The 115,343-nt window shown below is 59.7% G+C and carries 95 protein-coding genes and 7 pseudogenes; 30 read left to right on the top strand and 72 right to left on the bottom strand.

The features are described 5' to 3' along the window. Nucleotides 1-1,133: 1,133 nt before the first annotated feature. Nucleotides 1,134-2,348 (top strand): diaminopropionate ammonia-lyase, encoded by a 1,215-nt coding sequence (locus tag AC0L3J_RS27575; RefSeq protein WP_473348990.1) that lies wholly within the window; start codon nt 1,134-1,136, stop codon nt 2,346-2,348. Between the two features lie 883 nt (nt 2,349-3,231). After that, nucleotides 3,232-3,465 carry a hypothetical protein gene (locus AC0L3J_RS27570; protein ID WP_473348989.1) on the top strand — a complete coding sequence of 78 codons (234 nt, stop codon included), beginning with the start codon at nt 3,232-3,234 and terminating at the stop codon, nt 3,463-3,465. A gap of 440 nt (nt 3,466-3,905) precedes the next feature. Here the strand turns inward: AC0L3J_RS27570 and AC0L3J_RS27565 are convergent, their stop codons facing one another. Continuing rightward, complete coding sequence (locus AC0L3J_RS27565) at nt 3,906-4,199, bottom strand: PilZ domain-containing protein (protein ID WP_473348988.1); 294 nt, start codon at nt 4,197-4,199, stop codon at nt 3,906-3,908. Nucleotides 4,200-4,461: 262 nt separating this feature from the next. On the opposite strand from AC0L3J_RS27565, the gene AC0L3J_RS27560 reads away from it, so the two are divergent. Then, nucleotides 4,462-4,629: a hypothetical protein gene (locus tag AC0L3J_RS27560; RefSeq protein ID WP_158091717.1), complete on the top strand. Its 168-nt coding sequence runs from the start codon at nt 4,462-4,464 to the stop codon at nt 4,627-4,629. Nucleotides 4,630-5,298: 669 nt separating this feature from the next. On the opposite strand, the gene AC0L3J_RS27555 is transcribed toward AC0L3J_RS27560, so the two are convergent. Then, nucleotides 5,299-5,640, bottom strand: coding sequence for a hypothetical protein (locus AC0L3J_RS27555; protein ID WP_473348986.1), 342 nt, complete (start codon nt 5,638-5,640; stop codon nt 5,299-5,301). A gap of 1,133 nt (nt 5,641-6,773) precedes the next feature. Between AC0L3J_RS27555 and AC0L3J_RS27550 the strand changes: the two genes are divergently transcribed. Together AC0L3J_RS27550 and AC0L3J_RS27545 are read left to right on the top strand one after the other, a co-directional pair. After that, nucleotides 6,774-7,529, top strand: a complete 756-nt coding sequence (locus tag AC0L3J_RS27550) for an SDR family NAD(P)-dependent oxidoreductase (RefSeq protein ID WP_473348984.1) — start codon at nt 6,774-6,776, stop codon at nt 7,527-7,529. Nucleotides 7,530-7,657: 128 nt separating this feature from the next. Beyond that, nucleotides 7,658-8,572, top strand: a complete 915-nt coding sequence (locus AC0L3J_RS27545; protein ID WP_085384578.1) for a polysaccharide deacetylase family protein — start codon at nt 7,658-7,660, stop codon at nt 8,570-8,572. A gap of 92 nt (nt 8,573-8,664) precedes the next feature. On the opposite strand, the gene AC0L3J_RS27540 is transcribed toward AC0L3J_RS27545, so the two are convergent. Further along, nucleotides 8,665-9,615: a TauD/TfdA dioxygenase family protein gene (locus tag AC0L3J_RS27540; RefSeq protein WP_473348983.1), complete on the bottom strand. Its 951-nt coding sequence runs from the start codon at nt 9,613-9,615 to the stop codon at nt 8,665-8,667. Between the two features lie 1,419 nt (nt 9,616-11,034). Between AC0L3J_RS27540 and AC0L3J_RS27535 the strand changes: the two genes are divergently transcribed. Beyond that, nucleotides 11,035-12,222, top strand: a complete 1,188-nt coding sequence (locus tag AC0L3J_RS27535; protein WP_085384500.1) for a M24 family metallopeptidase — start codon at nt 11,035-11,037, stop codon at nt 12,220-12,222. A gap of 433 nt (nt 12,223-12,655) precedes the next feature. On the opposite strand, the gene AC0L3J_RS27530 is transcribed toward AC0L3J_RS27535, so the two are convergent. Further along, entirely contained in the window at nt 12,656-13,408 is a 753-nt protein-coding gene (locus tag AC0L3J_RS27530; RefSeq protein ID WP_473348982.1) for a GntR family transcriptional regulator, read from the bottom strand. Between the two features lie 287 nt (nt 13,409-13,695). Between AC0L3J_RS27530 and AC0L3J_RS27525 the strand changes: the two genes are divergently transcribed. Genes AC0L3J_RS27525 through AC0L3J_RS27505 form a run of 5 tightly spaced genes read left to right on the top strand, consistent with a single transcriptional unit; the run spans nt 13,696 to nt 18,768 of the window. Continuing rightward, complete coding sequence (locus AC0L3J_RS27525) at nt 13,696-14,730, top strand: extracellular solute-binding protein (protein ID WP_158091716.1); 1,035 nt, start codon at nt 13,696-13,698, stop codon at nt 14,728-14,730. Continuing rightward, the gene (locus AC0L3J_RS27520) at nt 14,667-15,611 is read left to right on the top strand and encodes an ABC transporter permease (protein ID WP_473348981.1); all 945 of its coding nucleotides are present in this window, start codon (nt 14,667-14,669) and stop codon (nt 15,609-15,611) included. Before AC0L3J_RS27525 ends, AC0L3J_RS27520 begins: the two co-directional genes overlap by 64 nt. Continuing rightward, nucleotides 15,604-16,404, top strand: a complete 801-nt coding sequence (locus AC0L3J_RS27515; protein WP_473348980.1) for an ABC transporter permease — start codon at nt 15,604-15,606, stop codon at nt 16,402-16,404. Before AC0L3J_RS27520 ends, AC0L3J_RS27515 begins: the two co-directional genes overlap by 8 nt. Beyond that, the gene (locus tag AC0L3J_RS27510) at nt 16,401-17,483 is read left to right on the top strand and encodes an ABC transporter ATP-binding protein (RefSeq protein ID WP_473348979.1); all 1,083 of its coding nucleotides are present in this window, start codon (nt 16,401-16,403) and stop codon (nt 17,481-17,483) included. The genes AC0L3J_RS27515 and AC0L3J_RS27510 overlap by 4 nt, the downstream gene beginning before the upstream one ends. 13 nt (nt 17,484-17,496) lie before the next feature. Next, nucleotides 17,497-18,768 (top strand): M20/M25/M40 family metallo-hydrolase, encoded by a 1,272-nt coding sequence (locus tag AC0L3J_RS27505; protein ID WP_473348978.1) that lies wholly within the window; start codon nt 17,497-17,499, stop codon nt 18,766-18,768. 359 nt (nt 18,769-19,127) lie between these two features. Here the strand turns inward: AC0L3J_RS27505 and AC0L3J_RS27500 are convergent, their stop codons facing one another. From AC0L3J_RS27500 to AC0L3J_RS27425, 16 genes are all read right to left on the bottom strand, one after another. Beyond that, nucleotides 19,128-20,216 carry an ABC transporter ATP-binding protein gene (locus tag AC0L3J_RS27500; protein WP_473348977.1) on the bottom strand — a complete coding sequence of 363 codons (1,089 nt, stop codon included), beginning with the start codon at nt 20,214-20,216 and terminating at the stop codon, nt 19,128-19,130. 11 nt (nt 20,217-20,227) lie between these two features. Then, the gene (locus tag AC0L3J_RS27495; protein ID WP_158091714.1) at nt 20,228-21,028 is read right to left on the bottom strand and encodes an ABC transporter permease; all 801 of its coding nucleotides are present in this window, start codon (nt 21,026-21,028) and stop codon (nt 20,228-20,230) included. Further along, complete coding sequence (locus tag AC0L3J_RS27490) at nt 21,018-21,842, bottom strand: ABC transporter permease (protein ID WP_473348975.1); 825 nt, start codon at nt 21,840-21,842, stop codon at nt 21,018-21,020. The genes AC0L3J_RS27495 and AC0L3J_RS27490 overlap by 11 nt, the downstream gene beginning before the upstream one ends. Nucleotides 21,843-21,984: 142 nt before the next feature. Beyond that, nucleotides 21,985-23,040, bottom strand: a complete 1,056-nt coding sequence (locus AC0L3J_RS27485; protein ID WP_473348974.1) for an extracellular solute-binding protein — start codon at nt 23,038-23,040, stop codon at nt 21,985-21,987. 732 nt (nt 23,041-23,772) lie between these two features. After that, the gene (locus AC0L3J_RS27480; protein WP_085384489.1) at nt 23,773-25,038 is read right to left on the bottom strand and encodes a Glu/Leu/Phe/Val family dehydrogenase; all 1,266 of its coding nucleotides are present in this window, start codon (nt 25,036-25,038) and stop codon (nt 23,773-23,775) included. Between the two features lie 421 nt (nt 25,039-25,459). Continuing rightward, complete coding sequence (locus AC0L3J_RS27475; protein WP_473348973.1) at nt 25,460-26,641, bottom strand: M20 metallopeptidase family protein; 1,182 nt, start codon at nt 26,639-26,641, stop codon at nt 25,460-25,462. A 454-nt stretch (nt 26,642-27,095) separates the two neighbouring features. Then, nucleotides 27,096-27,803, bottom strand: a complete 708-nt coding sequence (locus AC0L3J_RS27470; protein ID WP_240543898.1) for an aspartate/glutamate racemase family protein — start codon at nt 27,801-27,803, stop codon at nt 27,096-27,098. A 685-nt stretch (nt 27,804-28,488) separates the two neighbouring features. Then, entirely contained in the window at nt 28,489-29,685 is a 1,197-nt protein-coding gene (locus AC0L3J_RS27465; RefSeq protein WP_473348972.1) for a M20 aminoacylase family protein, read from the bottom strand. A gap of 543 nt (nt 29,686-30,228) precedes the next feature. Further along, the gene (locus AC0L3J_RS27460; RefSeq protein WP_473348971.1) at nt 30,229-31,656 is read right to left on the bottom strand and encodes an FAD-binding oxidoreductase; all 1,428 of its coding nucleotides are present in this window, start codon (nt 31,654-31,656) and stop codon (nt 30,229-30,231) included. 295 nt (nt 31,657-31,951) lie between these two features. Beyond that, nucleotides 31,952-32,914 carry a D-2-hydroxyacid dehydrogenase gene (locus AC0L3J_RS27455; RefSeq protein ID WP_473348970.1) on the bottom strand — a complete coding sequence of 321 codons (963 nt, stop codon included), beginning with the start codon at nt 32,912-32,914 and terminating at the stop codon, nt 31,952-31,954. Between the two features lie 130 nt (nt 32,915-33,044). Next, a complete protein-coding gene (locus AC0L3J_RS27450; protein ID WP_473348969.1) occupies nt 33,045-34,127 on the bottom strand; it encodes an ABC transporter ATP-binding protein in 1,083 nt (360 codons plus the stop codon). 54 nt (nt 34,128-34,181) lie between these two features. Further along, nucleotides 34,182-35,954, bottom strand: a complete 1,773-nt coding sequence (locus tag AC0L3J_RS27445; protein WP_473333523.1) for an ABC transporter permease subunit — start codon at nt 35,952-35,954, stop codon at nt 34,182-34,184. Beyond that, nucleotides 35,939-37,078, bottom strand: coding sequence for an ABC transporter substrate-binding protein (locus AC0L3J_RS27440; RefSeq protein ID WP_473348968.1), 1,140 nt, complete (start codon nt 37,076-37,078; stop codon nt 35,939-35,941). Before AC0L3J_RS27440 ends, AC0L3J_RS27445 begins: the two co-directional genes overlap by 16 nt. Before the next feature lie 515 nt (nt 37,079-37,593). Next, nucleotides 37,594-38,694: an alpha/beta hydrolase family protein gene (locus AC0L3J_RS27435; protein WP_473348967.1), complete on the bottom strand. Its 1,101-nt coding sequence runs from the start codon at nt 38,692-38,694 to the stop codon at nt 37,594-37,596. A gap of 455 nt (nt 38,695-39,149) precedes the next feature. Beyond that, complete coding sequence (locus tag AC0L3J_RS27430; protein WP_085383649.1) at nt 39,150-40,535, bottom strand: aminotransferase; 1,386 nt, start codon at nt 40,533-40,535, stop codon at nt 39,150-39,152. A gap of 10 nt (nt 40,536-40,545) precedes the next feature. Next, nucleotides 40,546-42,024, bottom strand: coding sequence for an NAD-dependent succinate-semialdehyde dehydrogenase (locus tag AC0L3J_RS27425; RefSeq protein WP_473349025.1), 1,479 nt, complete (start codon nt 42,022-42,024; stop codon nt 40,546-40,548). A gap of 189 nt (nt 42,025-42,213) precedes the next feature. Between AC0L3J_RS27425 and AC0L3J_RS27420 the strand changes: the two genes are divergently transcribed. Further along, nucleotides 42,214-42,690: an Lrp/AsnC family transcriptional regulator gene (locus AC0L3J_RS27420; protein ID WP_085348642.1), complete on the top strand. Its 477-nt coding sequence runs from the start codon at nt 42,214-42,216 to the stop codon at nt 42,688-42,690. A gap of 731 nt (nt 42,691-43,421) precedes the next feature. Here the strand turns inward: AC0L3J_RS27420 and AC0L3J_RS27415 are convergent. After that, a pseudogene (locus tag AC0L3J_RS27415) lies at nt 43,422-43,684 on the bottom strand (MFS transporter); the annotation flags it as partial. Nucleotides 43,685-44,677: 993 nt separating this feature from the next. Between AC0L3J_RS27415 and AC0L3J_RS27410 the strand changes: the two are divergent. Continuing rightward, on the top strand, nt 44,678-46,363 hold the full coding sequence (locus tag AC0L3J_RS27410; protein ID WP_473348966.1) for an MFS transporter: 1,686 nt from the start codon (nt 44,678-44,680) through the stop codon (nt 46,361-46,363). A 273-nt stretch (nt 46,364-46,636) separates the two neighbouring features. Here AC0L3J_RS27410 and ald read toward each other — a convergent pair whose 3' ends face one another. Next, nucleotides 46,637-47,749, bottom strand: a complete 1,113-nt coding sequence (ald, locus tag AC0L3J_RS27405; RefSeq protein WP_473349024.1) for an alanine dehydrogenase — start codon at nt 47,747-47,749, stop codon at nt 46,637-46,639. 321 nt (nt 47,750-48,070) lie between these two features. Here ald and AC0L3J_RS27400 point away from each other — a divergent pair, with 321 nt between their 5' ends. From AC0L3J_RS27400 to AC0L3J_RS27390, 3 genes are all read left to right on the top strand, one after another. After that, nucleotides 48,071-48,811, top strand: coding sequence for a helix-turn-helix transcriptional regulator (locus AC0L3J_RS27400; protein WP_473348965.1), 741 nt, complete (start codon nt 48,071-48,073; stop codon nt 48,809-48,811). Nucleotides 48,812-48,887: 76 nt separating this feature from the next. Continuing rightward, on the top strand, nt 48,888-49,520 hold the full coding sequence (locus AC0L3J_RS27395; RefSeq protein ID WP_473348964.1) for an acyl-homoserine-lactone synthase: 633 nt from the start codon (nt 48,888-48,890) through the stop codon (nt 49,518-49,520). 66 nt (nt 49,521-49,586) lie between these two features. After that, nucleotides 49,587-50,540, top strand: a complete 954-nt coding sequence (locus AC0L3J_RS27390; protein ID WP_473348963.1) for a LysR family transcriptional regulator — start codon at nt 49,587-49,589, stop codon at nt 50,538-50,540. Here the strand turns inward: AC0L3J_RS27390 and AC0L3J_RS27385 are convergent. The 13 genes from AC0L3J_RS27385 to AC0L3J_RS27325 form a co-directional block, all read right to left on the bottom strand. Next, a complete protein-coding gene (locus AC0L3J_RS27385; RefSeq protein ID WP_473348961.1) occupies nt 50,513-50,755 on the bottom strand; it encodes a DUF2274 domain-containing protein in 243 nt (80 codons plus the stop codon). The two genes, AC0L3J_RS27390 and AC0L3J_RS27385, sit on opposite strands and share 28 nt — an antisense overlap. A gap of 5 nt (nt 50,756-50,760) precedes the next feature. Then, a complete protein-coding gene (locus tag AC0L3J_RS27380; protein WP_473348960.1) occupies nt 50,761-51,966 on the bottom strand; it encodes a TraB/TrbI/VirB10 family type IV secretion system protein in 1,206 nt (401 codons plus the stop codon). Then, nucleotides 51,963-52,937, bottom strand: a complete 975-nt coding sequence (gene trbG, locus AC0L3J_RS27375; protein WP_473348958.1) for a P-type conjugative transfer protein TrbG — start codon at nt 52,935-52,937, stop codon at nt 51,963-51,965. Before trbG ends, AC0L3J_RS27380 begins: the two co-directional genes overlap by 4 nt. A gap of 2 nt (nt 52,938-52,939) precedes the next feature. Next, nucleotides 52,940-53,620, bottom strand: a complete 681-nt coding sequence (gene trbF / locus AC0L3J_RS27370; protein ID WP_473348956.1) for a conjugal transfer protein TrbF — start codon at nt 53,618-53,620, stop codon at nt 52,940-52,942. A gap of 51 nt (nt 53,621-53,671) precedes the next feature. Further along, a complete protein-coding gene (trbL, locus tag AC0L3J_RS27365; RefSeq protein ID WP_473348954.1) occupies nt 53,672-54,907 on the bottom strand; it encodes a P-type conjugative transfer protein TrbL in 1,236 nt (411 codons plus the stop codon). A gap of 3 nt (nt 54,908-54,910) precedes the next feature. Beyond that, a complete protein-coding gene (gene trbK-alt / locus AC0L3J_RS27360) occupies nt 54,911-55,285 on the bottom strand; it encodes a putative entry exclusion protein TrbK-alt (RefSeq protein ID WP_473348952.1) in 375 nt (124 codons plus the stop codon). Continuing rightward, complete coding sequence (gene trbJ, locus AC0L3J_RS27355; protein WP_473348951.1) at nt 55,285-56,019, bottom strand: P-type conjugative transfer protein TrbJ; 735 nt, start codon at nt 56,017-56,019, stop codon at nt 55,285-55,287. Before trbJ ends, trbK-alt begins: the two co-directional genes overlap by 1 nt. Beyond that, the gene (gene trbE / locus AC0L3J_RS27350) at nt 56,016-58,457 is read right to left on the bottom strand and encodes a conjugal transfer protein TrbE (protein WP_473348949.1); all 2,442 of its coding nucleotides are present in this window, start codon (nt 58,455-58,457) and stop codon (nt 56,016-56,018) included. Before trbE ends, trbJ begins: the two co-directional genes overlap by 4 nt. Before the next feature lie 10 nt (nt 58,458-58,467). Then, nucleotides 58,468-58,731: a VirB3 family type IV secretion system protein gene (locus AC0L3J_RS27345; protein WP_007600323.1), complete on the bottom strand. Its 264-nt coding sequence runs from the start codon at nt 58,729-58,731 to the stop codon at nt 58,468-58,470. Next, complete coding sequence (locus tag AC0L3J_RS27340; protein ID WP_473348948.1) at nt 58,731-59,057, bottom strand: TrbC/VirB2 family type IV secretion system protein; 327 nt, start codon at nt 59,055-59,057, stop codon at nt 58,731-58,733. Before AC0L3J_RS27340 ends, AC0L3J_RS27345 begins: the two co-directional genes overlap by 1 nt. Then, complete coding sequence (gene trbB, locus AC0L3J_RS27335; protein WP_473348947.1) at nt 59,054-59,974, bottom strand: P-type conjugative transfer ATPase TrbB; 921 nt, start codon at nt 59,972-59,974, stop codon at nt 59,054-59,056. Before trbB ends, AC0L3J_RS27340 begins: the two co-directional genes overlap by 4 nt. 246 nt (nt 59,975-60,220) lie before the next feature. Continuing rightward, on the bottom strand, nt 60,221-61,540 hold the full coding sequence (locus tag AC0L3J_RS27330; protein WP_473348946.1) for an MFS transporter: 1,320 nt from the start codon (nt 61,538-61,540) through the stop codon (nt 60,221-60,223). A gap of 70 nt (nt 61,541-61,610) precedes the next feature. Then, entirely contained in the window at nt 61,611-62,255 is a 645-nt protein-coding gene (locus tag AC0L3J_RS27325) for a ribbon-helix-helix domain-containing protein (protein WP_473348945.1), read from the bottom strand. Between the two features lie 496 nt (nt 62,256-62,751). Between AC0L3J_RS27325 and AC0L3J_RS27320 the strand changes: the two genes are divergently transcribed. After that, nucleotides 62,752-63,561 carry a polysaccharide deacetylase family protein gene (locus AC0L3J_RS27320; protein ID WP_473348944.1) on the top strand — a complete coding sequence of 270 codons (810 nt, stop codon included), beginning with the start codon at nt 62,752-62,754 and terminating at the stop codon, nt 63,559-63,561. 413 nt (nt 63,562-63,974) lie between these two features. On the opposite strand, the gene AC0L3J_RS27315 is transcribed toward AC0L3J_RS27320, so the two are convergent. From AC0L3J_RS27315 to AC0L3J_RS27295, 5 genes are all read right to left on the bottom strand, one after another. Next, nucleotides 63,975-64,181, bottom strand: a complete 207-nt coding sequence (locus AC0L3J_RS27315; RefSeq protein ID WP_473349023.1) for a cold-shock protein — start codon at nt 64,179-64,181, stop codon at nt 63,975-63,977. A gap of 229 nt (nt 64,182-64,410) precedes the next feature. After that, entirely contained in the window at nt 64,411-64,638 is a 228-nt protein-coding gene (locus tag AC0L3J_RS27310; protein ID WP_473348943.1) for a hypothetical protein, read from the bottom strand. Nucleotides 64,639-64,903: 265 nt separating this feature from the next. After that, complete coding sequence (locus tag AC0L3J_RS27305; protein WP_473348942.1) at nt 64,904-65,173, bottom strand: hypothetical protein; 270 nt, start codon at nt 65,171-65,173, stop codon at nt 64,904-64,906. 10 nt (nt 65,174-65,183) lie between these two features. After that, the gene (locus AC0L3J_RS27300) at nt 65,184-65,633 is read right to left on the bottom strand and encodes a CopG family transcriptional regulator (RefSeq protein ID WP_473348941.1); all 450 of its coding nucleotides are present in this window, start codon (nt 65,631-65,633) and stop codon (nt 65,184-65,186) included. A gap of 7 nt (nt 65,634-65,640) precedes the next feature. After that, entirely contained in the window at nt 65,641-67,617 is a 1,977-nt protein-coding gene (locus tag AC0L3J_RS27295; RefSeq protein WP_473348940.1) for a conjugal transfer protein TraG, read from the bottom strand. 647 nt (nt 67,618-68,264) lie between these two features. Between AC0L3J_RS27295 and AC0L3J_RS27290 the strand changes: the two genes are divergently transcribed. Then, nucleotides 68,265-68,534, top strand: coding sequence for a hypothetical protein (locus tag AC0L3J_RS27290; RefSeq protein ID WP_473348939.1), 270 nt, complete (start codon nt 68,265-68,267; stop codon nt 68,532-68,534). Nucleotides 68,535-68,577: 43 nt separating this feature from the next. Here the strand turns inward: AC0L3J_RS27290 and AC0L3J_RS27285 are convergent, their stop codons facing one another. The 4 genes from AC0L3J_RS27285 to AC0L3J_RS27270 all read right to left on the bottom strand — a co-directional run bounded on the left by AC0L3J_RS27285 (nt 68,578) and on the right by AC0L3J_RS27270 (nt 72,417). Then, nucleotides 68,578-70,305, bottom strand: coding sequence for a relaxase/mobilization nuclease domain-containing protein (locus AC0L3J_RS27285; protein ID WP_473348938.1), 1,728 nt, complete (start codon nt 70,303-70,305; stop codon nt 68,578-68,580). A 241-nt stretch (nt 70,306-70,546) separates the two neighbouring features. Next, complete coding sequence (locus AC0L3J_RS27280) at nt 70,547-71,140, bottom strand: lytic transglycosylase domain-containing protein (RefSeq protein ID WP_473348937.1); 594 nt, start codon at nt 71,138-71,140, stop codon at nt 70,547-70,549. A 306-nt stretch (nt 71,141-71,446) separates the two neighbouring features. Further along, a complete protein-coding gene (locus tag AC0L3J_RS27275) occupies nt 71,447-71,953 on the bottom strand; it encodes a S26 family signal peptidase (protein ID WP_473348936.1) in 507 nt (168 codons plus the stop codon). Beyond that, nucleotides 71,953-72,417 (bottom strand): DUF2840 domain-containing protein, encoded by a 465-nt coding sequence (locus AC0L3J_RS27270; RefSeq protein ID WP_473348935.1) that lies wholly within the window; start codon nt 72,415-72,417, stop codon nt 71,953-71,955. Before AC0L3J_RS27270 ends, AC0L3J_RS27275 begins: the two co-directional genes overlap by 1 nt. A gap of 324 nt (nt 72,418-72,741) precedes the next feature. Between AC0L3J_RS27270 and AC0L3J_RS27265 the strand changes: the two are divergent. Then, nucleotides 72,742-73,704, top strand: a pseudogene (locus tag AC0L3J_RS27265) (transposase). A gap of 587 nt (nt 73,705-74,291) precedes the next feature. Here the strand turns inward: AC0L3J_RS27265 and AC0L3J_RS27260 are convergent. From AC0L3J_RS27260 to AC0L3J_RS27240, 5 genes are all read right to left on the bottom strand, one after another. Then, the gene (locus AC0L3J_RS27260) at nt 74,292-75,194 is read right to left on the bottom strand and encodes a replication initiator protein A (RefSeq protein WP_473348934.1); all 903 of its coding nucleotides are present in this window, start codon (nt 75,192-75,194) and stop codon (nt 74,292-74,294) included. A 3-nt stretch (nt 75,195-75,197) separates the two neighbouring features. Next, nucleotides 75,198-75,476, bottom strand: a complete 279-nt coding sequence (locus tag AC0L3J_RS27255; protein ID WP_007605953.1) for a helix-turn-helix transcriptional regulator — start codon at nt 75,474-75,476, stop codon at nt 75,198-75,200. Nucleotides 75,477-75,600: 124 nt separating this feature from the next. Continuing rightward, on the bottom strand, nt 75,601-76,122 hold the full coding sequence (locus AC0L3J_RS27250; protein ID WP_473348933.1) for a DUF2285 domain-containing protein: 522 nt from the start codon (nt 76,120-76,122) through the stop codon (nt 75,601-75,603). Nucleotides 76,123-76,180: 58 nt separating this feature from the next. Beyond that, on the bottom strand, nt 76,181-76,363 hold the full coding sequence (locus AC0L3J_RS27245) for a transcriptional regulator domain-containing protein (RefSeq protein ID WP_085383625.1): 183 nt from the start codon (nt 76,361-76,363) through the stop codon (nt 76,181-76,183). Between the two features lie 158 nt (nt 76,364-76,521). Further along, nucleotides 76,522-76,800, bottom strand: coding sequence for a DNA -binding domain-containing protein (locus AC0L3J_RS27240; RefSeq protein WP_085383655.1), 279 nt, complete (start codon nt 76,798-76,800; stop codon nt 76,522-76,524). A 161-nt stretch (nt 76,801-76,961) separates the two neighbouring features. Here AC0L3J_RS27240 and AC0L3J_RS27235 point away from each other — a divergent pair, with 161 nt between their 5' ends. Continuing rightward, nucleotides 76,962-77,213 (top strand): helix-turn-helix domain-containing protein, encoded by a 252-nt coding sequence (locus AC0L3J_RS27235; protein WP_085394349.1) that lies wholly within the window; start codon nt 76,962-76,964, stop codon nt 77,211-77,213. A gap of 218 nt (nt 77,214-77,431) precedes the next feature. On the opposite strand, the gene AC0L3J_RS27230 is transcribed toward AC0L3J_RS27235, so the two are convergent. The 10 genes and pseudogenes from AC0L3J_RS27230 to AC0L3J_RS27185 form a co-directional block, all read right to left on the bottom strand. Beyond that, nucleotides 77,432-77,752, bottom strand: a complete 321-nt coding sequence (locus AC0L3J_RS27230; protein WP_007605948.1) for a DUF736 domain-containing protein — start codon at nt 77,750-77,752, stop codon at nt 77,432-77,434. Nucleotides 77,753-78,306: 554 nt separating this feature from the next. Then, entirely contained in the window at nt 78,307-78,789 is a 483-nt protein-coding gene (locus AC0L3J_RS27225) for a hypothetical protein (protein ID WP_473348932.1), read from the bottom strand. A 141-nt stretch (nt 78,790-78,930) separates the two neighbouring features. Continuing rightward, nucleotides 78,931-79,854 (bottom strand): DUF2493 domain-containing protein, encoded by a 924-nt coding sequence (locus tag AC0L3J_RS27220; RefSeq protein WP_473348931.1) that lies wholly within the window; start codon nt 79,852-79,854, stop codon nt 78,931-78,933. A gap of 328 nt (nt 79,855-80,182) precedes the next feature. After that, entirely contained in the window at nt 80,183-81,244 is a 1,062-nt protein-coding gene (locus tag AC0L3J_RS27215) for a DUF7146 domain-containing protein (RefSeq protein ID WP_473348930.1), read from the bottom strand. Continuing rightward, a complete protein-coding gene (locus tag AC0L3J_RS27210; protein WP_473348928.1) occupies nt 81,244-85,545 on the bottom strand; it encodes a strawberry notch-like NTP hydrolase domain-containing protein in 4,302 nt (1,433 codons plus the stop codon). The genes AC0L3J_RS27215 and AC0L3J_RS27210 overlap by 1 nt, the downstream gene beginning before the upstream one ends. 183 nt (nt 85,546-85,728) lie before the next feature. Next, nucleotides 85,729-87,841: pseudogene (locus AC0L3J_RS27205) on the bottom strand (ParB/RepB/Spo0J family partition protein). 108 nt (nt 87,842-87,949) lie between these two features. Then, nucleotides 87,950-88,906, bottom strand: coding sequence for an ArdC family protein (locus AC0L3J_RS27200; RefSeq protein ID WP_368508708.1), 957 nt, complete (start codon nt 88,904-88,906; stop codon nt 87,950-87,952). A 563-nt stretch (nt 88,907-89,469) separates the two neighbouring features. Continuing rightward, entirely contained in the window at nt 89,470-89,979 is a 510-nt protein-coding gene (locus AC0L3J_RS27195) for a hypothetical protein (RefSeq protein ID WP_473348927.1), read from the bottom strand. Next, complete coding sequence (locus AC0L3J_RS27190; protein WP_473348926.1) at nt 89,976-91,379, bottom strand: B12-binding domain-containing radical SAM protein; 1,404 nt, start codon at nt 91,377-91,379, stop codon at nt 89,976-89,978. Before AC0L3J_RS27190 ends, AC0L3J_RS27195 begins: the two co-directional genes overlap by 4 nt. Continuing rightward, the gene (locus AC0L3J_RS27185) at nt 91,376-91,999 is read right to left on the bottom strand and encodes a dTMP kinase (protein WP_368508711.1); all 624 of its coding nucleotides are present in this window, start codon (nt 91,997-91,999) and stop codon (nt 91,376-91,378) included. Before AC0L3J_RS27185 ends, AC0L3J_RS27190 begins: the two co-directional genes overlap by 4 nt. A gap of 456 nt (nt 92,000-92,455) precedes the next feature. Here AC0L3J_RS27185 and AC0L3J_RS27180 point away from each other — a divergent pair, with 456 nt between their 5' ends. From AC0L3J_RS27180 to AC0L3J_RS27170, 3 genes are all read left to right on the top strand, one after another. After that, on the top strand, nt 92,456-93,418 hold the full coding sequence (locus AC0L3J_RS27180; RefSeq protein ID WP_473348924.1) for a radical SAM protein: 963 nt from the start codon (nt 92,456-92,458) through the stop codon (nt 93,416-93,418). A 63-nt stretch (nt 93,419-93,481) separates the two neighbouring features. After that, nucleotides 93,482-93,991: a 3'-5' exonuclease gene (locus tag AC0L3J_RS27175; protein ID WP_473348923.1), complete on the top strand. Its 510-nt coding sequence runs from the start codon at nt 93,482-93,484 to the stop codon at nt 93,989-93,991. Nucleotides 93,992-94,189: 198 nt separating this feature from the next. Continuing rightward, the gene (locus AC0L3J_RS27170) at nt 94,190-94,573 is read left to right on the top strand and encodes a DEAD/DEAH box helicase family protein (RefSeq protein ID WP_473348922.1); all 384 of its coding nucleotides are present in this window, start codon (nt 94,190-94,192) and stop codon (nt 94,571-94,573) included. A 476-nt stretch (nt 94,574-95,049) separates the two neighbouring features. On the opposite strand, the gene AC0L3J_RS27165 is transcribed toward AC0L3J_RS27170, so the two are convergent. After that, nucleotides 95,050-95,571: a hypothetical protein gene (locus tag AC0L3J_RS27165; protein ID WP_473348921.1), complete on the bottom strand. Its 522-nt coding sequence runs from the start codon at nt 95,569-95,571 to the stop codon at nt 95,050-95,052. A 14-nt stretch (nt 95,572-95,585) separates the two neighbouring features. Further along, the gene (locus AC0L3J_RS27160) at nt 95,586-96,161 is read right to left on the bottom strand and encodes a hypothetical protein (RefSeq protein ID WP_085383561.1); all 576 of its coding nucleotides are present in this window, start codon (nt 96,159-96,161) and stop codon (nt 95,586-95,588) included. A gap of 478 nt (nt 96,162-96,639) precedes the next feature. On the opposite strand from AC0L3J_RS27160, the gene AC0L3J_RS27155 reads away from it, so the two are divergent. Further along, nucleotides 96,640-98,547: a hypothetical protein gene (locus AC0L3J_RS27155; RefSeq protein ID WP_473348919.1), complete on the top strand. Its 1,908-nt coding sequence runs from the start codon at nt 96,640-96,642 to the stop codon at nt 98,545-98,547. A gap of 249 nt (nt 98,548-98,796) precedes the next feature. On the opposite strand, the gene AC0L3J_RS27150 is transcribed toward AC0L3J_RS27155, so the two are convergent. Further along, on the bottom strand, nt 98,797-100,140 hold the full coding sequence (locus AC0L3J_RS27150) for a type II toxin-antitoxin system HipA family toxin (RefSeq protein ID WP_085383578.1): 1,344 nt from the start codon (nt 100,138-100,140) through the stop codon (nt 98,797-98,799). Further along, nucleotides 100,130-100,408: a helix-turn-helix transcriptional regulator gene (locus tag AC0L3J_RS27145; protein WP_240543913.1), complete on the bottom strand. Its 279-nt coding sequence runs from the start codon at nt 100,406-100,408 to the stop codon at nt 100,130-100,132. Before AC0L3J_RS27145 ends, AC0L3J_RS27150 begins: the two co-directional genes overlap by 11 nt. A gap of 557 nt (nt 100,409-100,965) precedes the next feature. On the opposite strand from AC0L3J_RS27145, the gene AC0L3J_RS27140 reads away from it, so the two are divergent. Beyond that, the gene (locus AC0L3J_RS27140; RefSeq protein ID WP_368508733.1) at nt 100,966-102,279 is read left to right on the top strand and encodes a DUF2130 domain-containing protein; all 1,314 of its coding nucleotides are present in this window, start codon (nt 100,966-100,968) and stop codon (nt 102,277-102,279) included. 26 nt (nt 102,280-102,305) lie between these two features. After that, a pseudogene (locus AC0L3J_RS27135) lies at nt 102,306-102,692 on the top strand (transposase family protein); the annotation flags it as partial. On the opposite strand, the gene AC0L3J_RS27130 reads toward AC0L3J_RS27135, so the two are convergent. The 3 genes from AC0L3J_RS27130 to AC0L3J_RS27120 form a co-directional block, all read right to left on the bottom strand. Next, complete coding sequence (locus AC0L3J_RS27130; RefSeq protein ID WP_473348918.1) at nt 102,612-105,080, bottom strand: AAA family ATPase; 2,469 nt, start codon at nt 105,078-105,080, stop codon at nt 102,612-102,614. The pseudogene AC0L3J_RS27135 and the gene AC0L3J_RS27130 sit on opposite strands and share 81 nt — an antisense overlap. Continuing rightward, entirely contained in the window at nt 105,067-105,270 is a 204-nt protein-coding gene (locus AC0L3J_RS27125; RefSeq protein WP_354202895.1) for a hypothetical protein, read from the bottom strand. Before AC0L3J_RS27125 ends, AC0L3J_RS27130 begins: the two co-directional genes overlap by 14 nt. Nucleotides 105,271-105,863: 593 nt before the next feature. Next, nucleotides 105,864-105,986: a hypothetical protein gene (locus AC0L3J_RS27120; RefSeq protein ID WP_473349030.1), complete on the bottom strand. Its 123-nt coding sequence runs from the start codon at nt 105,984-105,986 to the stop codon at nt 105,864-105,866. A 68-nt stretch (nt 105,987-106,054) separates the two neighbouring features. Between AC0L3J_RS27120 and AC0L3J_RS27115 the strand changes: the two genes are divergently transcribed. Both AC0L3J_RS27115 and AC0L3J_RS27110 read left to right on the top strand, forming a co-directional pair. Beyond that, nucleotides 106,055-106,255 carry a hypothetical protein gene (locus AC0L3J_RS27115; RefSeq protein ID WP_085348618.1) on the top strand — a complete coding sequence of 67 codons (201 nt, stop codon included), beginning with the start codon at nt 106,055-106,057 and terminating at the stop codon, nt 106,253-106,255. A 16-nt stretch (nt 106,256-106,271) separates the two neighbouring features. Then, the gene (locus AC0L3J_RS27110) at nt 106,272-106,673 is read left to right on the top strand and encodes a hypothetical protein (protein WP_473348917.1); all 402 of its coding nucleotides are present in this window, start codon (nt 106,272-106,274) and stop codon (nt 106,671-106,673) included. A 29-nt stretch (nt 106,674-106,702) separates the two neighbouring features. Here the strand turns inward: AC0L3J_RS27110 and AC0L3J_RS27105 are convergent, their stop codons facing one another. From AC0L3J_RS27105 to AC0L3J_RS27080, 6 genes and pseudogenes are all read right to left on the bottom strand, one after another. After that, on the bottom strand, nt 106,703-107,023 hold the full coding sequence (locus AC0L3J_RS27105; RefSeq protein WP_085383567.1) for a 4Fe-4S dicluster domain-containing protein: 321 nt from the start codon (nt 107,021-107,023) through the stop codon (nt 106,703-106,705). Continuing rightward, nucleotides 107,020-108,647, bottom strand: a pseudogene (locus AC0L3J_RS27100) (FAD-dependent oxidoreductase). The gene AC0L3J_RS27105 and the pseudogene AC0L3J_RS27100 overlap by 4 nt, the downstream one beginning before the upstream one ends. A gap of 74 nt (nt 108,648-108,721) precedes the next feature. Further along, nucleotides 108,722-109,597, bottom strand: a complete 876-nt coding sequence (locus AC0L3J_RS27095; protein ID WP_198957589.1) for an ABC transporter permease — start codon at nt 109,595-109,597, stop codon at nt 108,722-108,724. After that, on the bottom strand, nt 109,590-110,459 hold the full coding sequence (locus AC0L3J_RS27090; RefSeq protein WP_473348916.1) for an ABC transporter ATP-binding protein: 870 nt from the start codon (nt 110,457-110,459) through the stop codon (nt 109,590-109,592). The genes AC0L3J_RS27095 and AC0L3J_RS27090 overlap by 8 nt, the downstream gene beginning before the upstream one ends. Next, nucleotides 110,456-111,511, bottom strand: a complete 1,056-nt coding sequence (locus tag AC0L3J_RS27085; RefSeq protein WP_473348915.1) for an ABC transporter substrate-binding protein — start codon at nt 111,509-111,511, stop codon at nt 110,456-110,458. The genes AC0L3J_RS27090 and AC0L3J_RS27085 overlap by 4 nt, the downstream gene beginning before the upstream one ends. Before the next feature lie 28 nt (nt 111,512-111,539). Beyond that, nucleotides 111,540-112,468: pseudogene (locus AC0L3J_RS27080) on the bottom strand (TauD/TfdA dioxygenase family protein). A gap of 559 nt (nt 112,469-113,027) precedes the next feature. Here AC0L3J_RS27080 and AC0L3J_RS27075 point away from each other — a divergent pair. Together AC0L3J_RS27075 and AC0L3J_RS27070 are read left to right on the top strand one after the other, a co-directional pair. After that, entirely contained in the window at nt 113,028-114,371 is a 1,344-nt protein-coding gene (locus AC0L3J_RS27075; RefSeq protein ID WP_473348914.1) for an LLM class flavin-dependent oxidoreductase, read from the top strand. A 611-nt stretch (nt 114,372-114,982) separates the two neighbouring features. Next, nucleotides 114,983-115,343 (top strand): annotated as a pseudogene (locus AC0L3J_RS27070) (IS110 family transposase); the annotation flags it as partial.

The raw sequence follows: 115,343 nt of genomic DNA, 5'->3' as shown, positions 1-115,343 counted from the left end.
TCAAGGAATCGCGGCGATGCCGATCCAGTTAGGTGTGATCCGAGGCCGAGCCAAATCGAGTCATAAAGCGCTTTGGCGTTGATCAGCGATTGTTGCGTGCAGACAAACCAAAACACCCGTGGCCCTCGTAAGGCCACACCGATGTGATGCGCGATGTGCGAGCCGTAGCCGCAAGTTTCCGGAAAGCCGCTAGACTTGATAAGCTGGTTTGCGAGTTGCACACGGCTCGCATCGAAGCTCTCGCGGTGGACCGCGCTTGAAGTCAGCCCCACCAAACAGGTTATGCAAGGCGCGGGCCTCGGCACGACGCCGTTCTCCGCGAAAAGGTACGCTCTCCCGGAGGTCGTTCGCTTCCGCGCCAGTCTGCATTGGACGCACCCTTGATCACATCATCTTGCAGGGCGCCGCCCACACCTGAAACTGTACGTCCCTCCCGGAGCAGAAAATCCCCTACTTCTGCTAGAGTGCGCACATATCAAGCGGCTATTCCTGCATCAACGCAGGTCTTCCTCGCAGAAGCCGATGCCGTGGTGGTTCGTAAGCTCCGCATAGCGAGTTGCTCCCGCTCGGAGCCCCTTTAGGTCGGCTCGCACATGCCCCGCGCGCCCGCGAAGGCCGCCGTAACCGGCCGGCTGCCAAGGACATCAATGGCGGCTTACAATGCACGTCAGGGGTACGAACAGGCAGTGGGCGGCAGCGGGACCGCGCTATTCATACGTAGTCTCAAATCCGATCGGCAACTTGCGAGCAGCCGGCGAGCTATGATGAAACTTGTTGAAGTCGATCCTTTTGGTCCTCGTAGGTCGGGCTGACGCTTCCGATCGTCACGATCAGGACGGATTGAATAAGAACGGCCCGAGGCCAGCTTAAGAAGGATGCGAGCGGGTCGCTTTCCCGCAATTGATGCAGCTTGTGAATTTGACCGTCTGCCGAGCCGATCGAAGATGCGGCCGAGGGCCGCAACTCGACACGCAGGCATCACCCGCCGGCTGGCCCGGACAGGTGGGGCTTCATCGAGAAGGGGGGCCTCCGACTTGTCGGTTCCAGAGAAGGCGTGACATCGCCGGCATAGCGGCTAGTCTACAAAAAGCACGCCGCCGCGATGCTTCTCTGCATTCCTGAAAGTCGAAACCGTGTTGCTTCTCAACCATAGCATTGGGCACCGCGCGCCATTGGAAGTCTCGGATGCCAATCTGCTAAGTTGCGAAGCGGCGCGCGAAGTGGAGCGGTTTCTTAGACGCCGCGATGGTTACAAGGTGACGCCGCTGATTTCCCTGGCGTGCCTTGCTCGCGAGATCGGCGTGGGCGCGATCCAGCTGAAGGACGAGGGTCATCGATTCGGACTTGGCAGTTTCAAGGCGTTAGGCGGGTCCTATGCCGTGATCCGCCTTGTGTTAGAGGAAGCAACTCGGCGTTTTGGCCGGCCTATCGACATCTCCGAGATTCACAGACCTGAGGTGAAGGCGCTAGCAGAGGCGGTCACGGTGTCCTGCGCAACGGATGGCAACCATGGCAGGTCAGTAGCGCAGGGCGCCCATCTCGTTGGGGCGAACTGCGCCATATTCGTTCACTCGGGCGTCAGTGAGGAGCGTATTGCCGCCATCGCCCGGTTTGGCGCGCGGATACTCCGCGTCGATGGCAACTATGATGACTCCGTGGCCGAAGCTGCGCGAGTTGCCGCGAACAATGGTTGGACGACCGTATCCGATACGTCCTGGCCAGGCTACGAGCGTATCCCCGGTTTGGTGATGCAGGGGTACACGGCTCTTCTGAGCGAAGCCTTAAGGCAGTTGCCCGAGCCTCCGACCCACGTCTTTGTCCAGGCAGGCGTTGGTGGAGTGGCCGCAGCCCTCGCCGGACACTTATCGGCTTTATTGGGGGACTATCGTCCGTTCTTCACGGTCGTCGAACCCTCACGCGCAGCGTGCCTTTTTGAAAGCGCTCGAGCCGGACATTCGGTTAAGATTGCTCATGGGCAGCCGACCGTAATGGCGATGCTCGAATGCTACGAGCCTTCGCTCATTGCTTGGCGCATCCTTTCGCGCGCGGCCGACGCGTTTATGACTGTCGATGACCAGGACGCAATCAGCGCCATGAATCTTTTGGCCAATCCTGAGGACAGCGACCCCGCTGTCGTTGCGGGTGAAAGTGGCGGGGTTGGTCTGGCGGGGTTGCTGCGGGTTGCTGCCGACCCGAGCTTGCGCGGTCAGACTGGTCTTGGACCTGACGCACGGGTCTTCCTCATCAACACCGAGGGTGCGACTGACCCTCGTCTGTACGAGCAGCTCGTAGGTGAGTCTCCGGTGCAAGTTGCCGCGAAAAATCATGGAAAATCGAGCAGTTCGTGATCGGCGGCCCCAGGCCGGCCCCGCGGCCGGAGGGAACCAGGCTGACAAAAAGCGGCCGCGCAAGCACTAAGCGTGGTTGAGAGCTGCTGCACTATTTCTGCCACGAACTAGAACTGGACGCACCTTTTCGGCACGAAAGGGCTGGCTTTGCTGCCTTGCCGCGCGCGCAAACGCTATGAGTTTGGAGTTCGCAATTCAAACGCCTTCGTCTCATCGCATACAACAACATGCGTATTTTTTTGTTGATCCGGCACAGCAGTTGTGAGCGGCTTCATAGTTGCGTTACAGCTCGCCGGGTGATCTTCGATGCGTGGACTCCTGATCGTTCTCACGGCTTTCGTGATCATGTTGGCAGCACGTGGCCCGCACCAGACTGCTTTTATGCCGCACCCGACGGCGCCCCTACCACCGGTCAACGTACCCTAGTCAAGCCCCTGGCGCCTGGAAAAGTCACGAAGGTGGAGGATAATAGGAAAGCATCTTGATGCTCCTCTGGCTGATGTCTCCCATCTATACCGCTGCCTTGGTGGCCGGCACCTCCCCGAGCACTAGAACGTCAGCCTCATATTCAACGGATCCGAGCGCGGCCGCCACCGCCGTGAGCACTTCCCCCCGGAGCAGTCTCCAGACCTCAAACTCAGGTGGCGAACGCACATCCTCGCTTTCGGAGCGGAGTACTTCGCGGATATCGACGATATGTTCGATTTGCCCCGGTGGGAGGTCATCACCGCCACGAACTGGCCGAGCACGACGGCTTCGTCGATGCCACGGGTAATGAAGAGGATCGTCTTGCCGGTCGCCTGCTAGATGCGCGGGAGTTCGCCCTGAAGGCGGTTCGCGCGGTGTCTGAACCCTGATCTGTCCCGGTTTGAACAGACCATCCTTGACTAGCCAATCGATCCACATCTGTATCTCGCCATTGGAGATCACCCCGGCTTTGGAGGTGACACCGGTGCTTTTCCAGTATTTGATCGACGAGGCGTCTTCGTTGCGCTTGCGATCCGCGACGATCTACTCAAACTGCATCCGCACCTCGGCCAGGGGCGCGGTCTACGCCCATTCGGCCGCGGGAAACGCCCTCAGCCAGCTGGCGGGCGGCATTGGGGTGGTCGTTTGATGAATTTCTCGCGCAGGACATACCTCCCCGGTAAGCTGGCCGAGGCGCGCGCGGCCATTGGGTGATTGCCGGCCCACCGGAAAAGATCGTCGACAATATCCAGCCCTGGTTCGAAGCTGGTACCGCCGACGGGTTCAACGCCACCACCATTCTTCCCAGGCGGGTTCGAGCTGTTTGCGGAGCAGGTGGTACCGATCCTGCGGCAACGTGGACCGTTCCGACATGACTATACCGGCGCGCCGCTACGGGAACACTACGGCCTGAGACGGCCGCGCAGCTTCTTCTCCGGCTCAGTTCAGGCAATCGCGTAACGTTTCGAAATCTCTGATGGACCATTCTGCCACCCCAGTTCGCACGGACTTTGTTGCGAGGTCGCGTCGAGCTAGATTCGGGGGAGAACCTCCTCGCGGAATCAATCCGAACCCGATCCTTTTCTCCGGCTATGGGCCCGAGCGAATAGTCCGGCTCGTTACAAATTGGACTCCGATTTCCGAGCCGTCCAGTCGAATTAACTCGCATCGCCGGTAGGCTAATCCGGTGGTTGAAAGCAACAAGAAGAACTCGCGAGTTTTGAGAACGTCCGTCGATCCATCGATTCGAAGACGCGCTCCGGTCTCCGAAACGTCGATGAGAATGCAATCGCGCCGCCATGTGCCATCGAAGCCTAAAAGGGTCGCCCGATACTCGTGGTCGAAGCGCACGCGTTTTGATCGCCGTTTATCCCATCCATACATTCGATGGCCTTCGTGTCTTCAAAACGGATGGTTCGAAAATGTAGCGGAGCCGGAGTCAAATTGCTCCGCATTGCGCTTCGTATCTAGAATTGGGAAGAAATGGCGATTACTAAGAGGAAAAATATCTGTCGGTCGGCACCAACGCAAAATAGAGACACCGCGGGCGGCGCTTGCCGCGCTTTCGGACGATCGGTTTTCGCGGCCTTAGACTGGGTATATCGGGGAAGTTACAGGACAATTCGGTCGTGAGACGCGACCATAAATGTGCGTTTACAGAAATGGCATCACGAGCGACGAGCTCACTTCACGTGAAGACGAGGGCAAGCAGACTGGAGCAGAGCAGCGCAACTCCAACTGCCGACAGGGCCAGGAAGCTGCCGGAGACAAGATCAAGAGTGCCCATGATGACCTCAATTCCGGCGAGGAGTAGAGAGCAAAGGCCGCTCCGCTCGTCGGTCAATTACCAAAGAATAGATCAAATGCAGTGCATAATTGCTGCTGCTGTATCCGGCGGAACGCTCGTTTTCAGCGCGAGCAGGCGGCAGTTCGCGGCGTTTCGGCGGGAACTCTCGTTTCGGCCATGCCAGCTTCTGGAGCAATTGTGCTGCATGCGTTGTCTCGTCAGATGGACTCCGCGCCAGCTGTTAATGTAGCTCAGTTGGCGTTACCTCAGTGCAGAGAGATAGGAACTCTCGCCGACATCATTGTGATTAAGGGCCCCGTTCCGCGAACGTGGTCCCGACGAGGAATGAAAGCTATATTTCATCAGCGGAGGCTGGCCCTTGGTGTCGTTCGGCCGCGGCCGCAACTGTCAGGCTGATATACGAATTGCAACGACGCGCGCCCGCGCGCAGCGTTGGCACGACCCGTTGATCGGACTGCTGGCATATCCGCCGGGTAACTAAACGGACGTGCTTGATACCGCTTCCGACGGTGGAAGCACTTCGATAGAGCGGTTGCAATCGCCGTCTCGCCGAACGACGCGTCACGGGACGGGGTAAACGCTCATCGCTCGTGCGTGCCACCAGGAAACCGGCAAAACGACACACGCTGCCTGTGGAGATCGAGGGTGACGTTTCAGGGATGAAGGCAAGCCTTCTCAGTCCTCTTCACTCCTTCGCACACTAGGTGCCACGTGTCGGCTGGGCGCCAGCGATTGCGTCGGCCTTGCCGTCGACTCCGCAGCGACGGAGCGTGCTTCGATAAAGTCGAGAATGGCGCGTCCTTTTGTCGTAATGCGCCAGCCACCCTCAATCCGCTGAACGAGTTGTTGCGAAAAGACATTTAGCTCCGGCACGCAGGCTCCCAACCTCTTGGTGCGCTCGGCCCACTCCGGTCCGCAGGTCGCTAGGATCGCCATATCCCGCTTTAGGTCGGCCATTGAGGCGAAACCGTCTGGATAGCTCGCCAGGATCTTGAGGACTGTAATCTGGAAATTCACCTGAGTGACAAATCATTACTTGGTCGCGGAGCTAGCGCCACATCGTGGGCGCCTTCGAAAGAGCTTCGCGCCCTACCTCTTCGAGGCGTTCCTTCGAACTCTCGCCGTTGCTGGCTGCCTCCAGAATCTTTGAGGCCACATGGGCTCGGACACCGGTTGCGCATGGCGGGAGGCTTTTGCATACCTCGTCAAGCACGCTCCGCACGAGGGCGGCAGTCCTGGCATCCAACATCCGAGCCCTCGCGCATCCCGCTCCTGAGAGAAGATAATGCGGATTTCCGATTCGGAAATTGAAATGTGTTAAAATAGGCGGAGAAGCGCGCTTGCGATGTCGATGGTCGCTAACGCCAAGTGCGGAGCGTTGCCCAAATGGCCCGGCTAAGGGAGCTTCGGAAACACCCGGCAAACTGCTGTGGATACGTAGTTGAACGCGCCGAATGGCGAGCAGTGGGATCGGGTGCATTGTTCAACAGGACCGTGCTCCCAGACTGAATAGCGTTAATGGACATTGAGACTGAACCTCCTCGATGTCACCGCCCCATAGCGGTTTTGCATCGCTTGGCACAGCCCTCGCCTCGCCTCAAATTTATCGCCAAACGTAATGCACTATTGCTGCTATTCTCGTGAGAGCGTGCATTTTTTCGTCTGGACCAGGACCAACCTCGCCGTCTTACCGCAAGAAGAGATGATATCGATTTGGAGCTTTTCCAGCCGACGACAGCAGGATCTATCTCGGTTCCGTCGGACTTGGCTTTGAGGGGACCCGATGTGAACTGTTCTATATTCAATGTAGTGCTTTGAGGAAAATGCGCGGTATCTCACCTGTCTTTGGGGCGCCAGTTCGTATGGCGGTCAGTGCCACGTGGCTTTGCGCGCCGCTCAACATCTTAGGTGTAAGCGGGTCTACGTGCCTCAATCGAGACTGCCGCTGCGGTCGCGAATGTCGTACCCGATTGTTGGAAGCATTGACGTCGTTCACAGACGATGCCGTCGGGTCTTTTGGTCGTGCATCCCGGAGGAAACTTCGCAAGGTCTCTTATAAAGCGGCGATACCGATCGCTTCTTGATTGTAACAGTGCGTTCAACGCCGGAGCGGCGAGCCACCCGATCATGGCAAGATGTGGAGCAGCTTGATGGAACGTTTCAGGGGCAAGGTCGCAGTTGTAACCGGCGGCGGCGGTGGAATCGGAGCCGCCGTCTCTAGGCGATTGGCTCGTGAAGGTGCGGCGGTGGTCGCTGCCGACATGTCCGCTCCAGCTTTGCAGTCAGTCGTTGCCGACATTGCTGCTGCTGGCGGAGCGGCGGAAGCTGCCATCATCGATCTTCGTGATGAGAGCGCGAGCCGCCTCATGATTGAAGGTATCCTCGCAAGACATCAGCGCATTGATGTGTTGGTAAACAACGCCGGCATTTTCCGCGGTGGCAACCTACTGTCTTTGTCGGAGGATGATTGGCGGCTGAGTTTTTCAGTCAATCTCGATGCAATATTCCATCTTTGCCGAGCCGTTCTGCCGGGGATGATCGAGCGCCGCGCGGGGGCGATCGTCAATATCTCGTCGCAATGGGCTTTAAGCCCCGCCCCCAACTCCATCGCCTATAATGTGACCAAAGCAGCAGTTGCATCGTTTACCCAGAACCTTGCCAGGGACTATGCGCCTGACGGGATACGCGTCAATGCAGTCTGCCCCGGTGAGATTCATACCCCTATGCTAGAGGAGGGTCTAAAGCGAGCGGGCCGAACGGTAGAACAACTAAATAGATTAGTCCCGTTTGGGCGAATTGGTACTTCGGAGGAAGTGGCGGCGCTTGTGGCGTTTCTGGCCTCGAACGAAGCACCCTTTATGTGCGGGTCGTTGGTCGAGATCACTGGTGCACAGGCAGTTGCCTGACCAACAGCGAGTGGTAGGCGGGTGGCGATGACCATGTCGCAGGCATGCCGCCAGCCACCGAGAGGATTTGGCGTCATTCTCACCCCGAGCGCTCACGCGAGCCTTGTGCATATAGAAGGAGGTTGGACGTGATAAAAAATCCGATTCCTTGGCCGAACGGCGCGCGGTGCGCAGTGGCCTTCACATGGGATGTCGACGCAGACAGCGCCGTTCACGCTGCCCGCCCAGACAGCGCCGACAACCATGTCGCGACACTCTCCTTTATGCGGTACGACCCGGAAATTGCCGTTCCTCGGATTATCGATTTGTTCAGGCGCTATAACATCCCCTTGACGTTCTTCGTACCTGGTTGGACGATAGAAAACTACCCGGCCGCAGTGGATCTCATGCTCAAGAATTCGCATGAGATTGCTCATCACGGCTATCTCCACCACGACAATAACGCGATGTCGCGTCAGCAGGAAATGGAGGTACTTTGGCAGGGCATTGAGATAATCACTCGTGTGTCAGGTCGCAGACCGCTCGGCTATAGAACACCAATGATATCTTCGAATGGTGTTTCGAGGCATACGATCGACCTTCTGATCGAGCAAGGCTTTCTATATGACACGTCGTTGTACGGCGATGATATTCCTTACGTGCTTCACAACGACAAGGGATCCGTAATTGAGATACCTTGCATCCAAGGATTAGGAGATTGGTATCACTACATGAGTTGGTGCGATTTTGGCTATAGTGCAGCCATCAAATCTCCCACGCATGCAGCTGACGTCTTCAAGGCAGAATTTGATGCCGCGTGGGAATACAAGGGAATGTGGATGTGTGTGTGGCATCCGTCGGTGAGCGGGCGACTTGCGCGATGTACAGCCATTGAGCCGTTGATCAAGTACATGATCGAAAAAGGCGATGTTTGGTTTGCGTCCATGTCTGAGATCGCTTTGCACGTCAGAGAGGTCATATCGTCCGGCACATGGAGACCACGCATCGATCAGGTTCCCTATTACGCCAGCCCCGCCCCGGACGCCGCCGCCAAGGAACGCTAGCGCTTGCGACAGCGCCAGCCCTGTACCGAGCAATTCGGGCCTTCTGAGCACCGTCGCCTGTTCTGAGAGTCAGCCTCAAAGCGAGCGTAATGCTAACGCGTGGCCCGTCTCAACGCGTAATCGGTCGCAAGTCGCGGCTTCCGACCTTGAGCTGCTCGCCCTCTCGCTGCTTGGGGTTTTTGCGCCTTGACGCGCGTGAGGCAAGGAGGGGAACCGAGGCTGCGCGCATCGCGACCGCCCGCTGTGGAGTGATCATTGGCAGACTGCGTGAGGCGATTATCCCAGATCGCAACGTCGCCGTCCCTCCACTTCCAGCGCACGCTGTTATGCGGCGCCCTGATGTACGAATGGAACAGGTCAAGCAGCTTTTGACCAGTATGTGTCTGCAGGCCAACAAAGCGGCACACGGAACTGCCAAGCATGAGCATGCGCTCGCCGGTTTGAGGATGAGTGAGAACTACCGGAAGCGTCGTCTCGTAGACCGTTCCGGTGAACATCTCCTCGAATTGCGCTTCTTTCACCTCGGTTGAATGCTCTTTCAAGCCGTTTCGATCGCCGTTGGCGTGAACTGCCCAGAGTTCGTCAGCGAGCATGCGCATCGATAGCGGAAGATCGTCATAAGCGGCCGCCGTATTCGACCAAACCATGGCACCGCCATAAGGCGTAGCCATTACGGCGCGCAGCACAGCGATATTTCGTACTTCGTCAGATCTGACATCCGCACGCCCTTGGGTGCTGCGACCAATGTCGTTCGAAGAGGGCGCCAGAATGCAAGATTTTTGGTCGGCCGCACTGAGTTGAGGGCGCGAGATCAGCCTATCTAATCGAACAGAAAGGCGCTCCTGTTCGGCATCATCAAAATGGTGTTGATCACGGAAGAAGATCACCTTGTGCTCCAGTATAGACCGGCCGATCGCCCGCAACACATCGTCAGACAAGTCTCCCGATAGCCTGATATTGCAAACCTCGGCGCCAAGTCGCGCTGCGCGGTTGATGACGACTGGCCCCAGTGTGACACTATCTACGTTCGTCGTACTGCTCATGGCTGCCTTCTAAAGCGCGACCTTAGAACGAAGCTCCACCATTCGCCTGCCGCAGAAGCGAGGACGGAGAATATGCACGGTCAGCAGAGTCTCGGCCGCAGATTGTCGTTGAATGACCTCGCGTTGACATCCGAAAATGTAAGCGCAAACGATGCGCGGTCAATGAAACGAAATCGGCGTTATTCTTGGCTCCGAGTAACAATTGCATTGCGTTCGAGGGAGTTGCTGGAATATGCGCACGATAGCGCTGAGCCGATCTTCACACGCTCGCAACACAGCGGGCTACTCGACACCGCGCGAAGCGTTACGCCTGCCAAGGATGTGTGCGCATATCATTCATCGACGATCCGCCTACAGGAATTTGCTGTCGTTCCGCGCACTACCGCCCGCTTAGGCGTTCGCTACTGAATAGAGCCTGACGCAATTTAACTGACATTCCATGCTGTCCGCCGTGTCAAAGATTCGATTTACCGAAGCTCAGTATCGACGAACTTTTACGGCGTCATGACGAGCGCGCAAAAGCTGTGGCGGATCACTAGAAGGTTACGTCGGAGCTAGTGAGATCCGCCGAAACGAGCTCGGTACAGGCTTACAAATGCGACCCGCCTAGCAAGGAACTGCGAGAAGTGGCGGCCGGAGTGAGTATTGTTTTGTGCGCGAGCTCACGATCCACGCGCGCATGACGCATCAGGACTCAAAGCCATGCGGCATCATTGAACTCGCCAACATAGCCTCAGCTGCTTGGAAGATTTTGCAGACTTGGCATGGGCCTCGGCTCCGCAGTAGGAACGGCCGAGGGTCCGGCGCGAAACGCGCAATGAGGTCGCATGGCAGCGGTATCACTAAGGAAAGTTGCCGACGACTGATGGCGCGGCTCATGGTCGCAATTCATACTGCGATCTATCGCAGTTGAAACATGCAATCTGTCGCGCTTCAGCGCTCCGTTTACCCAAGCAATCTGATCGATGGATATCATTTTGCCGATCCTGCTCCGAGTAGACGGCCGCGTCTTCGCTGCCCGACTCGAAAATGGTCTTTTCACCGTCACAACCGGCTCAGCGGCTGAAATCCGGCGACGACCGCCTCTAAATGCGGGATTTAAGCGTGAGCGAGGAAATGATTGCACTATATGGTACCGAGACATCGTTACGGTCCAGATGGACCAGGAGGATTGGGGTTTCGCGCGCCTCGGCCAGCGGGTAAAGGGCAGGAGCATAGGCGAGAAGCGGCAGGCGGCTAGGCCGCATGCAACACGGTTGGCCGGCGTACAGCTTGCAACGATGCGCGGCGAACCTGTCGATCCATTGAGCCCGCTTCCGGTTGAAGCTCATGCCGCTTTCCGCCCCGCCCGACAGTGTCTTATGAATGGCCGCTCGGACACGATCGGCTATGATGTCTTGGTAGAGAAGGAGCTATGTCATGAGGCCGACTGGAGACGGAATTCCATTTGCAAAGGAGGAATTTGCGCGCCGCTTGGCGTCAGTCAAGCAGGAGATGGAACGTCGAGAGATGGATACGCTGCTCATCAGCGAGCCATCAAACATCTATTATCTCACAGGATACGAGGCTTACTCCTATTACGTGTTTCAAATGCTGGTTGTCCATCGCGAGCTTGATGAACCCGTCTGGATTGGCCGGTTCATGGATGCGGTGTCCGCTCGGCGAATGACGCATCTTCCAGAGACGGCCATACACCCCTATACCGACGAATATGTGCAATCGTCAGAACGGGATCCAGTTGATTTCCTCGTCGCAAAACTCAGAGAAATTTGCCCGACCTTGAAAGCTATCGGCACTGAGACGGGCTCATTCTACTACACAGCAAGGGCCCATACCAAGCTGCTTGGCTCTCTCCCGAACGTGCGCTTCGTTGATGCCGAACTCCTGATCAATTGGATCCGCATTCGCAAAAGCCCCGCCGAGCTCGCGATCATGCGGGAGGCTGGCAAGATTTCAAACGCGATGATTGCCGATGCTATCGAGGCGGCAAAGCCTGGCATGCGCGAGTGCGATCTGGCGTCAGTGATCTACCAGCGCATGATCGCCGGCACGCCGGAATACGGCGGTGTTCTACCGTCGAGCCCGACCTATTTGCTGACGGGCTCACGATCAGGCGAACCGCATGCGCCCTGGTCGGATCGTCTAATTGGCACAAACGTTCCCGTGAATGTGGAGACCTCTGGCTGCCGCCGACGCTATCACGCCCCTATTAGTCGCACGATATTCCTTGGCTCGCCACCGGACTCGTATCTGCGGCTCTCCAACGCTGTGGTTGAAGGTATCGAAGCAGCATTGGCGGAGGTGAAACCTGGCGTCACTTGCGCGGACATAGAACGCACCTGGCAAGCGACGATTGCCCGGCACGGCTTCCACAAGGAAGCCAGACTTGGTTACTCGATAGGAATTGGTTTCTCGCCGACTTGGGGGGAACGGACCGCGAGTCTCCGCAGTACTGATCTCACTGTTCTAGAGCCAGGCATGGCGTTTCACATGATGCCAGGACTATGGCTCGGCGACAACGGGGTCACCATTACTCAATCGTTCATTGTGACTGAAGCTGGCCGGGAGGACTTGACAACGTTCCCGAGACAACTGGTCATAAAATAGAACGCCTTCAATGAAAGCTGCACATCTAGGCGGAGGCGGTTCTCGCCGCCGCCGTGGAGCACGATTTGCTGCGAGTTCGCCGTACACTTGTCGGGCGGGGCTTTGTCCGGCATCCTTGCACTGCTCTCAGTATTCCCGTCGGCGCATTCGCCCAAGGCATAAGGGGACCAAGTCTTAGATGGCGAGGTCCGGAGCATTCGCTGCCTGACAGGCATTTGCGAGCCATCGCGAACGCCACAAGCCACGGCTGCAACGGCCCTCGCGACAGTGAGCGGATCAACGGGCTGGGACAGCGTTTGGGGCGGCGCGGCGCTTCAAGGGGCATAGCGCGCCCGCTCGACGGCGACGATCCGGACACCATTGTCGGGCGTGCGGATGTCCCTCTTCTTCCACACCCTCACTCGCGAGCCTGACGAAAGCTCTCAAGTGGCCTCTATTCGGCACGGCTCGTAAAGGTATAAGTGAATCGGTCCGCGCGCGTCACGTTCTGCCCTGCCAAGATCGGCCGGCCGTCCGCGGCGCTAGGAAAGTAGCGCACGACTAGCAGTGGATAACCCGACACCACATCCAGGACCTGCGCCTGAGCTTCCGTCGCGGTCGTAGCCTCTATTTGATATCTCGTGTGGTCGACGATGATCCCGTATTGCGGCAGAAGGGGGATGATGAATTCGCCCTGCAAACGTTCCTTCAGCTTATCGGCCAGAACCCTCGGCAGCCAAAGCGTATCGAGCCCTACCACCTTGCCGTCTGCGAGCAGTAAGCGCTCCAAGCGATAGAGTGACGCATGAGACGAAACGAGGCCCTTGAGGAACACCTCGTCCGTAGGAGGCACGACTGAGATGCCTCGATCGTAGAGGCTAGCCTTGATGCCGGAGGCACGCATATCCTCGTCGAGGGCCGAAAGCTTGCCTCCATCTATCGTACGAACGATCCGCTTGTCGTCAGCCACAAAAACGCCGAGGCCCTGGCGGCCAATCAACAGCCCTTCGAGCGTAAGATCGCGAATGGCCCGCCTCACCGTGATGCTGCTCACCGTCAGTTCGGTCGCCAGCTCGTCCACGCTCGGAATTCGCTCGCCGCGTGGATATGCGCCAGATGCAATCCGCGAACGCAGTGTGTCGGTCACGGTCTGATACAGGAATCGGCCGCCGCCCGGCGACGGTACTCGCTTTGATGACGGGTTCATTGGAAGTCTTGGTTGGCCACAAAAATGGAGCGAGGGCTCGACGTCCACCTCAATTACATAGCCTACCCAGCTTGACCAGACCGTTCGGGAGAAGTCACGAGATACCTGCAGTTCTCCATCGGAAGTGTCTTGACAACGCTCCTTTGTAGACTAAGTATACTAACTATAATGAGTCCATACCGAGGCGGAAGATGGGACGGCGGCGCGACAGCGGATGGTGGCAACGGATGTTGCGTGCGCCTTCGCATCGACTGACATCCGCGCAATTGAGTTCAGGGAGGGGCGACATGCATCGCCGAAAGTTTTTGATTGCCGTTGCGGGCATGATCGCTGCCCCTGGAGTCGTGCGAGCCAAGCAGCAATTTGATGGGACGGTACTCAACATCAATGGATACGGCGGCGACTACGATCGGCTGCTGAATGAGTACGTCGCGAAGCCACTACGCGAACGGACCGGCCTGCAGGTCAAATATCAGCCCGGTCAGGCATCGGCCGCTGTCGCAAAGCTGATCGCGTCCAAGGACAACCCGCCCTTCGACCTCATCATGGCCGACAGTCCGAACATGCCGGACATCATCGCCAACGATCTCGTCGAGAAGATCACAGAGGCAGAGGTCAAGAACATTGCCAAGCTGAAGCCATCGGTGAGGGAGTTTGGCGACTACGGCGTGCCGTATCTTACCAACGCAATCATCCTTGCCTGCAATTCGAAATACGTGAAGCGGCCGCTGAGCTCTTACAACGACCTCGCTCGTGCTGATCTCAAGGGCAAGCTTGCCCTGATCAGTCCCGAGAACACCGGTGGCCTCCTCACCCTTCTCGGCATCGGTGCCGCAACCGGCGGCGACGTCAACAATCTCGCCCCTGCATTCTCCTTCCTGAGCTCGATCAAGGCGAACATCGCGACGATTTCACCCGCGACAACAAACCTCGCCCAGCTTTACCAGCAGGAAGAAGTGTGGGCGGGCCCGTTCTGGGACGGGCGCACCTATTCGATCCGCCAGGGCGGTACCCCCCTTGCGACCGTTCTGCCCAAGGAAGGCGTGTTTGGCCTGCTGAACTATGTGGGCCTCGTGAAGAATTCGAAGAACCGCGAGGCAGCGCTCGCCTACATCGATCAGGCGCTGTCCGACGAAGCGATCGGTCCGCTGGTCGAGTTCTTCCGCTACTCACCGGTGACGAAGATCTCCGTGTCAGACGCGGTCGCCAGGGATCTCGTCTTTAAAGGTGACACCCTCGATGGCTTCAAGAAGGTCGATTGGGAGAAAGTCGCCAAATCGCGCAGCCTGTGGTCCGAGGAATTCAACAAGGCGATGCGCTGACGCCGCCCGATTTGACTCAGGACAGACACTCAATGAGCCGGCGGGCGTCCACCTTGCTGATGGTCGTGCCGATGATTCTGGTCATCGGCCTCTTCCTGATCATCCCCCTGCTGGGACTTCTGGAAGCCAGCTTCAAGGGCACTGGGACCGCCGGCTTTCCGTCGCTGGAGCACTATGATCGTGCCCTGCTCGACCCATTTTATTTGCGGATCTTCGCTGAGACGATCGGCTACGGGCTGCTCTGCACGTTCATCAGCATCTTTCTCGGCTTTCCCGTCGGCTATGCCATGGGCCGCATGAGCCCCAACAAGCGTCGCTGGTACGTCATCCTGGTCATATTACCTCTCACCCTCAGCCTCATCGTCATCGTGTTCGGCTGGCTAGTGCTGCTGGGACGCAACGGCGTTGTCAACTCGCTGCTGCTGACGATGGGCATCGTCGACACACCCAAGACGCTCCTCTTCAACGGACCCGCGGTCATCGTCGTCCTAGTCATGCAGTTCCTGCCGTTCATGATCTTGTCCATCATGAGCGTCGTCGTTCAGATCGATCCGGCACTGGAGCTCGCATCAGCCAATTTGAAGGCGACTCGATGGGTGACGCTGCGCCGGGTGGTCTTGCCGCTGTCCATGCCGGGAATCATCGCGGGCTCGAGTCTCGTCTTCACGGCCAGCGTGTCCGCCTTCGTGACGCCAAGATTGATCGGCGGACAGCGTGTGCAGATGATCGGCAGCATCATCTACGACCAGATCCTGACCTACCTGAACTGGGGCTTCGGCTCCGCCCTCGCGTTCATTCTGCTGGCACTGACAATCGTGGTGACGGCGGCATCAAGGATCCGGATCAAGCGGGAGCAAGACGCGGGGTCGGCCCATGCATAAATCGTTGGGCGACTATTTTCTGACGACCGGTGGCTTCGTCGTGCGAGCCGCCGTCTACGTCGGGCTGCTGGCGCCGGTGGTCATCGTAATCGCCTCGTCCCTGACGGCCGGCCGGGTGCTTCGTTTTCCCCCGGATGGATTGTCGCTTCGCTGGTACTACGCCGCGGTGACGGATGATGCCTTTATGAACGCGTTCTGGGTCAGCACCAAGCTGGCGACGATCGCAACGATCATTTCGCTTGTCATCGGTTTGGCCGCCTCATTCGCCGTCGCCCGTCGAGACATTCCGGGCAAGACGCTTCTCCTCGGCCTCGCACTCTCTCCGCTGGTGATTCCAATGGTCGTGATCGGCCTCGGTCTGCTGCAGTCGCTGGTGTGGCTCCGTCTCAACCAGAGCATACTCGGATTGGTCCTCGGTCACGTGCTGATCACGCTGCCCTACGTCGTACGAACGCTACTTGCCGGCCTCGTTCACTTTGACCAGAACCTCGAATTCGCCGCCATGAACCTCAGGGCGTCACCGCTGCGCGTCCTGAGTCGGATCACGCTGCCGATCCTCGCCCCGACGGTGATGTCGGCTGCGGTCTTCGCCTTCGTAACGTCGTTCGGAAACATCACCCTGTCGATCTTCCTCGGCAACGGCGGACAGACAACCCTTCCGGTCCAGATCTTCACCTATGTCGAGCAGAGCTTCCAGCCCATCATCGCGGCGGTGTCCTCGCTCGTTGTGTTTGGAACCGTCGGGCTTCTCCTGGTCGTCGAGTGGTTGGTCGGCATGAGCAAGACCGTATGACCGATATCGTCGCCACGGCACGCAACGCGCAAGAGACCACCTTGGCCCAGAACACGCCCTCGATCGTCGAGATCCGGAATCTGCGCAAGGAATTCGGCAACGCGGTGGCAGTCGACGACCTGACGCTGTCGGTTCGGAAGGGCGAAGTCCTTTGCCTCCTCGGGCCCTCGGGCTGCGGCAAGACCACCACGCTGCGGATGATCGCCGGCTTCATGGAGCCGGAGGCGGGATCGATCCTTATTGATGGCCGCGAAGCCACGGGCCTGCCCCCCTATCGCCGCGACACCGGCATGGTCTTTCAGGGCTACGCGCTATTTCCGCATATGACCGTCGAACAGAACGTCGCTTTCGGGTTGGTCAACATCAACGTTCCGCGCAAGGAGCGCGACGCACACGTGGCGGAGATGCTCGCGCTGGTCGAATTGTCCCATCTCGCAAAGCGATACCCGAGGCAATTGTCCGGCGGCCAGCAACAACGTGTCGCCCTGGCGCGCGCCCTCGCCATACGGCCCGCCGTCCTGCTTCTGGACGAACCGTTCTCGAACCTCGATACGCAATTGCGGGTTCGTCTGCGCGACGAGTTGAAGCGCCTCATCGTCAAGATCGACGTCACGACCGTACTCGTGACCCATGATCAGGAAGAGGCGATCGTGTTTTCCGACCGCATCGCGGTTATGAACGCGGGCCGGTTGGCCCAGTTGGGAACCCCGTCGGAGATCTATGAAACGCCCGCGAGCGCGTTCGTGGCGAATTTCGTCGGAGAATGCACGCTCATCGAAGGGCAGATTGAGAACGACATTTTTACGTCGAAGCGAGGGCTCTCCCTACCTGTTCCGGGCAAAAGCGGCGGAGCCACGCTGATGATCAGGCCCGAGCATGTGAGCATCGGTGACGGTCCCGGCAGCATACGGGCCCGTGTGGCGAGTGCCGTTTTTACGGGCGGTGTGACCCGGCTGGTCCTCTCAATGTTCGGGGAGGAGCTGCTCATGCAGTCGTTCTTCCGGCATTCCAAGGTCCCTGTGCAGGGCGATGAGGTGAACGTGTGGATCGACACGTCCTGCCTTCACAGACTTGACTAAAGGCAAGAGCGAAATGGCATCCAACGTGAACAAAACCAAACGGCAGGCATTGCTCGCGAAAATCGAGGAGGATCGCGAGGCGATCGCCAAATTCGTGAGAGACCTCGTCAGGGCAAAATCGCCGAACCCTCCCGGCGACACGCGCTCCTCCATGCAGTGCGTCCGTGACTTCCTCGACGCACGGGACGTCCCCTACCGCATGGAAAACCGTGACGAAACGATGCCAAATCTCGTCGCGACGACGACCTTCGGGTGGCATGACAAGCATCTCGTCCTCAATGGGCATATTGACGTGTTTCCGGTGCCCGATCCGGCGCAATGGAGCATTGATCCCTGGGCGGCACAGGAGCGCGACGGCGCGATTTACGGGCGCGGCGTGGCCGACATGAAGGTCGGAACGGTGGCATCGATCGTCACGTACACTTACGCGCGTTCGATGGCCGACGGGCAGCTCGATGGACGCCTGACCCTGGCCGTCGTCTCCGACGAAGAAACGTTCGGGCCCAATGGCACCCGTCACCTCTTCGACGTCTGCCCGGAGGAGATCACAGGAACCGCCGTCCTCGTCGGCGAGCCGAGCAGCCGCCATACGGTGCGCCTCGGTGAGAAGGGGATGTTGTGGCTGCGTTTCAAGGTTGAAACGCACGGCGGACATGGCGCCTACGTACACATGGGCCCGAGTGCGGTGGATCAGGCCTCGACCGTCATTGCAGATCTACGCAAGTTTGCGGAATTCGACTTCCAGGAGCCGCCCAGCATCGTCGCGGCCTTGACCGAGGCCGGGGAAACATACGACCGCGCTTTCGGCCGGGGGGCTTCCGAGAACGCGCGACGCGTGACGATGAACGTGGGTCGGATCAATGCCGGCACCAACGTCAACATGATCGCTTCCCAATGCACGTTCGAAGTCGATTTTCGTCTCCCGATGGGCGTGGTCATCAAGGATGCGTTGGATCACATTGAAAAGCTCCGCGAAACGCACTGCTTTAGCTACGACATCATGATGTCTAGCGAGCCAAACTGGACTGAACCCAACCATGAGTTCGTCGAAATTGTTGCCAAAAACGCCGAAACGATCGCCGGGGCACCGCCGCAGCTTATACCGGGGCTTGGCAGCACCGATGCGCGGCTGTGGCGCAACCGCGGGATCCCCGCCGTTGTCTACGGTCCGGCCCCGCGCGGAATGGGTGCAACCGATGAACATGTTCCCGTCGAGGAGATATTCGACGTCGTCCGCTGCCATCTCCTTTCAGCGTTCGACTATCTCTCAACGAACGACAAATAGAGTCGTGATCACACCCACTTGCAGTCCGTCGCGATAGGATGGCTGGCGAGTGGCATCCAAATCGAGGCGGACGAGCCCGTTGCTTGGCCCGAGCAAGATCGACTCGCGATTGCCGTTGGGTTCCAGACCACATCCGCGGATCGGTTAACCCCATGGTCCCGAAAGCTCACACAGCTTCTCAGGAACACGCCACACTGAAGGTCCACTTCTATCGACCTTGGCTCGTGGAGCTCTTATGAGCACCAGCATATTTCATCAGGCCCTGGGACACCTCGTTGAGCGGTCGGAAGGAGCGCGCGCTTGAGAGCCCTTCCCAGGCTCCTGTTCCAGAATGGGCGCGAGTCGTTCAAGCCGCCCTCTTATGCGTCCCCAATTAGGCGCAAGTTGTCGGTGCTAATAGCAATGTCAAGCACGTCTCCGTGCTGCGGATGACGTCCAAAGGGAAAACGCTCCTGCATTATGAGTTGTTCTCCATTGACATCAAGTACAACGCGTGTTGCGCCTCCCAGATAGTGAGAATGGAGGACGCGCGCCTGCTGCCTTTGGCCGGGAGCGCCATCGGCCGACAACTTAAGTTGTTCCGGCCGGATCACCACTGTAGCAGGGCCAGCACTCCACTTGCCGATGATGCGAAGGCCAGCAGTCGACGTGAAAGCGCCCGCATCGTCGACCCTCCCCTTCAGCAGCGAACACCAGCCGATGAACTTGGCGACGAACGGCGTGGCGGGCGTTTCGTAGATTTCGCCGGGCGTTCCAATCTGCTCAACCTTCCCGGCATTCATGACGACAATCCGATCCGACATTGTCAACGCCTCCTCTTGGTCGTGAGTTACGAACAAGGTGGTAACGTTGACAGATCTGACTACCTCCTGGAGTTCTTCCCGCATTCGAACTCGTAGCTGCGCGTCCAAATTCGAGAATGGTTCGTCGAGCAGGAGCACCGCCGGTTTAATTGCTAGCGCGCGAGCTAAAGCGATGCGTTGCTGCTGACCGCCCGACAACTGGCTCGGCAGGCGTTGAGCGAAATGGGGTAACTCGACAAGTTCGAGCATTTCTTCAACACGCTTGTCGCGCTTCTCACGCGGCCACCTCAGATTTTCCAGACCAAACGCGACGTTTTCAGCAACTGTCATATGCGGAAAAAGCGCATAACTTTGGAACACCATGCCGGTATCGCGTCGATAGGGCGGTTGATGCGTCATATCGATGTTGTTAATGTGTATACTGCCGGAAGACGGCTCCACAAATCCCGCGACCATGCGAAGAGTCGTTGTTTTGCCGCACCCCGATGGGCCAAGCAGGCAGAGAAGTTCCCCTCGCCGAGCCTTGAGCGAAATGTCTGCTACAGCAGCCGCATCGCCGTAGAGCTTAGAAACAGAGCGCAATTCCACGACAAAGTCGTTGCTCTCGGACACGGCGTCTTCTTTTCCTTCCGACAAGACGAGCATCTCTCCTCCGACTACGCGACCCGGTCGGCGCCGATCAAGCGCTCGATCACCAGGATAATGACTAGTGTTATCACGATCATTAGGCTGGATACCGCGGCAACCAGCGGGTCATAGCTGGTGTCGACGTAGGTGAATATCTGTACTGGTAAGGTGACGTGGCCACCGTAAGTCAAGAATGCGGAAACTGTAACGTTTCCGAATGATGTAACGAAGGCAAAGATCGCAGCCGACAAAAGGCCAGGCAGGATGAGAGGCAGAGTGATGCGCCGAACGACCTTCAAAGGCGAGGCGCGTAGATTCATCGCTGCCTCCTCGAGTACGCGATTATGCAAGCTTAGACTCGCAAGGATGGTGCGCATCACGTAGGGGATGGCAAGTACCAGATGGCCTAGCAGCAAGGGATATATCGTTTGGGTAAGGTTCAACTTGGCGAAGAGCTGCAACAGACCGATCCCGAGCACGACTGCCGGAACAATCAGGGGTGAGAAAGCGAGCGCTTGCAGGAACCCTTTGCCAGGAAATGCGAAACGATTAATTGCAAATGCGGCAGCAAAGCCGATCGCTAGTGCCATCGTGGAAACAAGCACGGCAATGTACGTACTCGTCCAGAGCGCAGTCATGAACAATTCGTTCTGCCACGCCTCTCGGTACCAGCGCATGGAAAAGCCGGTGGGCGGAAAATTCAACGAGTCACCGCTGGTAAATGAACAAACAATCACCAGAAGTGCTGGCAGCGCAAGCATCGTGTACACGATCGCGCGGACGGCCGCCCCGGACGCCGTCATTGCCCGGTCGATAAGATCAACGCGCATAGCGCCCTCCTTTCGTAACCAGACGAGACGCAGCGAGGGCATTCAGCGCCGCTGTGACCCCAAGTCCGCTCACGAGCAGAATGAACGCCATTGCCGCGCCGGAGGGCCAATTCAGTTCTGCCATGATGCGCTCATAGATAAGGCTACCGAGCATCGCGACGCGATTTCCGCCGATAAGCCGGGGAGTAATGAACGCCGAGATCGAGAGCACGAAAACGAGGTTAAAGCCGGCAAATATGCCCGGAAGCGCGAGCGGAATGACAACTTTGCGGAAGGTCGCGAATCGGTTGGCGCGTAGATTGGCGGCGGCGTGCTCAAGCACTGGATCTATTTGAGTGACCACACTCATGACGGACAAGATCATGAATGGAAGGAATTGTTGCACCAGGACAGTTATCACCGCTGGCCGGCTAAACAGAAGCTGCTTCGGCGAAGAAGCAATGCCGGAACTTAAGAGGAGTGCGTTGACCACTCCATTACGTCCAAGAATGATCAACCACCCAAACACTATGACCACAAGGCTAAGCGTTAGCGGCATGATGACGATAATGATGCGCCACCGCCTTGCCAGAGGCGAAAGCCGCGCAAGCGAGTACCCGGTGGGAAATCCAATTGCCAAGCAAACCAGGCTGACGATAATCCCGTCGACAAACGTTTCGAATAGCACCGAAGAGTAATAGGAGTCGGAAAAGAAGCGGATATATTGCTTCAGACTAAACCCGCTTCCATCGAGAAGGTGACTCTCAGACAGAAAACTGGCCCTCAGCAATCCGAACGTGGGCACGATCAAGAATATCACGAGCAGCAAGATCATTGGGGCTAGCAGGAGCGCAGGGGTGAGGACCCGGCGACTGGCAAGAGGCTCCTCCATATCAAACCCTTCGGGATTGGTAACAACTCATTCATGACGCCGCGGTATCGACGAACCCCGGAAACATCACAGCGATTCCAGCCAGCTAGCTTCGGATGATCTTGTTCAGCTCCTCGGTCCACGCACTGCGGTTCGCTATAAGCTTCTCCCAATCAACTTTCTTTTTCAAAGCAATGCGTGCCTGCGAGTTGAACAACAGGTCCTGGCGAAGCTCTTCTGGCAGAGTAACGTCGGTTGTTACTCCGTACCGGAGCGCCCGAGGTACACCGAGGACGCCCTCATCGGACAACAACTGCTCGGCATAGGCGTATGCGGCTTCAGGGTATTTAATACCCTTGACCACGTTGATGTAGGTGGTGACCGAGTAAACTCCCTTAGGCGGCACAACAGTGACCATGGGAATGCCCTTGGTCCTTAGTTCGTGAGCGCGACCATCCCAGAATATGCCAGCATACACCTCTTCGTTTTGAAACATCTGGATCTCGGCGACATTTGTCTGCGCGAGTGCGACGATATTTGTCTTCGCGGCGCTCATCACTTTGAACGCAGGCTCTACGTTTTCGATCGAGCCGCCATTTTCGTCGGCCAAGCCCAGAAGGGTCAGAAGGCTGCCGTATGTGGCGGAAGCCATAACAACCGCGCGCCCCACCAGATCAGGTCGCGCAATATCCGAGTAGGAAGCAATCGGCTGCTTGATGTACTTTGAATTGTAGACTGGAATAACCGAAGCGACGCTGAATGGCACTCCGAAATGGCCGAATTCGCGAAAGTCCGGGAGAATCCGTTTGACGTTCGGGACCTCCGACGCTCTGATCTCCTCGATCATGCCCGCCTTGGTGAGTTCGACCATGTTCGGGCTATCACCCATAAACAGGTCATAAGGCGGATTGTCTCTATTGGCGATCAGTTTGACAAAGTCGGCTGATGTCGTGCCGGCAATGAATTGAACCTTGAGCCCGTATCTCTCCTCAAGGGGCGCGGCCACACTCTTTTTGAGGGCTTCGTCGTAAAGCCCGCCATATCCGTTTACACGCAACGTGATGCCGGAAAATTTCTTCGACTCAGCGTGGACGTAGGGCGCAGCTAGCGCCCCGGCTGTGGCCGTAGCTGCCACTTGCAGGAATGTTCGCCTCTTTATCATGTCCAACCTCTTCCGTTTCAGCTCAAGCGAAATCGACTGTTCTGGTTGCCCGTCCAAGGAGCGACACGTTCGGGGAGCCGCGGACGGCCCTGAGTAGGTTGCAATTCTGGGGCGCGTACGGCTGTCCAACGATCGCGCCGAACCTGGTCCCGCTGGTTCGCCGACCAGCACGTCTCCTCGCCACGACCGGCAAAGCAACGTCGAATTTCCTGGGCAGCTCGACCGAAAACACCCTGGTCGGATGATCGGCGGCGACCCTCTGGGCACCGTTTCGGCGACTGTGCAACCTCCCGCCCTCCGCCAATCCTAAAACCGCACGCAATTCCCGCTCGTCACGGAATACTACGGACTTCCCGGACGAGTATTCAGCAATGACGAGCTTGTGGCGGCTGAAATCCTGCGTCCAACGGCCAGATACAGCGTCTTTACGTTATTGTAGGGGGCAACCGAGCCGTGATCCCATTCCGCACATCGTGCGATGGTCCTTTCGACCGTCATCCGAAGCTCGATTTCGAAGAAGGTTGGGGTGTTCGTTCGATATCTGCCAGGTAGCCAGCATCGCTCTGTTTCAGATCAAGCGCCCTGGTCGTTCTCGCCCTGCGAAGGCTTGCAACTCGGGACAGGTTGCTGCGTATCCGTTTCGGCACCACGATCTGCTGGCTCATGATCGCAGTTTTGCCCTGCAGTTCTTCGATGACCTATCAAGCTCGTCCGTTCCAAAGGACAACGTGATCAGGGAAAGAGACCTCTGGTTCGCTTTGCTCCTTGCACCACGTCAATTCCGATGGCCGTTGCTGCCATTCGATTCGAGATCCGATCGCGTTTCGCGCGCGTTATGGTTTGCTGGAACGAGCGTTCGAGGATCCGGTACAGACGATCGAATACCTCCGCCTGCTCCCAGAACAGTCGCTGGAGGTCCTGCACCCATTCGAAATAGCTGACGATGACTCCCCCCGAATTGCAAAGGATATCTGGCAAAACGAAAATCTCGTCGCCTCGTGTGTGCAGGATTGCATCGGCCTCAGGCGTGGTTGGACCATTTGCTCCTTCGGCTAGAATTCGGCACTTGAGCTGTCCGGCATTACGGCCCGTAATGACCTGCTCGATTGCAGCCGGTATGAGGACATCGCACTTCTGAACGAGCAACTCCGAGGGGGCAATGAGGCTCTGAGAGGAAAAGCCGGCAAGGTGGCCGTGCTCGGAAGTATGGCTGTGTAGGGCGGCAAGGTCGAGACCGCCGGGATCAAAGTATGCGGCCGTGTGATCGCTAACGCCGATGATCTTTAGACCTCTTTCAGCCAGGGCGTAGGCTGCTATGGCCCCAACGTTGCCAAACCCTTGCACAATGGCCGTTGCCCCATCGGCGCGAATGCCGAGAATTTCAAGCACGCGACCGACCAGATAGGCTACGCCGCGTCCTGTTGCCTCGCGGCGGCCGAGTGTACCTCCAGCCGATACGGGCTTTCCGGTGACGATCTCGTTGACCGTCTGCCCCTGATACATCGAATAGGTATCCATAAACCACGCCATGACTTGCTCGTTAGTTCCCATATCGGGGGCCATGACATCGGTATGCGGACCGACGAAAGGGATCATCTCCTGCATATACCGTCGCGATAGAGCTTCCAGTTCGCGCGGCGACAACGCATAAGGATCAACGGTAATCCCCCCTTTTGCTCCGCCATAGGGAAGGCCCGCTAACGCGCATTTCCAGCTCATCCAAACAGCTAGAGCGGCGACCTCGCCGATGTCCACGGAGGGCGCGAATCGCGTTCCACCCTTGGTCGGCCCGAGCGTCAGGTGATGTTGGACCCGGTAGCCCTGAAAGACTTCTGTACGGCCATCGTCCCTGTGAATTGGGCACGATACGGCGATTGCGCGCTTCGGGTAGAGTAGTCGATCTCTGTCCATTTCCGGTATTTGCAGGTGATCGGCAACATGCACGAATTGCTGCTTGGCCATTTCGAATACGGGGCCGGCATAGATCGAGCTGTTCATGGGCACTCTCAAAGTGGATCCGGCATGACGCCGATGGATATCTCAGGTGGCGATAGGAAAAGCGGCCGCCCCAATAAAGGGGAGGCCAGTACCTCCGCCGCGAGGACGACAACGAACGTGTTCGGAAGGTGTAAGGTCGTGTCGCCTCGCGCAGGGCCGAGTTGCGGCCACAAACAGCTTCAGACGTCATTCCAGAGCTTGAGCGCCCTCACATGGCTGAAGCCGTAAGCGCCTCAACTTCATTTCGTGTTGGTAGGCCAGCGGACTTCGATGAAGACGAGGACGGAGCCGCTCCTCCATGCACCGGTGAGTCGGGCGATAAGTCGGCAGATCAGGCATGGGGTGCCCTCGCATGCGGCATGGGTAATCGCGCGCACTTCAACCGGAAGACGTCTTGCCTCGGCATTCGGTGCGACCGATCTCAGGTATCCAGCAAATCTAGAATGTATTTGACGGCAAGTTCCGTCGCCGGAATGACGAGCTCATCCGAGGCTCCGAAAGTCGGCGTATGTACGGGCGATCCGTTGACCGCCGAGCGGCTACCGAACCAAAAATAGATCGAAGGTACGCACGCCGAGTAGAACCCGAAATCGTCGCTACCTGTGACCTCCTTGCTGGCATTGAAGCCATCAGGGCCGGCCGTGTCATGAACGATTTGGCGGAAGCGCCTCACCATCTCCGCATCGTTGACGACAGGGGGTTCACCCGAGCGGATGACGCACTCCGCTTGGCCACGGTGCATCGCCGCGGCGCCTTCGGCCACTTCCCGCACGCGCTGGCACAGCTGCCCCCTACGTTCTGGGCTGCGAGTTCTGATCGTCCCTTCCATAACGACGGAAGGGCAAATGATATTGGTCGCCTCGCCGCCGTGAATGGTACCGATTGTGACCACCGCCCCGTCATCGGGTGGCATTTCGCGCGAGACCACTTTTTGTACCTCGTTCACGAAGGCAGCGGCGATTGCGATCGCGTCGACGCCCTTATGAGGCGCCGCGCCATGGGCCATCTTACCCGTAATGGTAAGTCTGAACTGATCGGCCGACTTGGTTACAGCACCCTCGCGCGCGCCAAACTTGCCAGCGGGAATCTCGGGAGCGACGTGAAAGCCGACGGCGTGGTCAAAGCCTTCCAGCAGTTTCTCATCCTGCACAGTGCGTCCCCCCAGCGGCTCGGCCTCCTCGGCCGGCTGGAAGAAGACGCGCACTTTACCTGCGAAGTTGTCGCGCATTCGATGGAATGCGAGTGCAGCCCCGAGCGCGATCGAGCCGTGCATGTCATGGCCGCAGGCATGCATAACACCCTTGACCTGTGATTGATAAGGGAGGTCATCGCGTGTCTCCTGGATCGGCAGTGCGTCGATATCGCCGCGTACCGCGATCGAGCGCTTTGGGCCGGAGGCCGTGCCTTCAATATCGATGTAGAGGCCTGTCGTGTGGAAAGTATTGGTCTGGTTGAGGCCAAATTGCTGGAGCACGCTCCGAATCCGCTCCTGTGTTTTCCATTCGGCATTTGAGAGTTCAGGCTCACGATGCATCGCATGCCTTAACTCGATCACTGCATCGCGCTCGGACTCCGATAGAAAGCTGTTGGTGCGCGCTCTCATCCGTCTACTCTCTTCTTCGCACTTTCGGGCCGGTAAGTTCTCAGAAGAAAAATCTAGCGCGTTGCAACGAATGAAATCGACCAGTTTTAGCTCGGTCGCGCATGTTTCGGCCGATCTCGCCAGGTTTCACGTTGAATTTCGCTAGGCAAGCTGCCGAACCGGCTATGCAACCCCGCCGGGCATTCCGGACAGATCATCTCTGGGCGCATACTGGCGAAAACTCTTTTGAGCGCAGCGCTTCTTTGGGGTTGAGGTCGCATCGGTTGCAAGGCAAAGATGTATACGAGTGGCAGTCTCGCAATATGCAAAGCTTAGCGCTCCCGCAAGGACCGCAGGTATATCAAAGGGCGTGTTTTTCCACGGAGACCGCGAGAGACTATGACGTGCGATCTGTATGGCTTATTCCGAATAGCATCAAGGGCGACCGTAGAGACTGTTCAAGGCAGCTACGGCCTCAAGGAACGGACGCCATCATCTGCCGGCAGAGACCAACGACGTCGTAGACGGGCAGCCTCGCAACACGACGAATTGCCGGAGCAACGATCGGGAATGCAGCACATTCGAATAGAATGACCGCGATCTGCGGGTGCGCGTCGCGAAGTCGGGCGACGCAACTGGCCACATCCGCCTCAATGGCAGCCACATCGGTTGCCGGCGCCGGACGCTTTAGCTCGTCGTGCCAAAACTTGCCGCCTTCAATGCCACCAATCACGACTCTTGCCCGCTCGTTCGGGTCGTCAAGTCCAAGCAGGTCTTCGCTGCAACACTTGGAGTCGTAGGTTAGAACAGCAAGCTTGGCCAGCGGCGGCAACTGCCGAAGCAAAGCTGGCAGCAACAGCAGGCTAGACATCCCCACAGGAACATTTACCGAGGCCGCGACCGCGGCCTGGTGACGGATAGAGAAGCCGCAAGTCGAACTGATCGCGACGGCACCCCGCTCCACCAGACGCCGCGCGGCCGCGATGAAAGCCGGCTCGAGCAAAGGATCCCCGCGTACGACGTTCTCAACCCATGCCCCCTCGACCGTTTCGTAGACCACGGGAAAGTCGAAGCTGGCTGGATTCAGCATCGAGCCACACGGCGGAGTCGGTGGCGTCGCGCCGGGTGGCACCCCGCGCTCGAGCTTGAGAATTCCCAATGCATGTGGAGTGTCTGCTGTCATGGCTTAAGCTTAACCCGGTTCCGCCGCAAATTCCCACCTCAGAGTCCGGCCTTGCAGCCGAAATTCTGCGAAAACGCGTCCAGCGCGAACCGTCCCTGCGAGTAGGGGCACTCCGTCTCAATCGAGCGGCCGTTGAAGCCCTTGGCTGTGTGGATCGGATCAACCTAACTAGGCTATCGGCGCAAACGTGAGAACCAGCCCACCCCTCCTCAGCATGTGCCAGGCGAAGTTCAGTTCATTCCTCGCCGAGATGGCCACCGCTCTTAGGGCAATTAGGTCGCACCAGATCATGCCATTTTCAGGTGGGCACGCGCTTCTTCACCAGGACATTCTTTCGCTCAGACTCCTCTATTTCACATACCTCCGAGATGCTTACACCCGGTGGATCGATTGGTAGTAGCCACCAGCAGAGAGCATCAGCATCAAGCTGTGCTTCTCGGGCGAGCCTAATTTTGCCGCGCACTGTCCTTGCAAGGCGGCGAATGTCGATCCAAATCGACATAAGACAACGAGCCTCCCGTTCCGAGTACCTGTCTCACCATACTGCCCCTTCACTGTGGCCAGATTTACGTGATCGATCTGGCGCGAAATACGGGTCCATGCGAGCTATTTTCGTGGAAAGGCGCAGTCTCTCTCTTTCTGTGCCGTAGCATCAATCGCGGTGCGACAACGTCCGCATTGACAATTAGGCTGTTCGCGCTCCTAACCACCGCCGCGACAATTCTACCCAGTATGTCGATCCCAACGAGAGTATCTCGTCATTGAAATCGTAACTGGTATTGTGAAGAGCGCAGGGACCCGGCCCGTGGCCCTCCTCACGGTGCTCCCCGTCCCCGGCCCCCACAAATGCGAAGGCGCCAGGGCGCGCCTGTAGCATGTATGCGAAATCCTCGGAGCCCATTGTCGGTACAACGTCCGTGTCCACTCTCGCCTCGTCAACAATCGATTTCATTACTTCCCCCGCAAAGCGTGTTTCAGCCGACGCGTTCACCGTGGGCGGATAGCGTTTAATCGTGAGTTCGGCCCTACATTCATATGCCGCGGAAAGATTTTGGACGATCGTCTGCATCCTGGACTCGATGAGATCCAATGTCTTCTCGTCGAAAGCTCTTATGGTGCCGGCAAGTGTGGCTGTATCTGGGACGATGTTTCTCGCCTCGCCCCCATTGAACTGAGTGACAGATAATACTGCTGCATCCATTGGATTCTTGTTGCGGGTGATGATGCCCTGGAGCGCCGCGACGATTTGTGAACCCGTCAAGATGGGATCCTTTCCATCATGCGGAAACGCAGCGTGCGCGCCAACCCCGATGATCCGAATGTCGAAATTGGTGCATCCCGCCAAAATCGGACCAGGCCTAATGCCGAAGCTGTTTACAGGCAGGCCTGGCCAATTATGCAAACCGAAGACTGCGTCGACCGGAAACTGTCTGAAGATACCCTCATCCACCATCACCTTCGCGCCCGAGCCATTTTCCTCCGCCGGGGAGAAGATGAATACGATTGCGCCATCGAAATCTCGAGTACGTGCCAAATGGCGAGCAGCGCCCAACAACATCGCCATGTGCCCGTCATGACCGCAGGCATGCATCTTTCCGGGATACTGCGACCGATGCGCGAACCCGTTGAGTTCCTGCATCGGCAGGGCATCCATGTCCGCGCGTAATCCGATCGAGCGCTTCCCGTCACCAACGCGCAGCACGCCGACCACACCCGTGCGACCGAGGCCACGGTGCACCTCGATGCCATATTCTTTCAATGTCGTGGCAATGAGATCCGACGTTTCGGTCTCCTCGAAAGCCAACTCCGGATGAGCATGGAACCAGCGTCGCAATGCCCTCGTCTCTCCTTCCGCGGCCTTTATCTCTGGGATGGTTCGCATTGTGAGGCTCCGGTGGAAGTATCTGCGCTAGTCGCCTGACAGGCATTGTTTTCATTTACGACGTTCAACTTCGAGCAGCGGTCGGCGCGCGCGCTGAATTCGGCTGAGAAACAGCTCTGTTGACGTGGTCCAGTAGCGAAGTCATGGCTAAATGTAGCGAACGCCGAAAGACTGATTTGTGCGATAAATCGCATGCCGGCGCTCTAATCCAGCCTCAAGGCGCACCTCTTGGGCGGATTTCTGCCAAGCATGGCTGACCAGGCGATCGGATGATCGCTGCACAGTAGTCATGGGCGAAGTGAAGCCGCAGGACCGAGACTGTGTGCGTCCTATCTTCAATTCCTCATGCTCTCGGGCTGTTGCCGTACTGCGGCCATCATTACACTTCCGCTGAGAACAGCGAATGCAGCCATGTTTCGTTATGGGCAGCGGCAACTCGAGATTCTGTCCGCAGCTATTCTTCGATTCCAGACCACAACGCCACAACCAGACCGACGACTGTCTCTACGGTCGAACGAGTGCCGGCTCGACGAGACAGGAGGTTCACAGCACTTTTCCCGGGTTCATGATTCCAAGCGGATCGAGCATCGCCTTGATGGACCGCATCAGCTCGATTGCAGTCTTGTCCTTCACATCAGGCAGCTCGTCGCGCTTGAGCACGCCGATGCCGTGCTCGGCCGAGATCGAGCCGCCCATGCGCAGCACGATGGCGAACACGACCGCGTTCATTTCGTGCCAGCGCGCCAGATAGTCCGCGGTGTTGGCGCCGATCGGCTGGCTGACATTGTAGTGCAGATTGCCGTCGCCGAGATGGCCGAACGGCACCGGCCGCGCGCCGGGGATCAGCTTGACCATGGCTTCATTGGCCTCGGCGATGAAGGTGGGCACGGTGGCCACCGGCACCGAGATGTCGTGCTTGATCGAGCCGCCCTCCGGCTTCTGCGCCGACGACATCTCGTCGCGCAGTCTCCAGAAGCCGGCGCGCTGGGTGAGGTTGGCCGCGATCACCGCGTCGTCGACGATCTCGTCCTCCATGGCGCGGCCGAGGATGGTTTCCAGCGGCGTGCGGGCGTCATCGCCGGGCGAAGACAATTCCATCAGCACGTACCAGTCATGCTTTTGCGCGAGCGGATCGCGCACGTCGATGCCGTGCCGGATCGAGAAATCGACCGCCATCTCCGACAGCAACTCGAAGCTCGTCATCGCATTGGCGGCCTCGCTTTGCGCGATCGCCAGCAGCTTCAGCGCGGCGTCCGGCGACTTTAGCCCGACGAAGGCGGTCTCGATCGACCGCGGCTTCAGAAACAGCTTCAGCGTCGCCGCCGTGATGATGCCGAGCGTGCCTTCGGCGCCGATGAACAGGTTGTGCAGATTGTAGCCGGTGTTGTCCTTCTTCAGCTTCGACAGCACGTTGAGCACGCGGCCGTCCGCCAGCACCACCTCGAGCCCCAGCGCCATCTCGCGCGCGACGCCATAGGCGAGCGCGGCCGTGCCGCCGGCATTGGTCGAGAGATTGCCGCCGATGGTGCAGCTCCCTTCTGCGCCCAGCGACAGCGGAAACAGCCGGTCCACGTCCGCGGCCTTCTGTTGCGCGATCTGCAGCACCACGCCGACCTCGCAGGTCATGGTGTTGGAGGCGGTGTCGATCTCACGGATCTTGTCGAGCCGCCGCAGCGACACTACCACCTCGCCATTGTGCGGGGTCTGGCCGCCGACGAGCCCGGTATTGCCGCCCTGCGGCACCAGCGCGATCCCATGCTCGGAGGCGAGCTTGCAGATTGCGGCGACTTCGGCGGTCGAGCCCGGGCGCAGCACCAGCGGCGAGCGGCCGTGGAACAGATTGCGCTCCTCGGTGACATAGGCCTCGATGTCGGCCGCATCGGTAATGGCGTGCCTCTCGCCGACGATCTTGCGGAATTTCCCGATCAACTCTGGCAGAAGCGGCGCTGCGGGAGTCCTGCTGATAGTCACGACCGTTACCTTCGAAGCGGCGCCGACATTACAGCTGTCGGCAATGCAAATTGCGGAAAATGCAGCGCAAAAACAATGATTCAGCCGGCAAGTCGATCGCCTGCGCCACTGCATCGATAAATTAGAGCACTGGGGTATTCTGGCCTGACTGTCTGCTCAGGCCACTCCGACGGGCCGCTCAATGCTGGCGGACGAGCCTGACTGGCAGCATCAGCATACGGGGTTCGCACATACAATCACTGAAATCGGGCGGCTCAACAGTCGGACTGCACCGCTTCTCCTCATCCAGCGTCCCTTAATAGCCGCGCCGCATGTCCACGGCGTTCCTCATCGGCTCGTTCTTCAGGAAGCGGCCAATGTTGTCGCCAAAGATGGAGAACACCCGCTCTGTATAATTCGTTGGACTTCCCGCCACATGAGGCGTCGCAATCACGTTTGGCATATCCCACAGCGGGCTGTCCTGGGACAGCGGTTCGTGCTCGAAGACGTCGAGCATCGCTCCGGCGATTTCTCGCGTCTGAAGAGCCTTGATCAAATCTGCCTCCACCACGACATTACCTCGGGCGATGTTAACGAGAAAGGCATCACCTCGCATGCGCGCGAACTCCGCTGCGCCGATGAGCCCGATTGTGTCTGCGGTCGCGGGCACAGCCAGAACCACAAAGTCGCACAGCGGAAGCAACTCTTCGAGCCTGTCGGGGGCAAACAGGTGGTCAACACCCTCGACTGCTATGGAAATATCCCGTTTCGAGCCTACGACTGTCATTCCAGCGCTCTTGGCGCGGCGCGCGATGGTCGCTCCGATGGAGCCCAGTCCGACTACTCCGAGCGTCTTCTCAGCTAGGGGCGCCACATAACGCGGGTTCCACTTTCGTTCGGCCTGCTCTTGCAAGAACCTCCGGAAATCCCAGTGCAGCATCGTTACGCCGGCCATCACAAAGTCCGTGATGATGTCGCCGTGAATTCCGCGTGCATTGGTGACGGTGATGTGACCCGCTCGATCGCGAATGGGCAAGATGGAATCAACACCGGCGTTAGTGCATTGAAACCAGCGCAATTTCTTCGCCTTATTGAACAGCTCTACAGGGAAGCGAGACGCGAGCAGTGCATCTGCCTCACCTATGTAACGCTCTAGCCGTTCGGGATCGGGCGCGCTGATTGCGCGAACCTGCGGAAAACGCTCACCGATGAGTCCTGCGTATGTTTCGGCAGCAGGATGGTTGAGGAGCACAGTAAGTGCTGGAACTTTATCGGCCATATTGATCTCCGAAACGTGACGATTTTAGCCGGCTGCCGCACGTTTGTTGCCGCTTGTCACGCAGTGTTCAGGGTACTCGGGGGGGCGACGCCACGCATTCTAGTCGACCTCGCAAAGCGACGTCGACAAGCTACTCCTTCAGAACGCTTGCGTCGTTCGCGACCCAAGAGGCGACACACGCATCGCCGATCCCGGGTAGTGCTTCAGCTGAGACGTTGAGCACCTTCGACGTCAAATGCAATCCATACTCCGTGCGAAATTCGACGATGGTCGCATCACCAATGAATGTCATTTCGACAATACGCCCCTGAACTCCACGTGGATTTCCGACGGCTTTGTCGAGGCGCAAATGTTCGGGCCGCACACAAAGCGTCGCATCCATATCTGCCTCAGGCCGATGCGCGGCAGCCAAGTCCTCACCGCCAGGCCCCTGAAGGACGCCGGACCTGAGCTTGACGGGGATGAGATTTACCTCACCCACAAAACTGGCAACAAACAAATCGGCGGGCCTGCGATAGATGTCCTGCGGTGCGGAAACCTGCCGTATCCGGCCCTCATGCATCACCGCTATCCGATCGGACATGGCAAGAGCCTCATCCTGATCATGGGTGACATAGATCATCGTCTTGCCGACTTCCTTATGCAGGGTCTTGATCTCGTTCCTGAGATGCTGGCGCAACTTTCTATCCAGCGCACCGAGAGGTTCATCGAGAAGCAGGACAGGTGGTTCGAAAACCATTGCTCTGGCAATCGCCACTCTCTGCTGTTGACCGCCGGACATTTGGTGAGGGTATCGTGAGGCCAGGGCAGTTAGGTGCACCTGGTCAAGGACGCGATGCACGCGGGTTTCGATCTCCGCTTTAGGCATACGTCGCATCCGAAGCGGATATGCGACATTCTCGGCGACCGTCATATGCGGGAATAGGGCATAGTTCTGGAAGATCACGCCGAGTTCGCGACGGTGGGGCGGCAGTCGCGTGATATCCTTGTCATCCAACAAGATCTGACCGCTGTCCGGCAACTCGAAACCAGCGATCATCATCAGAGTTGTCGTCTTTCCCGATCCGCTCGGGCCCAGCAATGAGACGAACTCTCCGGGCGATATCGTAAGGCTGATATTATCAACGGCTGTTGCGCGGCCGTACCGTTTGTGCAGGCTATTCAGCACAATCCCGCCGGTCTTCACATCAGCGCTGGTCAACCCGGCTTTCATCAGAATTTGGGCTCCATTTGGTGCTCTGTTCGCCTGTTAACGTGCTCTCGTACCTCAGACACTTTTTCTGCGCCGAATCCAGGCACTCACGATGATGACAGCCGCGGCCAGCACCACCTGCAGAGTGGCCACCGCCGAAATGGTGGGATCGACGCCTTGCGAGATGCTTTGCCACATAAGCATAGGCAGAGTGGTGATCACTCCGATGCCGAGGAACAGCACGTACACGACATCATCGAAGGAGTGCAGAAAAGCAAAAAACGCGGCCACGATAAAGGCCGGCGTAATCAGTGGAATAGTGATCGTGCGGAATGTGGCCCCGGGCCCTGCGCCAAGGCTGCGAGCCGCCCGCTCATAGGCGGGGTTGAGATCACGAAGATTAGCGACAATAAGGACCACTACGTAGGGGATCGAGTAGACGGCTTCGCCAAGCGCGAGCCCGAACTCGGTGCCCTGAAGGCCTACCCGAGCCAGCACGAAATAGGTGGCAATCGCCACCACGATGGTCGGCAGGATGATAGGGGAAAGCACGAGAGCAACCACTGCTCCGCGACCAGGTATGCGGCCGCGCGCAAGACCGAAAGCAAGTGTCGCCCCGAGCGCCATTGCCATGGAGGTTGCCATCAGTGCGACGCGTATACTTGTAAATGTCGCATTTGTCCAACCAGCATCGGAGATGTACGCTTGATAGTTGTGGAGCGAATAACCAGGCGCGGGGAACTCGAAAAAGGCGGACGAACTGAACGAGAGATATGCCACGACCAGTATCGGTAGGAGAAGAAGCGTTCCTAGAAGGGACGAAACGATGGATACACCATAGCCGCCCAGAGAGGGCAGCCAGCGGTCGAGAACGTTAGCCGCAGACCCAAGATGCATTAGCCACTGCTTTCGCGTGCGGGGACTGGCAACGGCATCTTGACCGGTTTTCTCGTCGGACAATCCCAAAAGCTGATTGATTGGAAAGAAGCGGGATCCAATCCACAGCGTCGCCAGCACCGAGACCAGAAGTACGATGGACAGCGCGGATCCGGAGCCCCAGTTAAGATGATCAACCACCTCGCTATAGATCTGCATCGTGATCGTGAAATCGGACAAGCTGCCGAGCAGTGCCGGCGTGATGTAAAAGCCAAGGCAGTTGACAAACACGAGCAGCACTGCGGCCATGACGCCCGGCAAGCTGAGCGGCAGGAACACCGTCAGAAACGCCGCAATAGGGCTCGCACCGTTGGCTCTGGCGGCACGCAGCAGCTTTTCATCAATGCTCGACATGACGGTGTACATAGGAAGGATCATGAGCGGCAAGACTATCTGGGTCATGCCAATGATCACGCTTGCGCGGTTGTAGAGCATTGAAATTGGCTGGGAGATGAGGCCTAATTTGAGCAGGAGATCATTGATAATCCCGCCGCGCCCCAGAAGAACGATCCACGCGAAAGTGCGCACCAATACGCTGGTGAAGTACGGCAACACAACCGCAATGAGAAGGAATGTGCGCAGGCTCGATGATTTGCTCGTCGTCAACGAGTAGGCCATGGGATAGCCAAGCACCAAGGCGAGCGCGGTGACCGATATGCTTATCTGCAACGTGGTGCGCAATACGGCCAGGTAGACCGGATCCCCACCGATTCTTACAAAGCGCGCGAACGTCCAATTGGGCATTCCGAGCGAAAGCATCAGGAGCCCGGCGAGCGGCACGAGAAAGAGCAGCGCAAGGAAGATACCGCCCGGCAGCAGGAGCCAAGCCCATGGCGTGGGCCCGGCCGAGTGCGCGACCGCCGACGACTCTGACGGGACGTTGCCTGTCGGCAGGATCACTGTACGCGCCATGCCAGCCACCGGTCTCCGATGTGCTCGAGATTGGTTTTGCCGTCGGGACGCTTGGCCGCAAGCCAAGCAGAATCCTCGTGGATCACCTTGGAGGAATTTTCAGGATTGATGCTGAGCAACGGGACCTGATCAGAAGGCAGATGGTCGAGCTGATTTATGTTCGGGCCGGGATACCCCGTTCCTATGGTGAACTCGGCAGCAACTGCCGCTCGATTTACGAATGCAATCAGCTTCTGCGCGTTTTCGCTGTTCGGGCCACCCTTCAGAACCGTCCAATAGGTGTAGTTCACGTATGCCCCGTCCCAAATCATCTGAATAGGGGCACCCTGACGAATTGCGCTGATCGCGCGGCCGTCGAAGCAACTCGACATTGCGATCTCCCTATTGAGAAGCAATTGAGGCGCCTCGCTTCCCGCACTCCACCATTTGCTGATGTGCGGCCTGATTTCGTCGAATTTCTTAAGGGCCCTGTCGATCTTGTCGTCGCTGAGCGGCCAGATGTCAGATTTCGGCACCCCATCGGCCAGCAACGCGAACACGATGTTGTTTTTTGCATTTGCCGGCAACTGAGTGAGACCGCGGGGGCCAGGAAACGCCTTGACGTTCCAGAAATCGCCCCAGCTTTTTGGACCATCGTTTCCAAGCGCGCGCTTATCATAGGCCAACGTCATGGCCGATGCGATCACTGGGACTGCGCTTTTGAGACGAACCGATTGCTCAGTCCCCTTTGTGGATTCAGCGTCCCAGAGGCTATAATTGATCGGGACGAACATGCCCGCTTCGTCCATCGATGGAAGGGTAGACGCCTGTATGAAGGCCGTATCCCAATCAACACGGCCGGCTTGGTTCATCGCCTTAACCTGAGGCTCGGCAACATCGGCAACGACGTCGACCACCTTGATGCCGGTTGTTTCGGTAAAAGGCTCGTAGACGTATTTTCGAATGCCTTTAGTAAACAGACCGCCCCAAGAGAACGCGATGACTTGACCACTACCGGCAAGCTTGTCCTGCGCAAAGGCAACTGTCGATCGCGCGAGTGCGGGAATAGCCATTGCGGCGGCGGCAGCACGAAGCATGCTCCGGCGGCTAAAGCCGGACGGTTGATGTTCAAATAAGTCGCTCATAGCTTCCCCTTCTTGATCTCGTTCCGTGAACGCCGCGACAAGGCAACAGTCCGGGCGCGGAGTGAACCTAACCTCGATCGAAGTGGGCTCCGAAAGCGCTTGCCTAGCCCTATCAGAGCGGCTAAGTTCGGAAACACACGTTGTAATTGAAACCACTGTAGAGTCGCGATCAACTTGCGAAGGATGCCCATTGCCTACGTCCACCGATGGATGCAGCGTATGCTAAGTTCTGCTCAGAATAGGGGAAGGTTGGCACGAAAACCTGCGATGAAACCGTTCTAGAAGCCTAAATACTGCACGAACAAACCTAGCCGCGATGTATTCATGCGGATTTCGTGCCGCGTGAAGCAATCAAAGGCGTCCACATCGCGAGGCAGCCGCGAAGTGGAAAAGGGCTGCCACGCGACTGAAAGGGATGCGGAAAGCGGATCAGGTTGCGAACTAACGAGCTCTGTGATTCGCTGCGCGCGTTCGCGCTGGTCCTCTTATCGGGGCCTGTCGGTACGCTTGCCCAATTAGTGACCAAGAACGTGTGAACTGATCTGCGGCAGATCGTTTGGTTGTGCTGCCAGAGCTGCACTCAACGCGAGCTTCTGGTTTAGCCAACCGAAGATGCAATCATCGGAAGTCACGAAGTTTTCGATGCATCCACCTGCGCTTTTGATCATCCGGGGCATGGTCAGATCCAGATCAATGCGCTCCTCAATACATTCGGTCTGTAGTTCCATCGCTTCCGAGACCCTAACAGCCCCCCGCCCTCCCGTGACTACGAGAACTGGGCATTTCAATCGTCGGATCAATTGCGTGCGCTGTGCAGTGACGCTCCCCTCCTCCCGCGCCTCTGCAGCTCTAGTCATCCAGACTACAGACGCCTGCATGCGTGCCCAGTTCCAAAGGCCGCCATCGCAAACCGCCGCAACCAGGCGGCGGTCAGAGGTCGCGAAGTCAGTAGCCAAAGCAGCCGAAAGTCCTTCTCCATAGACGCCGATCCGAGCGGCGTCGACGTCGGGGCGCCCAGAGAGGTAGTCCAAACAGGATGACAACAAGGTTTGCGAAAGGCCCCGCGCGGGATGGGAGACATCGCGGTGAGATAGGACCAGGAGCGACATGCATCGATCGGTCACCGCGGGTAGAAGTCTTGCAAGCAACGTGGCTTCTGATTCGTCTTCCATGCTGATGCAAATGACGGCGGGTGCAGGTAGGGCACGATTACCAGCAGGAACATAATAGGCCAGAAGTTCGGTACAGCCCCAGCTTTCGATTGTTACTCGCTCGACTTTCGCCAGGCCCACTTCAAGGCATTGAATTCCAGCCTCAATCCTCGCTGTCACTTCCCCGCATTGAGGATCGTTCTCATGAAGCAGTCGTCTGGCCACTTCAAATGCTGTTAGCGCACAAAGCCGCGCCTCGGCCGCTTCGTTGCTGTCGCCTTGGCTTGCCTTCAAATCTCCGATGATACATTGTTCATCGCCGAGTGTTGTCCACTTGGTAATCCAGCTCTGGCGAGTTGTACATCCCTGGTCTTGCGCTCCAGTTACGTTGTCTAGAAAGGCTGCGGCACGTCGCCTTACTGATGCAAGACCCCCCCCTTTATCACAGCGAGTAATATACTCCATGCAATCGGTCCCCCTCGAGCTGGGCCCCACTCGCGCGAGGTTCATCAGCTATTTCATTCCATGTGGAGAGGACAGGAGCCGCAGCAACTGCATTGGCAAAGAAGTCGACTTTGGCTTCTGCTCATCCTAATTCTAATGAAAATATTACGGGACGACTAAAGTCGAAGTTCCGCGATCTGGCGCTTTGCAAACTCGAAATTCTGCGCCTAATAGCGATAACCTGCATATTTTCGCAGTGTGCTTTCGCCGCGTGGCGCCGGCTGAGTTTAAGAGCTTACCGATATGCGGTAGCGAGGGGGACGAGCTTCGTCTTAAACGAGAACCGCGCGACTGCATCAGCGAGGACAACACTGATGCCCTTCCGCGGATCACGGTGACGCGGTCTGACCTGCCTGTCCAAGAACGAACAGAAAGGGAGGCGTCACATAGGAGCACATCTTCTATCGCGAGCCGGCTTACTTCGCGAGCTCATCCATCACTTGCTTGGTCGCTTTGTAAGCCAGATCAACGATCTCATCGATTTCAGCTTCGGATACGACGAGGGGAGGGGCAAATCCAAGGATGTCTCCGTGCGGCATAGCTCGTGCAATGAGCCCCCGATCGCGAGCAGCCTTGGAGATCCGCGCCCCCACCTTGAGTTCTGGATCAAATCGGCGCTTCGTCTGACGGTCAGCAACAAACTCCACAGCGCCGAGCAAGCCCACACCTCGAACTTCGCCTACGATCTCCAGCTGTGCAAATTTTTCCTTGAGCCGCTTTTGGAAATGCGCGCCGACGGTCTTGGCGCGGTCGCTGAGACGTTCCCGCTCGACAATATCAAGCACCGCATTGGCAGCAGCTGCCGCAATCGGATGGCCGGAATAGGTGTAACCATGCGAAAATGCACCAACTCGATCCGCCGCCTCCTCCATGACGGCATATACCTTCTCGCCAATAATGGCGGCGGAGAGCGGGACATAGCCGGACGTCAGGCCTTTTGCGACCGTGACCAGATCCGGTTCCATGTCGTAAAGCGTGCTGCCGAAATCAGCGCCGGTTCGACCGAAACCGCAAATAACCTCATCTGCGATCAGAAGAACATCATAGCGCCTAAGCACGGACTGAACCTCGCGCCAGTAGCCGGCGGGCGGGGGCGTGATCCCGCCCGTGCCAAGCACCGGCTCGGCAATAAATGCGCCGATCGTTTCTGGACCTTCCCTAACGATTAGCTCTTCAAGCTCCGCCGCCCGCCGACGAGAAAACGACTCTTCCGTCTCGCCCGGCTCGGCTCCCCAGTAGTGGTGAGGCGCGCCCGTGTGCACAATACCCGGAAAGGGAAGATCCATATGATCGTGGTAAAACGACATGCCGGTCATTGAGCCAGAGATCACTGAGCAACCGTGATAGCCCCGCTCGCGCGAGATGATCTTTTTCTTCTTAGGCTGGCCACGAAGGTTGTTGTAATACCAGACAAGCTTCGCCTGGGTTTCGTTCGCATCCGATCCCGACAGACCGTAGAATACCTTGCTGGGCTTACCAGGAGCCATTTGCACGAGACGGTGCGACAAAGTGGCGAGCTCCTCGGTCGTGTGCGCCGCATACGTGTGGTAGTAGGCGAGTTGGTAAGCCTGTCGCGCAATGGCTTCAGCCACTTCGGTCCGGCCGTATCCGATGTTTACGCAGTAGAGTCCCGCAAACCCGTCGATATAACTGTGTCCCTGCGCATCTTCGATGCGGATACCTTTTCCTCCAGTGATGATCGTCGGATCACCAATCTTACCGGTGGCGAAGTCTTTGAGCTGAGTGAAAGGATGGAGAACAGTCGAGCGATCTTGTTCAGCGATAGTCTTAATCTTGTTCATTCATTTCCTCCTAAGCCGCCAAGTCGCCGAAGCACACGTACTTCAGTTCCATGTATTCCGATAGACCGTGCCGAGAGCCTTCGCGTCCCAGTCCTGACTGCTTCCATCCACCGAACGGAATGGGCGGACCTGTAAAGGAAGCGGTGTTGACACCGAGCATGCCGCACTCGATTCTCTCAGAGAGCCGGAGCGCTCGACGCAGGTTGCCGGTGTACACGTACCCGGCCAAGCCCATTTCGCTCGAATTAGCTCGATTGATGACCTCTTCTTCCGAGTCGAAAGGTAGTACGGCAGCTACTGGCCCAAAAGTTTCTTCACGCGCGATGAGCATGTCGTCGGTGACTTGAGTGAGCAGAGTCGGAAGAACGAAGTTCGGGCCCAAATTGTCATCTTTCTTCGCGGTGATGACTTGCGCGCCCTTTACGACCGCATCGACGATTTGCGCCCGGCACTTCTCGGCCACCGAAAGCTTCGTCATTGGCCCGATATCGCTAGCAGGATTCAAGCCGTGACCGACCTTGAGCTGAGCCATTGCCGCGCTAAGCGCTTCAACGAACGTATCGTGAATGCCCCTTTGTACGTAAATGCGATTCGCCGCGAGACAGTCCTGACCCGATGTCGCAAACTTGGCAGCCATCACACCTTTGACGGCTTTCTCAAGGTCGACGTCATCAAAGATCAGGAAGGGAGCATGCCCTCCGAGTTCGAGCGAGACTTTTTTAATGGTCTGGGCCGACCCCTCCAGAAACAAGCGGCCGACCTGGGTAGATCCCGTAAACGAGAGGGCTCGTACTCTGGTGTCGCGCAACAGAGGCGTTGATAGCTCGATGGGCTCACCCACTAGACTCTGAAACACGCCGGCGGGAAGACCTGCCTCCTCTGCCAATCTGGCCAGGGCGAGAGCCGACAATGGCGTCTCCGGCGCTGGCTTCACGATGATCGGGCAGCCCGCTGCAAGAGCTGCACCCGCCTTCCGTGTGATCATCGCGATGGGGAAGTTCCACGGAGTTACCGCCGCCGCGACCCCGATCGGATGCATCCGCACCTGAAGCAGACTGTCAACCTTATGACTCGGAATCGTCTCTCCGTATGCGCGCTCCCCTTCTGCGGCGAACCACTCGAGAAAAGCAGCCCCGTACTCAACCTCGTACCGCGCTTCCGCCAGCGGCTTGCCCTGTTCGCTGGTCACCAACGTGGCAAGGTCTTCCGAATGGTCGCGCATCAATGACGCCCAAGCTCGGAGAATAGCTCCACGCCCTGCCGGCAAAAAGGCTCGCCAAGCCGGAAACGCTCGCTCAGCCGCCTCTATTGCGAGCGTCATGTCCGCGGCACTGCAGCGCGCAACGTCCGCAATGATTTCGCCCGTAGCGGGATCCATCACGACGTCTCTTTGGCTGCCCGCAATCCAGCGACCGGCAATGAGCGCAGCCCCCGCGACAAAGTCGCGGCGACGCAGCGTCCGAAGGCATGTTGCAGCGACTCCGGCCATCTCCGGATGAATGGTTCGGGCAGCTTGAAAGGCCATCTGTAAAGTCCCGCGGGCGGTCGCTTGTTGAAATCCATCAAGCATTCAGGATACTAATGTTGCCAACCGATTTGCGTCGCATTTTGCCGGGAGTCGTTGTGTTTTCTGCACCACCGCGGCATTCTGCGACGAAATTCACTCGGAGCCTTGATAATGCAATACGACCGGACGGACGCCCGCATCCTTGAGATCGTCCAAAAGAACAATCGCCTGACCTCCGAGGTGATCGGCGAAATGGCCGGCCTTTCTGCTACCGCGTGTCAACGACGGCTGAAGAGACTTCGTTCGGAAGGCATCATCGAGGCCGATGTGTCGATCGTTTCGGCGAAAGCGGTGGGAAGGCCCATCCAAATGCTGGTAATGGTGACTCTGGAACGCGAGCGTTCGGACATCATCGATAAGTTCAAGAAGGCTATCAAAGGTTCAGCTGAAGTCGTCAATGGATTTTACATCACCGGCGATGCTGACTTTGTTCTGTACGTCACCGCGCGCACGATGGAAGATTACGAGCAGTTCACCCGCCGTTTTTTTTATGAGAACTCGGATATCAAAGGGTTTAAGACAATGGTGGTGATAGACCGCGTGAAGTCGGGTTTTGCGATTCCTGTGGAAATTCCCGACGAGGAGTGACCGGACAAGCTCTGGTGCCTCTCCACGATCACCACATTTGTGCTCGTTCTCTTCGTTGGCTTGAATAGACGGCGACAACGTCGCATTCTCACTCCACTACTTTTTATTGACTATCATTGCTTGGAGTTCGAACAAAAACTCAAAGCCGCGAGCCGCTTCGCTGACGTTCGGCTGACGACCTTGCTGGCCGCTCTGTGATCGACGCGTTATGGTTCATCGATGGATCAATCCATGGCGCAAGCTTTCGGACTTGCATTGAGACGGTTCTTCTGCGGCGCTTCAACCTAAGATATCGTGGTCATGGACACTCTGGGGCGGCGAAGAGCAAGCCTGGGCGCCAGCTCAGGCGATCCGCCGAAGCCAAACTGTTCTTCCTTTGCCAAACTACTCGCCCGACTTGACCGATTGAACGGGGCTTCCCAAGCGCAAACAGCTGCTCCGAGGGCGCCGCCCGAACTGTCGATGCGGTCTGCGCCGCCGTCGACGAAGCCATGACAGCATCCCCCCCGAATAATGCGCGAACTAGCTCGAAAATACAGGCTATCGAACTAATGCCATCACGCTTTAGTCGGAGCCGGGCTGAAACCACGCTCCCAACTGTCAGAGATCAAGCTTCGAGAATCGCGACGATTCGTCCGGCCGGAGAATTCGGCGTCAATGGTATCATCGCGCCGCTCGGCTATTGCACGTTCCGCGCATGGACCTGGCAAGCGTTTTCGTTGGCATTTCGATTCCAGCGCCGACTGCGCCAGCACCTCCTTGCGCTCGACGACCTCCTTGAAATGCGGCGTCTCCGCGAGTTTCAGACGCACGATGAAGCCGACGCCGACGAGCAGGATGCTGATCAGAAACGGCACGCGCCAGCCCCAGCTCAGGAAGTCCGCTTCGGGCAGCTGCGTCATGAGACCAAAAATGCCGGTGGACGCGGCGACGCGGACAGGGAAACCGATCTGCACCAGGCTGCGTAGAAGCTGCGGCGATTGCCGGCGTGCTCTCCAAGGTGTAATGTCACTTGCGCTATGATGAAGATCCCGGTGCATTGCAAATATGTATGACCGCCGTATCGTGCCGTTGGATGCTCGCCCGGTCTCCTTTTGCGACGCGGTAGCTTGACTCGATCGAGCTAGCTGAACACCGGCCTCGGTGGCGCTCAATGCTTTCGTTGACAATCTCACCCGGACTTTTTTGCTCGGGATAAGAAGCAAAGTGCAATTGGTGTTCGTAGACCGCTCTGCTCATTCTAGTGGCACGGCTGCCGGCGTGAAGAGGATGACCGTAACGGACTGCTTCAAGATCGTCCCAATGAGTGCCGCCAGCCGAACAGTGATCGCATCCTCGCTCCCCGAGTCTGCGTTCGCGCGCTTTTTTCATCGCTTACTTGCACATAACGCGCAAAATCGCCGCTTTCATCTGTTTAGTATCCTTTGCAGTCGATGCTTGAGGCGAGAAAGTGTTTGTGCGACCATTCGTCGAAACAGGACCGAAACAACGAACATTCTATCGTTCGGTCGCGCGAATTTTTGCTCTCTGACGAGACGAGCCGATGTGCGGTGACTCAGGAGTTCGTCTGAGGGTTAGCTTATGAAATCGCACCTCGTCTGACTATCATTCAATATTGACGCGGTAGGTGACCGGTAGCAGTTGCTGAATCATCGCTGGTGAGCGAGTTATGTCAGACATCACAACGGCGGATTCTATTCAGGCGATTCGAACCGCCGCCTCCGATCGACTGAGTGACGCTTCTACTTCCATCAAGTGGCTAAGGCGCGGCAGATCGCTGCCTTTTGGCGCGCTGGTCCGAGAGGCGGCGCTTCGCCGCACGCGTTAGGAATGAGTCAATTTCCGGTACATCTCGAAAATCCAGCATCGACGATTTAGATTGCCGCGGGGCAGACGCGTTTGAAAACGCTCTTGGTCACCACAGGCGGCCGACGCTAGGTGACAGAGTCAATTTGGTCTAGACGTCTGGGAGGTAAGCTAAAACGATATGACGGACATCCCCAAGCCCCGGACGTTCAACGCCGACGGTATCACCGCGCCTTTCCGACATGCCACCTTCCGCCGTATCTGGCTCGCAAGTCTGCTGTCCAATCTTGGCGCTTTGATCCGGGGAATCGGCGCAGCTTGGGCGATGACGCAGATGACATCGTCAGCGGACATGGTGGCACTTGTACAGACCGCGCTGATGCTGCCGGTTATGCTAATCTCGATGCCGGCCGGAGCGATCGCCGACATGTATGACCGGCGCAGGATTATCCTGTATTCGCTTGGGATCGCGTTGACGGGCGCGAGTGCGTTGACAACGCTCGCCTGGCTTGATCTCGTGACGCCAACTCTCTTGCTGGCACTGTGCTTTCTGGTAGGTTGCGCTGTGGCGCTATTGGACCCCGCCTGGCAGTCGTCCGTAAGCGAGCAAGTCCCCTCTGACGCTTTACCCGCGGCGATAGCGTTAAACGGCATCAGCTACAACCTCGCGCGAAGCGTTGGGCCTGCGCTCGGAGGGATTGTCGTGGCAGCCGCCGGTACAGTGGCTGCGTTTGCTATTAACGCCCTGTTGTATCTGCCATTGATGTTTGCTCTATTTCTGTGGAAGCGCGCCCCTGAGCCATCGCGTTTGCCACCTGAAAGCCTCCATCGCGCTATCGTTTCGGGCGTTCGCTACATCATGAATGCGCCATCGATTAAGATTGTGTTGACTCGCGCCATGGCGATGGGCTTGTTCGGGGGCGCAATCATTGCTCTGATGCCGCTGGTCGCCCGCGATCTCCTGCACGGGGGTGCCGAAACCTATGGCATTATTCTCAGTGCCTTTGGTCTGGGCGCGGTGATCGGTGCGTTCAGCGTCACAGAGGTTCGCAAGCGTATGACGGGAGAGGCCGCCATTCGGGCCTGCGCACTTTCGATGGGCGGTGCTCTCGTGGCGGTAGCGATAAGCCGCGAGCCACTTCTGACGGCCGTCGCGCTCGTTTTGGCTGGCGCGGTATGGATGATGGCATGGGTACTTTTCAGCATTGGCGTGCAATTGTCAGCGCCGCGCTGGGTAACAGGGCGAGCGCTTGCGGCCTACCAGGCGGCCAGTTCCGGCGGGATCGCCGTCGGAAGCTGGGCGTGGGGCCATGTGACTGACGTCGCCGGAGTAAATGTTGCGCTCTTACTGGCGGCCGCTTTGCTGGCTGTCTCTCCGCTGCTCGGGTTTTGGTTGCCCATGCCACGCGTCAGCGCACGGGGCGAAGAACCTGAGATGCTAGACGATCCGAAAGTGCGTCTGGCACTGAGCGGACGCAGTGGGCCGCTTGTCGTAGAGATAGAATATCGGGTCGGGCAGGAGAACGCCCGCTCTTTCCACAATTTGATGCAGGACATTCAACTCTTCCGTCAGCGCAACGGAGCCTATGGCTGGTCGATCGCCCGAGATATTGCAGATCCGGAACTGTGGACAGAGCGTTATCACTGTCCAACGTGGCTCGACTATTTGCGCCAGCGCAACCGTGCGACTAAATCGGAGCGCGCGCTGGATCAGCGGGCAACGGCCTTCCACATCGGTCCAGAGCCTGTGCGTGTGCGACGCATGCTCGAGCGCCCATTCGGATCCGTACGCTGGAAGGAAGAGGCGCCCGATCGCGCTGCGGCCAAGGAGTTAGACAGCAAGCACGAGCACGGTGCGGTGAGCTAGTTGCAAGTAACATATCCGCGGCGCTGCAGAGATGGCATCAGCCCAGTCCCGATCTGCTCCGGCCGCATACCACGAACTCCTGCAGGAGCGAGGCGGCCCAGTAGCTGAAAAGAGCAAAGGATGAACTTATCAGAAGGAAGCGCTCGATTGCGCTTCCTGGGCCACAGTCAACTTCGCCTGCCGAACCGCACAGGGGCTCTGAAAAAGGGGCCACCCCCGAAGGAGTGGCCCGCCAAGTCAGGGAGGAAATGCCCCCATGGGAGGCCTCGGGGATCAGGCCGCAGCCTGAACGATTGGTGAGTATGGCAGGCCAAGACTTTCGGCCACGGCCTTGTAAGTTAGCCGGCCACCATAGACGTTCAGGCCCGCTCGCAGATGATGGTTCTCAAGGACGGCTGCAAATCCCTTGTTGGCGAGAGCCAGTCCAAACGGCAGTGTGGCGTTATTCAGAGCTTGGCTCGAGGTGAGCGGGACAGCCCCGGGCATGTTGGCGACGCAGTAATGAATTACTCCGTCTATCTCATAGGTTGGTTCGGCGTGTGTCGTCGGACGAGATGTCTCGAAGCATCCGCCTTGATCGATCGCAACGTCAACGATGACGGCCCCCTTTCGCATCGCGCTCAACATCTTGCGACTAACCAGCCTAGGTGCGCTCGCTCCAGGAATGAGCACCGCCCCGACTACGACGTCCGCGGCAAATACCTCTTCCTCAACAGCCTCTATCGTCGAAAACCTGGTACGAACCCGCCCATCGAACAGCTCATCCAGTTGGCGAAGGCGAGCAATCGACCGGTCAAGCATTGTAACCTCAGCTCCCAAGCCGACGGCCATGCGGGCGGCATGGGTACCGACAACACCGCCTCCGATGACCACGATGCGCGCCGGCTGAACACCGGGAACACCGCCGACCAGGAGGCCACGGCCACCTGCATACCGCTTCAGGGCCGCACTGGCTGCCTCAATTGAAAGCCTACCTGCAACCTCACTCATCGGCGCAAGCAATGGAAGCCCCCCATTTGCATCAGTCACCGTTTCGTAGGCGATTGCGGTACATCCAGATTTCAAAAGGCCGTTAGCCTGCTCAGGGTCCGGCGCCAAGTGCAGGTACGTGAACAGAATCTGATTCTCTCGAAGCTGCGTCCATTCGGAAGGCTGGGGTTCTTTAACCTTTACGATCATCTCGCTAGACCCAAATACCTCGCGAGCGGAGCCCAGGAGTGTTGCACCAGCTTTGCGATACTCTTCGTCGCTAGCGCCGATGCCAGCCCCTGCATTGGTCTCGACCGCTACGCTGTGGCCGGCGGCAACATACTCGCGGACAGCTCCGGGCGTCAGACCCACGCGATACTCATGAGTCTTGATTTCCTTGGGAACGCCGACCTTCATTGCAATCTCCTTCGTGAGCGGCTCTTTGTAGTCGGAAGAGCGGTACGAACCTGCAACCCGGAAAGCCAAACAGCGCAGTAATCCGGCGATCTTCTGGGCACCATCGCAGGATTTCGAACAGTGGACCAGGATAGCCCGAGTTGCCAGGATATCAGAGTGACGGCGGCGAGTTCGCCTGATCCCAGTTGTCAGGCCACTTGCAATCAGGATGGATCCACGCTCGAATGCGCCGACTTCTCCGTTGTTTTGCCCCATTCGCAGCAATGCTCGTTCCGATAATGCGAGTAGCGCTTATGAGGGAGGCCCGCGGGTTCATCAACGATGGATCGGGTTTTTCAGAAGTTCGCTGAGCGATTGACCGAAAGCTCACACCGAAATGAAGCTCAGCAGAGCATGGCCGATGTCACCGCTGCGCTCAGTTTGTCATGCTTCGCATATCTTGCGTTGCCCAGCAGGCCCGGTGGTGTCCCGAACCTAATTTCGACGTACCCATCCTCCTGGACCGCTCTTTATTTGCAGCGTGGGTACGATTCCGTCGATCCGGTGGTACGTCGGGCGATCCGCGATCCTAAACCGTTCCGCTGGGGGCTTGGAATCGGGCCGCGAATGCGATCGGATTCAGAACGCACGCTGTTCGAAGAAGCCGCGAAATTCGGAATTCGCTCCGGATTCACATTCCCAATCCACGATGACCAGGGCGCGATCGCCGCGCTGAGCTTTGCTGCCGACGAGCATCAAACGGGTTTTGAGCGCTCGTTACTTGAGCACGCCCAGACCCTGCGACTAATCGCAAGCTTTTTCCATGCACACGCAAAGCGCTTTTGGACGAATGATCGAATGGTCGGTGGGGTGGTGCTGTCTCCTCGCGAGCATGAATGTCTCGGATGGTCCGCGCGCGGCAAATCAGCCGGGGAGATCGGGATCATTCTCGGGATCAGCGAGCGAACGGCGGGATTTCACCTGGACAACGCCCGTGCGAAGCTCGGTGTCAGCTCGCTTCGTCAAGCCATCGTGCTGCTAGCCGAATCAAACTCTCGAAAATACAGCGCCGGCCCGCCATAAACACCTGTGCAACTGCACAGGATGCGCTTGCCTAAATCTCTGTGCTTAGTTGCCGAAACAAAGCAGGGAGGCAAGAATGATGCAGCTCATCACGCCGGAGTGCTACGGCGAGTTCGTTCACGATCTCGCCGAGATGCACCGGCTGCGCTATTGCGTTTTCAAACAGCGCCTGGACTGGAACGTTGACGTCCGCGGTGACATGGAGATCGACGAGTTCGATGTCCTTCGACCCGTGCATCTCCTGAACCGCTCGACCGCTGGACGCATTCAGGGCTGCGTCCGGCTCTTGCCTTCAACCGGCCCGACCATGCTGAGGGACACCTTCCCAATCCTTTTGGACGGGCAGCCCACGCCACGAAGCGATCGCATCTGGGAGAGCAGCCGATTTGCGCTTGATGTTCCTCCGGATGCTCCGAAGGCGAGTGGAGGACTTGCTGCCGCGACTTACGAGCTGTTTGCGGGCATGATTGAGTTCGGCCTTTCCATCGAGTTGACCGAAATCGTCACTGTCACGGACGTCCGGATGGAGCGCATTCTTAGGCGCGCAGGCTGGCCCCTCCGCCCGATCGGAAAAGCTCGTCCTGTCGGAAACACCACGGCCATCGCTGGATATTTGGAGGTCTCGCCCAATGCGTTGCATCGCATCCGCAAAGCGGGACACATCTCAGGTCCGGTGCTCTGGGCTCCAGTCATCCGAGCGGCCGCCTAGAATCTGGAATGCAATCTCGGCATCGCTGCACATTGGAGCGGAAAGCCCATCTGATCAAGATTTACGATGCACAAACCACGTCGATCAAGATCCTCCCTTCAAGCCAGTAAGGCAATCGAACTGAAACACCTGAAGTCGGCTGTTGCTGCCGCCGACTGCGGCAGCATCCGCGGAGCCGCGGAGTTGTTGAGGTCGCAACAATCGAGTCTCAGCCGAAGAATCGATGAAATCGAGCACCAGTTGGGCATCGCAATCTTCGAGCGCTACAGCGGAGGCGTGCGACCGACGCGGGCCGGCCACGACGTGCTTCGGCTGGCAAGGAGCATTCTGGAAGAATTCGACGCGCTCCTCGCCACCGCGATATCTGTCCATAACAGCGAAACCGGCCGCCTGACCATCGGATTTTGCACCTCACTTTCGGCAGGCAATCTGCAGACCTCGCTACTCGCGTTCAAAGAGCAATTTCCGCAGATCGAACTTGTGACGGTCGAACGATCACGGACGCGTTTGGCCGCGGCGCTTCGAAGCGGCTCGGTCGATGTGCTGATCGTAACAGGAAGGCTTCAATTGTTGAACACCGAAGAAATGCCGCTTTGGAGCGAGCGCGTTCTGGTGGCGCTGCCCCACGATCATCCGCTCGCCGGGGGAGAGACTGTGTGCTGGAGCGACCTGCGCGGCCAGACAGTGCTGCTCAGCCATTATGACCCAGGAAAGGAACTCGAAGATCTTCTGATTTCCAAGCTCCTCTCGCCCGAGCATCGCCCCAAGATCGAGCGCCACGACGTCAGCCGTGGCATCATCAAGAGCCTAATCAGCATGAGCACGGGGATAAGCCTGGTGCTCGAGTCCGATATGGGGGCAAATTTTGCGGGCCTTGTCTACCGAGAGCTACGGGATGGCACGGGGCCCAGCCGCTTCGACTTTTCGGCCACTTGGCGCCCCGACAATGAAAACCCGGCCCTGCGGGAATTCCTGAAGCTGCTCTCAGCGCGCTACCCTTCGCCTCCGATTGGATGCTGACGCGCTCGGCGAGCTTTCCGAAAGCTCTTGTCGGCAGCCATGAACCGCGCCAGCATCGGTGCAATGAGTTTCGATGGATCCTGGATTGGCTGGCCAGTCTCTTGGGCGAGGATTTCAGCGTATGACACGAGATCGCGGTGCACGCTCGCAGGTAGTTCGTGTGTCACCTTGATGGGCTTATCGTCTTCTAAGGCTCCGAGTTTGAGTTTTGACATCGTCCTCATCCTCTGTACGGTTCGAGCACCAGGTCACGGTTGACGATCACCCGCAGGGGAAATCCCGGACGAATCGTCAAGGTCGGCTGGATGTTGAGATTGCGGCGGACCACCTGCTGGCCCGTCTGGTTCATCGAGTCCCCCGCCCCGCGGCGGAGCGCAGCGATGAGGTCGCTGTTGGTGCTACCCGTATCCGATCCGGCATTCACCTCGGTGCCGAGGGCGAGCAGCGTCGACAGCGCAGCGGCCCCCAACAGCTCTTTCCAATGATTGTCGACCTCATCCTCAAGCCCAGAGTAGCCCGCGACGTCCGCGCCCGGCTGCCGCTCCAGGACGATCGACCGTCCATTTGGCATGATGAGGCGCGTCCACACCAGGAGCACGCGCGATTGGCCAAATGCGACTTGGCTATCATACGTCCCGATCAGCCGGGCTCCTTGCGGAATAAGACGAGCTCGCCCGGTAGGGGAATCGTATACCGCTTCTGTGACTTGGGCCGTGATCTGCCCAGGCAGGTCGGACCGAATCCCCGTGATAAGAGCGGCCGGAATGACCGTTCCGGCCTGGACCACAAAGGGAGAGACCGGTCTTGCCAGGCGATCGAGGCTGGTGGTTCGACGGTCAACGGAAGCACTGACGAACGCAAGCTTTCGATCCTGGCCATTCTGGGCAAATGCTTCGTCGGATGATGGCGCTGCATTTGATGGGGCTTCACTTGCCGATTTGACAGGGGCCTGTGCGCGGACGTTCGTGCTGGCAAACACCTTGCTGGTGCGTGCCGCCTCGCTCTCCTGATTGACGCGCTGCTGTTCGGCGTCAATACCGAGCGGGCTGGCCGTTGAAGAGCCCTGTGCTGCAACGATCGGCCGGCCAAGATCGCCGGGTAAAGGTGGTCCAAGACGCGGCACCTCCTTCGGGATCTCAGTATAATCCTTCGGCAAGGTTGCAAGCTGATCGGCGACATTGTGGTGGTCGGTCGCGTAAAGCTCCTCGGCGGCCGGCGTGCGCGATCGCTTCTCCTGCAGAGCCCAGAAGACCGCACCAGAGATGAGCACCAGAAAAAGGGCGCTGCCACCCGCAAGCACCTTGCGCGATAGGCGGGTCACTTGCGGCCGATCTGGCCGGAGCCGAAGAGTTTCGGCGATATCTTCCTGCGGCTTAACCCGAGGAGCGTCGTTGGGTATGTCATTCGGCTGGCCAGTCTCTGTCACAGCGACCTCCCGTCGGTTCGGACGATCCTGACCTTCTGCTGGTGCTCCTCGCCCAGCCTCAGTTCCGCGGCCGCGAACAGCCGGTCGACGATCAGCACATTGCCGTAAGCGCGATAGTTGACGAGCTCGGTCTTGCCATCAGGCCCGATCACGAAGAGCGGCGGCATCTCGCCCTGGCCGATGCCGGGCGAAAACTCGATGTAGACCTTGCGCCCGTCGTCATAGGCATTGACAGGACGCCAGGGTGGGCTGTCTCCCTCGATGGCGTAGCGGTAGCGGCGCTGCGCCTGGTCCGGGATGACGGGTGTGGACGGCAGAGCTCGACTACGCGCGGTCCGATCCTCCGGATAGAACCACGCGACCTGTGGCATATAGGGCTTTTCGCGGGAGCGGAGCTCGACCAGGTAAGTACGCCGATCCGTGTTGACGACGAGATTGGTTTCGATCGCCGGACGTGTCGGCTTCACCATGATGTGCACACGTCGCATGTCGCCACTGCCGCTTTCGGTGTCGCCGACCACCCAGCGCACGGTATCACCCGCGGCAACTGGTCCCGCCCCGATCAGTTGCTCGCCGGGCTCCAAGGCGATGTCGGTGATCTGCCCCGGTGCGGCATAGACCTGATAGAGAGCGCCCGGACTATACGAAAACACCTGCACCGCATTGAAGTAGCCGGCTTTGCGCGGCTGCACGCGTGCCGCGTCATTCGCGGTCTCAATCCGCTCGACGGGTTCTTTGGCTTCCGCGTTCCTGCCGCCGCGCGCTGCCTTCCAGGCCGGCGGGACATGCAGCGGGCGCGGCCGATCGTCGGCGAGCGCCGGCAGATCTGGAGCTGGCGGGACATCGCTATCGTAACTGATTTGCGGCGGCTTGAACGTGGTGCACCCGCCAAGCGTGGACACACCAATAATAAGAGCGAGAGCCACGCGCGGGCGGCCCCTCTGTGACGCAATAACGAGACCTGACGGCATTGCTAGCCCAGCTCCTTTGACCAGTTGATGGCGTTGACGTAGATGCCAAGTGGATTCTTGCGCAGCCGATCCAGATCGCGCGGCATCTCCACGATGATGCTGACGATTGCGCTCCACCGCTCGGTTGCGGCAAGCTGACCGTTGTCGTAGCGGCGTTCGATCCAGGCCAGGCGGAAGCTCTCAGGGGAAGCCCGAATGACGCTCGAGACCTCGATCGCAATTTGCGTCTTGCCGAGTTTGGCGAATGGATCGTTGTTGCGGGCGTAGTCATTCAGTGCGGCCGCGCCGCGATCGGTTGTAAAGTCGTAGGCGCGGAGCCAGTTTTCGCGAAGGACGATGGCGTCCATCGGCAGGCCGCGCACATGCTCGATGAAGCGCGCCAGGTGAAAGGCTACTTGCGGGTCGGTCGGTTGATAGCTGGCGTTTGCCGGAGCAACTGCCTTGGCTTCGCCCAACTGATCAACCTCAACCACCCAGGGCGTGATCGTCCCGTGAGCGGATTGCCAGACCAGGGCGCCGGCGAAACCAGCGGATAAGAAGAGGGAGCCAAAGGCCATCAGGCGCCAGTTCTTGGCCTGCACGCGCGCAGACCCAATGCGGTCATCCCAGACCTGAGATGCGCGTTGATAGGGTGTGACGGCTTCTGGGGTGCGGCCATAGTGAACGGCCGATCGTTTGAACATTGCATGAACCTCAAGAGATGGCAGGGAACCGAATTCGAAAGAAAGCAGGCGTCAGTGATCCGCTTGCGAGAGGTCGACAGATCCGCCGCCGCCTCCGTGGTCACCCGAACGGATCGCGTGGGTTGCCGCTGATGCGCCATGGCTGATCCTCTGCGCTCGCTTCATGCGCCGAACCCAGGCGGGCGCACTGTCGGAAGCTCTCGAGGAACCACCCTCCCCCTTGCCGGCATCGCTCGCCGGTCCACCAAGACCAGCTGCGACCGAGCGCAAGGGGCTTGCAGCACCGGACGCGTTGGCCTCGGAGCCGGACTGACTCCCCGCCCGAAACACGCTCATGGTGCCGCTTGCAATCGCGCTTCCACCGCGTGCGGCACCTGCAATCGCTCCGCCGGCGAGGCCGGCAGCGCCGGCCGCAAGGCCAGCGCCAGCCGCGACGACTCCACCGGCGGCAAGTCCCGTCCCGACTGCGCTACCTGCGCCGAGCTGCGGACCTCCGGAGACGATGCCGTTGGCAATCCCAGGTCCGAAAATGCCGAGGCCCAACAAGGCGAGCGCGCCGAGCACCAGCGCCATCGCGTTCTCGATGGTCGGCTGATTGCCGCCGAAACCTGCCGTGAACTGCGAGAACAACGTCGATCCGATGCCGACGATGACGGCAAGGACCAAAACCTTGATGCCGGAGGAGATGACGTTGCCCAGCACCCGTTCGGCCGCAAAGGCGGTCTTGCCGAACAGGCCGAAGGGGATCAGGACGAAACCTGCAAGCGTCGTCAGCTTGAACTCGATCAGCGTGACGAAGAGCTGAATGGCGAGAATAAAGAAGGCGAGCAGCACCACGATCCAGGCGAACAGGAGGACCGCGATCTGGACGAAATTCTCGAAAAAGCTGACATACCCCATCAGGCCCGAGATGGAGTCCAGGATCGGACGGCCGGCATCGAGCCCCACCTGCGCGATCCGGCCTGGCCGCAAAAAATCGGCCGATGACAGGCTCGTGCCCGAGGCTTTGAGTCCAAGACCTGCAAAGCTCTCGAAGACGATGCGGGCAAGGCTATTCCAGTTGCCGATCAGGTAGGCAAAGACACCGACAAACAAGGTTTTCTTGACCAGCCGGGCAAGAATCTCCTCATCGCTTCCGAGGGACCAGAACAGGCCCGCAAGCGTGAGGTCGATTGCAGCTAACGTGGTGGCGAGATAGCCGACTTCGCCCCCGACCAGACCGAATCCGGAATCGATGTAGCGGGTGAAAGTTTCCAGGAACTGGTCGATGACGGAGGTGCCGCCCATTGCTCACTCGCTTTGGCTTGGAATGGAGGGTGAGAGGGACGGCAGGCGGCTTTCGTCCTTGCGCGGCACAGGCGAGGAAAATGGCGCCGTGCCCGCCTCGCTATCCGAACCGTTTACCGATCCGCTTTTCCCCAGGAACTGGCTGCGCCGCTCCGCCCAGATCCTCTCGCATTCGAGCAGAGCTTCTTTCTGCTCGTAGGTGACGGTGCGGCATTGCTCGAGCTTTGTCGCCGCGGGATCGGGCTTCGCAGCGGGCGAGGCGGAAGATTGGGTCGCGCTGTCGTCGCCGCGCAGGCGAACGGCGCAGGCGGCGACGACCAGGACTGTGAGGCAAACTGCCACCGCGATCGGCAGCCGTTCAAATCTGTTCTTCATCATCAGTGGAACATCTGCACGGTTGTCGGTTGATAGCCCTGACCTTGCGTCAGAAAGCGCCGCAGCTGCTCCCTCCCCTGATCCTGGGCTACTGCTCTTTGCGCGGCTTCGAGCGTTTGCGCGCGCCCCTGCGCGGCCACGGTCGCGGTGAGATCAGCAAACTGCTGGGCTTGCAGTGCAAGGAGCTGGTTGCCGGCCTGACTTGCCTGCAGAGCACCTGACGCGCCCTGGCTCGCCGTGACCAGGGCCGACATCTGGGTGCGGTTGGTATCGAGATTGCCGACGACGGTTGCCTGCACCCGCATGGCGTCCTGCAGGCCGGCAACCGCATTCTGCCAGCGGGTCTGGGCGTTGGCGACGAGGAGCCCATTGGACATGCTCGCGGATGCCGGCGCATAAGTTGTCGAGAACGCGCGATCGATCTGCTGGACATCGTAGGCAATGCGCTGCGCTTGACTGAGCAGCTGCTGCGTGCGCTGGATCGATTGCTCGAGCTGCTGCAACGACGAATACGGCAGGCTCGCCAGGTTCTTCGCCTGATTGATCAACATCTGCGCTTCGTTTTGCAGCGAGGTGATCTGGTTGTTGATCTGTTGCAGCTCGCGCGCGGCGGTCAGCACATTTTGCACGTAGTTGTTGGGATCGAACACGATCCACTGTGCCTTTCCTTCCCGGGGCGCTTGGGTCAGGCTAATTGCGATGATACTTGCTGCCAGCAGCGGACGGAGACGTTTCATGACAAGGCACCTTCCTTGGCAAGCTGCGGAATGAGATTGCAGGCCCAGCCGAGGTCGCGCGCCCGAAGCCAGCCGGTGACGAACTCGTCTCGTCCGTGCTCGGCTAGCACCCGCTCGATGAGGGCCTGATCGGTCTTGGACGACGCGGCCGCAAAGGCGAGCGCGATCTCGCCAAGGCCAAGGTCAAACAGTCGGTTGCCCCGGCGCGACTGGCAGTAGTAGTCGCGCTTGGGCGTCGCGCGGGCGAGGATCTCGATCTGCCGGTCATTCAATCCAAAGCGCCGGTAGATCGCCATGATTTGCGGCTCGATCGCGCGGTCATTGGGAAGCAGGATCCGGGTCGGGCAGCTCTCGATGATGGCCGGCGCAATTGCGGAGCCGTCGATATCGGCCAGTGACTGGGTCGCAAACACGACGGAGGCGTTCTTCTTGCGCAGCGTCTTCAGCCATTCGCGGAGCTTGCCGGCAAAATCGGCATCGTCCAGCGCAAGCCAGCCCTCATCGATGATGAGCAGGGTCGGACGACCGTCGAAGCGATCCTCAATCCGGTGGAACAAATAGGAGAGAACGGCCGGTGCGACACCGGTCCCGATCAACCCGTCAGTCTCAAACACCTGGACGGAGCCCTCTCCCAGCCGCTCACCTTCCGCATCCAGCAGCCGCTCAAACGGACCGCTGAGGCAATAGGGTTGCAGCGCGCGCTTCAAGGCATTGGATTGCAGAAGAACGGACAGGCCAGTGAGCGTTCGCTCCCGAACTGGCGCCGAGGCGAGCGAAGTCAAGGCCGACCAGACATGATCCTTGGTCTCGGGCGTGACCTCGATGCGCTCGCGCGCAAGAATTGATGCGATCCAATCGGCTGCCCAACCGCGCTCCGCGACGTCCTCGATGCACGCAAGCGGCTGGAGCGCCACGAATTCTGCCGAGGCTCCGCCAACCGCGCCGCCGAGATCATGCCAGTCGCCACCCATGGCGATCGCCGCCGCTCGGATCGACCCACCGAAATCGAAGGCAAAGATCTGAGCGGCCGGATATCGCCGGAACTGCAGCGCCATCAGCGCGAGCAGCACCGATTTGCCGGCGCCCGTCGGCCCAATCACCAAGGTATGTCCGACATCCCCGACATGGAGCGAGAAGCGGAAAGGGGTCGATCCTTCCGTCTTGCCGAAGAACAGCGGAGGCGCCTTGAAATGATGATCCCTCAGCTCTCCCGCCCAGACCGCCGAGAGCGGGATCATGTGGGCGAGATTCAGCGTCGACACCGGCGGCTGGCGCACGTTTGCATAGACCTGTCCCGGCAGGCTGCCGAGCCAGGCCTCAACGGCATTCACTGTCTCGGTCATTGAGGTAAAGTCCCGGCCCTGGATCACCTTTTCAACGAGGCGTAGCTTTTCGTCGGCCGCGCTAGGATCCCTGTCCCAAACCGTGACCGTTGCCGTCACAAAGGCCTCTCCAATCTGATCCGAGCCGAGCTCCTGGAGCGCGTGATCTGCATCCAAAGCCTTGTTGTGGGCATCGGTGTCCAGAAGCGTGGACGCCTCGTTCGTCATCACCTCCTTCAGGATTGCTGCAATCGACTTGCGCTTGGCAAACCATTGCCGCCTGATCCTGGTCAGGAGTTTTATAGCATCGGTCTTGTCGAGCATGATCGCCCGCGTGGACCAGCGGTACGGGAATGCGAGGCGGTTGAGATCATCGAGGATCCCGGGCGTCGTCGCGCTCGGAAACCCCACAACCGTCAGGACACGCACATGCGCGTCACCCAGCATCGGCTCAAGCCCGCCTGTCAGCGGCTGATCGGCAAGCAGCGCATCGAGATACATCGGGATTTCCGGCACCCGAACACGATGCCGCTTGGTCGACACCGTCGAGTGCAGGTAGGTGAGCGTTGCCTCGTCATCTAGCCAGCCGCATTCCGGCATAAAGCCCTCAACGAGCTGCAGCACGCGGTTGGTCCGGTCGACGAACCCACTCAGCACCTCGCGCGCATCCGCTCCCGCGCTGCGATGGCCGCCCTCGTACAGGAGACGCTCTGCCACAGCTGCACTCTCTGCAGGCGGCAGATAAAGGAAGGTCAGGTAGTAGCTCGATTCATAATGGCTGCCGGCCTCCTCGAATTGCGCTTTCCGCTCCGCATCCACCAAGGCGGCTGCGACATCCGGGAATGTGTCGGGCGGATAGCGCCCTGCCGAATGCCGTTGCGCCTCGACGAAAACCGCCCAGCCCGATCCGAGACGCCGGAGCGCATTGTTCAGCCGGCTTGCGACCGCAACAAGCTCAGCCGGCACGGAACTGTCGAGGTCCGGTCCCCTGAACCGCGCCGTCCGCTGAAGTGAGCCGTCCTTGTTCAATACAATTCCCTCGTCGACCAGAGCAGCCCAGGGCAGGAAATCAGCAAGGCGCGTATTCGAGCGGCGGTATTCGGCAAGATTCATCATGGGACTATTCTCAAGCGCTGAGGTGACCGGGAACACGAACGTGCCGGCGCACGACTTCGACGAATTCCGGATCGCGTTTTGCGGCCCAGACCGCGGCCATGTGGCCGATGAACGCCAGCAGAAGGCCTGCCAGCCACAAGCGCAGACCAAGGCCCAGCGCTGCAGCCAATGTGCCGTTGAGAATGGCAACCGATCGCGGTGCACCGCCCATCAGGATCGGCTCGGTCAGCGCACGGTGGACAGGCGCGACAAAGCCCGGGACTGGCTCATCCATCAGATCACCACCCCGCCGCCGAACGAGAAGAACGACAGGAAGAAGCTCGAGGCGGCAAATGCGATCGACAGGCCGAAGACGATCTGGATCAGCCGCCGGAAGCCGCCCGAGGTGTCGCCGAACGCGAGCGAAAGACCGGTCACGATGATGATGATGACCGCGATGATCTTGGCCACGGGTCCTTCGACCGATTGCAGGATCTGGTTGAGCGGCTGCTCCCAGGGCATGTTCGAGCCGGCGGCCCAGGCCGGGCTACTCACCAGATACAGACAAGCGAATGCCGCAACTGATGTGAAACCTCGCCGGAGAGATGATCCTACGTTCATGATTGATCTCCGATTTTCGAAAGGGTGTAGTCGCCTGATGGTCCAAGCCCGGTGACAGAAGCGAGTTCGCTCAAATGCCGTTCGGCACCACGGCCAGAGAGCACGGCGATGACGTTGATGGTCTCGGCGATCAGCGCGCGCGGGACCGTGACGACGGCTTCCTGGATGAGCTGCTCGAGCCGGCGGAGCGCGCCAAGCGCGGTGCCAGCGTGAATCGTGCCGACACCACCGGGATGTCCAGTCCCCCAGGCTTTGAGCAGATCGAGCGCCTCGGCTCCGCGCACCTCGCCAATCGGGATACGATCAGGGCGCAGGCGAAGCGACGAACGCACAAGTTCGGACAGCGAGACGACGCCATCCTTGGTCCGCAGCGCCACGAGGTTCGGCGCCGTGCACTGAAGCTCCCGCGTATCTTCGATGAGAACGACGCGATCCGAACCTTTGGCCACCTCCGCCAGAAGCGCGTTCGTCAGCGTCGTCTTGCCCGTCGATGTGCCGCCCGCGACCAGGATGTTCTTGCGTGTAGCGACCGCATCGCGGAGCGCGTTCGCCTGCTCCAAGTTCAGGATGCCGGCAGCGACATAGTCGTCCAGCCCAAACACGGCGACCGCAGGTTTGCGGATCGCGAAGGCCGGCGCGGCGACGACCGGCGGCAACAAGCCTTCGAAACGTTCTCCCGTTTCCGGCAGCTCAGCCGAGATTCGGGGCGAGCCGGCATGAACCTCAGCGCCCACATAGTGCGCGACCAGCCGGACAATTCGCTCGCCGTCGGCAGCTGATAGACTCTCGCCGGTATCGGTAAGGCCGCTCGACAGCCGATCGATCCACAGCCGGCCATCGGGGTTCAGCATCACCTCAACGACGGACGGATCTTCCAGAAAGCCTGCGATGGCCGAGCCCAGCGCTGTGCGGAGCATGCGCGCTCCGCGCAACTCGGCTTCCGAATGAAATGAATGGATCGCCACGACTGCCCCCCAGTTGGGTGAGGCAGCTAGCGTCTAGCCGCCTCACATGAGGACAACTAGAAAAAGCAGAACCTGCGCGGCAGCAACAATGGGACCGTGTCAATCGTAGTCTGGCGTAGAAGAAGAAGGATTAGGGACGATCGCTTCTGACGCGCCGAACATCATGACCCGGGACATCAGCCCGGCGACATGCGGGCTTCACCACTCCGCATGATCATCCGCCTCCAGGATGGCGAGCTCGGCTGGTGGAATAACGACCTCAACCGAGTTCCAGCCTCCCGCCGGTTGACGTGTGACTGGAGCGCCAGCCTTCCGTTTCCGGCGCTCGAGCCACGGGACGGCGGCGAACCAGGCCAGCGCTGCCAGCTGCAGCAAGACGTTCACACCGAACGCGGTCTGATAGGCCGTTAAAGGATAATGCCCCGCCTCTAGAGGCCATTGCTCCAGAATCAGTCCCGTCCCGTACTGCACGACGAAAGCCCAGCCAAATTGCAGGACATTCAGACCGCCATTGGCGCGCGCAACCAGCTCGGCCGGGAAATAATCCGCTATGATGGCGTAGGTCAGAGCAGTCGCTGATCCGGCGATCGACAGCACGCACCACGGCAGGAGTGATGGCCAGGGCGGATGCAGGATCAGCACAAGCTCGGCCACAATCAACGTCGCCGCGACCAAGCCAAACAGAGCCTCGCTCTTCTTAGCCCGGCGGCGCACCCAGTTGGCAAGGACGCCCAAGACCAGAGCGCCGAGACTCAGAGCGACCGCCATCACGAACAATTCGTTGACGAGTCTCGTTCGATCGAGCCGCTCCACATCTGAAAGCCAGGGCGCCGCCCATAAGGATTGCAGCGCCCAAGCGGACCCGATGCAGGTCGCCGATAAGGGCGCCATTCTCCAGAACCGCGCATCCGAGTAGACGGTTTTCAGAGTGGCGGGCGTCCTGCTACCCTGTGGCCCAGTGGTTCGTTCGGGAACCACGAGATAGATCAAAATGGCAGCAAGCGCGCTTGCGGCGGCCAGCACGCCGGATAGACCCCGCCATCCGATCCAGTCCAGCAGCGCCTCGGCAGGCGCCGTTGCGGTAACGGCCCCCAATGAGCCCAGCATAATCATGTAGCCATTGATCAGCGCCATACGTTCTCTTGGAAACCAGAGGACGATGATTTTCAGCCCGGACATCAGGGCTGCTGCACACCCAAGGCCGACAATCGCGCGAGCAAAAAGAAGCGACAGGAACCCCGACGATAGTCCAAAGAGTGCGGCCCCCCCTGCAGCAACAGCCAAGAGCACGCTCTGGACCCGGCGCGGCCCGAAGCGATCAAGTAACATGCCGATCGGAATCTGGGCCGCCATAACGACCAGAAAATAGATTGACGTGAGCAGCCCGATATCGGCAGCGCCAAGCCCGAGATCAGAGGCGAGGCGGCCAGCAATGAGTGTATTGATGGTCCGGAACAGGTACGAAAGGTAGTACCCGGCCGCAAAGGGAAGAAACACGCACGCGATGAGCCGCCACACAGGAACTGGCTCAACTCGTGGCACCGGCAATATTTGCGACCCAAGCTCCTTCACGCTTGTGGCGGCCAGCCTAACAAAAGGAGTTGGGCAGGTTTCGAAAGTTCAGGTTGCTGCCCGCCTCCTCGGCGGCAGCGCTCGGCTCGGCATTTCCATCCACATCCGCTGGAGAAACAGCATCCTGACCCGCTTTTCCTTCTGCCGTGCTGACTTCACGCGCTTCGGGAGCAGGTCGCTTCATTCTGCCCAGCTGATCGATCGTCTCCTGGAGCAATGGCTGTTCCAGCCGAATCCTTCGCTCAACCTGCTCGGCCAACACCTTAAAACGTTGCTGGCCGAGCAGACACGCCTGCCGCTGCTCCGAGGGTTGCATGCGTGGCGTCACGGTGAGGTGATAGCGCGCATGCAGGGCCACCGTCTCGGCAACGATTGCGATCTCACGGTGGAGTCTGGCTATCTGGCCACCGAACCGGTCCAGGGCCTCCTGAATGAGCCCTTCGCTTGCTGGCGCAGGATTCAGGAAACGCTCGAGCGCGGCCTCGATGACTACGCTCTTGCCTAGCCCGGGGCGATCGATCGCCGCCTCAAGTCGCTGAAACACAGCCTCCGAGAGTTGAACGGTGACTTTCTTGGTTCTTGGGCCATTATTTGAGCTCGGCTGCTCGGCCTGATCAACAATCGAGTGGATTTCGCCTTCGGGCTCTTCGTCGACCTGCATCTTCCCTACGCTTCTCCATTTGAGACGGCGCGAACAGTGCACGGCGCCGCTTGGCTCGCAGTGCGGATGTCGTACCGAAACGGATGATCACCCCAGTGATGCGTGTCAGAAGGGCCAAACCGACCGTCACTTCAACTGCACCGACAGCTCTTTCGTGATTTTGCGTAGACAAAGAAAGAGAAGGCGGGCTCATCAAGAGCGCGTAAGCCCGACTGCAATGTGCGGGGATGCCGTACACGCTCTGGAGAGAAAGACGTCTAAAGACGATGACGCCGGTTTTTGCGAGCGCGCCTGCGCGTAGCCGTGGTCTGATGGTCTCGACTAGCAGATCGGAGTCAGCGGTTCTTCAAGAGCAGCGAGACGATTCGGGTCGTCATACACAGGTCCCCTGATGCTTTAGCGCGCGAATAGGCCTCGATGCGCAGCCATCCCGCTATAGACATCAGATAACGTGCGGCAACACGGGCCACCTGGCAATCAAGGTCGCGCAATCGCAATGACAAGGTTGCGCCTAAATCGATTTACCTCAAGTCTCCCCGGCGCGGCGATTGTAGTGCTTGCCAGCGTCGCAGTGACAAAGGCGGCTGAATGCCCGCGACATGATGTGCTCGGTACATCTCGCGTGCTCTCGATCGATGCGAAGACTTATCCGCGCGTTGGGTTGAAGAGCTTTCCGGAGACCCTGCCTCTGGCGGACCATGAAGTCGTCCTGACATTCGATGACGGGCCACGGCCCCCGAGCACGGAAAATGTGCTGGCGGCACTCGCGCGGCAATGTGCGCGTGCCACGTTCTTCCTGGTCGGTAGATCCTCTGCCGAATTTCCTTGGCTTGTACGCCGCATCGCCGCCGAGGGCCACACCGTTGCGCACCACAGTTGGTCGCACCCAATGATGTCGAAGATTCCTTTCGAGCAGGCCAAGGACGAGATTGAAAGTGGCATTGCCGCTGATGAAATGGCGCTCTACGGCGTCTCCAGTACGAGCCCCTCCACACCATTCTTTCGCTTTCCTTACTTCAATTCGACCTCTGCGACGCTAGACTTCTTGCAGTCGCGCGGAATTGTCGTCTTCGGAGCCGACCTTTTGGCGAGCGACTGGGAGAACATAACGCCAGAAGAAGAACTAAAAACCCTAACCGAGCGCCTGGAGATCGCAAAAAAGGGCATTATTCTGCTCCATGATGCCCAGGCCCGAACGGCCGCCATGATACCGGCGTTCTTGCGCTATCTGCACGAAAACGGGTATCGCATCGTACACTTGGTGCCGGCTGCACCAGCCCTGAGGAACGCTGAAACGCGTCGTTGAGGCTGCATTTTATGTGGCCGCGTGTACAATCCTTATAGACCGATCTTAAAACATCAGCTTCAGATTGATAGGAATGACGCTGCTTGTACTGGGAGCCCAAGGACCTCAGGTCGGCGAATCCGCGGGACGAATACGACACCGTAGGCTGGCCTAAAACCTCAGCTGTGCCCGCTGCCCACAGAGGAGCACGCACAGAGCGCACTGCATCGAAGCACGCAGGGTAATCAGACAAACAAATCGGGCCAGCATTGGACGCGCATTACTTGCCAAACCAGGGCGGTGAGCTGCTATTGCAGCATCAGAGTGTGGCAACGCAAGACAGCACGATCAAGCCGAGGATGAATAGGTGGATGGCCACCCAAACGACGAATGGAAATCTGAACAATGAGCTGCGCCCGTCCGCCCTGTCGGGACTATTCGATCCGAAGACTCTCGGCTGAGACTTTCCCGGAGCGACCGGCCTTCTCTTCGTAGCTAATCCGCGCGCCTTCTGCCAAACCGGTGTAGCCGGCTTGCTCAACAGCACGAATGTGTACGAAAACGTCAGCACCGCCATCATCTGGTTTGATGAAGCCGTAGCCCTTCGTCGGGTTGAACCACCTTACAGTACCCTTTGCCACCAGCAGATCTCCTAAATGACCGGTACGGTCCATCCATGTCGTGCAAGGCTATGAAGCCCACGGCGCACCAGCTGGCCTCGGGCTGACCAACGGCCGTGGAGCCACCGACTGTCAGCCCACGAAATTTAAAGCACAGTCCAGCGCGGCATTTTTGCCTGCATCGGGAAAGCCAACAGTCGAGCCCGGCTCCGTTCCACGATCGGAAAAACCGCGCCAACCGAAAAGCTGCTTAAACCGTTTCGCTTTTTAGGGGCAAAGTTTCGTCGAGCAGAGACTGCTCACTTACGCTGACCTGCCGTGCCAAGGCATTTGCCAAATCGAGCGAATTTTCCACCTCAGTCGCCGGCGGCAATGAATTTGTTGGCGTCACAAATCCCCCGTTGGCAGTGGCGAACGATGCAGCCGCGCTAGCGCCAACTGACGGTGCACGTTTTGAAGTCTCCCAGCGCGGCGTCATGCCGACCCTCTCTTTCCTCTGTTGAGATCATGATAACCAACGGCGGAATCACGAACGTGGTGAACACCTAGGCATTCATCCCACTTTCTCTTTTGCTCGAACCTCCAGCAGCCAAGCTCGAGCGTAGAAGTTCGACTCGCGAGGCGAGTATTACCGAGCCTAAGGCGCTGTATTTCAGCGATATCGGCCACCGCAGGGCAGAAATTCTGCGCGCAACTCCTACACAAGACGTGTAGTCGTACCGTAAGGACCTCGACAATGCCGCTCATTTTTCAGCGGACGCGTTCAGCACAAAGCGAGCTGCCTGAATTTCGGCAAAGACCTGCCGCCGCCGTTCTTCGAGGGTGGCACGCTCATGATGAACGCCCGGCAAGCGCCTGACGGTAAACAAATTTGGTGCTCGCCTCCTGCGATCGCCTGTCAACAATTCGCCAAGGCGTCGGATACGCTCCAGGAGTTTTCCAGAAAGTAGACACTGCCGGAATTGCGCATCTTTGCACCGTCGACGCTTGCCGTGAACCACCACGTAGACCATCGCGCGTTGCTCAGGTTGAGCCGGTCTCGTCTCTCGTTGAATCGACGCTTCTCGCGCTGCAAGATTCGAGACTTACCTCCTTGAGAAGTGTTGATCCGGTCGAAAGCCGCCGCCCCAGGGCCTCAACAAACCGGTCATAGCGTTCGGCACCCTTAGCTCGCGCTGCGGGGCTCGACTGCTCCGGCAGGGCCGGCGTTGCCGTCAACCAGAAGCGAATGAAGAGAGCAATGGTCTCCAGCGTCACGGTGTCATTACGTTCGAGCCTTTCGAATACCCGCACGATCCGGTCGAGCCGCTTGGCTATGGCAGCCTCCCGCCGATCGGCATCATCAGGAGAAAGGAAGGAGGCAATCGCAGCCTCCGCAACCAGCGACTTGGATTTACTGTGGCCTTTTGCGAAGGCCTCGAGGTTGTCGTGGACGGATGGATCGAGGTAGATGCTGAGCTGTGTCTTTTTCATACGCGCCTCAAAGACCCATCTCGTCGTCCGCGTCGAGGCTGACGGTCCGCGCGACGCCCTGCATCGAGCGGCTCAGAGCTTGTGCCTGGACGGAATCTGCATCACCCTCATCGAGGTCGGCGTCGAACTCATGTTCGCCGAGCGGCGCCTTGACCTCGATCTCCTCATGTACTGGCAATTCCGGCTCGCGGCGCAAACCACCGTTCGCCTCATCACTCCTGCGCTTGCGTCTAGTCAGTAGCTCGACTGATGGCGGAATTGGAGCGCCGGCCGACCAGTCATCCGGTCCTGCAGACAAGTTACGCGGTTCGAAGGAGAGCGGCTTCAACACACGTCGCTGGAACTGCGGATCCTCATAGTAGCGGATTTTGGTGGCGCGCACCGGGTGCACCCCGGAAATCATCACGATTGCCTCTTTCGGTGAAAGTTGCATGACCTCGCCTGGCGTCAGCAGCGGCCGCGAGGTCTCCTGTCGGCTCACCATGAGATGTCCAAGCCACGGGCTCAATCGGTGCCCGGCATAGTTCTTCATGGCGCGCAACTCGGTCGCGGTTCCGAGCGCGTCTGAGACGCGCTTGGCGGTACGCTCATCATTGGTCGAGAAGGCGATCCGGACGTGGCAATTGTCCAGGATGGCATGGTTCGGCCCATAGGCGCGTTCGAGCTGATTGAGGCTCTGGGTGATCAGAAAGCTGCGAATGCCATAGCCTGCCATGAAGGCGAGCTGGCTCTCGAAGAAGTCGAGCCGGCCGAGTGCTGCAAATTCATCGAGCATCAGAAGGAGTTTTTGCCGGCGCCGGTCTGGATCCAGGCTTTCGGTCAACCGCCGCCCGATCTGGTTGAGGATGAGCCGCATCAAGGGTTTGGTGCGGACGATGTCGGATGGAGGCACCACGAGATAGAGTGAGACGGGCTCGGCGCCGTCGACGAGATCGCGGATTCGCCAATCGCTTCGCGCAGTGATCTTGGCCACCACCGGATCGCGATAGAGCCCCAGGAAGCTCATCGCGGTTGAGAGCACGCCGGAGCGCTCGTTCTCGCTCTTGTTGAGAAGCTCGCGCGCGGCCGAAGCGACAACGGGATGAACGCTACCTCCAAGATGCGGGGTTCCGAGCATTGCGTTGAGCGTAGCGTCGATTGGGCGGGAGGGATCGGACAGGAAATTGGCGACGCCTGCGAGGGTTTTGTCGGCTTCGGCGTAAAGGACATGCAGAATTGCGCCGACAAGGAGAGAGTGGCTGGTCTTTTCCCAGTGGTTGCGGCGTTCGAGTGCCCCTTCCGGGTCGACAAGGATATCGGCGATGTTTTGGGCATCTCGCACCTCGCAATCACCACGACGGATCTCGAGAAGCGGGTTGTAGGCAGCGCTGGCCGGATTGGTCGGGTCGAATAGGAGCACTGGCCCAAATCGCGCGCGCCAGCCGGCAGTCAACTGGAAGTTCTCGCCCTTGATGTCATGAACGATCGTAGACGCAGGCCAGGTCAGAAGAGTCGGGATGACAAGGCCCACGCCCTTGCCCGAGCGCGTCGGAGCAAAGCAGAGCACATGCTCCGGTCCGTCATGCCGTAGATAGCGCCCCTCAAAGCGTCCGAGCACGACGCCATCAGGCCCCAACAGCCCTGCGCGCCTGACCTCGCGCGAATCGGCCCAGCGCGCTGAGCCGTAGGTGGTGACGTCCCTCGCCTCATGGGCCCGCAACACCGAGAGCATCATTGCCAGCGCGATTGCCGCAATTCCGCCGCTTGCGGCGATGGCGCCGCCCTCAAGGAAGATCACTGGCGCGTAAGCATCGAATTTGAACCACCAAGCGAAGAAGGCAGCCGGCTGATAGATCGGCCACCCCCCGAGACTGAACCAGGCGGGTCCAAGCTGCGGCTGGAAGGCAAGCCGCCAAGCGGTCCATTCGGTCGCCGCCCACATGAAGGCGAGTACGACCAGACAGACCAAGATGACCTGATGCCAAATGATCTTTGTCGCGGACATGTGGAGATCTGGACGGCATCCATGAGCTGAGCGCAACCACAGCGCCGGGATGTCGCAGTCCCGCGCATAAAACTGTAGCCTTCGGCGGGTCGGGGTGAAACGTGCTCGGAGCTGACCTCTGGGCGAGCGACGGGAGGACACAAGTCCAGACCAGGAGCTAAGAAAGTGATCGGGCCGCTAGAGTCCGCAAGAACGTCATTCTGTTGCACGATGCCCAGACCTGGACCACCGCGATGATTTGGGGATTCCTGCGTTACCTGCATGGCAAGCGCTATCGGGTTGTGCATTTGGCACCGGCGGCCTCGGCCGGGACGAACGCCGAGATGGCCCGTTGATCGTGGCCTCGGGTCGCGGTGGCGCGCACACCGCGCCACAGAATTAGCGTGTCAAAGTGAAAGGCCGCTCTTCCTGAGCTGGCGATCGCCATCTCTGCATGATCGCTTGTCGATCTTGGTGTCCTCGCTGGATGCGACGACGGCTCTCACTCTGGCGGAGCAGAAGCATCAGCTCCAGCCGACGTTCCTGGTGCGCCCTGTGTCGCAGCAGGAGTGGCCCGCATCTTGCTTCGACGATCGCATATGAAACGGGACTCGTGAAGGCGACCACCGAACCCAAAGCGCATGTCTTGCAGCATGGAGACGAAAGGAATGAACGATGCAATGGCCGATCTGTTGTTTTTGGCCGCGTGGCGCGAAGACGAAGTGGCTAACCCGATTCCGGACAAAAACCTGAATCGTCTTGCTGCCAAGGAGCGCGCGTTGAGGAAAGGCTGGATCGTGCTCAAGCGTAAGGTGAGAGATCCGGCTTGTGGTGGGCAGGTCGAGGTCTTCCGCGTGACCGACGCCGGCAGAGCGCGCCTGGAGGAGCTTGGTGCTCGCGATGGTACCGTCGAGCGCTTCAAAGCGATGCTAAACTGAGCGATTGACCGCCAGATCACGGATTCCCGCAGAGATCGGCGGATCAGATTGAAAGTCCGCGCTTCCGACCAAAGCTCCAGTCCACCCCTCCGGGACCAGCAATACCGTTCACCTGGCGACCCAGTTCGTGCTCTAGCTTGGGTACCCAGGGCACGAGCTGAAATCCGAGGCCGTTGTCGATCATGGCAAAGCGGCCCGACACAAGCGATAACCTCCGGCGATAGATTCCCGAAACGGATTCGCCTGCCTCCGCAGGCAAGTGCGCCAGCCCCGTCTCGGAGGCCAAACGCAGGCCTACCCCGTCGAGTTCGCGGCGGCGGAGTGTCTCGATCAAGTTGCGGCCGAGCATCACCTTGTCTCCCGCCCGGCGTGCCAGCCCCTGTCCTGCCAGCACGTCGATGCGCCGATCAAGCGCATGCCGCACCTCGGCACCAAAACCGGCCCGCGAGAAATCGGCAGATTGGCGCGCCACAAGCTGCCGGTCGAGCCAAGTCGCGCCTTCCGCTGCGACCTGCTGGTCAATGGCGAGTTCGGAGCGTACGGCGAGCGCGATCCGTGTTCGGCCACGCGCGTCCTCGAACCGCCGGAGCTCCACAATCCCACCGATCGGCCCATCGCCGGCCGCCTCGATCTCCGAAAGCTTCAGGTGATGCACGCGACCGTCGACACCGTCGACGATGGCAAAGGCTGAGCCCTTCAGCTCGTCATCGTGGCCGCGTGCGAGGAGACGGCCGACAATCGGCTCGCCGTGGCGTTCGGCTTCAAGCGCCCAGGATGATGGTGCGCGCGCGGCGCCGTCTTTCGCGAGGCTCTTGTGAAGCCGCTTGATGATATCGCCGCGCTCGCCCAGATTACGCAAACGCGGTTCCACGTCCCCCGGGAGTACCCAGCGTGCAGGCCCCGCAGGCTCCGCCAAGCCGAGCCGCTCGAGTGTCCGCAACCGCCCGATCCGAATCTCCCGTAACGGGTCGCCCCCGGCATCCCGGTCTGGCCTCAAATTAATCACTCCGTCCGCCGCGCCAGCTTCCCGAGCCAGCGCCCGGTCGAGCCTGGTCCAGCGTTCGGCCGTCACCTCCGCTTCAAGGACTTGGCGGATCTCGAGCTCCGATCGCGGGCCAAGCTCGCGGGTGACGAGATCGCCAGCGCGGGCGCGCAAGCCGGTTGCGATATAGTCGCGGCTGATGACGAGGTCTTCTCCGTCATCGGCCCGGCCGCGCACGAGAATATGGATGTGCGGATGCTCGGTGTTCCAATGATCGACCGCAACCCAATCAAGGCCAGTACCGAGGTCGCGAGAGGCCTGATCCATGAGCTCACGCGTGAAGCTGCGCAAATTGGCGAGTTCGCCCGCATCGTCGGGCGAGACGATGAACCGGAAGTGATGCCGGTCGCCCTCGCAGCGCTCGGCGAAGGCACGTCCGTCTGCAGCATCTCGCCCCGCATCAAAGAGTTGGCCGGGCGCCCCGTCGCGGGTAATCCCATCCCGCTGGAGGTAGCCGATGTGAGCCCGCAGCGCGCTCGGCGAACGCATCCGGCGCACGACCCGCGCCTTGACCATGGCGGATCGCGCGCGGTTGTTGAGGAGCCGCGTCGCGGCAAGGCTCGCCGCGCGACCGCGCCCAAACTTGCTGCCCCGGCTGCGGCTACCCCGCGAGAGACCGCCAGCCTTCTGAGCAGACTTGAGCGCCTGCGCCAAGAACGGCTTTGTCCGAGGCGCGCGCGTCGAACGGATGCGGCCTGGGCGGATGCGGAAATCGTCGTTACCAGTCATCTTGCCCGCCGGAACGTGTCGAAAACCGAGCGACAACGGGGAGTTGCCGCAAATCGCAAGTTGCGTCGCCCATTCGCAATGTTTTCCGGATCATTGAAATCTGAGCAATATCGCCCACAACCGACCGGCCGCACCTTGCGGCTTTTATCCTGCCCTCCCCGGTCGCCCAATCCCGGCTCTCTGCCGACCACTCTCAACGTTGCGACTGGCTTCGACATCATGCGACGAAATGCGATTGCGATCATCGGGACTGCACCTCGTCTGATCGCCGCACAAACAGGCCAGTCGCGCGAGGAACGAGTGCAGTTGCACCCACCCTGGGCGCTGCTTTCGACAAAATCATTGTGCGGATATCGGATGCCGAGTTGGTGTCAGCCGATAAGCTCTTGGACCGCTCAACAAGGAGTGGCGCTCGCTGCCACGCGGCGAGACGTCTGGCAACCGAACCACCGCTGTTGCGCTGCTCAATGCCGATCGACGGTGCGAGTGTAGCGATGTAGATGTGTGTTTCATCCGGCAGCGCTCGACCGGTGGCCAGGTGCTCCTCGTACCGTCTTGGTCCAGCATTGTAGGCTGCAAGAAACCCTTCCGATCCGAAACGATCGAGCATCTCCCGAAGGTATGCTGCCCCAGCCATAATGTTGTCGTGCGGATCAAACGGATCGATACCGAGATCGTAACGAACGCTCAGCTCGACCCAGGTCGTGGGCATGATTTGCATCAACCCGAGCGCTCCGCGAGATGATATGGAGTGTGCATCACCACCGCTTTCGGCATGCATGACAGCACGGATCCAACGCTCCGGGACCGCGAACCGATGCGAGGCTTCGGTCACGAACGTTTCGTATGCACGGCCTGGAAGCAGGTTTGAGGAGCGCGCAGCTTGTGCGCGCGGTCCAACCTCCGCTCTGCCGGCCGATGGCGCTCCGAACGTCAGCAGAATTGCCAAAAAGCATGCAGCGCCTTGAGATGGCAATGTGCGGACAGCCGCCAAGGACAGAGCTCTTCCCGGCCGGCACTGAGACGGCGCGAGACTGCCGCGACGCGTGCCGATTGCCGACAATTCGGCCGGGATGGAGGAATGACAGTGCGATCGGTCGAATAGAGAAACCGCAACCCAGTGGAGCAGCGCCGGCATTTGTCAGTCCTCCCTGGTCCACACCGGTACCGCTTGCCCGATGACGGCCGATCTCGGGAGCGGTCCGAAATATCTGCCGTCCAAGGACTCGTCCGACTGCCAGTTCATGAGAAACACTTGGTCCTCAGCGACGACCCGGCAGCCCTGCCAGGCCGGCAATGGCCTGCCACGGCGGTCGCGCTCGCGTGCCTGGCCCATGTCGATGCCGTCGACGACGATTGTGAGTCCCGTTCTGCAGACGGTTTGTCCGGGCAACGCCAGCACGCGCTTGAGCATCGGAAGACCGCTCGGCAAATAGCCGTTGAAGTCGAGGAAGCTCGCAAGCGGCTCTGGTGGTCGAACCGCAACGAGCTCAGTGATGTGCAGTCGTGCGGTCCCTTGCAAACGGTAGAGGCCGGTCGGCACGCTTTCGGAAGCGTTCCAGATGTACGATAGTGAGGTGTCGGTGACCGGCCAAAGCGCAAGCGTTGTGGCCCCACATATCGCGAGGATGATCCTTAGCCGTCCCATCAGAACACCATCCTGCGCCGGCGGAGCCACGCCTGGTGGCGCGCACGCGTATAAGGTCGTGGCGTTTCGTTGACGGAAAGGCGGTTGTGGACGTGATGCCAGTACTCGGGGGCTGCATCGGCAGGATCGATGCCGAGTGACTCCACGGCATCGATCAACTGGAGAACGCGCTCGACGTTTCGCCAGCCAGGCAGTCGCAGCAGGCTTTCGCCGCCAGGGCTGACCCAAGGCACGGTCGAATACCGCTGCCCCGGCGTGATCGCGCGCAGAATGTCGATGCGAGACAGGATGGTTCCGAAATCATTGGAGGTCCAGCGCACGAACCCAAAGTTGCTGCCGGGCACAAACGAGAGAATGCGGCGGTGCCGGTCAATGATCTTCTCCGATACAGGCTTGCCGAACCGGATTCGGTTCTCGATCCGCTTCTCGAGCCACAAGAGTTCTACAGTTGTGAGGTCGCTCACCTGGCCACTCCATAGTTGTGAGAGGAATGTTGGACATGCCAACGGGTACGCTGTCGCCAGCCGCATCGACGCCAGAGCCTTGATTTCGGCAGAACGGTCGTGATGAAGCGCCGATGATCGGCTTGTCCAAGCGTGCAGCGCTCCTGCTGCCGCCGAGAATCGCAGCCGAGCGCTCCAATTCGTTAGAAGGATTCCGAAGGATTCCAGGTTGGCCGGCGTACTGACCGGTGCCCCCTCGCCGGTCGCATTGCGACGATGATGCCTCGCGGCGGTTCGCGAATGGAACGCGCGGTGCGTTCCGACGGTCGGCAACGGACGCGGATGATGGACCTCTATGCAGGACTCGACGTGTCGCTGGAGGCGACGAACGTTTGTGTGGTCGACGGCGACGGCAAGGTCTGAGAGGCGAAGCTGGGCACCGATCCGGACGCGATCGGACTGTTGCTGGCGGGATGGGGGATTCATCTCAAGCGCGTCGCCCTGGAAGCGTTCTCGTTCAGCGCCTGGCTGTCCACGGCGCTCGCCGAAAAGGGTCTGCCCGTGATCTGCATCGAGAACCGGCACGCCAAGGCGGCGATGAACGCGATGCTGAACAAGTCCGCCCGCAACGGCGCAAAAGACATTACGCAGATGATGCGCACTGGCTGGTTCGGCGCGGTTCTTGTCAAGTCGGAGAGCGCACAGACGTTGCGCGCGCTGCTGGTCGCGCGCAAGGCGATGCTCGGCAAAGTGCTGGACATGGAGAACATGATCCGCGGCCTTTTGCGCCCGTTCAGCTTCAAAGTCGGCGAGATCTCGGTCGGCCGTTTTGACGCGCGGGTGCGCGATCTCTTGGCCGGGAAGAAGGAATTGGAGGCGATCGTCGCGCCGCTGTTGGACGCACGCAGCGTCATGCGGCAGCAGTTGGCAAGACTGCACCGCGTGGCGCCGACGTTTCGCGCCACCGTCGATGATCCAGCGCGATTCAAGAAGTCGACCAATGTCGGCGCCCGTCGCGGGTTGACGCCGCGGCGCTACCAATCTGGGCAAACCGATCGCATTGGCAGCATCTCCAAATGCGGCGATGAGCTGACGCGGGCAATGTTGTACGAGGCAGCGATCGCGATCCTGACGCGCGTTAAGCTGCGGCTGGGGGGCCTGCGGCTTGCCAGGAAGAAGGGTCTGAAGCGCGCGGCAACGGCCGTGGCGCGCGCCCTCGCCGTGCTGTTGCACAAGATCTGGATCGATGGCACAACCTTCCGGTTTGGCGCCGGCGGCAAGCGCGGCCGGGTCGCTGCGGCGGCTTAAGGGCCTCCGCGACCCGGCCGCTTCCACGCGCGCCTTCTCCTTCCGCCACGGCGGAGCGGCGTCTCCCGAGGGGACGGGGATGTAGGTGAGATCGCAACTCTTCTTGCCGGCGGCTTCATGCACACCTTTGGAGCCATCAAGCACGGTGCTGGTTGGCCTGGCTGCCCATTCTCCGGATGCCGGCATGTGGTGGCCGTCGTGCCAACCACGGACGTTAGCGAGTTCTCCTCGACGAGCGAGCTGCCACAAGGGAAAGCGACGATCGTGATGCGGCGCTGCCGATGCTGGTGATTGCGTGGTTTTGCGCGCGATCGCGGACGCGCGCGCATCTTGGAGAACGGATTCGCATTGCAGGAAGGTTTTGTGCGTGACAGAGTAGCGGCATGAGGCATCCTCGCTGCATGCACGACCGACTTGTTCACAACGCACTGATTCACAACAAGGAGTTAGTGTCAGTACGTTAGTAAAGTTACGGGAACAGGAAGTCTTGGCGCCGCAGAAGCTTAGCTCTGATTCCGGTCCTCGATAGCACGAGCATCGCGTCCCCGATGGCACGAGGGTTCTGGTCCCTGATAGCACGAGCGAATTCACAGCTTATCCCCAGCAGGAAAGACGACGCCGCGCTTGCGCAGTCGCTTGCTCGACGGACCGATGGGGACTGGTGCGAAATTCAATCGCTCTGCGCCATTCGGATGATCCGTGATGATGAGCCGATAGCCTGGCAATGTCTGACGACGGACGATCTGACGCAGGTCGTAGGCAAAGTGTTTGAACGGGGAGAGGCTCCCGGACTTCGCATGCAAGTGCAGGAGATCGAAGCTCCAGCCGCCATTCTGACGGCCGCCGTGCTTGCGGACCAGGCGATAGAGCCAGCGCTCCAATCCTCCGGTCAGATCGAAATAGGCGCGGTCAATCGTCAGCACGAGCGCTTCATCGAGAACGCCCGTGTAGAACCAATCGGGCAGGATCAGCTCGATTCCACGGGCATGCCCGTGCATATCAGCTGTCTCTTTCCATTCGTTGATCCAGGAGAACCGATGCCGCCGCCGTTCGCTCGGCTGGCGAATCGATGTCATCACAGTGGTCGATTGCAGCCGGTCGAGCGCAGCCTTCAGGCGGTCGTAGTCGCGCACGCTGGTGCCGCGGCCGACGAAGGTCAGGATCTCGTAAGGGGTCGCTGCCATCAGCCGGGACGTTTTCAGGCCGGCATCACGGGCTTCGACAATCTGCGAGGCAGCCCAGATCAGAACGTCCGCGTCCCAGATCGTCGCCATGCCATGTTCCGGCACAGCTTCAACACGAATGGTGATGGTGCCTGCGCGGAAATCGATGGGAACAACGCGCCTCGACTTTGCCAGCGAAAAGAACGGATACGCCATCAGGTCTTGCGCGTCCCGTGGCGCCAGATCGCCCGGGAGGGCGCGAAACAGATCGAGCTGGTCGCGCTCTGATCGGCGCCGGCTGCTTGCAGTGGAGTTGCTGTCCGGCATGGGTCAGCGCCGCTCCTTGCCGGCATACGGAATGGGTGTGTGCCGTTTCGCGGGCAGGACCGTGCCTGTGCCGGGATCGCTGGTGGACGTTTTGGCGCCACGGTCAACCCACGCCTTCAGGTCCTCGATCGCATACACAACGCGACCGCCGAGCTTGCGGTAGGTCGGGCCTGTCCCATAGGTGCGGTGCTTTTCCAGGGTTCGGCCGGAGAGTCCGAGAAAGCGCGCCGCTTCGGGCGTGCGCAGGTATCGCGGCGGCAGGCCGGCGTTCGGATCGGGCATTTGCGAGGCTCCGTGGTCGTCTGGAGCGCGGCCGGCTCGGCCCGCGCGTCGACGGTCACGATGGCGCAGTCAGCGTGCTTAGGGGGATGCCGAAGATCGAAGGATGATTTTCGGCACCCCTGCTCTATTCCTTGCGAGATGAAGGACGTAGCAATGCGCGATAGCCGCCGCGCATCAGAGCCAAGCCAGCCTGCACGAGGCGGATGGTCCGGCTGCGCAATTCGTGGGTTTTCCAGGCGCGCTCAGGGATGCGTTTTCGGCCGAACAGCACCTCGGCGATGACGCGATAGGAAGCACCCTCCATGTGTCCATCGAGCGCTCGCAGCACCAAGACGAGTCGTTCGCGCCGCTGCGCCGAAAGCTGATGAAGGGGAGGTCCCGGCGGGCGGCCGTTGATTGCGCGCCACAGCCGATGTGAGGCGTGGGCGCGGATCTCAAAGTCCGCATCGAGCGGCAGTTCGGCCGCATAAGCGACACCAAACTGCGGCGCCTCTTTCAGCCAAAGATGATGCTGTGCCCCTTGAAGGCGCAATACGGCATGCCAGCCGTCAGATGCCTGTCTGATGGCGCCCGATGAAAGGTTGGCAAGCTGCAGCCCCGCGCCGACCGCTTTTGAGCCGGACGCGCTGCGAACGACCGGCACCACCGTCGGCAACGCCTCAGGAGCCCAGAAGATAGTCTGTTGGTGAAAGGACCCCTGCGGGTCATGGGCGAAAGCAGATGCCCCATTTCCTTCGGAATTCGGAGGTCATCTGCGATCGATTTTCACGATAGGAAGCCCGATAGTTGGAGCTGCGCCGCAGTGACTCCCAGGCGAAATCCTCCATCTCGCCCGACTTGATAGCGTGCTGATACGCCTCTGGTGAGCGCCAGTCGAACTCGGACATTGCTGTGATCCCCTGCTGTAAGACGATTGCGGCGCAATGTCTATGAAGCTTGGGATTGTTGTGGAAGTCGCCAATTATGCATTGCGTGATGCCTGCAGGCGATCACGCGTCAGCGGGAAAATCTGTTCTCGGGTACGAATTCTTCATGACAGATTTTGCTATTTAGGCGCGCCGCCGCGAAGCAAGTCGCGGTAGCCGTGGTCTGCCATCCATTTTGCGCGGGCCAGATGACTATCAAACGCATTGCGAGCGCGATCCGGTTCACGATCGGGATCGATGTGCAACACGATCCGGGTCACTTCTTCCCAGTCCGCGCCATCGGCTTCGGCATCAAGAAGTCGCCAATACGTCACGAGGTGCTGCTCATCATAGGTCGTCAGCACCGGCTCATGCGGCGCGACATCGGCGACATCAGGATCTAGCTGCGGCTTCGTCATGACCATCCCAGCAAACAGCGAATGATTCTAACCTCTCTGAACGGCCGAAAGTGTTTAAGCGTCCAATTTAGCCCCATTCCGGGCCGGCCGGCCAGCGAGGACCGAGAAATACATACTATAGGAGATAAACCTCGTAGTATGTAAAGACGCAATTTGCGCTAATGGACATGCGCAAGCTGGTCGGCCGAAATTTCGCAAGACTGCGGAAGCAGAAGCGCTTCACGCAGGAGAAATTCGCCGAAAAGTCCGGTTTCACCCAACAGTATATCAGTGACCTGGAACGTGGGCGCCGCAATCCAACCGTAGTAACCTTGTTTGAACTCGCCAGCACGTTGGGCATTAGCCACGTTGATCTCGTCCTCCCGGACGAAGAGGCGCGAAACGAGCGATCGAAGCCTGCCAAGCGAAAGTAATCAGGCCGCAAGAGTTGATTCGGCCAAACGAGACCGGCACCTTCGCAAATCGCGCCTCAGAGATGACGCGCCGGCCTCTCATCAAATGTAGTTGCCCGTCAGCTGCGCAGCAATCAAACCTAGCACAATGGCGCAACGGCCTGTCGGTCGATGCGCGCACTGGGTAGGAGTTTAGGAAGCCCCGCCCGGCGGACCGGACGGGACTTGGTGGAGCGATCTTACTCGCCGTTCTTGCGGGGCCGCGACCAGAGCAAGGTGTAGCCTTCGCCGCCTTCCTCATCGAACAGGTTCGCGTAGATCGGCGCGTTGAACGAGGGGTCGTCGAGCTTGAGCGAGAGGTAGTCGCGTCCCTCTTCGGAGCGCTTCGACCACGCTGCCCCGATCTCCGCCCGGCCCACATAGATGCGGTGGCTGGGAGCGTTGTCGTTGGAGCGGTTGGTCTCGGCGACGATGCGCACGCCCTTGGCCTGCAGGCTCAGGGTGATGATCTCGCCCTGGAAATCGTTGCCGACCTTCTTGAAGGAACCGATGTTAGCCATGTCTCTTCTCCTGTTGTGTTTCGAGCCCGCGACCCCCGCGGCCTCGATGGCGATCTAGAGGCCGAAGACGATCGGCGACGCACCCGCTCGCGGGCCGCAGCGCAGCGGAGGACGTCGTTGTGGCGACTTTCTTGTCTCGCGAGGAATGGGCGAAGCCCAGGGGAAGAAAGTCGCATCAACGGCGTTGCGGCTCAGACGATCGAGGCGCAGCCGGTCTTCGGCCAGATCAAGCCATCAAAGAGGCCACGTGGTTGCGTGCTGAACCGCAATCTTAGGCAGAAGACTTGGCGAATCTCGGTTGTGCTGAACAGAGGCCGGTACGGTTCGGCGCAAAAAGAGAAACAATCTGCCGCAAAGGGCGGTATCGTCCCGGATGGCATGATCGAGCGTGGCGCGCCGCTCCACCGCAGCTATGTGGGCCAGACAGAAATTGGTATGGCTTGCTTAAAGCGCTCCCAGGAGAAGCGCGGCTACCTCTCGCTCAAGCTCGGCGTATCCCCTGTTCAACGTGCCGCCCTGTGCGACCTTGCTCGACCGACGATGGCAACGAAGCGTCATCGCTCATGCGTGGTGGCTGTGAGAACTGATCGAGATATATTCTCCACCACCCGGCCCGACTCCAACGGGCGGGTCTCCGCAAACACGGTCAAGCGCGTCCATGCCGTGCCGCCGATGCAAACCGCACCTCCGCAAGCGAAGGCCTCGCGCCAGGCCAGCGAAGGCACTCCGATCTGCGACAAGGCAAACACCACATGATAGCCAGCGATTGCCGTAGGGACCGCGAATGCGGCTGCGATCGCGACGCGCAAGGTCAAGGACCGACTGACGGCGACGGCGACCTGACCAGCGGCAAGCGTCAGCGCGCCAGAAGCAATTCCGAAAAGCAGTGCGCCGAAGACGCCGGCGCCATCACCAAATGCCAACATCCCGACATTAAGTGCGACAAAAAACGGCAAGGCATACACTGCCAGCGCAAAGATCGCCCAGCAGAACAAGCCGATGCCGAGTGTGTTGAGAACAAGCCCAAGGGCGAGCATGGTGGTGGCTCCCTGTGCACAGATGTACCAGTCGCGCCTTCCACCACCACCACGGCGCAGTTTCGGAGGTAAAATCGAAACGGGGCGGAGTTGCGGCGTGCAACTCCGGCTCGGTTGTCTCGATGTCGAGCCCGACGGCGCTCACGCGCCGCCGAACCTCCAAACCGGGATGCCGAGGCGCTTCGCCTTATCGGCGAGGTTGTCCTGTATCCCCGTGCCTGGGAAATGCATGACGCCGATTGGCAGGAGTTCGAGCATGGCGTCGTTGCGTTTGAAGGGGGCTGCCTTGGCATGTTTCGTCCAGTCGGGCTTGAAGGCGATCTGAGGCACCTTGCGATTGGTCGCCCATTTCGCAGCGATCAGTTCAGCGCCTTTCGGGGAGCCGCCATGGAGGAGCACCATGTCGGGATGCTTGGCATGGACCTTGTCGAGCCGATCCCAGATCAGGTGATGATTGTTGAAATCGAGCCCGCCAGTGAGTGCGATCTTCGGCCCCGGCGGCAACATGACCTCACTCTCGGCGCGGCGTTTTGCTGCGATGAAGTCACGGGAGTCGATCATTGCCGCGGTGAGCGTTCGGTGATTGACCAATGATCCAGACCGAGGACGCCAGGCTGAACCGGTGTGGACCTCAAATCGCTCGATGGCCTGGTCGCGGAAGAACTCCAGGCAGTTGCGGCGCTCGATCAGCGTGATCCCTTCGGCCGTTAGGCGCTCGAGTTCGACCGATCGGACTTCCGAGCCGTTCTGCTCGCGCTGGCTCTTGTGCTGCGCCTGCTCGTTGTCATCGAGGTGCCGTTCGATGCGGTCGAGGGCCCGATGGAACAGGTTGACCGTCGACCAGAGCAGATCTTCAAGGTCCGGCTCAAGCCGCGTGTCGTTCAAGGTCGCAACAAGGGCATCAAAGATATCCGCGACGGCGACGGCGATGATCTTGCCTTCCGGGAGCGGTCTCGGATCGGGCTGGTCGTCGAAGGGACGATAGCCGAAGAGCTGTAATTGGGTGAGCATGTGGTCGGTCGGAGACGAGGCGTGCGGCGGTTCGATGTCGTCATGGTCGGTCATGGGAAGAGGTCCTTTGCCGGATCGGCCGCGACCATCGCGGGCTTCGTGGCGATCCTCTGACGGCGGGCGGAACGGGCCAGCACCCGACAGGGCCGCAGCGGCAGCGGAGGATGGCGGAGGCCGGCTATTTTGCTTCGCGATGCAAAGCGCGCTGCCAAACGCATGATGTGTCTTCACATCGCTGGCGCGCGGCGGAAAATAGCCGGACGCAGCCATTGCCGGCCCGGGCCGCTTGCCGTCCGATCGCCCTATAGAAGGCCGAGGTCGCGTCCTCTTGCAACAATGGCCTCTCCGCGACCGACTTGTCGACGGAAATCAAAGCACCCGTTTATTCCGCGGCTAGCGTCGAGAAATGCAGGAAGCGGACGACATCCTCTGGTGCGAGTTGGAGCCGCAACTCTGCTCGGAGGGCCTCGAGCCCAAAGATGTGCAGATCTTCGTTGAAGTCGCCCAGCCGCGGCGACAGCGCGATGGCTTCAATCCCGGCGTCTGCTGCGCGCTGGGTGAGAATCGCCTGCACCGCATCGCCGGCGGCATCGGCGTCGCGGGCGATGTAGAGCCGACGCAGGCAAGATGGGAGTATCATGGCTGAGAGGTGATTGGCCGAAAGCGCAGCGGCCATCGGCATAGTCGGCAGCACATAGCGCAACGACAGCATGGTTTCGAGACCCTCGCCGGCAGCGAGCACATCGTCCACCACGCCGAAGCGAACCGCGTTGCCGAGGAGATCACCCATCGCGCGTCGTGGCGTATCGATCGGAGCTTTGCCAAGCCGAATGCGATCAAAGCCGTCCGGATCGAGCCAGGTGCGGTGCACGCCGGTGATCCTGCCTTCGAGGTCCGTGACGCAGGCGATCATCGCCGGCCAGGTCTCGGTCGGCAGGTGTTCATCGGGCCGATAGTAGCAGCGCGGATGGAAACGCAGACTGCCACCATGGTGAATGCGCCCTATTCCGCGGCGCTGCAAATATGCCTCGGCTACTGTCCCCTTGATCGGGCTAGATATCGCAAAGAGCCGACGGGCAGCTTGCCGCGATCCGATCGACACTATGGAACGAACAAGTTTCGGAGCGAGTTCCGGTTCAGTACGAGGCAGCCTGAGAAAGCGCCTCGCCTCCTCGGCGACTTCGCGGAATTCGCGCAAGCCGCAGGTTTCGCGGATGATGTCGAGGAGATCGCCATGCTCTCCTGTTGCTGCATCGGCCCACTTGCCCGCCGGCCCCTTCGGCGACTCCTCAAGTCGCACAAACAACGAGCGGCCCGCAGTGTTGTGGACGTCGCCGACCACCCAGTACCGCCCCGCCCGCTTGCCATTGGAGAGATAGTGTCGGCACACCGCCTCCGCCTCGCGCGCGAGGCGGCGTGCTAGCTCGGAGGCTTCGCGGGGCATCAGGCGGCCTCCCGCTCACTGATGCGCGCAACCGGATAGTGGTCGAGCACTTTCGACAGGATCTCGACACCGCTCGCGTCCGTCGGCACGAACATGCGCAGCTTCCAGGAGATGATCTCTCCGAAGAGGCCATAAGCCCGCAAGCGATCACGCATCGTGTCGTTGAAACCAGACAATTCGATGCGGTAAGCGCCCATTACGCGGACGCGGCGAAGTTGGAGCCCTTCCGCAAGCTCGAGGACGGTCCGTCCCTCCATGAGCGCGGCAAACGCAGCGTCCGGCGTCAACGCCGGCGCGTGAGCCGCAAGGGCGTTCGCCACCCAGGTAGTCGAGACCTTGCGGCCGATGATGCGCTCGCCCTCGTCGGTCTGAAGCCGATAGACCCGGGTCGATTCGTTCGGCAGCCGCTTCCAGATGGGCAAGACGTGGATCGTGCTTTCCGTGAACTCGGGGATTTCGGCAACCTCTGCCAGCCAGGCCGTAGCAAAACGTTCGCGATCCGCTTCGATCCAGTGGCTCTCCCCCATCATATTCAGGGGGATCGTATGCTGCTCCATCGGCCGGATCAGGCGGACGCGCCGTTCGATCTCGCCGTCCTCAAGCATGAAGCTCGGGGCGGGGACCTGCACGGCGGCTCGTCCCGAGCGCTCATTGATCAGCAGGACAGCGTTGCGATCGGAGGCACGAGCAAGCGCATCATCCAGATCCACAGGATGGTTGCGCTGGCGCTGGGTGATCGTGAGCAGCCGGGTCTCGGCGCTTGTGCCGGGATGGGTATAGATCGTCCGCCGGTCGATGACGGCAAAGCTCTCGGCGCGGAGCGTTTCCAGTCCGACGTCATAGCTGCCTGAGGCAACCGCGCCCTCGATCCGAGCGGTCAGCAGCTGCTCGAAGACGGTGAACAGGATATTCTGAAGTTCGATCGTGAGCGCGAGCAACCTGTTCAGGAAGGTCGTGATCGGCGGCAGGTCATCCCTGAGCCCATTGGCATCGGTCGGCTTCAGGCCGGTCGCATCCTCGAAGCTCTCCAGCGAGCAGCCCTCGACCTTACCGCGCGCCAGCAGCGTATAGAGCTGGCGCAAAGCGTCGCGCCCGTACTGGCTTTCCAGATTGTCCTCGGGCCGGAACAGGCCCTGCCCTCCGGTCTGACGCTGACCGCGCGTGATGGCTCCCAATGTGTCGAGCCGGCGGGCGATGGTGCTGAGAAAGCGCTTTTCGGCCTCCACGTCGGTGGCAATAGGACGAAACAGCGGCGGCTGCGCCTGGTTGGTCCGGTTGGTACGGCCGAGCCCCTGGATCGCGGCGTCGGCCTTCCAGCCGGGCTCGAGCAGGTAATGGACCCGCAAGCGGCGATTCCGCGCGGACAGCTCGGCATGGTAGCTCCTCCCCGTGCCGCCGGCGTCGGAGAACACGAGGATGCGCTTGAGGTCGTCCATGAAGGCCGAGGTCTCGGCGAGATTGGCCGAAGCTGCCCGGTTTTCGACAACCAGCCGGTGATCCTTGCGAGCGATGCGGCGCGAGCGGCCGGTCACTTCGGCGACCATATCGGTGCCGAAGCGCTGGACGATCTGATCGAGCGCTCCCGGTACCGGCGGCAGCGAGGCGAGCTTCTCGATGAGGCGGTCGCGGCGGGCGACGGCGTCGCGGCTCTCGACCGGTTGCCCATCGCGATAGACAGGCCGGGAGCAGAGGTTGCCCTCCAAGTCAGTGAAAGGCTCGTAGAGTTGGACCGGGAAGGAATGGGCGAGATAGTCGAGCACATACTCGCGGGGGGTAATATCGACCTGGACGTCGCCCCAGTCCTCCGTCGGGATCTCGGCGAGCCGGCGCTCCATCAGCGCTTCGCCGGTCGACACGATCTGGATGACGGCGGCATGGCCGGAGTCGAGATCATGCTCGATCGAGCGGATCAACGAGGGCGTTTTCAATGAGGTCAGGAGGTGGCCAAAGAACCGCTGCTTGGCGCTTTCGAAGGCGGATCGCGCGGCCGATTTGGCCTGGCCGTTCAATGTGCCGGTCTCGCCGGTGATGTTCGCGGCCCGCATCGCCGCATCGAGATTGTTATGGATGATGCTGAACGCGCCGGCGTAGACGTCGTAGATGCGAACCTGTTCGGGGGTGAGCTGGTGCTCAATGAGCTCGTACGCGACGCCCTCGTAAGAGAGCGAGCGGGCCACGTAGAGACCGAGCGCCTTGAGGTCGCGCGCGAGCACCTCCATGGCCGCGACGCCGCCCTCCTCGATCGCCTCGACGAACTCGGCGCGGGTGGCGAACGGGAAATCGGCGCCGCCCCATAAGCCCAGCCGCTGGGCGTAAGCCAGATTATGCACGGTCGTGGCGCCCGTCGCCGACACATACACAACGCGGGCATTCGGCAACGCGTGCTGGAGCCTGAGCCCTGCGCGCCCCTGCTGAGACGCCGCCTGATCGCCACGCTCGCCCTTCTGGCCTGCCGCGTTCTGCATGGCGTGGCTCTCGTCGAAGACGATCACTCCGTCGAAGTCGGAGCCCAACCATTCGCCGATCTGTTGCACACGCGAAAGCTTCTCGCCACGCTCATCGGTGCGCAGCGTAGCGTAGGTGGTGAATAGGATGCCTTCCGAAAGCCGGATCGGCGTGCCCTGCCGGAAACGAGACAACGGCGTCACGAACAACCGCTCCATGCCGAGCGCGGACCAGTCGCGCTGCGCGTCTTCGATCAGCTTGTCGGATTTACTGATCCAGACGGCACGGCGCCGACCTTTGAGCCAGTTATCGAGCAGGATGCCGGCGACCTGCCGCCCCTTGCCAGCGCCGGTGCCATCGCCCAAGAACCAGCCGCGGCGAAAACGCACGGCACTTTCCGCATCGTCGCGTGCGGCCGCCACAACGTCAAAAGTCGCATCGACCGTCCAGGAGCCCGCTAGAAACTCGGAATGCGCCTCGCCGGCATAGATGACGCTCTCAAGCTGGGCGTCGGACAGGATACCATCCGCTGTGACAATGGCCGGCAGATGTGGCCGGTAAGACGGCTTCGGCGGCGCGACCGACGCCATCGCGGCGGACTGCACGAGTTTTGTCGGATGCGCGTGCGCGTCCGGAATACGGATCGCCTGCAATCCGTACTCCTCATAAAGCGCATCGGTGAGCCGGGCACCTTCCGGCGAAGACCATTCGACTGTCTCATAGGTAAGTTCGGCGCCTTCTGGCGCTGCACCGCTCGAAGTAGACGATGGGCGTGGCGCCGAGGTGCCGACGGATCGTGATATCGCAGGGCGCCTGATGACGTCGACCACGCCCGGCGCGACAACAGGCAGCCTCGGAGGCACATGCTGGGTGACCCGGTCAAGCAAGGTGGCGACATCGCCCGCCATGCCCGGCGAGGCTGGAAAGACTTTCGGGTCTGCGGCGGGCTGCTTGTCGATCACGAGCAGCCTTGTGTTGGTCTGCGTTCCGTGTTTCGCGTAGACTGCGCCGTCGATGGCGGCAGAAAACACCACCCGCCCGCGTTGCTGGAGGCGAACGAAGGCATCTCGCCACGCCGGGTTCTCCGGCGCAAAGCTCGCGCCGGTAATGGCAACCAGACGCCCGCCGTCGCAAAGCCGCGCCAAGGACGAGGCAATGTGCCGGAGCGCCGCGTCGGCCATCCGTCGATCGACGTTCGCCAAGGCCGAGAACGGCGGGTTCACGACGCTCGGTACGACACGCGCATCGAGGTGATCATTGATCTGGGCGGCGTCGAACCGCGTGACCTCAACGTTGGGAAACAGTTGGTCGAGCAACGCCGCGCGGGTCTCGGCCAGCTCGTTCAGTACCAAGGCGCCGCCGGCGAACTCGGCAAAGATGGCGAGCAAGCCAGTCCCCGCGGAAGGCTCCAAAACCCGGTCGGACGACGTGATGCCGGCCGCGGTGGATGCGGCAAGCCCCAGCGGGATCGGCGTCGAGAATTGTTGAAGAGCTTGGCTATCCTCGGAGCGCCGCGTGTGGGTCGGCAGACAGCGCGCGATTCTCGCGAGCATCGGCAGCATCGCGGCCGTCGAGCCGGCCTTGACACGGATAGCCGGACCGAATTTGCGAAGGAACAGAACGGTGGCCACCTCGCAGACATCATAGCCGGTCTTCCAGTTCCAGGCGCCGGTGGCGTCGGAAGCGCCGAAGGCAGCTTCCATGGCGCTACGTAGGACAGCGGCATCGATACGATGGCCGCGCTCGAGATCGGTCGAGAGCTGTCGGGCGGCCCTGATGGCGGCGGAGGTGAGACTTGCAGCGGCACGCATCGAGAGCGGCGCGGCGGCAGCGCCGCCGGCGAGAGATTCGGTCATGGCAGGGTTCTTTCGGAGAGCAGGAATGGGTCGAACCATCAGGCGCTCTCCTTAAGACCCGACGGCTCAAACCCTTCCCGGCCCGGCTCTCCCTCTCAGCCCTCGCCCATAAGAATGGGGACCGGCGCGACACACCGGTCCCCAAGCAATTGCCGGACGGCCGGAGCCGTCCCTTCTACGATGTCACTCAGCCGCGTCGAGCTGTTGCGGATCATCGTCGGCCGCGTTGTCCCGATCCTCGTTATCGACGAGGAATTCGGGGAGCGGGCCCGCTTCACTCTCCTGCTCCCCTGACGCCGCATTGGGATCGACGAGACGCAGCGGCTCCGGCAACCAGCCCGAACCATCGAGAAGACGCTCAGCCTCCTTGGCCATGTCGGCCTTCTTCAGGTGGTCGATCAATTGTGCGGAGGATTCGCCTTTTGCTTCCCGCACTGCCTCCAGAATGCGAGGCTTGGTGACGCGGCCGAGATAGTTGTCGACGGAGGGTTTCCACCCCGCTTGAACCATGTCGAGGCCGACGGCACCTGCCAGCATATCGGCCTGGTCGAGCCGGGTGCGAACGCCCTGGACGGAGACGCGGCCCTGATGGTAGCGGTTGGCCGGCTCATAGACGGCGTTGACCGCAAATGACGCGCAGTGGGCGAACAGGGATGCCTGTGCGGTACCGTCAAGATCTGTGAGGGCATTCCAAAGATCATTCTCGGCGTCCGGCAACCATGCCTTCCAGGATTCATGCCGCGCCTCGACGGCCTTCGCGGACGCGCTTTCCCTCAAGCCAGGAGCTTGAGCCGGAAAGGTCGGCGTGCGAAGTCGGATCTCAAGGCAGCTTCCGGACGATGCGAACCGGTAAAAGGCCGTCAGCACGAAGTTGTGCAGCACCGCCTGGAACGCAATCGCAGGATTTTCTGCCAGCGCATTCCGCAACGCCAGCGTGCGATGCGCTGTCAGCTCCGTGATCAGCCGATCCGGCAGAGGTTTCGTCCCATCCTCATCATCTTCTTCCGTATCAGTAGCGCCGCCGGCCACCGCGATGACCGCGCGCTGGACGCCAGCCGCCCTCCCCTCGATCGACTGTGTATCGGCGCCTTGCCCGACATCAGGATCGGCTGCCGACAAATCGTCCTCGGGCCGGACGTAACCCCGATCCACCGAAAGGCGCCCTTCGGAATCGATGCTGACGAAGACGCCAGCGCGGGCGATCTCGGCCGGATCGTAAATCATCGGCAGGTCCTCGAACGCAATCAGTGCCGCCTCGATTTCGCCGAGACGCTGATCGACCTCATCGGGCAATTCGTCGGCATCCTGATAGTCGGACTCAAGCTTGGCTTGCTCCGCGTTGAGTGCGTCGATGGTGGCCAGTTCCTCTGGGGAGAGATCGACAGGTTTGCCCTCGATTTCGCGCAGGGCCCTAGCGTGATCGAAGGGGAACTCAACGGCGGCCGAAATCCACTTCCACCCCTCCGCAGCGATCGTCTCGGCCTCGGCCTTGAGCTTTTCTGTCACGAGACGATCAAGCAAAGCAACGTCCTGCAGCCAGCCGCCATCATCGTGCTCGAACAGATCCCGCAAAACGCCGCCGCCAGCCTGCTCGTAAGCATCCAGCCCAATGAACTGGACCCGGCGATCGGACGCGCGCACGGTATTTTCCGTCAGCATTCGCCGGATCTGATAGGGCTCATCATAGCCGGATCGGCTGACGTTCTCCCAGACCCGCTCCTGCCTGGCGTGGTCGGCTGTTACAGAGAAGGCCATGAGTTGCTCGAGAGTCATGCCGTCTTCGGCATAGACGTCGTGGAGCTTTGGCGACACCGACGCCAATCGCAACCGTTGCTTCACGACCGCCGGGGTTACGAAGTGCCGAGCAGCGATATCCTCCTCGGACATGCCGGCGCCACTCAAGGTCCGGAAGGCTCGAAACTGATCGAGCGGATGAAGCCCTACCCGCTCGTCATTCTCTGCAAGAGAATCATCTTCAGCGATGCCCCCCCTCGCGCACGACACAAGGAACGGCCTGGGCCTTTGCCATCCGCTTCTGCTTGACGAGAAGCTCCAGCGCCCGATAACGCCTGCCGCCGGCCGGCACCTCGAACATGCCGGTCTCATTGCTTTCGGCGTCCACCACCGCCCGCACGTTGAGACTCTGCAGGAGCGTACGCTTCGCGATGCTTTCGGCGAGTTGCTCGATGGAAATGCCCGCCTTCACGTGCCGGACGTTGGACTGGCTCAGCACCAGCTTGTTGAACGGAATATCACATGAGGGGGACAGCGTGATCTTTTGGACAGCCTTCGTCATATCGATTCTCCACGACGGGCAGCCGGGAGCCTCTCTCTCGGCCTCCAACCCGTCGCGAAAAGCGCCGCTGCCCTCTCACTCTGGTGCTCGCGGCGACGGAGGAGAACCTCACGCCGCTTCCTGATCCGCTCTCTCCGTGGTGATGTCGACAACCACTTCCGGCAGGAAGCCAAGGAGATAGTCCGCAACCTTGCTGGCCTGCGAAGCAGCTCGCACGATCGCACGATTATCCTCTCGCAGGACCTCCAACCAGGAGCCAATATAATCGGCGTGCCGCACCGTGGGCACGATACCAAGCGACGCGCAACCGAACGCAGAGGCGATTTCAGCAACCAACTCCTCAAAGGCATACTTCTTGGTACCAAAGCTGCCCGACAAGTCGCGGTTGAGGCGTGACGGATGGCCGCTGGCATGCGCCAATTCATGCAGGGCCGTCCGGTGCCAATTGATCGGTTCGAAATAGGCTTGCGGTGGGGGCACCTGCACATAATCGTCCGCCGGCACATAAAAGGCGCGATTGCCGCCAATGCGGAAGTCGATTCCGGTCGCCTTGATCAAGTCTTCAACCTGCGGCTCGATCAGCCCTGGCGGCGGAGGCGGCGCCGTTGTCGCGATCTCCGGAGGAAGCCTGTCGCATTGATCACAGTTGAAGACTCTGAAGCGCTTGAGGAACGGAATGGCCTGCGCGTCCTCACCGCTCTCGCTCGCGCGGCGCTTTTGCTCGGCCGGCACAAAGCGGTCGGCATAGACGACGGTCGTGCCGCGCTCGCCCTTGCGGACGTGACCACCGAGCGACAGCGCCTGGCGGAATGTAAGCCAGCTCTGCCCTGTAAATCCGTGTTCTGTCGCCGCTCCCCATAGAATTAAAATGTTTATGCCGCTGTATTGGCGGCCGGACGCCGCACTCTTCGGCAGCGCCAGCGGCGCCTTCGCCGCCGCGGTGCCCCAAGGCTGCACCCACGGCACGCGGCCGGCCTCCAGCTCGGCGATGATCTTGTTGGTGATGTCGTCATAAAGGCTTGCCCGGTCCTCACCGGTGCGCGCCCGAGGATGATGTCTGGACATCGCGGTTCTCCGCGACGGGCGCCGCGAGCCTCTCTCGCAGCCTGTAACCCGTCACGGCAAAACCGCGCGACACTCTGACTCTCGCCTCTACCTGAGAGAATGCGAAATCTGCGACGCAGCCCTTCCATCAGACGTTCATGTGAATTGCATTGAGCTACCTAGGGCCGAAGGCCCGACCAGGCGTGCGCCAGGGCGCATCGCCTCGCGGGAAAATGGCACCCGGAGAGCGTGAGCATAGCGACCCGAAGGGGCACGCGGGTCCGAGTGCAGCGACGAGACCGGTTCAATAGCGGCACCCGGGAACGGGGCAGTGATAGCGATCGCCGCAGGCGAGCCCCTTTTCCGAGTGCCCCCGGCGAGGAGCTCCGCATCCCCTGCGCGAGGGATCGACGCCGCACGGCCGAGACGCAACGCGGCTCGGTTCACGAGAGCCCGGTTCGGCGAAAGCCGCACGCGCGCAAACGGAAGAACTCCACAAAGAATTGAATCGAGGACCTAGATTTCTTCGGGCGTTTGTCTGCTTAGGGCGCCGATCGGCATTCGGACCCTACGCCGAACAACACTCAGGCGCCGGCCAGCGCGGCGGCTCTCGGAGTAATCGACGCATCAACGGCCGAATGGAAGCATTCCCGCAACCTTCGGATATAGTCCGTTCGCTCGTGAACGGGCCGGCGCATCATGAAGGATGGATGCTCCAGCCGGATCAGCGTCGGTCCTGAGCGACAGCCGGCTTCGAAACGCGCGCTCTGGACCGTCTGGAGCGCCTGTCCGACGATTGCGCTAAGTCCGATCACCACGTCAGAACTGCCCAGGCGCCACAGGGCATGTCCCTGGAGTTCCTCCACGAGTTCGCCGCAACTTGGGTAACGCTCACGGCCTTTCTTGTCGAAAAGAACACGGGGAATGACGTTGTCGAAGCGCAGAATGACCTCGCCCGACGCCGCCGTCGCGTCAATCGCGTTTCGCAGAAACTTGCCCGAGCGAGAATTCGGCGAGAACGCGGGAAAGGGCTTGGACGTCGCCGGATCGAACTTCCGACATGGTCCCAAGAACAAAATCGTCGTCCGCTTCATCGCAATCGCTGCTCCCGCATGATCATCGCCAAATTGCGGCGAATGACATCGACCGGCACTTCGCCAAACTGCAAACCCGTCGAAAAGTTGAACTCATCCCGATCCGGTGGAAAGTCCGCGTCATCCATCCGGTCCGAGTAGTCCAACATGGCCGCCGGCAAGTGACCAGCATCAACCAGCCGCTGCCAGTCCGGTGTCCCCGGATAAGGCCGGTACTCGAAGACGCTGCAACGGAAACGCCCCGGCATCCCCTCCGTCAGGTCCCATAGGCGCCTGACCAGGCCCAAGGTCGCCTGATGTTCGCCGCGCGTCTCAGTAGGCAGTCCAAGGATGAAATAACCTTTAACATCGATCCCCACCCGGCAAAGTCTCGTCACTGCCCGCACGGTCTGGGCCACCGTGATCTTCTTGTCCACGTACCTCAGGACGCGATCGCTTCCACTCTCGATCCCGAGGGCAACTTCGCGGCAGCCTGCAGTCACCATGAGATCGAACAGTTCGTCTCGCGCTCCCGCCAGTACGTTGATCCGTCCCGTTGCGTCCCACCTCATGTCCAGACGAGCGTCGACAAAAGCCTTGAGCGTCGTGCGCATGAGGCGCTGGTTCGCCAAGAACAGGTCATCGACGAACCTGACCCGCTGCACGCCGAGCCGCGCCTTGAGATTGAGGATCTCCTCCATGATGCGCTCTGGCTTTCGCATCCGGACGGTCACGTCGGGATTGCTGCTTACGGCTGCACCGCAAAACGAACAATCAAAGGGGCATCCGCGCGAGGCGACCATCGCGGATTCAAGAACTCCGCCGTCCCAGTAAGGATCCTGGTCCAGATGGCTTCTGTCCAGCAACGGCATGGCATCGACGTCGGGCGCCAGCAGAAAAGGGTTCTTGCTGCGCACGACGGGCATCATCGGCTTTCCGCCATCGCGCCAAAAGACGCTTGGCAGCTCCACCCGGGTATTCACGTCCGTAAGTAGAATGGGAACCCGCGTCTCGGCTTCGCCAAGCACAAGTGCGTCAATTCGAGGAATACGCGAGTCCTCGAGTATGGCCCGCGGCATCGCTTTGGCCTGGTGGCCACCCAACATCACCGATATCGAAGGATCAAGCAGTTGCAGAAGGTGAACGCTATGTGCGTAGGTCGGCGCCAGCAGGTTCAGGCCGACCCAGCGTGGGCGCGCTTCGTTGAGCATGGCGGCAACCTCGGAAAGGCCAAGGCCCCGTGCTTCGGCATCCAGCACCCGAACCGAAAAGCCGTTCTGGTTGGCACAGGTCGCAATATAAGCGAGCCCGAGGGTCGGTAGCGTGAAGTCGTTTCGCCGCACCGACTGGTCATAATCCTTCAGGGGGGAGTTCACGAGGACGAGGTCGAGGTCGCTCTCGATCGCCCCTCCGCCCGTCATGACGCGCCGCTCCTCTGGAGAATCGGCGCTATCTCGGCGGCAAGCTGTGCCGCCAAAGTCACTTCGTCACCCGATGCATCCATCACTCGCACGTCGTGACCGTTCGCAGTCAGTAATGCCGTAGCCTGATCGTAGAGTCCGACCTCCTCGTCAACCCCGAGCCGATCCTTGAACCAGTCCGGCTTGCGCGCTCGGCAGCCGCGCCGCGCAAGCAGTGGCGCCGCATCAACGCGCAAGACGAAGGTCACTGATGCCGCGAGCAAAGGGCGATTTGTTGCGTACAGGTACTCCAATGGCAGGCCGGCGAAACGCTGATAAACAAGTGTCGAGACGACGAAGCGATCGCAAAGCTGCGGCCGGTGCGCGCCTTCTCTCAGCTCGGCGCGGGCCGCGGCCGTCGCCAGCGCCAGGGTCAGAGGCCTGTCAGGCGCGCTGGCGAGCTCCCGGATGACCGTGCTCCAACGGCCGCTATCGTTGTTGCTGCACTGCTCAAATCGGATCCCGTCTCGGATCAGACGGTCCGAGATCAGGTGAAGCAGCGTGGACTTCCCGATTCCGCTCGGTCCTTCGAGGGCGACAATAGGAAACCAGCTTGCAGTGCGGGGATCGTCTGCAAACATCTTCTGAAAATCCGTTCTATTCGACGACCTTCAAAACCGTCATCGCGGCCCAGCCTAAAATACGGAATCCCTAGATGAATCCGCCGTATAATGGCTCCTATCGCGCGATTCGAACACCACGACTTTCCGCCTATTGGCGTCTTCCGCGTTTATGATTTGATGCCCGCGCACACGTGATCACGCTAGCCGTCTGACAGGCGCCGACGGCGAAATTCTTCGCTGAGCTGCATTGCGGACCGAACCTGCCATATATAGTCAAATACCATTCGTTTATAGATAGAATCCCGCCATTGCCTGACAAAACCGTGCCAAGCCTTCGAATTGCCCCTTCCGATCTGCCGGCGCCACTCAAGAACGTGGTCGAGTATCGAAAATCCGGCCTCAGCCTGAACCACGTCGTAGGCTGCCCGCTGGACTGCGGCTACTGCGTCCGTCATCTGTTCCAGACACTTCGAGATGAAGCAGCCTCATTTGGTGGTGAGCGACCATGAGGCAGTCGATCTTCTGGTCGGCCATTGGGCGTTCCGGCCCGACACCACGCCCATTCAGATTTTCAATCGAGCGACCGACCCGTTCTTGCCGGGGGTCAAAGATCATCTGTTCGCGACCCTCGAGCTATTGGACGAAAGACACTTCACCAATCCCGTGCTGGTCATCAGCAGATGGAAGATCGAGCCATCGGACGTCCATCGCTTCGACCGCTTGAAGCATTTGCGACTGACGATTCTCGTCACCTGGTCGGGCATTGACGATGATCTAATTGAGCCCGTGGACAGCGTTCACGCTGAAAACTCGCTGCGAGTCTTGCACGAGCACGCAAGGAGGACGAAGTCGATTTTGTATTGGCGACCACTGATCGCGGGGCTCAACGACAGCGATCAGCACATCGGCCGCGCACTGGCACTTTCTTCGCTCGCCGGTGCCACCGTCTTCACCGGGCTGTTCCATCGCGCTGAGATTCGCGAGCATCTTCGGCTTTCAGGCGTACCCGATGTCTATCCCGAGATCGCCCGTCGGAAGATCCTGCCGGCGGAGACGGAGAAACGCATCATCCATGCATTCGCGGGTCGGCCGCTCTTTCGAAAGACGTCCTGCGGGATCGCCTACGTCCATCATCGCGCCGATTACAACGGGCACTATGGCATTCGAGAGAGCGATATCTGTCCAGCTGAACAGGTCGCGCGATGCGCTCTGGTCCATCAAAAGCCGAAGGTCTCTCAGGTGACGGAACTCGCGGCGATCGCCAAGCTGGAGACGGACCATATCTCGATCGATCATCGTCGAATTGAATTGAGCAACAGCTCTGAACAGCAGCGCTATTTCATTCAACACACGCTAAACTACCAGGTCCACGATCGGGACCACCCTCAGCGATTTGGACGGCATGGACGAGCGGAGCTGGGATGGAGTAGACACTGACCAATTCTGGGTCGTGGACGTTGAGGCAGCGGCGGAAGCCCGCCCGAAATCGTCGAGTTGGCCATGCTGGAGGTCAAGGATCTCGCATTGACCGACAACAAGCGCCACTGGTTCATTCGGCCCGACCGCGGGATCCAGCCAAGCGCAACGCGGATACATGGTCTGACAGACGATGACGTCGCAGACGCCCCCTCGATCGAGGATATCGCCGACGACGTCCTGATGTGGATCGGAGAACCCCCTATCGTCGGCCACAACGTCAAGATCGAAGTCGAGATTCTAAAGCGCTCAATGCCTGATTGGACGCCGCGAGCCGCGTTCGACACTCTGACGCTTGCAAAAGTGCTCAAGCCGGGACTGCCGTCTTACGGTCTGGCCAATCTGGGCGCCGAATTTGGGCTCGCTGACAAGGCTGCACAGCTCACCGGACAGCGCCATCATTCGGCACTCTACGATGCGACCCTCACGGCCCTGATCCTTATCCATTTGCTCACGCCTCTGCCCAGTAGCGAGCGCGACAGGGCGCTGAGGGATGCAAATATCCTCGACCCTCGACAAGGATCGCTGCTGTGAGCTCGCCTCCAGTCAAGATCGGCATTACCGGGACGCATTCCACCGGCAAGTCGTCGTTCTTCGAAGCTTTGGAGGCAGAGCTAAAGCAGCTGAACTTGCGGGTCTGCCGCATCGGCGATTTCGCGATCAAGGCAGAGGCTCTGGGATTCCGGATCCTCAGGCACCTTCGAAAGCACACTGTGGATTATGGCCGAATGCATGCGTCTGGAGGCTGAAGCGTCACTGTCCTCCGACGTTATTCTGGTCGATCGCCCGGTGCTCGACGCCTTGGGTTATTTGCGGGCGGCGCTCGAATTGACCGGCCGAACAATCGGTGAGCGGCGCCAGGCCGCCCTGACAGCCATGGTGGCTGCGCACATGCCCGACTATGATGTATTCATCAAAACATCGCTCGATCCGAGAATTGAACTCGGTGGAGGGCGAGAAAAGGACTCTGACCTTCGTAAAGCCGCCGCGCGCTGGATCGAGCAGCTCGCTTACGTCCTTGCGCCGGTGCCTTTGACGTTGACGTCGTCAAATCAGGCCGAAATCCTCCGGACGGTTATCGACCGTGTCGCGACCCGTTTGTCCGCGTCCAAATAGCTCATGAGAAGCAATCCGTCTTCCTTGCGTCGCATCGGCCTTGGATGCATGCCGCTGAGCGGCATCTATGGACCTATCGCTCGCGACGAGGCCATCAAGATCATCCACGGTGCACTCGACCTCCCCTGCCATTCGCTGAACTCCGAGAGCACCGATCTCGATCGCAACAAATCTGCGCTAGATCCAGCCGCATAACAGTCGCTATCTGCCCTTGACTGTCGTGCTATTGAACAACGGATGCTATCGCATCATCATGCAACGCCGCCAGGCATTCTATGGATTTCCATGAGCAATCAAACGATTTATCGCAATGGCGTGCGCTTGGCCTAGGGCCACCCGCGACACCGAAGGCGCTAGACTTCACGAGGTCTTGTCGGCCGCGACCGAACGCCGAGGTTCGGAGTTCATGGAGGAGGTCGTCGACGGCGCTCTTTGAAGAAAGCGTGACATCAACGCCACGCTCTGGCATTGATGTCTCAAGGCGCGGGACAGTTCGTCTCAGCCACGCATCTAACGCACTGGATCGCCCAAGACTTGATGTTCTCGGCCGCAGGCTGCCGGATGATCACTCCGCGAATTCGAATGTTCTGCCACGCACGTCCTTCACCTGGTCCCTTGCCATCGCAGCTGATCGGCACAGTTACGGTTCGATTGTCCGCGGAGATCGACGGCTGACCATACCTGCCGTTATTCTGGCTGATATTATCTACGCTGATCGCATCGATCGAACGATTTTGAATGATCGTCCCGGGAGGGGCCATGTAAGTCACCGCGCCGCTCCTGTCGTTGCGACGAATACGCGGCGGGAAGCCAACGACATCCCCCGCCGGGCAGGTTATCTCTCCCTCTTGCGTGAACTGTTGCGGGCTTTCATACGCCGCTTGTAGGTTTGTCATGCATTGGTCGATCTCGTCGGCCCAGACAACATCGGTCGAATAGGCCACGGTAAGCAACAATGCACCAATCGTTCTAGCGTGGCGCGCCAATGACGTCGGCATCTTGGTTACCCTCTTCACTTGCCTGCCTGCAGGCACTGGCGTGATTGAACGGTCACTTCAGCGACCGACAACTTTTCCTTATCGATCGCGTTCAGACAGGCGTTGACGCGTGCCACGTCGACCTGAGGTCCTTGTCCGACGGGAGAGGCGGAAGGCGTGTCCGATCGTGGCACCGGCTGGACCACCGGGGGTGTTTGAGTCGGCTTCTCCAATTTGGCGACGGCCACCGATTGACCGAACGTGACTAGCTCTGCGAACGAACCTGGCCAGCGGAAGAAGAAGCAGCTGATGCACAAGCCCAAGACCACGCAGATGCTCAGCGTATAAGCCCAAACAATCACGAAAACCGGCAAACGGAGGATGGCAAACCCTTGGCGATCACGCCCCAATATTCCCGCGATTGCAGATACGATCAGGAACAGGATGAGCAATATCAGTATGACGATTGCTCCAAGCGCAGCGACGCTCCAACTGATACGGAAGGACTCGATGATGGCCAGCACCGCAACAATGGCGATCGCCGGCCACACGATACGGGTGGCCGGGTACTCTCGATTTGCCTCCCGCAGGAGCTCAAGAGGCGAAACCATGAAAACTCCTCAGTCAAAAAGCTACAGTGAATGATTCTTGGCAAAGACCTTACCGCTCGCCTTTCGCCACACGTGGAAGACACGCGCCCTTTAGAGCACGGTCGCAAGCGGCTACCTTGCTTACCGCGCAACCGCTTGAAATCGCTCGACCAAATAACTTTCACTCTACAATCTAGGGCTGTACGCCGTTTGTCAAGATGAGCTACGGGTCTAGTCGACACGCAATGAGCCGATCTTCAATCCTGACGAGGTCCATGACGCCAAACCAACCGCCGGTCATCGTGGATTGGCTGTAGGAATGCGACGAAAGGTCGACCGGCGCTGCCAACGGCCTTATCCGTCTGGCAGCGCACGTCTGCCGAGGGGCAAATGGGCATGGATCTCGAAGGCAGGGCTTCACCGAAGCATTTCGACGCTTGCGATCCAGAACTCTCCGGAAGTATGAGACCACCTCGCCTTCGCCCCTGAAAGAACGTCGATGACTGATTTTAATTTCACGCTGGATACGTTCCTTGACCGCCGCGAGATGCGATCGCTGATCATCAACGATACGCGGCTTCAACCAGATCATTTCAAGTTTGAGAAGACGCAGGCGAACGCGCTCATTGAGCGATTTCGCGTCAGCGCCCCCGAATTCTGCCGGACATACGACACATTCATCGCAATCTTCGATGATTTGCGAAATGCGCTGGCATCCTACCGCCTATCCGCTAAGCACTCCGAACCAGTACGCCGTTCTGCGGTCCTTTTGTCGCTATTTGACGGCTTCCACATATTCGATCAACCATTCATTCCGCCAACCGATTCCGATACTATCTCCGAATCCGACCTGATGAACCTTCGCGCGTTCCGGACGGCCGATGGAAACGACTATTCCGGCGACGATCTCCTGGAAGGCATTTTTGACACGCTCAAAGTTGCACTAGATTACTGCGCCTTCCTCAAGTCGCAAACTGATCATGGCGATGGCGCGGCCCCGGACCTTCGCTTGCTCTTCAGAGTCTTCAATCAGTTCAGGATTTACAAGAACGACTGGCTAGAGTGCCTCTGCCTTGGCAACGAGGTGGATACCAAGCCGGAAGCGCTCGCAGACAATGCTATTGAGATTGCACAGCGAATCAGTTTGGCGCGCGAGGGGTCGCTGAGAATGCAGCACATCTCGTTCGGCGGCGCCAAAGGCTTCGCCGTGGCACAGCATCGTTTCGTCGACGGCCAATTGCGCGTGGGACGAAAAAATCGACGGGACTTTGCCAAATTTCGCGCGAGCATGCACAATCACATTGCCTATCCGTTCCTAAGAAACATTATTCGGCATCTGAAGGCGGATCATCCCGCTTCGCGCGCGCTCGATATTTATCTTCTCCTCACCTTCATATCACTCGGAAACCTCTCCCGCTTCGGCCTCAAGAACGAGAGCAACTCATATTTGTTCGACGCGACGTCATTCGGCGCATTTGTTGCGGCCTTCCTCGACATGGACGAGAAAGTGGCCAGCGAGCTGTTGGACCGGTTCGTGTTCGTACCGGGCCAGAAGCACGACATATGGTTCACCCCACTCGTATTTTTTGAGACGAGCTACGCGCTGCTCTCTCCGATGTGCGCTCATGCGAACTTCGAGCGTTACGTCGAGGAACTAGTATCGGGTAACGATGACATAGACATCGGCCGCGATTTCGAGACCTACATCGCTGACCTGACGACGCGCGCGATCAAGAAGGCGTTGCTGCCCTTCGCGGTCCGTGGGCCCATGAAGCTAAAGCCGAACGCCTCGACTTTTGAGGAGGTTGATCTACTGATCCTAGCTGATAAGACAATCTACCTCGCCGAAGTGAAGTACGATGCGTTCTCAGCCGAGCCACTTGCAATTCTGCAGCACGTGGAAAAGATGGCCGGAGCTTGCAAACAGGCTGCCAGAAAGGCGGACTTCCTTATCGCGAATTGGTCCGCCCTGTCTTCGAGCCTGAACTGGCCGGCTGACATCGAGAGAGTTGTTCCATTCGCCTTGACAGAAAAGACTTTCCTGAATGGCTTTTCGTTCCGCGGAGTGCCGATCGTTGCCCTGAGAGATTTCGAGGACTTTTTCAGTGGTGAGATCTTATTCAACTTGAGCCTCGGCAAAGGCGGGATTATTTCCGGCGGCTCCTTTCAGAAGACCTTCGAAAGTCGCCAGTCCGCGGCCTCGGACCTCGAAACGTATCTGAGCGAGCCTCTGAGACGACGGGAATTCGCAAAGCGCCTCCGGATCCGGGCGATCGACCGCAGACCGACGCAAGAGGTGAGAATTTCCTACCGCAGACACGAATTCGAAGTCGTCAACGTGGTTTCGTCCGGGGATCAGGATTCATCTTCACGGGAGGGAAGTGCTTCCGTGTCCACTGGACGCTAGATGGCGAGCACGCTGCTGAAACCACAATTCGTTGCGCTGGACTCCTCCCACGTTGCGGATCTTGCGCGTGATCGCGCCTCCATTGACGAGCGACTTCGGCATCTCGAAAGAATTCCGGAGCGCGTTTGATACGACGGGTATCCGAGATCAAAATAGTTGACATGCTGCGCGGGCGCGCTCGCTTGCCTGAGGACATTCGGCATCGCCTTCGGGCTATGCACCTGCGATTTTCGCTCGTTTCCCGCCCGCTTAGCGTGGACGGGTGGTCGGCAGCTCTTCGACGTCGTCGGTTGCGATCGTCGGATCCTCCAAATTGTAACCGAACCCTTCGTAAATGAACGCGCTGCGGATCAGTTCGCAATCCCGCTCGCTGACGCCAACTTGCCGGCAGACTCGATACCAGGCCTCATCGATGGTAGCTCTCATGCCGTCAACGATTGCCGTGGCGTCTTCTCTGGACAAGAGAAAACGTTCGCACTGCGACAGCAAGTTGACCCGGTTCGCGTATCGTCCCCAGTCGCCGAATGCCATCGCCAGGTCCCGGCGCTCCAATGCAATCATCGGGTTCGGTGTGAGGTCGTATGCCGGCGACAGCGACCACGCCTGGTCCTTTGCCAAGATGGCATGGTTACGTGGATGATCGTCGGTATTCGAGATGAGGGTGTTAAAGCACACACGCCGAAACAGCTCTGGCAGATCCTTCGACTGACTTCCGGATGCGGCTCGCCGTATTTCATCAGCCAACAGAAGATATGACCATTTTTGACGCTTATCGGCAGTGTCGGGCGTGTCATCCGCATCGAGCAGCGTCAAGGCGCTCACCATCCTGCTGCGGTGGTAACCCTTCTCGGCCTTATTCCGATCGAACCGCTTGATCAGGACGACATCCTTGTCGCCGATCGTGGTCATCCGGCTCTCCGCGCACGAGATCCCGCACTCACGAGCAAGGGTCAGCATGGCGTGCTCGACCCGCGGGTTGTTCCATCGATCGTCGCGATGGGGAAATTTCGCGAGCCAAAGCGCATCCTCGTCCTCGACGGTAGCCTTCGGCCGCGCGCCCCCCATCGAGGTGCCCGCACGCATCAACGCCTCGGCCTGCTCAGCGTCAGCACCTGCTGGTACTCGTGCTGCTGGATCCTTTTCAGCGGCGACGATCTGGTCGGCCACTTCGATCAAACGCGCCAAGTCCAGCGTCTTGTTGAACGTACGAACAGGTGCCGGCGGTTGCACGTTAAGACCAAAGCCCAAGGCGCCGGCGCGATCGTCGGGTGAGTTGAGCAGATATTGAATTTCGCTCGGCGACGGATTGCCCAGACGAGTTTCGATCAGCTTGCGTCCCCAGGCGTCCGGAGAGCTGTCCCGCAACGCGCCAAAATTGCCCCGCAGCTTCGTTGTCCGGAACGGAGGGACTTGAATCTTGAGCTCGACCGGATCGAACTCGACGCGATCCTTTCGCTCGAGGTAGCTGCGGCCATAGACGAATTGTCCAACGGCGGCCCCTTGGCGTGTCGTGTCGAGTTGATACCGCCCCGCCGTAACCGGTTCTGTCTGGCCTGGCAGCGTGATGTAGACGAAACACTCCTCAGAAGGCATTGCTTGGTCCTCCCCCCTGTCGCGCACGCTCGCGCTCATCGAGGCCGCTTAGCGCGAGCCCCTCCTCATCGTTCTTCGGGTTGGCAACGTCGGCAAGCGACGGGAGCAGATTCATTGCCCACAGCATGCCGACATACACGCCGGCACTGGTGCTCAATTTCCCGTTCTCAGCGTCAGCGATGACGTGACGATCTACGCCCAGCTTAGCTGCCAGCTCTGCATGGCTCAGGTTGCGGCGCAGGCGCGCGGTCCGAAGATTGTTGCCCAAGCGCTTGATCGCCTCCTGAACGGCTGAGGGTGGCGCGCTGATTAATTGGCTACGAGGAGGCATGGCGTCTTAAGGCTCCCTTAAAAGGCTTCTTGGCGCCTTATGGCTCCTGGAGAATATAGCGACTCCTCCTCTGCGATGTCAATCGCTTGGCGCCTTAAGCAGCCGCAAATGCCTATATTGGCGCCTGAAGACGCCACTAGAATTCTCAGAAAAGTTTAAATTCGAACGGCTAACCGAGTGCAACCTTGCGCCTCAACATGGCTCGCGGATCTGGGGCCCGAGCCCGATCCTGATAGCCATCAGATTAAGAAACCAATTGACGACCGCCTCATGAGTACACAACAGGAACATCTAACATTGCCCCCCTTTCGACCTCGCTCAATGTGGCAAAGCCAGTCTCCGCCAAAGCGCCGGCGATTTCTGCCCAACTCGAAAGTGCGGATTGCGTGGAAAAGCTCTGCGATCGGCGAACAGCATGTGGACATCGCCGCCTCAGACGCCCCAACCGCGCTTGGATGATGTTCAATCCGCACCGATCCGAATGAGGAAAGTTCATGAGCTTTAAAGCAGCGGCAGCCGGAGCTTCAACTGAACCGACCCTGCAATGTCCCAATTGCAATCACGAGATCCGTTTGACGGAATCGTTGGCTGCTCCGCTGCTTGCTGAGACGCGTCGACGCTTTCAGGAACAGCTGGCGAGCAAGGACGCCGAGTTGGCTCGCAAACTCGAGGTGCTGCGGCTCGAACGCGAGCAACTTTCAAAGGACCGCGAGCAAGTCGAAGACCAGGTCAAACAGCGATTGGCGGCAGAGAGGGCCCAACTTGCCGCTAGCGAGGGAAAGAAGGCGCGCGAGGCGGCTGCTGCTGAGCTAGAGGCAAAAGAATCGGAGACTGCAGAGCTGCGGGCCAACTTGGCCAACAATAACCTCAAGCTCGCCGAGGCGCAGAAGCAACAAGCCGAAATGATGCGACAGCAACGAGCGCTCGAGGACGAAAAGCGCGAGCTCGACTTAACCATAGAAAAGCGCGTGCAGGCATCCATCGGGGAAATCCAGGCTAAGGCAAAGCAGGATGCCGACGAAGCTGCGCGCTTGCGCGTTGCGGAAAAGGACCAAACGATCGAGTCTATGGCCCGCACGATCGAGGAGTTGAAGCGCAAGGCAGAGCAAGGTTCGCAACAGTCGCAAGGTGAGGTTCTCGAACTTGAACTCGAGGAATTGCTTCGAGGAAGGTTTCCGACCGATCTGATCGAACCGGTCGGCAAGGGTGAGCTCGGTGCCGACGTGATACAGCAGGTGAACGGCTCGATCAGTCAGCCCGCCGGCATCATCCTCTGGGAGTCGAAACGGACAAAGGCCTGGAGCGACGGCTGGCTTGCAAAACTTCGCGATGATCAACGCCGCTGTGGCGCCGATGTGGCGCTCATCGTCTCACAGACCCTGCCGAAACATGTGGAACATTTCGATCTCATCGACGGCATCTGGGTTGCTCATCCGCGATGTGCGCTCCCGGTTGCAGTGGCTCTCCGCCAGGGACTGATCGACGTCAACAGTTCGCGCATGGTTCAACAGGGACAGCAGACCAAGATGGAGCAGGTCTACCAGTACCTGACCGGCACGAAATTCCGCCAGCGGGTAGATGCCGTGGTCGAGAAGTTTAACGATATGCGCGAGGATTTGGACAAGGAGCGCAAATTCTTGGGGAGGCAGTGGGCCAAGCGCGAAACGCAAATATTGGCTGTGATCGAGTCGACCGTCGGCATGGTGGGTGACCTGCAAGCGATCGCCGGCAAGGCGATGCCGGAGATTCCGAGTCTAGAGGTTCCAATGCTGGAAGCCGTAGGCGACCCTGACCGGAAAATAGGATAATCGCATATCGATCCTCGCCATCACGCGTGGTCGATAGCAATTGTCTGCAGGTATTGCTGGCTTTGAGCCCCGGCGAGGCACACGACGTCCGACTTGCCGGAAAATTGCCATCTCGTCTGAATTCAGGTCGAATGCTCCTTGCCAGCTGCGGCTAGTCGATTGGATCAGAGAACTTGCCTTGAAAAGGGCACCTAGGCCAACATGCCGCGAAAAGCAATCGCAGCGATCCAATCTGCTTCAGCCTTTATCTCTACCGGACCTGCAACTGGGTTGAGCGGTTCTTCAACAGGATCAAACAATGTGGCCGGGCTGAAACGCGCTGCGACTGCGCGTCATTTCTTCTTCGCAACCAGGTTGAGACTAATCGTGCCGCAGCTGCAGCGGAGCACCTCCTTGTCGCCCTTGATAGGTGAAACACAGAGGAACTCACCGCAGTCGGTGTTCGGGCATTGCATCAGCCGAAGCAATTCCTGAAACGAACTCGCGACCGCAACGAATTCCTTCGGCTGGAGATCCGCCCAGGCGTTGTAATGGACGGCCTTGTTGATCATCCATTCCTCTGACTTCGTCGCAGCAACGCGTTTCTTGGATTCCACCTGGAGCGTTTCGGCCTCCTGGATATTCTTGCCCCATGAGGCCGCAGAATCGCGTGCCTCCTGGAGGCGGGCTTTCCATGCGGCCAGCACGCTGGGCCAGAGATCGCCGAGATCGTATTGTCCGTTACCGTGGTATTCGATGCGAGCACGCAGGTTGTCCGCTAAGATCGTCGATGTGAATTCGAGGTAGCGCCGCAACGTTCCCGCCGCCTGCGGCACATTGCCCTTGGCGAGGCATCCGTCGATCTGCGTCCAGACATCGCCTTCGGTCCAGACCTGTGGGCCCCCGTCAACCGTCCAGCCGCCGAAGCTGAGTGTGCTCTGAACTAGCTTTTCGCTCTGCATGAACTTGAGCCACACCCCGTCGTGGGTGGTCAGAATAAACTGGGTGTTTGGGAACTTTTGCTTCAGGAGTGCACAGACCTCACGCCGATGGCCGGCGTCGACCGACATCAGAACATCGTCCAAGACGGCGAGTGTGAACCCGTCGCCAAGCGTATGCTTCACCAGCGCGAGATAGAGGCAAAGCCCCATGCCGTCTTGATGGCCCTCGCTATGATAGGCCCCCGGAGGAAACTTGCCGCGCCCGTAGAAGTCGACATCGAAAGCGAGCTTGCCGAATGACGGCGAGAGCTTGCCCTCGAACTTGTCCTCATCGTCACGGTTGATGAAGCTGTAGTATTCGGTGAAATCCTTCTGCACCTTGTCGTAGATGCCCTCCAGGATTGCGGTGCTGACCGCGCCGTAGTGGCTCAGCACGGCCGAAGCCTTCTCGGCCTGCTGCGCCGACAAACTCAGCGCGCGCTGCGTCACTCGGCATTGATCGTACTTTTCCTGCGCGACGATCAGAAACTCCTTCGCCGCTTCCTCCTTTGAAGGATCTGGTAACGTGTCGATGTAGGCCGCCAGACCGTCTGTGGCTTGGAGCAGCTCGCCGGGGGTGGGCGTACCCAATCGGCCGAGCGCTTGCAGGGCCTCAGCAATGACCGCTGGATCGCGAACGATCTTCTCGAGGATGACCCGGTCGCCGTCGAGCACCTTGGCATGCGCGCCGAGCGCCGAAGCATCTATCGGAGGGTTGGCCTTTTCGCACCATTGGGCCACCTTGCCGGCTTCGCGGACCACTGCCTGCAGGTGCGCCGTGAGAGGAGCGATTGCGGATGCAAGCTGCTTCAGAACCGCGGAGGCGGCGTCGGCCTTTGCGATCTTCTCCTGAAGATGGGCGACCAACGCGGGCATTTCCCAGACATTGTCGCAGAGCGGACAAGCATCTTCCTCGATCAGTTCGAGCCCCCGTTCGAGCAGCGCACGTTGCTTGACCACCTTCAGCAAGGCAGGATCATCGGTAAGTTTGGTAAGCCCGGCAACAGCCGCAGCCTTCTCACCTAGTATTCCCGCCTGCTGCGAGACAGCCAGACAGTCCTGATAGGCTGCAAGGTCGCTCTTGGCACCAAGCTTGGAAAAGGGCTGCGGCGCCTTCTCTTCGGCCTCTGCATTGACGCCGGCCTTCAGGGCATTTGCCGGCGCGAGGTCCGTGATCGGATCGAGCTTCAGAACGGCCCGCCGGGCATTCACCGCGGCAAGCAGGTCATTTTTCTTCGAAGCCGCAATGTCAACATGCCGATAGAAGTCGGACTTGGTCCGCCGATCTTCCGCCTCAGCACGGGTATGATCTCGCTTTGCGTCATTGGCAACGCGCTGAAACGAGGTCCGCAGCTTTTCGAGTTGATCGAGACGCAGAAGTTCCTGGACGTATTGGGACCGCTTCCCTGCCGGGACGAGGATGTATTTGATGATCTCGCGACGGGACAGCGCAAACTCGGGATGGGTTTCGAGCTGGGCGAGGACGGCCTTGGTGTCGGCGTCATTCGGCTTCAACGTCGCGATGCTTGCGTTCTTGACGCTCCGTTCGATTGTGATGGTTTTCTTCAGTGCAGGCGCATAGACCTTGAGGCGGACCAATGCGTTCTCGGGCTTCTTGCTCGAGTCCACATGCGGCGCGTGCGCCTTGACACTCAGCTCAGCCGTGCCCGCGCCGCCAAGCCGCGTGATGTTTCCGGTGAGGGCAAACTCGATTGCGTCCACGATACCGCTCTTACCGGTGCCGTTCGGACCCGCGATGCCGAGGCTCCTTCGCCCGAGCGAACGCTTCAGATGCCGGATGCCACGGAACTCGACAATTTCGATTTCTTCAATCTGGATCATCGGTCTGCTCCGCAGGGGTGAAGATCGCCTCCCGCAGGCTTTCTGCGTCCAGCTTGTGATCCGCCAAAGCCTGTCGCAGCGCGGAGAGCGATGCTGGCGGAAGGGTCTTGTGGTCCTCGAGCCTTTGCAAGAAAGCGTCGATCACGGACGAGACCGTGGATGAAAAAGGCGGATCACTCGGAGCAGCCATCTTTGTCCTTACCGTCCGCCATCGCGTCACGGCGTATGCCGTTCATCGCTCGCCGACGCGATGCGCGCAATCTGAGGGTGCGCCACGGAAAATCGAGGGCCCAGCTTGCAGCGGGTGAATATACCTGCTGTATAAATGAAGGCGTTTGCGCCGGCTAGATGGAGCGCGCCGAATCCTATCGCGGATGTTGGTATGCAAGGACTCGATTGCGGCTCGAGCGGAGCTCCTGGAGGCGCGAAGCACCGCCGCCGCACGACATCTAATCCTTGCGAGAGTCCCTAGCCTGGCCAAGGAGGCCGTTTTACGTCACCCAAGTCGACCCACGAGACGAATGCGATCTCAAGGGGAACGCAAGTATTTGATTTATAGAGAAACTTGGTGGGCGCACCAGGGCTCGAACCTGGGACCCGCTGATTAAGAGTTATCTGTGCGCTAAGCATCATCAATGACTTGCTGGTCCCACCCGTGTTTTTTCAGGCCGGAAATCAAGGTCTGTCGCACGTTCACGATACCTCATTGAGCTGCATATCGTGGGAGTGGCTGAAGGCCAAAGAGCATAGCGTCGGTTGGGCGTGGCGACCTCAGCCCGCTGGCTAGGACAAGCCGAGCGAATCGCGCAAGCTCGAGCCGTGGTACTCGGTGCGGAACAGCCCTCGATGTTGCAGCTCCGGCACAAGGCCGTGGACCAGCTGCTCGTGCAGTGCAGCAGAGTTCATTAGTTCACATTCGTGAATCCCAAGATTGAAAGACTTACGGTAGGATCTGGCTTTCCGAGGGGCGTACCATGTTTGAACAAGCGACAACCGCTCTATTGCGAGCGGTACTCGACGAGGTCTGCGAAGAGCTACCAAGTTCCGAGACCGGCGCTCGCACTCACGTGGCCTGCAAGATCCTCGAGGCCGCAAAGACCGGCGAGAGGACACCGGACCAGCTACGGCAGATCGGCCGGAAAGCCCTGACACAAGCGCCGACGATGTGGCGTTGATCGGGCAAGGTGCGGAGTGAATTTCCAAGTCACGGTCTTGAAGATCCTGGTGAGTTACCCCGAGGGATTCGCCGTGATGGCGGACCTCAAGCGCGACATGGCCATCCTCGCCACCAGCGGCCCGGACTGGGCCGAGCGCACCAAGCGGCTGGCCGCGCGCGCCCGGGCTCGACATTTTTTCGACCGCCTCGTCGAGCGTCAAAACGGCGGCTGGAGAATTACTGTGAACGGACGAGCCGTGCTCGAATCCATGGAGGCGCGCCGGACCGAACACGAAACAGTCGAGAAAGTAAGGGTCGAAACGGCAGGGTCGCGGGTGCGATCGTTGCCGCAGCCGATGGAGCGAGCGAAGCGCCGACGCGAACGGCTGCAGCGTCGCCGCGAAGCCCGCGAACGCGCCCGAGCGCATGCATCTTAAGCGGAAACGGCCTGTCCGAGCGCCGCCACTCACTGACCAAAGAGTAGATAGCTCTGGTCGATGCCGCGGCGATCCCGCGTGTCGTCGGTCCAACCGACAGCTCGGCGATAGCTGCCCATCACCGCCGTTCGCTTGAGCCCCGTGAGATCGACGGGCTGCTTCTCATCGGCGAAGGGGGAGACCCAAAGCGCATCCTCGGGACAATAAAGCTCGCAAAGGAAGCAGGTCTGGCAGTCGTCCTGACGGGCAATGACCGGAATTCCATCCGTCTTATCGAAGACGTTTGTCGGGCACACATTGACACAGATGTCACACGATGTGCACCGCTCAGCATCGATGACCTCGATCATTCCGCGGCCTCCGCATAGACAGCTTCAGCGTGTGGCCGAACCGAGGTCCAGACATCGTTGAGACCGCCTGTCGTCACGTAATGACGCTGCTGGATATCCTGGTCAGGAAAATCGTCGCGGCGGTGCATACCGCGAGTTTCCTGACGCGCCAGCGCGCTGCGGTACATCCACCTAGCCGTCGCCAGCATGGCCGCGCTTTCGCGAGCCCGCAACACATCGGCTCCGTTCGCCGCGTCCGCGTCCGAGACGCCGATCCATGCCGCGTCAAGACGCGCCAGTGCTCCATCCAAGCGTGCCCCATCGCGAAAGTAGTTCAGTTCATACGGAAAGACCTCGTCCTGAACCGCTCTTGCGAGCGCCGCGGGTTCGAACGGGCGCAGCGACCGGTTACGAAGAGCGACCGTGCCCGCAGATGACAGTTTTCGCCTGACGGTCGTACCAAGCTGCTTGGCGTAGTCGGCGGCGCCCTGCCCCGCCCAGCTTCCCGATGACATAGCCCAAGCCGCATTGTGGCTGCCGCCGCCGGTGAAACCGCCGCAGATCAACTCGCGCGTCGCGGCATCGCCGGCCGCATAGAGGCCCGGTACACTGGTCGCACAACTGTCGTCAACGATGCGGAGCCCGCCGGTGCCGCGGACGGTGCCCTCGTGCCTGAGCGTGACCGGAAAGCGAACGCTAAACGGGTCGACCCCGGTGCGATCGAACGGCAGGAAGAAGTTCGGCTGTGACGCACGCATCTGGCGCTGCACGTCATGATCAGCCTTGTCGAGCCGCGCATAGACCGCGCCCTCGAGCAACGCTCGGGCAATAGCCGAGCGCCCACCCTTCGAGGCCGCGCCGGGGACAACGCTGCCATCTTCATAGGTAAAGGTTGCCCAACCGTAGAACAGGGTCTTGGTTACCGAACCGAAGGCCGGGGAAATTGCATATGGATTAGAGAACTCCATGCTGCTGAATTCAGCGCCAGTTTCCGCAGCCATAAGATATCCATCGCCGGTCAGAACATTCGATCCGAGGGTTTTGCTCAGGAACGCGCAGCCGCCTGTTGCAATCACGACCGCCTTGGCCCGCACCGTCCAGCGATCATGCTTCTGCCGGCGCAGGCCGCTGGCTCCAGCAACGGCGCCATTGTCGTCCACGAGCAGTTCGAGCGCAGGACTATGATCTAGAATGGTGACGCCAGCCTGCTTGGTCCTCTTGCGCATCAGGCGCATATATTCTGGACCCTGCAGCGAGGTGCGCTGCGACTTACCTCGTTATTGCTGGGATAAGGATAGCCCCAATCGGCGAGCCGGTTGCTCTGCTGGTAGGTCTGATCGAGGACGCGTGCCATCCAACGGCGGTCTTGGAGCTGCCCGCCCAGCTTCTCGCGCTTGGCCATCGCCACCTCGTGAAACGCAGGATCCGGGTCGACGTACCACACGCCTGTGCCGGCAGCAGCTGTAGCCCCGGACGTGCCACAAAAACCCTTGTCTGCCAGCACAACGCGCGCCCCGCGTTCCGCCGCACTCACCGCGGCCCAAGTGCCCGCAGGTCCGCCGCCGAGGACCAGCACGTCGGCATCGAACTCAACCGACTCCGGCGGGGCGGACACGCGCTCGGCGCGATGGCGTTGGCTTGTCATCGTACACTCCTTTACGCGGGACAATCTCAATCGTGCGCTGCGTCGGCTAGATCATCACATGTGGAGCTGACGGATTACGCCGTCACTGGCGCCTTCCAGCGCATGAAGCGCCGCTCCAGCGCTTCGAGAACGGCATTGGACGCCAGCCCGATGACGGTGATCCCGAGAATGCCGAAATACATCTGCGGGATCAGGAAGCTGTATTGGCTATTGATGATGAGATAGCCGAGGCCGGCCTTCGCGCCGACCATTTCGGACGCCACCAGCACCAGCATGGCCGACGCGCTGGCGAGGCGTATCCCGACAAAGATGGTGGGAAGCGCTGCCGGCAGGATCACCTTGCGGAACAGCTGCTGCGGAGTCGCCCCCATGGTCCGCGCCGACTTGATCAGCAACGGATCGACCTGCTTCACCGCGGCAACGGTGTTGAGCAGCAGCGGCCACGCGCAGCTATAGACCACCATCGTGATCTTCGACGTTTCGCCGATGCCGAGCAGCAGGATGAAGACCGGCAGCAGCGCGAGCGGCGCGGTATTCCGGCAGATCTCGATGAACTGATTGACGAGATCACCGAGCCGGGCATACCAACCGACGGCCACGCCGAGCGGGACGATCAACGCGACCGAAATTAGAAATCCGCTCAGGGCGCGCAACAGGCTGGCGGAGACGTCATCGTAGAGCTCGCCGGTTTGCGCAAGCTGCCAGCCCGCAGCGATAACCTCCGAGAAGGGGGGCAGGAACACGGCATCGATCAGCCCGATTCTCGGAGCTGCCTCCCAGACCGCCAGCAGGGCAATCAACAGCAACGAGCGGTGCCCGAAGGCAGCCAGCCCGCGGGCCGCGGCGCGGATCCGGTCCGCCACGGGCGATGCCGGTCTTTCCATGCTGGTGAGCGGCTCTCGGCGCCCATGGGCAACCTCCAGCAATGTCAACATTTCGAGACTAGACATGGGCAACCTCTTTCACTTTGCGGGCGGCGGCACGCTGCGTGTCAATGGCGCTGGCCAATTGTCCCTGCTGTGCTTTCAACACTTCCTCGCGCAAAAGACTCCAGACGTCGTGACGCACGCGGCCGAACTCGGATAGCGAGCGTACGTCGCCATCTTCACTGCGCAGCACATCTGGAATGTCGAATACCTGCTTGATCCGGCCCGGGCGCGACGTCATCATGGCCACCCGCTGGCCGAGCACGATCGCCTCGTCGATGCCATGGGTGATGAAGACGATGGTTTTTCCGGTGGCACGCCAGATCCGGAGCAATTCTCCTTGCAGCGTCTCGCGGGTCTGAGCATCGAGTGCGGCGAACGGCTCGTCCATCAGCAGCACCTCCGGATCGTAGGCGAGACTCCGCGCGATCGCGACGCGCTGCTTCATGCCACCGGAGAGCTCGTGCGGGTAGCGGTCGGCAAAGCCGGACAGGCCGACCAGGTCAAGGAAATGCCGGGCGATGTCGCGGCGCTGCTTGGGCTTGAGCCCTGCGATATCGAGCCCGAACTCGACATTCTCAATGGCGGAACGCCAAGGAAACAGCGCATACTGCTGGAACACGATTCCGCGGTCGCGACCTGGTCCGGCAATCGGCCGCCCATCGAGCAGAATCCGGCCGCTACTGGGCAGCGTGAGACCGCCCAGCAGATCGAGCAAGGTGGACTTTCCGCAGCCGCTGGGGCGGACAAGAGCCAGGAACTCGCCGGAGCGAACATCGAGCGTGATGTCCTCAAGCGCGGCAAAGTGCTTTCTTTGCTCGCCCCCTTCGCCACGCAGGAAAAACTCCTTACGGACTTGCTCGATACGGATTTTGACCGAGGTCATCGGGCCTCCGCCGTCTTACCGGGACGAAAGTAGTTGAACTGGTTAGTGTAAGTGTCGGAGGCCTTGACCTGCCCCGGTTTGAACAGGCCGTCCTTCTCCAGCCAGTAGATCCAGACCTGGATTTCGGCATCCGAGATCACGCCGCCCTTGGAGGCGACGCCCGTACTCTTCCAGTACTTGATCGAGGAGGCATCCTCATTGCGCTTGCGCTCCGCGATGATCTTGTCGAACCGGGCCCTCACCTCTTCCGGAGCTGTGGTCTGGGCCCATTCGATCGCCTGCGAAATCCCTTCCACCAGCTTGCGCGAGGCATTGGGATTGTCGTTGATGAATTTGTCTCGCAGCACGTAGGCACCACCGGTGAACTGGCCGAACAGATCGGTGTCATTGAAAAGCGAGCGGATGCCCCCACGATCGAGGGCCTTGTCGCGCAAAACCCCGCTGAGCGCGCTCACCTCGACCTGACCCTGGCGCAACGCTTGCTCGCCGCTCACCGGTGGGATCGCCACCAGCGTGACCTGCTTGGCCTCGCTCGGGCTGAGGCCGGACCTAGCCAGGTACTCGCGCAATACGAACTCCAGATGTGCGCCCAGCGTGTTGACCGCCACCTTCTTGCCGATCAGGTCACGCGCGGTCTTGATCGGACTGTCGTCCTTCACGAAGTAGCCATAATAGGTATTGGCATCGGAGCCGTAATAGCTGACGACCGCCTTGATCGGGGCTTTCGCCGCGATCAGCTTGAGGATCGCACCATAGAACGCGCCGCCGATGTCGATGTCACCGGTGACCACGGTCTGAATATCCTGCGGTCCGCTGATCGTATTGCCGACCCATTTCAGTTTCAGCGGCGCGAGATAGCCGAGCTCCTCGGCCAGCTCGGTAAAGGTCACCTGTCCCGCCCAACCCTGGTAACGGATCTCGGTCTTCTCGGGCGGCGGCTCGGCGAACGCCGGGGCCGTAAGGCCGAGCGCGACGGCCCCGGCCAAAAGAACTCGCGCGGCCGAGCGCACGGTGTGCCGCGGCGCGTGGAGCGTTCGACTTATCGCGTTCATTTCATGGTTTTCCTGGAGTGGGCTTGAATCAAGCGGCTTTTGCGGCCTGAGGTTTGGATGCCTTGACGCGGGTCACGCTGGACCGGCCGTCCACGCTCAGCGGCACCTCGCCATCGATCGCGGCGCGACGGACGATGCGGTGCTGATCGCCGTAGTCGTTGACCGCGTAATGCTGTGTGGCGCGATTGTCCCAGATCGCCACGTCGCCGGTCTTCCAGCTCCAACGCAGGGTGTTTTCCGGCGCCGTAATGTGCGATTGGAACAGCTCGAACAGCTTCTGGCCGTCATACTTCGGCAGCCCAACGAAACGCTGGACGAAATTGCCGAGCACGAGGGTCCGTTCGCCGGTCTCGGGATGGACACGCACCACCGGATGCTCGGTTTCGTAGATCGTTCCGGTGAACACCTCGTCGAAGTGTTTCCTATCCGCTTCAGTTCCTTGCGTCTTCACGGCGTAGTCGTAGGCATTGCTGTGAACGGCCCACAGCTCGTCGGCGAGCTTGCGCAGCGGTGCCGGCAGCTCGAGATAGGCTGCCGCCGTGTTCGACCACACCGTGTCGCCGCCATAGGGCGGGATCATCACCCCGCGCAGCACCGAGATCTTCGGATAGGCATCGACGAATGTGACATCGGTATGCCATTGGTCCGCGCGGCCACCGCCTCGACCGGAATCCAGCTCCAGGATCGATGACGTCCCCTTGATCGCCCCGACCGTCGGATGGGAACCAGCTTGCCAAGCCGGATGGCAAAGCGCTCCTGCTCGGCATCGTCGAGATGTTCCTGGTTACGAAAGAAGATGACCTTATGCTCGAGCAGCACCTGGTTGATGGCACGGACGGTCTCGTCGCCGAGATCGCCCGATAGCTTGATGTTCCTGATCTCGGCGCCGAGCCGCGCCGCACGCTTGACGATGTCCGCGCGCGGAATGACATTGTCGATGCTTGTCGTGTTGCTCATGATCGTTTCTCGCCATGCGATCCCAAGGCAAAGCTCCGCCGAACGCCGGTCGCAAGAGCGACGGCGGAGATAAATCAGGTCATTTCAGGCTGCGGGCCCTATTCGGCCGCAACATGCTCCCGCACATGGCCGGAGCCGCAACATCGATCGCCGGGATCAAATTGGAGCATGACGGACCCTCGTGTTGAGGCTCTGAATGGTACGGGTGATCGGCGGCGAGTCAATGAAACGAAATCAGCTTTGTTTTTGGCGATAGGCAACGAACGCTTTGCCATCGATGCTCACGCCGAAAGATTTGCAATTATGACGCCTCGTCGGATCGAAAGAGGGATGCAATCTTCACCGAGGCAACGCACCATTGCTCGGTATGAGTGATGAAGTCGCTGCAGCTAGCACCCTTTCTGGTGCTGGCGCTTGCCCTGATCTTCGCTTAGCGCTCCGCTCGCAAGATTCATGCTTGCATCCGACTCAACAATGCAAATTCATTTCATCGACATCAAACCGGGTGCAGACGTAGAGTTTCGCTTCCTACAGCTCCCAATGGATGCGGATCTCAGCCATGAGCGGACGACGGCAACTTTCTCTAAACTTCTTCATATATCCTGACGGCCATCACGAGGCCGCTTGGCGTCACAGAGATTCAGCATCCGACCGTATTCTCGACGTCACCTACTATCAGGAGCTGGCGCGGCGCGCCGAGGCGCACAAGTTCGACGCGGTCTTCTTTGCCGATGGCCCGGCGCTGGCGGACAATGTCCGTTATGCCCAGCGGTTTCGGCCCGAGCCGATCACCCTGCTCACGGCGATCGCATCGGCTACCAGTCGGATCGGCTTGATCGCGACGGCGTCGACGACCTACACCGAGCCGTACAACCTGGCGCGACTGTTCGCCTCCCTGGATCATATCAGTGGTGGCCGCGCGGGTTGGAACATCGTGACCACGAGTTCGCCGCAGGCCGCGCAGAACTTTGGTCTACCCGAGCATCCTCCGCATCACGAACGCTACGAGCGGGCGCGGGAGTATCTCGACGTGATCACACGGCTTTGGGACAGCTGGGAGGACGACGCGCTTGTCAACGATCCCATCTCGGGTATTTTCGCCGACACCGCCAAGATCCACGCAATCAATCACGTCGGAAAGCATTTTCGGGTCCGTGGGCCGCTGAACATCTCAAGGACGCCCCAGGGGCGGCCGGTCTATGTCCAGGCTGGCTCCTCCGACGATGGACGGGCCTTTGCAGCACGATTCGCCGAGGCGATCTTCACCGCGCATCAGACACTGGCGAGTGCCCAGGAATTCTACGCCGACATCAAGCGCCAGGCTCGCGCCTTCGATCGCAGCCCCGATCAGATCAAGATCCTGCCCGGCATCAGTCCTTTCATCGGCAGCACACAGCTCGAGGCGGACCGACTGCAGGAAGAATTCAACGACCTGATCCAGCCAGAGTATTCGCTGACCCAGCTGCGTCAGATACTCGGTCTCGACCTTTCGGGGTTTGACCTAGATGATCCCTTTCCCCGACATTTGATCGATACTGGCGGCGCTTACGGCGTCGCCAGCCGATTTAAGCTGGTGGTCGATATCGTGGATCGCGAGAAACCGACGCTTCGTCAACTGGTGCAACGGCTGGCAGGGGCACGCGGTCATTGGGTGATTGCGGGTCCGCCGGAAAAGATCGCCGACAACATCCAGACCTGGTTCGAGAACGGCGCGGCCGATGGCTTCAACGTCATGCCGCCTTGGCTACCCGGCGGATTCGACGTCTTCGCCGAGCAGGTCGTGCCGATCCTGCGCAAGCGCGGACTGTTCCGGCACGACTACGCGGGCAAAACGCTGCGCGATCACTACGGCTTGGAGCGGCCAGCAAGCGTTTTCTCCAATTCCATTCAGGCGATCGCGTAGCTTGCCGGACCTCCTCTCATGTCCTTCAGCGCCGGCTTTCTCGAACTCTCAGGTCGATTGTAGCGGATCGACCTAACGCCTTCGCGGGATCTAATGTCGCAGGGATATCGCGCAGCCTCATAATCGGTTTCTTGCGCCACAGCGGACTCGATCTTCACTCTTCGAGGCGCGAATTTGCTAACACTTTCCAACGCGCGCGTTTCCAGCCGAAGCAGCTTCTCCTGATTGAGGCCACCCATGCGGGCTTTGCCAAGCTTGTCCTGTCGATCGCCTGCGGGATCCGAACCGCGGTGTAGTACCCCAATTCACCACCCTTTTGCGTCCGCTGTGATCGCGAGAATGATGGCATTCGGGAAAAGAACGTCGCTCCCGGCCAGATAGTCAGCGATAGCCTTTAAGTGGGCCCTGATCTCCGATCGCCGGGATCCTTCGATGTGGCAGCCGGCCGAATGCTTGATGCGGACAATATTGCACCGCGAAGGGATGATGATGGCCGGCCAGCATTCGGCCTGCAATATTTGCAGACGATGACGTAATTGCGGTCGGCGCTCGTGGCAGACAACCTCCGTTATCGTTGAGCCCACGCAATCAAATGATTCGAAGGAGCTCTCATGAAGCAGTACGTCGGGCTGGACGTCTCACAGAGAGAAACCGCTGTGTGCGTTGCAACGAGACTGGCAAAGTAATCTTCGAAGGAAAAGCCAAGTCTAATCCTGGTGCCTTGACTGACCTGCTTAAAACATGCGCCTCATGCCGAGCGTATCGGCTTCGCGACCGGTGCGATGGCGAGTTGGCTATGGCATGAACTCCGCAGGGTTGAGCTTCCGGTGGTCTGCATCGGCGCTTGGCAGGCGCACGCAGCTTTGTCGGTCCGAATGAACAAGAGCGATCAGAATGATGCGCGAGGGCTTGCCGAACTGGTGCGGGTTGGATGGTATCGAGAGGTAAAAGTCAAAAGTGAGGAAAGCCAGA

The sequence above is a fragment of the Bradyrhizobium sp. Kon37 genome (genome assembly GCF_055807535.1).
This window is presented reverse-complemented; position numbering and strand designations above follow the sequence as displayed.

Bases quoted from the DNA above. Each gene is read 5' to 3' on its own strand.
- AC0L3J_RS27220 (WP_473348931.1), bottom strand. From the start codon at position 79,854: ATGACCGACCATGACGACATCGAACCGCCGCACGCCTCGTCTCCGACC.
- trbB (WP_473348947.1), bottom strand. From the start codon at position 59,974: ATGCTCCGCACAGCGCTGGGCTCGGCCATCGCAGGCTTTCTGGAAGAT.
- AC0L3J_RS27560 (WP_158091717.1), top strand. From the start codon at position 4,462: ATGTGCGTTTACAGAAATGGCATCACGAGCGACGAGCTCACTTCACGT.
- AC0L3J_RS27150 (WP_085383578.1), bottom strand. From the start codon at position 100,140: ATGCCTTCTGAGGAGTGTTTCGTCTACATCACGCTGCCAGGCCAGACA.
- AC0L3J_RS27495 (WP_158091714.1), bottom strand. From the start codon at position 21,028: ATGCGCGTTGATCTTATCGACCGGGCAATGACGGCGTCCGGGGCGGCC.
- AC0L3J_RS27510 (WP_473348979.1), top strand. From the start codon at position 16,401: ATGACCGATATCGTCGCCACGGCACGCAACGCGCAAGAGACCACCTTG.
- AC0L3J_RS27305 (WP_473348942.1), bottom strand. From the start codon at position 65,173: ATGGTCTACGTGGTGGTTCACGGCAAGCGTCGACGGTGCAAAGATGCG.
- trbG (WP_473348958.1), bottom strand. From the start codon at position 52,937: ATGCCGTCAGGTCTCGTTATTGCGTCACAGAGGGGCCGCCCGCGCGTG.
- AC0L3J_RS27075 (WP_473348914.1), top strand. From the start codon at position 113,028: ATGAGCGGACGACGGCAACTTTCTCTAAACTTCTTCATATATCCTGAC.
- AC0L3J_RS27275 (WP_473348936.1), bottom strand. From the start codon at position 71,953: ATGGGACGGCTAAGGATCATCCTCGCGATATGTGGGGCCACAACGCTT.
- AC0L3J_RS27165 (WP_473348921.1), bottom strand. From the start codon at position 95,571: ATGCCGACGTCATTGGCGCGCCACGCTAGAACGATTGGTGCATTGTTG.
- AC0L3J_RS27260 (WP_473348934.1), bottom strand. From the start codon at position 75,194: ATGCCGGACAGCAACTCCACTGCAAGCAGCCGGCGCCGATCAGAGCGC.
- AC0L3J_RS27095 (WP_198957589.1), bottom strand. From the start codon at position 109,597: ATGTCTAGTCTCGAAATGTTGACATTGCTGGAGGTTGCCCATGGGCGC.
- AC0L3J_RS27115 (WP_085348618.1), top strand. From the start codon at position 106,055: ATGTTTGAACAAGCGACAACCGCTCTATTGCGAGCGGTACTCGACGAG.
- AC0L3J_RS27525 (WP_158091716.1), top strand. From the start codon at position 13,696: ATGCATCGCCGAAAGTTTTTGATTGCCGTTGCGGGCATGATCGCTGCC.
- AC0L3J_RS27345 (WP_007600323.1), bottom strand. From the start codon at position 58,731: ATGGATGAGCCAGTCCCGGGCTTTGTCGCGCCTGTCCACCGTGCGCTG.
- AC0L3J_RS27320 (WP_473348944.1), top strand. From the start codon at position 62,752: ATGACAAGGTTGCGCCTAAATCGATTTACCTCAAGTCTCCCCGGCGCG.
- AC0L3J_RS27550 (WP_473348984.1), top strand. From the start codon at position 6,774: ATGGAACGTTTCAGGGGCAAGGTCGCAGTTGTAACCGGCGGCGGCGGT.
- AC0L3J_RS27390 (WP_473348963.1), top strand. From the start codon at position 49,587: ATGCACAAACCACGTCGATCAAGATCCTCCCTTCAAGCCAGTAAGGCA.
- AC0L3J_RS27195 (WP_473348927.1), bottom strand. From the start codon at position 89,979: ATGAAGCGGACGACGATTTTGTTCTTGGGACCATGTCGGAAGTTCGAT.
- AC0L3J_RS27295 (WP_473348940.1), bottom strand. From the start codon at position 67,617: ATGTCCGCGACAAAGATCATTTGGCATCAGGTCATCTTGGTCTGTCTG.
- AC0L3J_RS27475 (WP_473348973.1), bottom strand. From the start codon at position 26,641: ATGAGAGCGCGCACCAACAGCTTTCTATCGGAGTCCGAGCGCGATGCA.
- trbJ (WP_473348951.1), bottom strand. From the start codon at position 56,019: ATGAAACGTCTCCGTCCGCTGCTGGCAGCAAGTATCATCGCAATTAGC.
- AC0L3J_RS27430 (WP_085383649.1), bottom strand. From the start codon at position 40,535: ATGAACAAGATTAAGACTATCGCTGAACAAGATCGCTCGACTGTTCTC.
- AC0L3J_RS27300 (WP_473348941.1), bottom strand. From the start codon at position 65,633: ATGAAAAAGACACAGCTCAGCATCTACCTCGATCCATCCGTCCACGAC.
- AC0L3J_RS27255 (WP_007605953.1), bottom strand. From the start codon at position 75,476: ATGCCCGATCCGAACGCCGGCCTGCCGCCGCGATACCTGCGCACGCCC.
- AC0L3J_RS27450 (WP_473348969.1), bottom strand. From the start codon at position 34,127: ATGAAAGCCGGGTTGACCAGCGCTGATGTGAAGACCGGCGGGATTGTG.
- AC0L3J_RS27130 (WP_473348918.1), bottom strand. From the start codon at position 105,080: ATGATCCAGATTGAAGAAATCGAAATTGTCGAGTTCCGTGGCATCCGG.
- AC0L3J_RS27385 (WP_473348961.1), bottom strand. From the start codon at position 50,755: ATGTCAAAACTCAAACTCGGAGCCTTAGAAGACGATAAGCCCATCAAG.
- AC0L3J_RS27230 (WP_007605948.1), bottom strand. From the start codon at position 77,752: ATGGCTAACATCGGTTCCTTCAAGAAGGTCGGCAACGATTTCCAGGGC.
- AC0L3J_RS27505 (WP_473348978.1), top strand. From the start codon at position 17,497: ATGGCATCCAACGTGAACAAAACCAAACGGCAGGCATTGCTCGCGAAA.
- AC0L3J_RS27540 (WP_473348983.1), bottom strand. From the start codon at position 9,615: ATGAGCAGTACGACGAACGTAGATAGTGTCACACTGGGGCCAGTCGTC.
- AC0L3J_RS27395 (WP_473348964.1), top strand. From the start codon at position 48,888: ATGATGCAGCTCATCACGCCGGAGTGCTACGGCGAGTTCGTTCACGAT.
- AC0L3J_RS27515 (WP_473348980.1), top strand. From the start codon at position 15,604: ATGCATAAATCGTTGGGCGACTATTTTCTGACGACCGGTGGCTTCGTC.
- AC0L3J_RS27440 (WP_473348968.1), bottom strand. From the start codon at position 37,078: ATGAGCGACTTATTTGAACATCAACCGTCCGGCTTTAGCCGCCGGAGC.
- AC0L3J_RS27105 (WP_085383567.1), bottom strand. From the start codon at position 107,023: ATGATCGAGGTCATCGATGCTGAGCGGTGCACATCGTGTGACATCTGT.
- AC0L3J_RS27225 (WP_473348932.1), bottom strand. From the start codon at position 78,789: ATGCTCGCCCTTGGGCTTGTTCTCAACACACTCGGCATCGGCTTGTTC.
- AC0L3J_RS27200 (WP_368508708.1), bottom strand. From the start codon at position 88,906: ATGTCCAGACATCATCCTCGGGCGCGCACCGGTGAGGACCGGGCAAGC.
- AC0L3J_RS27240 (WP_085383655.1), bottom strand. From the start codon at position 76,800: ATGACGAAGCCGCAGCTAGATCCTGATGTCGCCGATGTCGCGCCGCAT.
- AC0L3J_RS27180 (WP_473348924.1), top strand. From the start codon at position 92,456: ATGAAGCAGCCTCATTTGGTGGTGAGCGACCATGAGGCAGTCGATCTT.
- AC0L3J_RS27210 (WP_473348928.1), bottom strand. From the start codon at position 85,545: ATGACCGAATCTCTCGCCGGCGGCGCTGCCGCCGCGCCGCTCTCGATG.
- AC0L3J_RS27420 (WP_085348642.1), top strand. From the start codon at position 42,214: ATGCAATACGACCGGACGGACGCCCGCATCCTTGAGATCGTCCAAAAG.
- AC0L3J_RS27215 (WP_473348930.1), bottom strand. From the start codon at position 81,244: ATGCCCCGCGAAGCCTCCGAGCTAGCACGCCGCCTCGCGCGCGAGGCG.
- AC0L3J_RS27185 (WP_368508711.1), bottom strand. From the start codon at position 91,999: ATGTTTGCAGACGATCCCCGCACTGCAAGCTGGTTTCCTATTGTCGCC.
- AC0L3J_RS27090 (WP_473348916.1), bottom strand. From the start codon at position 110,459: ATGACCTCGGTCAAAATCCGTATCGAGCAAGTCCGTAAGGAGTTTTTC.
- AC0L3J_RS27500 (WP_473348977.1), bottom strand. From the start codon at position 20,216: ATGCTCGTCTTGTCGGAAGGAAAAGAAGACGCCGTGTCCGAGAGCAAC.
- AC0L3J_RS27160 (WP_085383561.1), bottom strand. From the start codon at position 96,161: ATGGTTTCGCCTCTTGAGCTCCTGCGGGAGGCAAATCGAGAGTACCCG.
- trbK-alt (WP_473348952.1), bottom strand. From the start codon at position 55,285: ATGATGAAGAACAGATTTGAACGGCTGCCGATCGCGGTGGCAGTTTGC.
- AC0L3J_RS27455 (WP_473348970.1), bottom strand. From the start codon at position 32,914: ATGGCCGATAAAGTTCCAGCACTTACTGTGCTCCTCAACCATCCTGCT.
- AC0L3J_RS27245 (WP_085383625.1), bottom strand. From the start codon at position 76,363: ATGTCCGAGTTCGACTGGCGCTCACCAGAGGCGTATCAGCACGCTATC.
- trbF (WP_473348956.1), bottom strand. From the start codon at position 53,620: ATGTTCAAACGATCGGCCGTTCACTATGGCCGCACCCCAGAAGCCGTC.
- AC0L3J_RS27140 (WP_368508733.1), top strand. From the start codon at position 100,966: ATGAGCTTTAAAGCAGCGGCAGCCGGAGCTTCAACTGAACCGACCCTG.
- AC0L3J_RS27190 (WP_473348926.1), bottom strand. From the start codon at position 91,379: ATGACGGGCGGAGGGGCGATCGAGAGCGACCTCGACCTCGTCCTCGTG.
- AC0L3J_RS27085 (WP_473348915.1), bottom strand. From the start codon at position 111,511: ATGAACGCGATAAGTCGAACGCTCCACGCGCCGCGGCACACCGTGCGC.
- AC0L3J_RS27470 (WP_240543898.1), bottom strand. From the start codon at position 27,803: ATGACAGCAGACACTCCACATGCATTGGGAATTCTCAAGCTCGAGCGC.
- ald (WP_473349024.1), bottom strand. From the start codon at position 47,749: ATGAAGGTCGGCGTTCCCAAGGAAATCAAGACTCATGAGTATCGCGTG.
- trbL (WP_473348954.1), bottom strand. From the start codon at position 54,907: ATGGGCGGCACCTCCGTCATCGACCAGTTCCTGGAAACTTTCACCCGC.
- AC0L3J_RS27170 (WP_473348922.1), top strand. From the start codon at position 94,190: ATGCGTCTGGAGGCTGAAGCGTCACTGTCCTCCGACGTTATTCTGGTC.
- AC0L3J_RS27120 (WP_473349030.1), bottom strand. From the start codon at position 105,986: ATGAACTCTGCTGCACTGCACGAGCAGCTGGTCCACGGCCTTGTGCCG.
- AC0L3J_RS27310 (WP_473348943.1), bottom strand. From the start codon at position 64,638: ATGACGCCGCGCTGGGAGACTTCAAAACGTGCACCGTCAGTTGGCGCT.
- trbE (WP_473348949.1), bottom strand. From the start codon at position 58,457: ATGATGAATCTTGCCGAATACCGCCGCTCGAATACGCGCCTTGCTGAT.
- AC0L3J_RS27445 (WP_473333523.1), bottom strand. From the start codon at position 35,954: ATGGCGCGTACAGTGATCCTGCCGACAGGCAACGTCCCGTCAGAGTCG.
- AC0L3J_RS27340 (WP_473348948.1), bottom strand. From the start codon at position 59,057: ATGAACGTAGGATCATCTCTCCGGCGAGGTTTCACATCAGTTGCGGCA.
- AC0L3J_RS27485 (WP_473348974.1), bottom strand. From the start codon at position 23,040: ATGATAAAGAGGCGAACATTCCTGCAAGTGGCAGCTACGGCCACAGCC.
- AC0L3J_RS27410 (WP_473348966.1), top strand. From the start codon at position 44,678: ATGACGGACATCCCCAAGCCCCGGACGTTCAACGCCGACGGTATCACC.
- AC0L3J_RS27490 (WP_473348975.1), bottom strand. From the start codon at position 21,842: ATGATCTTGCTGCTCGTGATATTCTTGATCGTGCCCACGTTCGGATTG.
- AC0L3J_RS27425 (WP_473349025.1), bottom strand. From the start codon at position 42,024: ATGGCCGGAGTCGCTGCAACATGCCTTCGGACGCTGCGTCGCCGCGAC.
- AC0L3J_RS27125 (WP_354202895.1), bottom strand. From the start codon at position 105,270: ATGGCTGCTCCGAGTGATCCGCCTTTTTCATCCACGGTCTCGTCCGTG.
- AC0L3J_RS27400 (WP_473348965.1), top strand. From the start codon at position 48,071: ATGGATCGGGTTTTTCAGAAGTTCGCTGAGCGATTGACCGAAAGCTCA.
- AC0L3J_RS27235 (WP_085394349.1), top strand. From the start codon at position 76,962: ATGGACATGCGCAAGCTGGTCGGCCGAAATTTCGCAAGACTGCGGAAG.
- AC0L3J_RS27285 (WP_473348938.1), bottom strand. From the start codon at position 70,305: ATGACTGGTAACGACGATTTCCGCATCCGCCCAGGCCGCATCCGTTCG.
- AC0L3J_RS27175 (WP_473348923.1), top strand. From the start codon at position 93,482: ATGCTGGAGGTCAAGGATCTCGCATTGACCGACAACAAGCGCCACTGG.
- AC0L3J_RS27535 (WP_085384500.1), top strand. From the start codon at position 11,035: ATGAGGCCGACTGGAGACGGAATTCCATTTGCAAAGGAGGAATTTGCG.
- AC0L3J_RS27465 (WP_473348972.1), bottom strand. From the start codon at position 29,685: ATGCGAACCATCCCAGAGATAAAGGCCGCGGAAGGAGAGACGAGGGCA.
- AC0L3J_RS27435 (WP_473348967.1), bottom strand. From the start codon at position 38,694: ATGGAGTATATTACTCGCTGTGATAAAGGGGGGGGTCTTGCATCAGTA.
- AC0L3J_RS27565 (WP_473348988.1), bottom strand. From the start codon at position 4,199: ATGTATGGATGGGATAAACGGCGATCAAAACGCGTGCGCTTCGACCAC.
- AC0L3J_RS27155 (WP_473348919.1), top strand. From the start codon at position 96,640: ATGACTGATTTTAATTTCACGCTGGATACGTTCCTTGACCGCCGCGAG.
- AC0L3J_RS27325 (WP_473348945.1), bottom strand. From the start codon at position 62,255: ATGCAGGTCGACGAAGAGCCCGAAGGCGAAATCCACTCGATTGTTGAT.
- AC0L3J_RS27530 (WP_473348982.1), bottom strand. From the start codon at position 13,408: ATGAACCCGTCATCAAAGCGAGTACCGTCGCCGGGCGGCGGCCGATTC.
- AC0L3J_RS27480 (WP_085384489.1), bottom strand. From the start codon at position 25,038: ATGAACAGCTCGATCTATGCCGGCCCCGTATTCGAAATGGCCAAGCAG.
- AC0L3J_RS27290 (WP_473348939.1), top strand. From the start codon at position 68,265: ATGAACGATGCAATGGCCGATCTGTTGTTTTTGGCCGCGTGGCGCGAA.